This is a genomic window from Ruegeria sp. BC2, assembly GCF_056539245.1.
In genome coordinates this window covers 1074102-1185834 of the sequence record NZ_JBQFUQ010000001.1, presented here as the reverse complement: position 1 = coordinate 1185834, position 111733 = coordinate 1074102, and the positions used below count along the sequence as shown (strand labels likewise).

The following is a 111733-nucleotide window of genomic DNA, read 5'->3' as shown; positions in this document are numbered from 1 at the left end:
GGTCGAGGTTGCAGCGGCGGGCATCATCCTGCCCGACGGCATGGACGACGAAACCTTCGTTCAGATGTTCGGTCTGGGCTCGACCAAGCCGCGCGCCGGCAAGGAGATGGAGGCCATTCGCGCCGCCAACCTGCTGACCAACAACGACCCGCATGGCGGCGAGTGGATCAAGTTCAACAAACCGGCCGATGCTGCAGGCGCCGAAGGCGAGAGCGCACGCGGCCGCCGGGGCGGTGCCCGACGTCGCCGGGCCTGAGTAGGCTGCTTTGTCAACGGGCCGGGCAATCTGCCCGGCCTTTTTGTTTGCCGCGCTGATCGAAGCATCTTGAACTCTGCGAAGGACGGGTGATATTCAGCACCGAGCGGCGGGTATGATGTAATGGTAGCCTGTCAGCTTCCCAAGCTGAACGCGCGGGTTCGATTCCCGCTACCCGCTCCAAGCACTTTGATATTGGCCCGCTTGAAGCTCAAAAGCTGAGCTGGACTCGGACTATTTCGCGCCAAAATCCTGCCACAAAAAAAGCCAAAATGAACGAATTCTCGCGTTAAACGGGAAATCCTTTTCGTTTGTGGGGAGGTTTGCCAGATACGGGCTCGATACGATTTGAACTGACGGGGGAACCCTCGTTCCTGTGCGAAATTCGCACATTAATGAGTACAAACTGGAGTTCAAATCATGTCGAAGGCAATTCGTAGTCTATTTATTCGTCTGCGCCGTGACGAGCGTGGCGCCACTCTTGTCGAATACGGTATCGCACTGTTCATCGCGATCGCTGTTGGCGGGACCCTGCTGACCGGTCTGGGCGGCACAACCAACACCAACTTCAATGACGCCAACACGGCTGCAACACGGCCGTAATCCTGCTGTTTTGGCCTTAAAAGCAACTGGTTTTCCGCCGCGGAGAGGGCGGGAAGCCAGAACCAGTCCAGTCACAGCATTCGGTGTCCCGCGTGACGCAGTTTGGGCCTAGGACTGGCCCCACGTTTTCAGAATGACCGGCCCGGCTATTTGGAGGGACCTATGCGATTGAAATCCTTGATGATGACTATTCTTGGCGTGGGTCTGGCGGGTGGCGCCGTGATGATCGCGCAGGAGCAGCTGAGACGCAGCCAGGCCGCCGCTGATCCGACAATCGTTCGCGTGGTCGCCGCAGCAGAAGAGATCCCGTTCGGATCTCCGATTGAAGGTCACAAGTTGACCGCCATCGACTGGCCGGCGGATTCCGTGCCGGCAGGTGTGTTTACAAGTTTCGAAGATGTTCTGCCCACAGCAGGTGTCGACCCGCGACGCGCCAAGCGCGCGTTGGCGCAGGGTGAAATCCTGTTGGCGTCAAAGGTTTCTGACTTCGGTGAGAAGGTCACCATCGTTCAGACCTTGGGCGAGAACAATCGTGCAATGGCCATCAATGTGGATGCGCAGACCGGTGTTGGCGGGTTCGTCACACCAGGTGACTTTGTTGATATCGTGCTGACGCAGGGCAAGAACGAGTCGCTGCGGGCGGTGACGATCCTGCAAAACATCCGTGTCATTGGGGTTGATCAGACGGCTGATGAAGATGTCGACCAGCCCGGGATTGCCCGAACGGTGACTGTCGAAGTCACGCCGGACCAGGGACAGCGGTTGGCATTGGCTCAGAAGGCCGGGCAACTCAGCCTGTCACTGCGGTCCCTGCAAATCCAGGAAGACAAGCCGTTGGAGGCCATCCGCCTCAGCGACATTCTGCTTGAAAAGTCGCCGGTTGCAGAGGGCGCGCCCAAGCCGATCGTGAAGGTGCGTCGGGGTACCACGGACGTCCAGGAAGTTCCTGTTGCCGGCAACCCCTCGAATGCAACCGTGTCCAACTGATCGCTCGCGAGGTCTGTTCATGCCCACGTTGCGCAACATAAAGGACGACGAACAGGGGACCATTCTGGTTTTCGTCGGAATTTGCATGACCGTGATCGTTGGCATGGCGGCGTTGACCTTTGATCTTGGGCGACTGGCTTCTACGCAGACCGACCTGCAGGCTTATACCGATCACGTGGCTCTGGCCGCCGCCGGAGAACTGGATGGCGGCAGTGACGCGATCACACGCGCCACGGCTGCAGCAGCCGGAATGATCGAAGACTCCCAGTTCTTTGCCGAGGGCAGCCAAGATCTGGGGACGGCCGCAGATTATTCGCTGCGGTTTCTGTCGGGACTGCCCGATCCTGCCGCCGATCCGGATGACAATGATCCAGTCGATGGGTTTGTGACGACCGATCCCGCTCTTGCCGTTCTGGTTGAGGTGACCGCGACCCCTAGAACCGTTTTCCTTCCGTTCGGTCGGGCGCTCGCTGACTTGTTGGGCGTGACTCGCCCGGATGAGGATGTCGAGGCTGTCGCGATTGCGGGTTACACCCAATATGCCTGTGATGTGACGCCGTTGATGTTCTGCATCCCTTCCGGCTGGACAGCGAATGCGAACAAAGGGTCAACCATCAAGTTGCGCACTGGAGGTAACGGTGCCGCTTGGGGGCCGGGGAATTTTGGTTTCCTCGACCCGACGGACATCGGCATAAACCCCAACGGTCCTTGCGCGGGGCAGACCGGATCAAAACTCTATATCTGCCTGATCGCGGCGCATGGAAACCTGACGCAATGCGTGTCTCAGCGCGGTGTTGATACCGAGCCCGGTCAGCGCAATGGCATTGGCAGCGCAATCTACAATTCACGGTTCGATATTTTCCACTCGACGATGAGCAACCTCAAGAATGATGAAGACTATGCGCCCGGACCGCAGGTCATCGCGGGCTGGGAAAACTCTGGCGGAAGCTGTCTGAAGAACAATCCCGAGGTTTCGACCGACTCGATGCCGTTTCCGCCCGACGATTGCTTCGCCGCCGGCACCTGCGCGCATGGCGGCCGTTTTGGAAACGGTGTCTGGACCTCCGGCAAAGCGGCTTATTTGGACATGAACTATGGCGACGGTCCGGCCAATGATCTGACGCCGCACCCGCTGGGTAACCCGACGGGTAACACGCGATACGAAATGTATCTCGACGAGATCACCAGGGCTGGTACGGGTGATGTGCTGTTTGGGCGCAGCGAGTCCGGCCGCCCGCAATGCGCGAGCACAACGCTGGACGACCCTGACCGCCGCACATTTATCGCAGCCGCCATAAACTGCGGTGCCAATCCGGTCGCGGGACGCGCGGAGAACGTTCCGGTGCAGGAGTTTGTAAAGGTTTTCCTGATCCAGCCGCTCGAAGAATCCTCGGGGACTGATTTTGACATCTATGTCGAGGTGGTCGAGCAGGTCGGCGGTGGAGTCGGTGGCAGCAGCGATGATGGAATCTTTCGCGATGTCGTGAGGTTGTATCGATGATTCGGCTCGTTCGGCATATCCGACGGTTGCGGTCGTGCGAGGCCGGCGCCCCGATGGTCGAGTTCGGGATCGTACTTCCGTTGATCCTGCTGTTCTTTGCCGTGATCATCGAAGGTGGGCGTATCACCTGGATTCATCAGGCAACATCGGCCGGGGTGCGCGATGCCTCGCGTATGATCGCGCGGATCGCACCGTTGGACTTGTGCGCAGCGGGCGGAGTCGGCAGCTATGACGCTCTGGCCACGGACATCGTCCAAAACCAGTTGGGCGGTTCGTCGATCATGCCGCATGGCACAACCGTTATCGACGTCACGCCGCGCTGTATCTCGCGGGCTGGCGTGTACCGGATCAATCCGACTTCGGTGGTCGAGGTCACGGCTCAGATCCGGATTGAGTACCTGTTTGGAAACGTTTTTAGCCTTTTCGGGGCAGCGCTGGGGCCTCTCGACACCGAAATCTCGGATCAGAGCCGGGTGTTTGGGGTATGACCGGTAACCTGCATATGGCGCGCGCTTTCTGGCGGCGTGAAAACGGATCGGCCCTGGTCGAGCTGGGCATGGTCGTTCCGTTGTTCCTGGTGCTCGTGTTTGGAATCCTCGAGTACGGACGGCTCTACTGGTCCACGACGATGGCGCAGAAAGCGATGCAAAAAGCCTCTCGGCTTGCCACGGTCGGGCCGCCACTGTGTGGCGCAATGCCAAACACGCACACGCTGGCCGGTGGCGCCCCCGCAACAACCAAGTTCGGCGCGCTGTGCCGCAGCGGCAGCATCTGCGCCACTCCGAACCTGCCGGCGCCGTGTCAGCTTGACGCATCAAGCGCCTATGGCAGCCGGATCTGGGACGAGATCGAAATGCTGCTGCCACCCGGAGCCACCGCGGCAAATGTGCAAATCACCTATTCGCACGATCCTCGTCTTGGTTTTCTTGGTGGACCCTATACGCCGGTGGTTACAGCCGAACTGGTAAACCTGGACTACGATTTCGCGCTGCCAATTGGGCCTCTGGTCGCCCTTGCCGCAGGCAACCCTGCCATATCCGCCAGCAGCCCCAACACCATTTCAATCCCAACGATGAGCACATCCGTCCCGGCCGAGGATCTTGCCATCGGTGCCGTTGAGTAAGGAGAAGAGTCATGAGTGCCAAGCAGATTTCAGTGCTGTTGATTTCACCGGACGAAGAGATTTTCGCGGCAATCGAAACCTCGTTGGAGGGGCTGAGCAATTGCCGCTTTACGGGCCGCAAGGACACTGTCGCGCGGGTCAACGGGACGGCTGTTGCCTTGTCAGCGCGTCATGACGTGGTTCTGTTCGATGTGGATGACAGTTCGCCAGAGCTGCTGCAGACCGCACAGCAGATTTGTGATGCGCGCATGCCCAATGCGATCATTATCGCCCTGGCGTCTGAAGATCTGCCGCTTGAGAAGGCCCGACAGCTCAAAAAGCTTGGAGTTGATGACGTGCTGCCGCGCAATGCAATCCATGAGGAGATCATTCCGCAGGTGGATGCGATCCGTGCCCGGCGGCAGGCGCAGCTTCCCGCCGTTTGGGGTGGACAAGCCACACTTGGCAAGTTGATCGCGGTTGGCAAATCTCGCGGTGGCGTCGGATCGTCCTTGGTTGCCGCCAATATGGCGAACGAGCTTCAATCCAAGGCCGGCTTCCTGAAAAAGACGGCGTCGAACTCGGTTGCACTGGTGGATCTGGACTTTCAGTTCGGCTCGATTGCTGCCTTGATGGATGTCGCCGAAAGCGACGCGATGTGGCGCATGGCCATGGAAGGCAGCATTCCCGACAGTGCCTTTTTGGAACAGGCGATGGTCAAGTCGCCCTGCGGGGTCGATATCCTGGCGGCTCCGTCGCGCTATGGTCCGTTGACTGCAATCAAGGAAGAGCAGATTTCGGCCATTCTGGATTCCCTCAAACGTACCCATGACTACGTCGTGGTAGATTTGCCGCGGGCGCTGGTGGAATGGATTACGCCCGTCCTGACGCAAGCGGACCGTCTATATTTGGTGACGGACGTTGCCGTTCCGTCCGTTCGCTCGGCCCGCAAGCTGATGGATTTCTACCAAGCGGAAAATCCAGCACTGGAAATTCAACTGGTCGCCAACCTTGAAAAGAAACCCATCATTCCGGCGGCGCACCACAGAGCGGCGGCAAAACTCCTTGAAAAGGACTTTGCATTTTGGGTGCCTCGCGACGAGCGCACAGTACGCGAGTCGGTCGATCGGGGCGTGCCGTTGGAAGATGTTTCATCCCGCGCACCGATGACACGCGCAATCCGAAAGCTGGCACACGAGACATGCCTGTCTTTGCCGCCTCGGGTCGGCCAGCACTGAGGCAGAGTGTTTCGGAATAGTTAAATATTTGCAGAAGGTTAAGTAGATGTTTCGAGAATTCGACCGACCAGGCCAGGAAAAACCGGACGCTTCGAAAGTTGTGCCGTTGGACACCAAGCAGTTTGCTCAGATCGGCAAGCCGGTTCATGGCTCCGGCGATGACCTCGTATTGATGCATGACATCCAGAACGATCGGATAGATCTCAAGGCACGACTGCATAACTCGTTGCTGGACAAGCTGAACCTCGCCGTTATCGAAAAGGTCGAGGAAGAAACACTGCGGGGCGAAATTGGGCGACATGTCACCGAACTGCTGCGCGCCGAAGGCCGTGCGATGCGCAGCGAGGAGGTCAAGCAGCTTGTCGAAGAGCTGATGCACGAGGTGCTTGGCTTGGGCCCGCTGGAACCGTTGTTGGCCGACCCCACGATCAACGATATCCTCGTGAACGGCCACACGCAGATTTTTGTCGAGCGCTCGGGCATCCTCGAAAAGACATCGGCACGTTTCCGTGACGAACGTCATCTGCTGCGGATCATCGACAAGATCGTCAGCCGGATCGGTCGCCGTATTGATGAACGGCAACCGTGGGTGGATGCGCGGTTGGAAGATGGCAGCCGCGTCAACGCGATCATTCGGCCCTGCGCACTGGACGGGCCGGCGCTTTCCATTCGAAAATTCTCGCGGGTTCCGCTGACGATGGAACGCCTGATCAAAAACGAGGCCTTGAACGAAAGCGCGGCCAAACTGCTGCGGGGATTGGTTGAAGCCAAGATGAACGTGCTGATCTCGGGCGGAACCGGATCGGGCAAGACCACGATGCTGAATGCATTGTCGTCGTATATCAGCCCTCGGGAGCGGATCGTCACGATTGAAGACGCGGCCGAACTTCAGCTTCAGCAGGAACATGTCTTGCGCATGGAAACGCGGCCTGCTGGCCTCGACGGTACTGGCGCCGTTGCCCAACGAGACCTTGTGCGAAACGCGCTGCGGATGCGTCCGGATCGGATCATCATCGGCGAGGTGCGCGGCTCCGAAGCATTCGATATGTTGCAGGCGATGAATACCGGCCATGACGGGTCGATGACGACGGTACACGCCAACAGCCCACGCGATGCACTTTCCCGGGTCGAGCAGATGGTGCAAATGGGCGGGCTGGAGCTGCCGCATGCAGCAATCCGCGCGACTATCGCTTCGGCAATTCACTTTGTTCTGCAATTGAACCGCCTGTCTGATGGTACCCGCCGTGTCACCTCGATTGCCGAGATCACCGGCATGGAGGGCGATATCGTGACCATGCAGGACATCTTCGTCTTCAAACGTGAAGGCAAGGACGAGGCCGGCAACATCCTCGGGCGCTTCATGCCGACCGGTATCCGACCGAAATCCAGCGATGCGCTGGCGGCGGCGGGTGTCGACCTGTCATCGATCAAGTTCAACTGAGGGACCCAGCCATGTTGGAAGATCTCAGATCCTTCTTTTCGACGCACAGCATAGACTCGTTGATCGGACCAGAGATGGAAGTGGGCGGTTACGATGTCCGCTTTGTTCTGTCACTCTTGATATTTCTCGGCGCCCTGATTGCTTTCGAAGGGGTCCGTCAGCTTTTGAAGCGCGGAGAAAACCGGGAAGAGGCGATAAACCGGCGCATCCAGATGCTGAACCAGGGAAAGACTGGCGAGGACGTTCTGGAATTGCTCAAACCGCGGGAGAGCAAACCACTCATGAAGTCGTTTCCGCTGGTCGGCGACTTGCCGGGTGCCCTTGCGGCATCGGGCCTGCACATGGTGCCGGAAATGTTCCTGTTGGGATGTGGGGGTGCTTTTCTGGTTTCGGCGATCGGAGGCTCACTGGTGGCCAACCCACTGACGGTCATACCTGTAAGCGCTGTGTGCTTCCTGTTGGCCCCGTTGGTCTACCTTGGCGCCAACCTCAGACGGCGCAAGGCCGCGCTGATCAAGCAATTGCCGGATGCGTTGGACCTGATGTCGCGTGGGTTGAAGGTCGGACATCCGTTGAACACGACCTTGCAGAGCGTGGCAAACGAAATGCCCGATCCGATCGGAACTGAATTCGGTCTGGTCGTCGACCAAGTCGCTTATGGGGAGGAGTTGACGACCGCCATTCGCAACATGGCAGACCGGGTAGATGAAGAGGATATCCAGTACCTCTCGGTCGCGCTGACGATGCAGCATGGCACTGGTGGCGATCTGGCCGGCATTCTGCGGACATTGGCGCGCGTCATCCGTGCCCGCATGTCTCTGCGGCGCAAGATCAAGGCCATTTCTGCCGAGGGTCGGATGACCGCCTATATCCTGTCGTTCATTCCTGTCGGGATTGCCCTCGTGATGACGGTCATGACGCCGGACTATTATGGAAGCGTGGTGCAATACCCGATTTTCTGGCCCGTCATGAGCGTCATATCAGCGGCCATCGTTCTGAACGCCATCGTTTTGTTCAAGCTTGTCAATTTCCGGATCTGAGGGAGGGTTGTCGAAATGGAAATCGTGAACTCGCTACTCGACACTGGTCTTTTTTCCCAACTCATGATCCTGGGCGTTGTTGCCGCCGGCGCGATCGTTGCATTCTTTGGGATATCATCGTCGCTCGGTGATCGGTCTACAGCAGCCGAACGGATGCTGCCCAAACGAACAAGGGGCCAGAGCCTTGCACGTCTTGTGCCGGAAAAGGTGGAGGGCGATACACCGACCGGGCTGAGCGCCGCACTTATCCCCAGCGATGCAAGTGTCAGGTTCGAAGTTGGCCAAGTGCTTGCGCGCTCAGGGTTTCGCGGCCGGAATGCAATCGCCAATTTCTATCTGATCCGTTTGGGCTTGGCGACGTTTCTGCCGCTTGTCTTTCTTGTCCTCATGTCTTGGCAGCCTGCGTCCAGTATCGGCGCCACGATCAACGATTATGTGTCTGGTCTGAATTCATTTCAGATCTTGCGGAACCTTGGCATCCTCTGCGGCATCGGGTTCTTCATCCCCCAGCTTTGGATGAGCGCTCGGATCAAGGAGCGTAAACGTCGGATGGAGAATGCGTTCCCGAACATGCTGGACTTGCTCCAGATTGGGATCGAGGCGGGAATGGGCTTTGACCAGGCGCTTCTCAAAGTTGCAGTGGAAATGCAGACTGTATCGCCCGAAATGTCCGAGGAAATTCTGATTGCACTGAGCGAGATTCAAGCCGGGCGCGACCGTGAAGTCGCGTTGATGAGAATGGCGCGCCGGACGGGCATCGACGAAATGAGTTCGTTCGTGAGCGTCGTCCTCCAGTCGTCCCGGTTCGGCGTCCCGTTGTCGGCCGCCTTGACTACGTATTCCGAAGAAATGCGCGAACTGAGAGAGCTTCGCGCGCAGGAGAAAGCCAACAAGTTGCCGGTGCAGATGTCCGCGGTCATGGCGAGCCTGATGTTGCCCTCGATCGCGGGGCTGATCCTTGCACCGATCATCATTCGATACGTCGAAACCTTCGTGAAATGACGCTGTTTTTGTGGGTGCGGCGCGCCCGGGTCCGCACCAGGTCAACTGTACGTCCCCGACTTGGGCCGCGCTCTTTCAGGCGCTGTAAAGCAGCATCGACCAGCCGGCCAGGATCAGGCCGGAAAGGCCTATGGCAATCCCAAGAGGAAACTCGCGTCCGCTGAGCGTTGCTGCAAGCTTTCCTGTCGGTTGTCGAACGAACAGGCGCAGCAGGGTCAAACTGGTCAGTCCAAACGCCATCGCGGCAGATAGTAGCAGCATGTATGTCGAAAGGGCTTGGGTCGGTATCGCCAAAAAGACCACTGGTAGCATTTTGGCGTCTCCGCCCCCAAGCCAACCGGCGGCGAAAAGGGCAAAACATATCCCAAAGCAAAGCCCGGCGGCGATCAATCGCAATCCAACTTCATGCAAACCGAGGGCAGGGGACCCGACCAGAAACAAGGCAACCCCTATCAGGCAGTACAGGTTCGGTATCCGGTATTCGGTTAGGTCCGTCCACGCCACCGCCACAAACAACGGCACCATCAACCACAGAGGTGCCCAATTATGCCAAGGCAGATCAATCATCATGCGCGTGCCTGATTGTGTCTGCCGTGCAAGGCTTCGCGTTCTTCGATCGAAACCAGCCGTCTGGCCAACATGTGGAAGTTCTCCATTCCTGTCTTGCCGTAGATATGCTTGAGATGCGTTCTCACAGTCGCGGGACCAATCTCGAGCTCGGATCCAATGGACTGTTGCGACAGTCCCCGGGAAATCAGAACGCAGACCCGCCATTCGGCCCGTGTCAGGCCCGCTGGGTTTTCGAGGCTCATCAGCGGCGCGTCATTCACCGCCCTTTGGATGGTCGTTACGGATTGGCGGGAAATTGCTTCGGTAATCAGACCGGCGCGTCTGTTGCGGTAGATTTCGGAAATTTCGGGTGCGACTGTCTCTATCGCTTCGCGCCAGCCGGGTTCGAGACCTTTGGCGAAATGCAGCTCCAGAAAATCGATTTCGCAGCCTTGGTTGTCGAGACAGACAAACAGAATATCGTGCAACTTTCGGTGCGAGATCCAGTCCAGAACAACGGCAGAAAACTCGTTTACGGGTTTCCCGTGATCCTTGAGGCTGAAAACGACGCCTTTCTTTGGCTTGCTTGCAAACGGACCAATCACGTCATTCGTGAAGGAAAGAAAAAGCGGCCGACTTATTGTCGTGTCACGGATATCTGCGCGCGCAGCTACTCGGCTGCCAACTTTATTGAGCCAGACACGGCTGAGGGTACCGCAATCGGCTCCAAACGCGTTGACAACTTCGGTCAACGCAGCGTCCAGAACCACTCCGCCCTGGCTCCATTGAATGAAATTGATCAATGCGCGTGTGTGTTGCGTGTTCGGTAGCCACGCACCTGCACGGCCCATCCCCCTGTCCATATAGCACCAACTGGTAAACGTCTTACTCACTAAAGCGAGCCGGTTCAGCGGCTTCTGTCGATTTGAATTACTCTGCCCAATACATTCATATTTTACGATTTTTACGCAAAAATCACCAAGAATCTTATTAAGTTTCCGGATGGTGAGAAAAACACTGGCAAAAACGCAGACAATTAGGCTCAAAAGGCTGCAAAGAGTTGACGATCGGAAACAATACCGGTCAGCGGGTATGATTGGCCAAGGGCGACACGATCTGGTGTATCAGGAGGGCTTGCGGGCCTGAAAGACGTTGATGACCGCCGGGATGCCAAACCCATCTGCCGTTTGAAAACTCGAAAACTCCTCAGCTACGGCGCTTTGGATTTTTCGTTCGTCGGCCTCATCGCCTTCAAAATGCGCTATCACGCGCGCGGCCGGCCCGACCCGGGTGCATAGCTCGGCGGTGGCCTCCACCGATCCAAGCCCCGGCAGTCGGAGGCTTACAGGGTTGGCGAAGATGTCATCCAAACCTGCCGTTGCCATCATCCCGGTCACATGATCGATGTCATGAAAGGCCAGTGGCCCGGGTGCGTAGCGTCCATATTTTGGAGGGTGGCCCAGATGCGCTGTGGCGGCCATGTGGGGAATCCTGAACCAGGGATTGTCGGCCAGCGGCCCCCACGCGGCAAAGGTCATCCGTCCGCCGGGGACCAGAGCTTTTGCGATGTTGGCGAACGCCGCAACCGAATCCTGAAAGAACATGACACCGAAGCGCGATATCGCAGCGTCGAACGCACCCTCGGGGAACGGGGCGACCTGAGCGTCGACGCATTGGAAATCGACGTTTTCAACACCCGCGGACAAGGCCCTTTCCCGCGCTCGGTTTAGGAACGGCTCAGAAATGTCGCCGCCAAGAACATGACCCTGCGGTCCGACACGCTGGGCGGCCGCGATGGTGCTGGCGCCGGTCCCGCAGCCGATGTCCAGCACGCGCATTCCGGGTTCCAGTTCGGCCTGTTCCAGAACGAGGTCCAGAACCGGGGCCAGCATGTGGTCCAGTTTGTCCTCAAAAGTCAGCCACTTGGTGCCGGACTCGGAGTTGCCCCAGTATTCAGCCTGATCTTCGTTTGCTGTTTGCATGGGGGTCCTCCGCAGTTTTCCGGACTATGCCTTTCTGCGGCGACGGCGGCCAGTTTTTTCCGCATCGCCTCCGGTGTTGAAGGACGGGGCGGGCAGGGTGACGATCTTGGCCAGTTCCGGGAACTGGTCGGTCTTGTGCGGGATCGCGTTGGCGGCCACGAAATGCTCCTGAAATTTCGGCTCGATCGCGGTTTCGACCTTGGTGATCTCGCGCACCACGCGTTCGATCTCGGCCCGGGCAGCGATGTTGCACAACGCGATGCGCGCGCCGGTACCGGCGGCGTTGCCGGCGCTTTGGACCTTGTTCAGCGGCGCGTCGGGGATCATGCCCAGAACCATCGCGTGTTTGGTCGAGATATGGGCACCGAACGCTCCGGCCAGCACCACGCGATCGACCTTGTCCACGCCCATCTCGTCCATCAGCAGCCGCGCCCCGGCATAGAGCGCGGATTTCGCCAGCTGGATCGCCCGGATGTCGCCTTGGGTCACGGTGATGCGCGGGCCGCCCTCGGCGCTGGCGTCATGGATCAGGTAGGAATGAGTGCGTCCCTCGGGGATGCAGCGGCTGCTGCCGGTCTGTTCGGCCGAGCCGATCAGGCCGCTCTCGTCCAGCAGGCCGGCCATGCGCATTTCGGCCACCGCCTCGATGATGCCCGACCCGCAGATGCCGGTGATGCCGGTGGTGGCGATGTCGGCCTCGAACCCGTCTTCGTCCGACCACTTGTCCGAGCCGATCACCCGGAACCGGGGTTCCTTGGTCACGGGGTCGATTTGAATGCGCTCGATCGCGCCGGGCGCGGCACGCTGGCCCGAGCTGATCTGCGCACCTTCGAAAGCCGGTCCGGTGGGCGAGGAACAAGCCAGCACGCGGGTCGTGTTGCCCAGCAGAATCTCGGCATTGGTGCCGACGTCCACGATCAAAACCAAGTCCTGCGACTTGCCCGGCTCTTCGCTTAGCGCCACGGCGGCGCAGTCGGCCCCCACATGGCCCGCGATGCAGGGCAGGATGTAGACCTGCGCGCGGGGGTTCATCGTGGTCATATCCATCTCGCGCGCGGGCAGCGACACGCTTTCCGACGTGGCCAGCGCAAACGGCGCCTGGCCCAGTTCGACCGGGTCCAGACCCAACAGCAGGTGGTGCATCACCGGGTTGCAGACGAACACGGTTTCCACGATCAGGGCCGGGTCGATCCCGGCCTCCTCAGCGATCGAGGTGACCAGATCGTTGATCGCCTCACGCACGGCCCGGGTCATTTCCTGATCACCGCCGGGGTTCATCATCGCGTACGAGACGCGGCTCATGAGATCCTCGCCGAACCGGATCTGTGGGTTCATCAGGCCGGAGGAGGCCTTGACCTCGCCGGTGTCCAGATCGGTAAGATGCGCGGCGATGGTGGTCGAACCGAGGTCGATGGCCAGCCCGTACAGCCCGTTTTCGTGCAGGCCGGGCCAGATTTCGACGATGCGCGCCACGCTGTCCTTGTGGCCCTTGTGCAGGGCGACCGTGACTTCCCACTTGCCCTTGCGCAGGGTCGGCTGCAGTTTCGACAGAAGCGAATGGTCGGCGGTGACGGCGTCGATCTGCCACTGCTCGCGCAGGGCGCGCTCCAGCCGTTCCAGATCGCCGGTGGGCGAGTGCATGTCGGGTTCTTCGACCACCACGAAATAGAGGCGCGTGGCCGGGTCCATGGTGATGGCGCGCGCGGCGGCGGCCTTGCGCACAACCTGGCGGTGAACCTGGCTTTCGGGCGGGACGTCGATCACCACGTCGCCTTGAACGGTGGCCTGACAGCCCAACCGACGGCCTGGTTTCAACCCGCGCTTGTCGTCATAGCGCTGCTCGACCGCGTTCCATTCGCTCAGCGCGTCTTCGCGGACCGTGACGCCGTGTTTGGGAAACTCGCCATAGCTGGGCGTGATCTGGCATTTCGAGCAGATCCCGCGCCCACCGCAGACCGAATCCAGATCGACCCCCAGTTGCCGGGCCGCCGTCAGGATCGGAGTGCCAACGGGGAAATGTCCGCGTTTGCCCGAAGGGGTAAAGACGACAAGGGGATCGGTGGTCATGACGGATGCCTTTTTGGTGTTCGCGCGTATGGCGGCAAGATATGGGTTTCGCGGCAAAGGGAAAGGCCAATCCGCGGCAGGTTTTGCGCGGCTTGCGTCGTTTTCCGCGCCATCGCGGCGGTTTGTGGGCGAACAAGTTGGGGCAGGGGCTTTTCCTTTGGTCGAAACCATGCAATAGGGTCACCGCCAAACGGGGTTTTGCATGGGGTTAGCAGATGCAGATTCGTGAGGCACTCACCTTTGATGACGTTCTTTTGGTTCCGGCGGCCTCGTCGGTGCTGCCGGCAACGGCGGACACGTCCACGCGCGTGACGCGCGCGATCACCATGAACATACCGCTGCTCAGCTCGGCCATGGACACGGTGACCGAGGCGCGGATGGCCATCGCAATGGCGCAGGCCGGGGGCATCGGGGTCATCCACAAGAACCTGACCGTCGAGGAGCAGTCGCGTGAGGTGCGCCGGGTCAAACGCTTCGAATCCGGCATCGTCTACAACCCCGTCACCCTGCGCGCCGATCAAACGCTGGCCGATGCCAAGGCCCTGGTTGAACGCTACAACTTCACGGGGTTCCCGGTGGTGGATGACGAAGGCCGCGTCGTGGGCATCGTGACCAACCGCGACATGCGTTTTGCCACGTCGGACGACCAGCCGATCCGTGCGATGATGACCACGGATAATCTGGCGATGCTGCAGGAGCCGGCCGACCTGGAAGAGGCAAAGAGCCTGATGAAGGCTCGCCGGATTGAAAAGCTGCTGGTCGTCGACGGATCGGGCAAACTGACCGGTCTGCTGACCTTGAAGGATACGGAACAAGCGGTGCTGAACCCCACGGCCTGCAAAGACCATCTGGGTCGGCTGCGGGTTGCGGCGGCCACGTCGGTTGGCGATGCCGGCTTTGAACGATCCGAGCAATTGGTCGACTCTGGCGTCGACATCATCGTGGTCGACACGGCGCACGGCCATTCCCAAGGGGTGCTGGACGCGGTGAAGCGGATCAAGGCCCTGTCGAACGAAGTGCAGATCATCGCGGGCAACGTCGCAACGGGCGACGCAACCAAGGCCCTGATCGACGCTGGCGCCGATGCGGTCAAGGTCGGGATCGGGCCGGGCTCGATCTGCACCACGCGCATGGTGGCCGGTGTCGGCGTGCCCCAGTTGACGGCAATCATGGATTGCTCGGCTGCGGCTGGCGACGTGCCGGTCATCGCCGATGGTGGTATCAAGTTCTCGGGCGATTTCGCCAAGGCCATCGCGGCGGGCGCGTCCTGCGCCATGGTTGGCTCGATGATCGCCGGCACCGACGAAAGCCCGGGCGAGGTGATCCTGTATCAGGGCCGCTCTTTCAAATCCTATCGCGGCATGGGCAGCCTGGGCGCGATGGCGCGCGGCTCGGCCGATCGCTATTTCCAGAAAGACGCCGCGAATGACAAGTTGGTGCCCGAGGGGATCGAGGGACAGGTGCCCTACAAGGGCTCGGCCAGCGCCGTCGTTCATCAACTGGTCGGCGGTCTGCGTGCGGCCATGGGCTATACCGGCTGCGCGACTGTTGATGAAATGCGCCGCAATTGTCAGTTCGTGAAGATCACCGGAGCGGGTCTGAAGGAAAGCCACGTGCATGACGTGCAGATCACACGCGAAAGCCCCAACTACCGCGTGATGTGATGGTTTCCGTCGAACTCAGGACCTCGACATGACCCCAGGCGCGCGCGTTCAGGCCGCTATCGAAATCCTAGACGATTTTCTGGGCGGAACTCCCGCCGAGAAAGCGTTGACGGGTTGGGCGCGGCGCAGCCGTTTTGCGGGATCGAAGGACAGGGCGGCGATCCGCGACCATGTCTTTGACGCGCTTCGGCATCTTCGGTCTTTCGCTGCGATCGGCGGTGCAAGGACCGGGCGAGGCCTGATGTTGGGCGCTCTGCGGTCCCGGGGCCAGGACCCGGTCGATCTGTTCAACGGAGTTGGTCACGCCCCAGACCCCGTCACGGCGGACGAGGTCGGACGTCCATTCGAAACGGAAGCCGAACAGTTTGACATACCCGAGTGGCTTTGGCCGGTGTTCGAGCGGTCGCTTGGTGAAAGTGCCAGAGAGGCCGCCGCCGCGCTGCAATCACGCGCTCCGGTTCACCTGCGGGTCAATCTGGCCCGCACGAGTTTGCAAGAGGCGGTGGATGCACTGTCGCGGGAAGGGATTTCCACTGCGCCTCACCCGGCCTGCGAGACAGCGCTTGAAGTTGTCGAAGGTGCCCGGAAGATTTCGCAATCCCAAAGCTATCGTGACGGCTTGGTCGAGTTGCAGGATGCGGCGAGCCAGGCTGTCGTTGCTGCATTGAACCTAAGACCCGGCATGAGGGTTCTGGACTATTGTGCCGGGGGTGGCGGTAAGGCGCTGGCCATGGCCGCCTCTGGCGGTGTCGAAGTCTTCGCCCATGACGCCAACCCCGGACGCATGCGTGACCTTCCTGACAGAGCGCATCGGGCGGGAGCGCGTATTACAATCCTGTCTACAGATGACCTGGAAAAACACCGCCCGTTTGACGTGGTGCTGACTGACGCCCCCTGTTCAGGGAGCGGCTCGTGGCGGCGCGCACCTGCGGGCAAATGGGCGTTGACGCCCGAGCAATTGACCCAGTTGCCTCAGACACAATTGTCCATTCTGGACGCAGCCGCACCCCTCGTCTGTGATGACGGTGTATTGGCCTACGCCACCTGTTCGATGCTGGATGTCGAAAACAGAGGCGTCATAGACACGTTCCTGTCGTCGCATCCGGAATGGCAATGCACGTTCAGCCGATTGTGGCAGGTTGTACACGGCACCGACGGCTTCTATTCCGCCCACTTGACGCGACGCTGATACACTGAAAACAACTTAAAGGAGAATATCCGCTGGATTCCTTAAGCGGATATTAACTCTTTGTGCCACGATATGCCGTGGATTGATTTTGAATCGAGTTGTTGATGACCGAAGTCGCTCAATTTACGCCAAGCTTGACCGGGCGACACTTTCCCAGCTGGTCGCGGGCCATTTCTCTGGTCGGTGTCGCGCTTTTGTTGGTCATTCTCGCACAGCTCTTTCCGATCTCACCCCAGTTGGTTTCTGGCCTGCTGGCGGTCGGAGGGTCTTTTCTGGCCGTTGGCGCGTTTGTTCTGTTGCGCGGATGGTTCTCGTACCGCGTTGACAAACAGGCGCAAACCATTCTCGCGTCGTTTCTGGAAAAAGAGCCCGCTCCGGGTTTCATCACGGATGCCAACGGGCGGGTGCTGATCGTGAACTCCGCAGCGCGGGACAGGTTCAACGCCTCGACAGGCGCAAGGCTGGACATGTGTTTGCGGTCCGTTTTCGCCAATCCTGCGGCAATACTGGTTCGGATGCAGTCATTGGCGCAAGTCCAAGGGCGCGCAGCAGAAGACATCGTGACAAAGGGCACGACAATTCCAGTTCTGGCGATCGACCTTGGCGATGATCTGTACCTGTGGCGGATCAAGGCCTCGGGTCGGCAACCTTGGGCGTATGCTTCGCTTCCAATCGTGACGCTCGGGCGAAATGACGTGGTCCTGAACATGAATGCCGCCGCCGAGGCGATGCTCCGAGGCAGCGAGGTTGGCGCGGCCGAGGCTCTGACGCCGGAGGTCATATCCGGTGAAACGGTTCTGCGCCTGCCTGCTCAAGAAGGTTCGCGGCGGGTATTCTTGTGCGAGGTTCAAAAAACCAGCGCGGGCCGGGATATAGCGCTGGTTTTGCTTGACGACGCGCCTGCAGATCAGTGGACCACGACCTTCGCCGACGTCCCGGTGCCCATGATGCACCTCGCTCCGGGCGGTGAGATTCTGGATGCCAATCGATTGGCGCGCAAGCTGATCGGTGATGTTGAACTTGGTCAGACCAATATCGACACGATTCTGAGCGGATTGGGGCATCCCTTGCGGGACTGGCTGCTTCAGGTCGCCGCGTGCGATGGGCCACCACGTTCCGAATTCCTGCGGCTGGGTGGAAAGGACCGAGAGGTCTTCGTGCAACTGACCTTGACCCGCATCGTCAAGAACGGTGAGGTGCGCCTTGTTGCCGTGCTGAACGACGCGACCGAACTTAAGACGCTGGAGGCTCAGTTCGTCCAGGGGCAAAAGATGCAGGCGGTCGGGCAGCTGGCGGGCGGCGTGGCGCATGATTTCAACAACCTGCTGACAGCCATTTCCGGACATTGCGACCTGCTGCTGCTGCGCCATGATCAAAATGATCCGAACTACGGCGATCTCGTCCAGATAAACCAGAATGCCAACCGGGCCGCTGCGTTGGTCAGCCAGTTGCTGGCCTTTTCCCGAAAACAGACTCTGCGACCCGAAGTACTGGATCTGCGCGATACCATTTCCGACCTGATCCACTTGTTGAACCGCCTCGTGGGCGAGAAGGTCAAGCTGATCCTCAGTCATGATCCGGTTCTCAAGCCCGTTCGCGCAGACAAGAGGCAGCTGGAACAGGTCATCATGAACCTCGTGGTGAACGCGCGCGATGCCTTGCCCGACGGCGGAGAAATACGTATCGAAACCGAGGTGTTTTCTGTGACCGAGCCGCTGATGCGGGACAGGGCGACCGTTCCGGTGGGTGAGTATGTTTCGGTCAAGGTCATCGACAGTGGCGTCGGTATTCCGTCAGACAAGCTGCAGAAGATTTTCGAACCCTTCTACACGACCAAACGGACAGGCGAGGGGACCGGGCTGGGTTTGTCGACGGTCTATGGCATCGTCAAGCAAACCGGCGGCTTCATCTTCGTGGACAGCACCGAAGGGCGTGGGACCGAGTTCAACGTCATGCTGCCGGTCTGCTTGGCACGGGACCCCGAGGTTGCGATCGAACCGCCGGCACAACCGGAACCGAACGCGCATCAAGGCGAAGGTGTCGTTTTGCTGGTCGAGGACGAGGCGCCGGTACGCGCCTTTGCCACCCGTGCCTTGCGCCTCAAGGGCTATACCGTCTTTGAGGCGGGCTCGGCCGAGGACGCGTTGCGCATTCTTGAGGATCAGAACTTGCACGTCGACGTTTTCGTCACGGACGTGGTCATGCCCGGAATGGATGGTCCAACCTGGGTTGCCAAGGCGCTGGAAAGCCGGCCCGATGTGCGGGTGGTCTTCATGTCGGGCTATACCGAAGGCGCGTTTGGGGATGCTGGGCCTGAGATCAGACACTCGACCTTCCTGCCCAAGCCTTTTTCACTGACACAATTGACCGAGGCGGTGTTTCAAAACCTCAACTAACGCGCCTGCTGATGCAGACGAAACTCGGCGGCATGAGCCTTGCGGAATGTATCCATGGTCTGGTCCGAAAGTATCAGTTCCCGCTTGGGCGATACATTTTCGCGGGTCAGATCGATCCGGGCGTTCAGTCGATCTTGAAGGAAGTTCAGAATCTCGTCCTGGTGTTCGTAGCGAAAGATATGCGAAGCACCGGCGCCGTTGCTGCGGGTCCGGAAGAATTCAGTTTGGCTGCCGACATCGGCAAACGCGGGACGGGGCGACTGCATATAGGCTTGGACAAACTTGTCGAAAGACATGCCGTCGGTCGAATGCGGGTGGCCCGTCAATTCGGTACGCGTCCTGTACCGGTACCAGCTGCCCAGCCAATCAACGGGTTCGCGCACGACGGCCATGATTTCCATTTCCGTGTCGTACATCTTGCGGAAAATGTTCTGGAAGAAACGGTCGTAGCGACGCACCGGCGCATGTTTCAGATCCGGTGGACCCGACACCACGATATCCGCCCGATCCCGCAACGCGACCTGATAGGCGGTGCTTCCGGTTTTGGGCAGGGACAAAAGCGCAAGGCGTTCCTTGAAGAAGATCAGCATTTCATGTCTTTCCTGCGCCGAAGGCTGTCGTGCCACATGATTGTCCGCCCCGGCAGCCAAGGTCAATTGCTTCCGCACAAAATCGCCAGCCTGCGCAAGCAAAGTTTCATTGAAAAGACAGAGCCTTGGGCATGATTGAGCAGTTTCGAGATCAGAGTAAACGACTTTTTAACCTCTTCATCGAATGGTAAGGAATGAAAGTTTTTGTTGAAATGTTCTCTTTTTGATCTCATAAGGAACAAGAGGCGAACAAAGCAGCGATTGCCGCCCGGTGATGGGTGTGACAAAAGGGAAGGCGACAGGACAATGGCGGATCTTCTGACAATGAACGACAAGAAAAACCCCGACAAGCAAAAGGCGCTGGACAGCGCGTTGGCGCAGATCGAGCGGCAGTTCGGCAAGGGCTCGATCATGAAACTGGGCGATGGTGCCCGGCAGGAGATCGAAGCCAGTTCAACCGGGTCGCTTGGGCTGGATATTGCCCTTGGCATTGGCGGACTTCCGATGGGTCGGATTGTCGAAATCTACGGCCCGGAAAGCTCGGGCAAGACGACCCTGACCCTGCATTGTATCGCCGAGCAGCAGAAACGCGGCGGCGTCTGTGCATTCGTCGATGCGGAACATGCGCTGGACCCGCAATACGCCCGCAAGCTGGGGGTGGATCTGGATGAACTGCTGATCTCGCAGCCCGACACGGGTGAGCAGGCGCTGGAAATCACTGATACGCTGGTGCGTTCCGGGGCGGTCAACATGGTCGTTGTGGACTCGGTGGCGGCGCTGACGCCGAAATCCGAGCTGGAAGGCGACATGGGCGACAGCAATGTGGGTGTGCAGGCCCGGCTGATGAGCCAGGCGATGCGCAAGCTGACCGGCTCGATCGCCCGCAGCAACTGCATGGTGATTTTCATCAACCAGATCCGCATGAAAATCGGAGTCATGTTCGGAAGCCCGGAAACCACGACCGGGGGCAACGCCCTGAAATTCTACAGCTCGGTCCGCCTGGACATCCGCCGCATCGGCGCGATCAAAGACCGCGATGAGGTGGTCGGCAACCAGACCCGCGTGAAGGTGGTCAAGAACAAAGTGGCCCCGCCGTTCAAGCAGGTGGAATTCGACATCATGTATGGTGAGGGCATCAGCAAGATGGGCGAACTGCTGGATCTTGGCGTCAAAGCCGGAGTGGTCGAAAAGTCCGGCTCGTGGTTCAGCTATGGGGATGAGCGGATCGGGCAGGGGCGTGAAAACGCCAAGCAATACCTGCGGGACAACAGTCGGGTTGCGCTGGAAATCGAGGATAAGATCCGTGCCGCGCACGGGCTTGATTTCGACATGCCGCCTGCGGCGGATGCGGATGATATCCTCGAAGCCTGATCGGAAGATCCGAGAGAACACTGGCAAGGTGAGCCTTCGGGTTCACCTTGTTTCGTTTGCGGTGCAGCAATCCTGTGGACTATCGGCGGGCAGGGGGCTAAACCGTCGCGATAGATCATGAATGCGCGCTGAGAGAGCCCAATGCCCACGCTGAACGATATCCGCTCAACCTTTCTGAACTACTTTGCCAAACAAGGGCACGAAGTGGTCGCGTCGAGCCCGCTTGTGCCGCGCAACGACCCGACGCTGATGTTCGTTAACTCGGGCATGGTGCAGTTCAAGAACCTGTTCACCGGCCTTGAGACCCGCGACTACACACGTGCGACCACGGCGCAGAAATGCGTGCGCGCCGGTGGCAAGCACAACGACCTGGACAATGTCGGTTACACGGCCCGCCACCACACGTTCTTCGAGATGCTGGGCAACTTCTCGTTCGGCGACTATTTCAAGTCGGAAGCGATTCCGTTCGCTTGGGAATTGATCACCAAGGAGTTCGGGATCGACAAGAACCGTCTGCTTACGACCGTCTATCATACCGATGACGAGGCGTTCGAGATCTGGAAGAAAGTCGGCGTTGCCGAGGACCGGATCATCCGCATCGCCACAAGCGACAATTTCTGGCAAATGGGCCCGACCGGTCCCTGCGGCCCCTGTACCGAGATCTTCTATGATCACGGCGACCACATCTGGGGCGGACCTCCGGGATCGGCCGAGGAAGACGGTGACCGGTTCATCGAGATTTGGAATATCGTTTTCATGCAGAACGAGCAGTTCGAAGACGGCTCGATGCGTGAACTGGACATGCAGTCGATCGATACCGGCATGGGTCTGGAACGGATCGGCGCGTTGCTGCAGGGCAGCCATGACAACTATGACACCGACCTTTTCAAGACACTGATCGAGGCCTCGGCCGAAGTCACGCATGTGGACCCCTATGGCGATCAGAATGTGCACCATCGGGTAATTGCCGACCACTTGCGGTCGACCTCGTTCCTGATTGCTGACGGGGTCATGCCCTCGAATGATGGTCGCGGATATGTCCTGCGCCGGATCATGCGCCGGGCCATGCGCCACGCGCATCTTCTGGGCGCCAAGGATCCGGTCATGCACAAACTTGTTCCGACACTGGTTCAATTGATGGGCGCGCAGTATTCCGAGCTGGGTCGCGCTCAGGCTCTGATCGAAGAGACGTTGTTGTTGGAGGAAACCCGGTTCAAGCAGACGTTGGACCGGGGGCTCAAGCTGCTGGATGACGAAGTGGCGGGCCTGCCGGACGGGGCGCCACTGCCCGGGGATGCCGCCTTCAAGCTGTATGACACCTATGGCTTCCCGCTTGACCTGACCCAGGATGCCCTGCGCGAAAAAGGTCGGACGGTTGATACCGACGGATTCGACACCGCCATGGCCGAGCAGAAGGCGAAGGCGCGCGCCGCCTGGGCTGGTTCGGGGGAAGCAGCAGACCAGGCGGTCTGGTTCGACATATTGGACGCAAGCGGTGCCACCGATTTCCTGGGCTACGAAACCGAAATGGCTGAGGGTCAGGTTATGGCCCTGGTGGTCGACGGTGACCTTGTGGACCGTATCGAGCAGGGCGGATCCGGCTGGGTGGTCGTAAACCAGACACCTTTCTACGGCGAGGCTGGTGGCCAAGTTGGCGATTCCGGCAGCATCCGCCGTCTAGAAGATCGCACCCAGAGCGCGACGGTCGAAGACTGCCGGAAATTCGCGGATGGCAAGGTCTATGCACACAAGATCGTCGTGGACAGCGGTGCTATCGCCAAAGGTGATGCCGTCGAGCTCGAAGTTGATCACGCCCGGCGTTCGGCCATCCGAGCGAACCACTCGGCGACGCACCTCCTGCACGAAGCGCTGCGAGAAACGCTTGGCGATCATGTTGCACAGCGCGGATCGTTGAATGCTGCCGACCGTCTGCGGTTTGATTTCAGCCACGCCAAAGCGCTGACACCGGCCGAGCTGCAGACCGTGGAACGCGAGGTGAATGAGTTCATTCGTCAGAACTCGACGGTCGAAACCCGTATCATGACCCCGGACGATGCCCGCGCCTTGGGTGCACAGGCGTTGTTCGGTGAGAAATACGGCGACGAAGTCCGGGTCGTCTCGATGGGCAAGGCCCAGACCGGCAAGGGCCACGACGGCCAAACCTGGTCGATCGAACTGTGCGGTGGTACGCATGTGCGCCAGACAGGAGATATCGGGACCTTTGTCATTCTGGGTGACAGTGCAAGCAGCGCGGGCGTGCGGCGGATCGAGGCTCTGACCGGGGACTCTGCATTGCGGTACTTGACCGAGCAGGACCGGCGGCTTGGCCAGATTGCTGCCGAGTTGAAGGCGCAGCCGGATGATGTCGTCGATCGCATCAAAGCTCTGCTGGACGAGCGCAAGTCGTTGCAGAACGAAGTGGCGCAACTGCGCCGCGATCTGGCGATGGCCGGTGGAGCCGGTCAAGGCGGCGGCGCGGAAGCCAAAGAGATCAACGGCGTCAAGTTCCTGGCACAGGCTCTGAATGGTGTGTCGGGCAAGGATCTGCCGGCCCTCATTGATGAGCACAAAGCGCGGCTGGGATCGGGCGCCGTTCTTCTGATCGCCGACACGGGCGGCAAGGCTGCAGTTGCTGCCGGTGTCACAAGCGACCTGACGCAGTCGATATCGGCCGTCGATCTGGTCAAGGCCGCCGTGCAGGAACTGGGCGGCAAGGGCGGCGGCGGGCGTCCCGACATGGCGCAGGGCGGTGGTCGCGATGCCGCCAACGCCGCGGCGGCCATCAAGGCCGCGGAAGAGGTTTTGGGAGGATAAGATGCCAGCACTCTGGATTGCACATGTCACGGTTACTGATGCCGAAGCTTATGGCAAATACGCCGAGCTTGCCGGCCCGGCCATTTCCAAACATGGGGGCACGTTCATTGCCCGTGCAGGACGCTATGTCCAACTGGAAGGCAAAGAGCGGCCCCGCAATGTCGTGGCGAAGTTCCCGTCGGTTGAAGCCGCCGTCGCCTGTTACAACTCGGCTGAATACCAAGAAGCCCTGAGCCACGCCCGGGGCGCAAGCGAGCGCGAATTGCTGGTCGTCGAAACGACCGAGTGAGAATCAACCGGATCCGGTCTTGGATTGGCTCCGGAACCCGCTTTGGGTGACGCTACGTCAGCCAAAGTTGCGACGCCGATCCTGTAATTGGGCCGATAGTGTTCCGGTGATCACGTCCCGCAACAAAATTTCCCTCATACTTTCAATGAGTTGAGCTTTCTTGTGGCGGCGAAACTATGACGTTCTACCTCTAATTGTGTCAGGCTTCGCCATTTTCTTGCGCGGAAAAGGTCATATTGAGTTACGAATTTCCGCCGTTTTTTGCCGACAACCTGACCGAGGATTGCCAGAGCCAGTCTGTTAACGGATAGTTTCCAAAAGCAGAATATGGTCCTCAGAAGCGGCAGTCAGTCGAACGTATGGGATCGAGGGACAGGCATGAAACGGGTTTTGGACAGGCTCAACACAGTGGCAAGTCGCGCGGCCAGCAAGGCCACATTGGCTCTGGGTGTGTTGGGAGTGATCGGCGGTGCCGTTCTTGCGACAGGACAAGCCAGCGCTTCAGAGACAGCTTTCATTTCGGGGTTTTCGGCTTCGCCACCGCCGTCGGGCGCACGGACCTTGTGCCGCCAGTATGCTTGGGCTTGTGCGAACAAGAAGTCGGTTTCGCTGCCCAGCCATCAGGAACTGCGACTGGTCAAGCAAATCAATGCCCAGGTCAATGCGACAACGCGTGAGGTCACGGACCAAGTGCAGTACAAGACGCGGGAGCGTTGGGCCCTGCCAACATCGCGCGGCGGTGATTGCGAGGATTTTGCGCTGCTGAAAAAGCGTGACCTGATCAAGGCTGGAATTGATCCCAACAAGCTTTTGCTGGCGACCGTTTTGGACACCCGCCGCGGCCCCCACGCGGTTCTGGTTTACCGCTCCAATCAAGGTGATCTCGTGCTGGACAACCTGACCAATCGGATCAAACCCTGGTCGGCCACACGCTATTTGTTCCTGCGGATGCAGGATCCGAAACAGCCCCAGCGTTGGGTTGGGATTTACGGGCGAAGCTAAGAAGCCACAGCGATTTGAGTTTCTTGAAGGCTCCAGCAAAAAAAGGGCGATGAATTCATCGCCCTTTTTCATTTGTATGCCAGATTGCCACTGAAACGTGGCATCACGACCAAAGGCGGTTAGTCCTCGTCATTGTTGGCGTTGTTGCCCTGACCAGGGCTTGCGCCTTCCGGTCCATTTCCACCGCCATTATTACCGTTGACGCCGCCGCCGTTACCGTTGCCGCCGCCGTTACCGTTGCCGCCGCCGTTACCGTTGCCACCGCCGTTACCGTTGCCGCCGCTTGAGCTGCCACCGTCGCCGCCGCCCGAGCCGCCATCACCCGAGCCGCCGCCGTCACCGCCGTCGCCACCGCCCGAGCCGCCATCACCCGAGCCGCCGCCGTCACCGCCGTCGCCACCGCCCGAGCCGCCATCGCCGGACCCACCGCTGGAGCTACCGCCGCTTGAGCTGCCGCCATCACCGGACCCACCGCTGGAGCTACCGCCGCTTGAGCTGCCGCCATCACCGGACCCACCGCTAGAGCTACCGCCGCTGGAGCTGCCGCCATCACCGGACCCACCGCTAGAGCTACCGCCGCTTGAGCTGCCGCCATCACCGGACCCACCGCTGGAGCTACCGCCGCTTGAGCTGCCGCCATCACCGGACCCACCGCTGGAGCTACCGCCGCTTGAGCTGCCACCGCCATCACCGGACCCACCGCTGGAGCTGCCACCGCTGGAGCTGCCACCGCTGGAGCTACCGCCACTGGAACTGCCACCACTGGAACTGCCGCCACTGGAGCTGCCTCCACTGGAACTGCCGCCGCTTGAGCTGCCGCCACCAGAGCTACCGCCCGGAGTGGGTGCGTTGCCCCCGCTTGAGCCGCCACCGCTTGAGCCGCCACCGCTTGAGCTACCACCGCTTGAGCTACCACCGCTTGAGCTACCACCGCTTGAGCTACCGCCGCCTGAGCTCCCGCTCTGTTCCGAAGGGCCGTCGCCGGATCTTTGATCAACCGTCCCGATCGACGCGGTCGGGAAATCCGTCAGTACGGCTGCAAAAGCCGGGCAGGTCTGCAAAGTGCGGGCAAGAATGTCTTCAAAATCGGCACGACGCTGGATGTAACGCAGCATCCGTGCATCCACGACCGTACAGGCACACAGGGTTTCTGTGGAAACCGACTGCCGGGCTGTCTGGATCGTACATTTGTCCGCGGCGACAACAGGCCCACCGGACATCAGCGGCAATGAAGCTGAAGCAAATACTATTGTCAGTAGACGGGATTTGATGCGCATATCGCGCCTCCTTAAACTCGTTAAACTCATCACCGAACAACCTGGCGATGACATACTTTGAACACAAATACACCCCTATCACGTCGCATTTTCAAGGGCAACACCGCGATAGCGATGCGGAATTAACTCATCTTATGGACGAAATTGCAGGCAAAACAAAAGGGAAGCCATGAACCATTCATGGCTTCCCTGAGAAAACACCGTTTCAGATGGACGCAAAAATGTCACATTCGCGCCATTGTTTCCGACCCGTCCAAAATCGAACGGACCGGGGGTCAGGCTGACTTGGCCATACGCTTGCGTTCGTGCGGATCAAGGAACCGCTTTCTCAGTCGGATCGCGTTCGGGGTTACTTCGACCAGCTCATCGTCGTCGATGTAGGCGATGGCCTCCTCCAGCGAGAACTGGACATGCGGTGTCAGGCGAACGGCATCGTCCGAGCCGCTGGCCCGCACGTTGGTCAGTTTCTTGCCTTTCAGCGGGTTCACCTCAAGGTCATTGTCCCGCGAATGTTCGCCGATGATCATGCCCTGATACACATCGGTCTGGGGGCCGACGAACATCCGCCCACGCTCTTCCAGGTTCCACAGCGCGTATGCGACGGCCTGGCCGTTCTCCATCGAGATCAGAACGCCGGCGCGCCGCCCGGGGATCGGGCCCTTGTGCGGTGCCCAGCCGTGGAACACGCGGTTCAGAACGCCGGTGCCGCGGGTGTCGGTCAGGAATTCACCGTGATAGCCGATCAGGCCACGAGACGGGACATGCGCAATGATGCGGGTTTTGCCAACTCCTGCGGGGCGCATCTCAACCAGCTCGCCCTTGCGCGCGCCTGTCACCTTTTCGATGACTGCGCCCGAGAATTCGTCATCCACGTCGATGGTGACTTCCTCGATGGGCTCCAGGCGTTGGCCGTCTTCCTCGCGGAACAGAACCTGCGGGCGCGAGATGCTGAGCTCGAACCCTTCGCGACGCATGTTCTCGATCAGAACGCCCATCTGCAACTCACCGCGGCCCGCAACCTCGAAGGCTTCGCCGCCGGGGGTGTCGGTGATCTGGATCGCCACGTTCGATTCGGCCTCTTTCATCAGGCGGTCGCGGATGACGCGCGACTGGACCTTCTTGCCGTCACGCCCCGCCAGCGGCGAGTCGTTGATGCCGAAGGTGACGGTGATGGTCGGCGGGTCAATCGGCTGGGCGGGCAGGGCCTCGTCCACCTGGGGCGCCACCAGCGAATCCGCAACGGTGGCCTTGCTCATGCCTGCGATGGTTACGATGTCGCCCGCTTCGGCGACGTCGATCGGTTGCTGGCTGAGGCCGCGGAAGGCCAGGATCTTGGTAGCCCGGAAATTCTCGATCAGCTTGCCGTCACGGCTGAGCGCTTTGAGGCTGTCACCCGCTTTGAGCGTACCGCTTTCCACACGGCCGGTCAGAATGCGACCGATGAACGGGTCGCTGCCCAGAGTGGTCGCCAACATGCGGAAGGGTTCATCCTTGCGCTCAGCTTGTTTGGGGGCGGGAACGTGGTCGACCACTAGATCGAACAGGGCGGACAGGTCCTTGCGTGGGCCGTCCAGTTCCATATCGGCCCAGCCGGACCGCCCCGAGGCGTACATGGCAGGGAAATCCAGCTGGTCGTCGTCGGCGCCGAGGTTGGCGAACAGGTCAAAGCATTCGTCCAGCGCGCGGTCGGGCTCGGCATCGGGCTTGTCGACCTTGTTCAGCACCACGATTGGACGCAGACCCAGTGCCAGCGCCTTCGATGTCACGAATTTCGTCTGGGGCATCGGGCCTTCGGCGGCATCGACCAGAAGCACAACACCGTCGACCATGCTGAGGATACGCTCGACCTCGCCGCCGAAATCGGCGTGGCCGGGGGTGTCAACGATGTTGATGCGCGTGCCTTTCCACTCGACACTGGTGGCCTTGGCCAGAATGGTGATGCCGCGTTCACGTTCCAGGTCGTTGCTGTCCATGGCGCGCTCGGCCACGGCCTGGTTTTCCCGGAATGCACCGGATTGTTTGAGTAGCTCGTCAACCAGGGTCGTTTTACCGTGGTCCACGTGAGCGATGATTGCGATGTTGCGCAGGTCCATGAGGTCAGCCTTTGAACGGGAAGTTGCCGCGCGCATAACGCGGCGCGGCACAAGTTACCAGCCCTAACGCGCGATCAGTGGCCCGCAGTCTGCGAAAAGAGGTGGATGACCAGAATGCCGCCCAGAATCATCGCAAGGCCCAGAACCGCCGGCCAGTCCAGCCGTTGGCCGAAAACCACAAAGCCGATCAGCGCAATCAGAGCGATGCCAAGCCCGGACCAGATCGCGTAAACGATGCCGACGGGCATTACCTTCAGTGTCAGCGCCATCAGGTAAAAGGCAAAGCCATAGCCCACCACCACCAGAACCGAGGGCCAGAACCGGGTGAATTGCTGGCTGGCCTGCAATGCGGTCGTTCCGATTGTCTCGGCGATAACGGCGAGAAGGAGGATCAGGTAGGCGTGGGGCATGGTTCTTGAACCCTTGATGCATCTGCTGGGACGTTGAGCACAGAATTCAGAAACGGCGCAAGGAAATTCAGGCAGCCGCCCCTTTCGTTGGTTCACCTAGGGTCAGGTAAACCCGACTATGGCAAGGCCGGAAAGCGTGTAAACTACTCGACGTTTTCGATTACTTTTTTAACGAGTGTGTTTCATGACGACATTTGCAAAAACGGTCGTGTTTGCTTCGGCAATAATCGTGGCGATTGGGTGGCTTGCTGACGGGGGGTCCGTCGATACTGACGCAGCCAAATTGGTTGATAGGTCAAGCGCAACAACAGTTTGAACGCCACGAATGAAACGAAAAAGGAGCCCGCGGGCTCCTTTTTTGTGCGCTTATTGCTTTTCGATCGCCTTCACCTTGGACCGGTGATCCGACAGCCTCTTGATCAGGAATTGCCGCGCCTTGCGCTCGGCCAACCGGACGCGGATTTCGGTGAGGAAGGCCTCCTCAAGCGATTGGGAGGCCGCGCCCAGCACGTCACCGACTTCGACGTAGAACCGATCCTGGCCGGTTTCGTCCATGACCTTCATCGTATCCTCGGCCAGTTTCGCCGCGAGAATGGTGATGGTGTCGGACATCAGCGTGTGTTCTCGGTCAGGCGGCGTTTGACGTAGTCGGTCACGTTGGTCATCAGCGTATCCATGTGCTCACCCTGGAAGAAGTGGTCGGCTCCTTCAACCTCGGTATGGGTGATGGTGATACCCTTCTGCTCGTGCAGCTTTCCGACCAGTGCGGTGGTGTCCGCCGGCGGTGCCACCCGGTCAGCCGTTCCGTTGATGATCAGCCCGGACGAGGGGCAGGGGGCAAGGAACGAAAAATCATACATGTTCGCGGGCGGCGACACGCTGATGAAGCCGGTGATCTCGGGGCGACGCATCAGCAACTGCATGCCGATCCAGGCTCCGAACGAAAAGCCTGCAACCCAGCAATGTTTCGAGTTGTTGTTCATCGACTGCAGATAGTCCAACGCCGATGCCGCGTCGCTGAGTTCTCCGACGCCCTGGTCATACTCGCCCTGGCTGCGGCCGACGCCCCGGAAATTGAAGCGCAGGACCGTAAAGCCCATGTTGTAGAACGCGTAGTGCAGGTTGTAGACGACCTTGTTGTTCATGGTCCCGCCGAACTGGGGGTGCGGGTGCAGCACGATGGCGATCGGTGCGTCTTTTTCCTTTTGGGGGTGGTAACGGCCTTCCAGTCGGCCTTCAGGTCCGGGAAAAATCACCTCGGGCATGTGTGCGGTTGTCCTGTCTTTTTCTCGCGGGCGCCGGGATATACTTGACGGTTATCGTCAGGCACCTTAGAACGGTTCTAATTGAGTATCGCAGCGTGAACACGCTGTCAGTCGGAGATACGCACTGACCGCGGCGACGTCAATGTTTTCACGCGGTTCAAGCCACGAGGATCGAAGAATGAAGCTGTCAACCAAGGGCCGTTACGCGATGGTGGCGTTGGCGGACATCGCGCTTCAACCCGCCGACACGCTGGTGACCCTGGGAGAGATTTCCGAGCGTCAGGACATTTCGCTGCCCTATCTGGAGCAGCTGTTCGTCAAGCTGCGCCGTGCCGATCTGGTTGCATCGGTGCGCGGGCCGGGCGGCGGCTATCGTTTGGCACGGCCGGCGTCGGAGATCCGCGTGGTCGAGATTCTGTCAGCCGTGGATGAAACAGTTGATGCCATGCACAAGGGGGCCGGGGCTTCGGGGGGATCCTCGGGCAGCCGGGCGCAGTCGCTGACCAACCGCCTGTGGGAAAGTCTCAGCGCGCATGTCTACGTGTTCCTGCACCAGACACGCTTGTCCGATGTGATCCAGAACGACCTTGCGCCGTGTCCAGCGGTGCCTGGGCTGTTCTCGGTCGTGGATGATTGACCGGTGAGCGGATCGGGTCTCTCGAAGGGTGTGGCTGTGGATGAAAAGGTGAGTCCATGAAACGTGTTTACCTGGATCACAACGCCACGACCCCGCTGCGCCCCGAGGCGCGCGACGCAATGATCGCCGCGATGGAGGTCTGCGGGAACCCCTCCTCGGTCCATGCTGAGGGGCGAGCGGCCAAGGCTGTCATCGAAAAGGCGCGTGCGCAGGTGGCCGCGGCCTTTGGGGCGGATGGGGCCGATATCGTGTTCACATCCGGGTCGACCGAAGGCGCGGCGCTGGCCTTGGAAGGGCGCAACCTGCATGGCGCGGCGATCGAACATGATGCCGTAAGGGCCTGGACTGTCGAGGATTTGCCGGTTTCGCACCAAGGCGTTGTCGCCGTAGCCGACCCGGACCGGTCCACGTTGCAACTCGCCAATTCTGAAACCGGGATCATTCAGGCCTTGCCCAAGGGTCTAGCCGTCACCGATGCCACGCAGGCGTTCGGGAAACTGTCGATCGCCTTCAACTGGCTGGATGTGCAGATGGCGTTGGTCTCGGCGCACAAGCTGGGCGGGCCAAAGGGTGTGGGCGCCGTTGTGATGAAACGCGGCACCGATCTGGAGGCCCGGATCAAGGGCGGCGGGCAGGAAATGGGTCGCCGGTCGGGGACGGAAAATGTCATTGGAATCGCGGGGTTCGGCGCTGCGGCTGAAGCGGCGGCGCGAAATCTGGCAAACGGGGTTTGGGAAAAGGTTGCAGAACTTAGAAATATTCTAGAAAAGGCCCTTGAGGCTGGTTCTAAATCTACTATTTTTGTCGGGAAAGATCAGGATCGGTTGCCCAACACCCTGTGCTTTGCGACGCCCGGCTGGAAGGGCGAAACGCAGGTGATGCAGATGGATCTGTCGGGCTTTGCGATCAGCGCCGGTTCGGCCTGCTCCAGTGGCAAGGTGAAGGCAAGCGCGGTACTGACCGCGATGGGATATGACGAGGCCACGGCAGCCAGCGCGGTACGCGTTTCGCTGGGCCCCGAGACGAGTGAAGAAGACGTGCTGCGTTTCGCCGAGACGTGGCTGGAAAAAGAGAAAAAGCATCGCGCGCGGGCTGCGTGATCTGACGGAGGGTGGAACATGGCCGCTTTGGACCAGACCCAGGTAAAAGAAGGTGTCGATCAGGAAACCGTTGACGCGGTGCGCGAGGTCGGAACCTACAAATACGGGTGGGATACCGATATCGAGATGGAGTACGCGCCCAAAGGCGTGAACCCCGATATCGTCAAGCTGATCTCGGAAAAGAACGAAGAGCCCGAGTGGATGACCGAATGGCGTCTGAAGGCCTTCGAGCGCTGGACCCAGATGGAAGAGCCCAAATGGGCCATGGTCCACTATCCTGAAATCGATTTTCAGGACCAGTATTACTATGCCCGGCCCAAGTCGATGGAGACCAAGCCCAAGTCGCTGGACGAGGTCGATCCCAAACTACTGGCCACTTACGAAAAGCTGGGTATCCCGCTGAAAGAGCAGATGATTCTGGCCGGCGTGGAAGGTGCCGAGGATGCCCCGGCCGAGGGCCGCAAGGTCGCGGTGGATGCGGTGTTCGACTCGGTTTCGGTTGGCACGACCTTCCAAGCCGAGCTGAAGAAGGCCGGCGTGATCTTCTGCTCGATCTCCGAGGCGATCAAGGAACACCCGGAATTGGTCAAGAAGTATTTGGGCTCGGTGGTTCCGGTGTCGGACAATTTCTATGCCACGCTGAACTCGGCCGTGTTCTCGGACGGCTCGTTCGTCTATGTGCCGCCCGGCGTGCGCTGCCCAATGGAGCTGAGCACCTATTTCCGCATCAACGCAGAAAACACTGGCCAATTCGAGCGGACTCTGATCATCGCCGACAAGGGCTCGTACGTGTCCTATCTGGAAGGCTGCACCGCGCCGCAGCGTGATACCGCGCAGCTGCATGCCGCAGTTGTCGAGATCATCGTCGAAGAAGACGCCGAGGTGAAATACTCGACCGTCCAGAACTGGTTCCCGGGCGATGAGAACGGCAAAGGCGGCATCTACAACTTCGTGACCAAGCGCGCCGATTGCCGGGGCGACCGGTCCAAGGTGATGTGGACGCAGGTCGAGACCGGCAGTGCCGTGACCTGGAAATACCCGTCCTGCATCCTGCGGGGTGATGACAGCCAAGGTGAGTTCTACTCGATCGCCATCACCAACAATATGCAGCAGGCCGATACCGGCACCAAGATGATCCATTTGGGCAAGAACACCAAGTCGCGCATCGTGTCCAAGGGCATCAGCGCGGGCAAGGCCCAGAACACCTATCGCGGGCTGGTGTCGATGCACCCCAAGGCCAAGAACAGCCGGAACTACACCCAATGCGACAGCCTGCTGATCGGCGACAAATGCGGGGCGCATACCGTTCCGTATATTGAGGTCAAGAACAACAGCAGCCGGGTCGAGCACGAGGCCACCACCTCGAAGGTCGATGACGATCAGCTGTTCTATTGCCGCCAGCGCGGCATGGACGAGGAAGAAGCCGTGGCGCTGGTGGTCAACGGTTTCTGCAAGGACGTGCTGCAGGCGCTGCCGATGGAGTTCGCCATGGAAGCCCAACAGCTGGTCGCGATCTCGCTGGAAGGCTCGGTCGGCTGATGGCCCGCTCGCCGCGCACCCGCAGGGATGATGTCCTGACCGCGGCGTCATATGCGCTGCCGGTTCTGGGCGGCTTGCTGGGCGTGGCCTATGTCAACGTCAACTACACCGATTTCATCAACCCGGTCTGGGCAATCGGCGGCGGGGCGGTCCTGGGATGGATCGCGGCGCGGCTGCTGCGCAGGGTGCTGGGATAGGAACAGACCGGGGCCGGCGCGTCCCGACGATACGCAAAAGGACAAAACATGCTGGAAATCAAGAACCTGCACGTCAAACTTGAGGAAGAGGAAAAGCAGATCCTCAAGGGCGTGGACCTGACGGTCGAGGCCGGCAAGGTACACGCGATCATGGGGCCGAACGGCTCGGGCAAGTCGACGCTCAGCTATGTGCTGTCGGGCCGCGACGGGTACGAGGTCACCGAGGGTTCGGCGACTCTGGATGGCGCCGACCTGCTGGAGATGGAGCCGGAAGAGCGTGCCGCCGCCGGCGTGTTCCTGGCGTTCCAGTACCCGGTCGAGATCCCGGGCGTGGGCAACATGACGTTCCTGCGCACCGCCGTGAACGCCCAGCGCAAGGCGCGCGGCGAGGAAGAACTCTCGGCCGCGGATTTCCTCAAGCTGGTGCGCGAAAAGGCCAAGTCGCTGAAAATCGACGCCGACATGCTGAAACGCCCCGTGAACGTTGGTTTCTCGGGTGGCGAGAAGAAGCGCAACGAAATCCTGCAGATGGCGATGCTCGAGCCCAAGATGTGCATCTTGGACGAGACCGACTCGGGCCTTGACGTGGATGCCATGAAGCTGGTGGCCGAGGGCGTGAACGCGCTGCGCGACGAAGGCCGTGGGTTCCTGGTGATCACCCACTATCAGCGTCTGTTGGACCACATCAAACCCGACGTGGTGCACATCATGGCCGATGGCCGGATCGTCAAGACTGGCGGGCCCGAGCTGGCGCTGGAAGTCGAAAACAACGGTTACGCCGACATTCTTGCCGAGGTGAACTGATGGCCTTGCCCGACGTGAAACAATCCGCGACCGAGGCGCGGCTGGCCACGCTGCGCATGCCCGAAGCCGGCTGCACCCGCGACGCACGCGAGGGGGCCCTGGCCCGCCTGCGCGCCATGGGTTTGCCCGGGCGGCGCGACGAGTATTGGAAATACACGCGTCCCGATACGCTTACCGCGCCCGAGGCCCCGGCGGCCGAGGTATTCCACACCGACGAGCCGATGGTCTTTGACGGGTTCGACCGCCTGAAGATCGTCTTCGTCGATGGTGTATTTAGCCCCGAGGACAGCGATGACCTGACGCTGGAAGGCGTGAGCATCGACCGGCTTGAAGATATCTGCTGCAAGGACATCCACTGGGCCAAGCAGCTGTATGGCGTGCTCGAGGAGCGCGGTCAGACCCCGGTTCAACGCCCGTTGGCGGCCTTGAACACCGCCTTTGCGCAAGACGGCGTGGCGATCCACGTGACCGGCAAGCCGTCAAAGCCGATCAGTCTGGTCTATCGCCACGAATCCGAAAGCTCGGACGCGATCCTGCACCACGTGATCCGCGTGGAAAGCGGTGCCGAAGTGACGGTTCTTGAGAATGGCCCGGCGGCCTCGCGGTTCAACAAGTGCATCGAGATCGACATCGCCGATGGCGGCACGCTGCACCATGTCCGGGCACAGGGCAGGGACCATCAGCGCCGTGCTGCGACGCATATGTTCACCCGGCTGGGCATGGAATCCGTCTACAAATCTTTCACCCTGACCGTGAATGGCGTGCTGACGCGCAATGAACAGGTGGTCGAGCTGACCGGTGACGATGCGGTGGCGCATGTGGCCGGTGCCTGTGTGGGCGATGGCGACTTCCATCATGACGACACGGTGTTCATCACCCATGACGCGGTGAACTGCGAAAGCCGCCAGGTGTTCAAGAAGGTTCTGCGCAACGGCGCGACCGGCGTGTTCCAAGGCAAGATCCTGGTCAAGGCAGGCGCCCAGAAGACCGATGGTTACCAGATCAGCCAGTCTTTGCTGCTGGATGACGACAGTCAGTTCCTGGCCAAGCCCGAGCTTGAGATCTATGCCGACGACGTGGCCTGTTCGCATGGGTCAACCTCGGGTGCGATCGACGAGACCGCAATGTTCTACCTGCGCTCGCGCGGGGTTCCGGCCAAGGACGCGACCAACATGCTGACGCTGGCCTTTCTGGCCGAAGCCGTGGAAGAGATCGAAGACGAAGCGCTGGCCGAGGACATCGTCTCGCGGCTGGAAGGCTGGTTGGCGCGGCACAGCTGATGCCGGTGACCACCGATATCGTCGCCTCGTATCGCGGGCCCGGTCGGGTGGTGCGTCGGCTGCTGGACATGGGCCCGCGCGAAGACCGTGCGCTGGCCTTTGTCATGGCGTTCTGTGTAATTGGCTTTATCGCGCAGTTGCCGGGGCTATCGCGTCGGGCCCATCTTGAGGGGCTGGACCTGAACATGCTGATGGGTGGGGCTCTGCTGGGGTCGGTCTTCATTCTGCCGTTGCTGCTCTACGTCCTTGCCTGGGGAACTTATCTGATTGCTCGTATGTTCGGCGGTGCAACCACGTCCTATCAGGCGCGGCTTGCGCTGTTCTGGGCTCTCCTCGCCTCATCACCGCTGGTGTTGTTGAACGGGCTGGTGGCGGGTTTCATCGGTCCGGGTCCTGTCCAGACGCTGACCGGGGCCCTGTGGGTTGCGGTATTCGTCTGGTTCTGGTTTTCCGGGTTTTCTCAAACACGAAGGGCGCCGGCATGAACGCCGCATTTCTGGCACATCTGGCCGTTCTGACATTGGCAAATCCGGCCGAGGCGGCAAGGCGTCTGTTGGCCGGAGTACCCGGTCGGGATGTGCTTTGGACAGCGCTGGCACTGGTCGTTGTCCTGAACGCTTTGTCTCAATCACTGTCGACCCTTGTGTTTCCGGCGCTTGATCCATCTCTGGATATGGCGTTTGAACCGGTCGTGCAGTCGTTGGCGACTTCGGCCGGGGCCGTTCTCTTGGGCATCTTCGCGTTTCATTTTGTCGGCAGGATGCTTGGCGGCACCGGTAGCCTGGACGGCATGATGCTGCTGATGGTCTGGCTGCAATTCCTGCAGATTCTGGGCCAATTGATCATCTTCGTCATGGTGATGGTTGCGCCGACGATGTTCCTGATCCTCGTACTGGGGATGAGCCTGTACAGCCTCTACATTAGCCTGCATTTCATCAATCAGGCGCATCACTTCGACTCGCTGGGCAAATCCTTCGTGGTCATCCTCATCTCGGGATTGCTGGCGATACCTTTCGTCCTGTTGATGACCCCAAGCGGGCCTGTTTAGGGAATTCGTTCATGTATGACGTCCAGAAAATCCGCGCCGATTTCCCGATCCTCTCGCGTGAGGTGAACGGGAAACCGTTGACGTATCTCGACAATGGGGCCTCGGCGCAGAAACCTCAGGTGGTGATAGATGCAGTCACCAATGCCTATGCGCACGAGTATTCGAACGTGCATCGCGGATTGCACTACCTGTCGAACCTGGCGACCGAAAAGTACGAATCCGTGCGCGGAACCGTCGCCCGGTTTTTGAATGTCGCGAATGAGGATGAGATCGTCCTGAATTCCGGGACGACCGAGGGGATCAACCTAGTCGCCTATGGGTGGGCCATGCCGCGGATGCAGGCCGGCGACGAAATTGTTCTGAGCATCATGGAGCATCATGCCAACATCGTACCCTGGCATTTCTTGCGCGAACGCCAGGGCGTCGTTCTGAAATGGGTGGACCTGGATGCAAGTGGTGCGCTGGATCCGCAGGCCGTAATAGACGCCATCGGGCCCAAGACCAAACTGGTGGCGGTGACCCAGTGTTCCAACGTTCTGGGCACCGTGGTTGACGTGAAGGCGATCACCGAAGGCGCCCATGCCAAAGGCGTGCCTGTGCTGGTCGACGGAAGCCAGGGCGCGGTTCACATGCCGGTGGATCTGCAGGATATCGGGTGTGATTTCTATGCTATCACCGGGCACAAGCTGTACGGCCCCTCGGGATCTGGCGCGATCTTTATCAAATCGGAACGCATGGCCGAAATGCGCCCCTTCATCGGAGGAGGCGATATGATCAAGGAGGTGTCGAAAGACACGGTGATCTATAACGATCCGCCGATGAAATTCGAGGCCGGCACTCCGGGTATCGTCCAGACAATCGGCATGGGCGTTGCGCTGGACTACATGATGGGTTTGGGGATGGACAACATCGCGGCCCATGAGGCGGGCTTGCGCGACTATGCAATGCAGCGCCTGACCGGGCTGAACTGGCTGCAGGTTCAGGGGACGACGCCCGACAAGGCCGCTATCTTCAGCTTTACGCTGGATGGTGCGGGCCACGCGCACGATGTATCCACCATTCTCGACAAGAAGGGCGTCGCCGTTCGGGCGGGGCACCATTGCGCCGGACCGTTGATGGATCATCTCGGGGTTACGGCCACTTGCCGCGCCAGTTTTGGTCTGTACAACACAACCGATGAGGTCGACACGCTGATCGATGCGCTGGAACTGGCGCACGAATTGTTTGCCTGATTGTTCGTCGCTAAACCGCGTTCCGACATGCAAAATCCAGTTGCACCCGGATCGGAACAAGGTTAGCTAACGGCCAACGCACCTGTAGCTCAGCTGGATAGAGCGCTGCCCTCCGAAGGCAGAGGCCAGAGGTTCGAATCCTCTCAGGTGCGCCACTTTCTGCCAGAGTTTCAAGGCGTAGCGCTTCTGCGCCTGTGTATGTCACAGCCGGATCGGCGCTGCGCAGAAAAAAGCCCCGGGCAGTGATGCGCCGGGGCTTTTTGCGGGGTTGGTGAGTGGTAGTGTATTAGCCGCGCCAGGAGCGAACGTCGCCGCAGTCCATGTGCACGAAATTTGATCCATAGTATTGGCCGACACCGCCGGCACGGCATGAAATGGCCGCCTTGGCCATCTGTGAGACCGAGCGGGAGGCAAGCCGCAGATCCGCGGCCTGGCCTTTCACATGGAGAGAGTTCTTGGCGACACCGCGCGACCGGCGGCGCAGCATGGCGTTGGTCTGCGGAGAGCGGTAGCCCGACAACAGCATGTAGGGCTCGTTCACATCCAGAAGGTTGTGGGCCGCGGCCATGATGTCGATCGTGCGCAGGTCCATGTCCTTTGACTGATCGGTGCGCCAGTCACGCATGAAGTGGTTGATTTCCTTGACCGCGTCTTTGACGTATTTGCCATCGACCCAGTAGATCATATCCAAACGCTCGCCGGTACGACCCGAATACATACGGATCCTGCGGATGTCTCCGCCCCCGCGAAGGAAGCCTGCTGCGTTTGAGTAGGTTGGTGCTGCAACAACTGCCGTTGCCGCGAATGCGCCCAATAGGGCACGCCGGGTCATCCCCGAGGTACTGCTCTTGGTCATAGCGTGTTTCGTCCCGTACAGTTCCTGCCTGCACACGATGTTACGTGCGCTTTCTTAATTCTTTCCCATCCCAGATGCGGATTTTATGCCACAGAGGGATTCTTGCGCCAAGTGATCTTTTGGTCTTGTGCTTTCTTACGGGGAATTTTCGGCGAAAATCTGCGCAAGTGACAAAAAATGTGGCGAACAGGCCTGAATCCCTTTCGTTTTTTTCCAGACGATGCAAACGCGCATCAGGGGGCCGGCGGTGTGATGTGCTGTTGGAAATGTGAGTGGACAATCCCCCGAGGCGTGAAACATAATTGTTGAGCGCAAAAAACTAGTGTTCCAAGTTATTGAAAACCAAGGCTATCCCATGAATTCTGTCCGTCGGACCTGTACGATTTTTCTGTTTGCCGCAAGCATCGCCGTGTCGGCCACATCCGTTCAGGCGGCTCCGACCCAGGCTGAGAGTTTCGCGTTTCGGATGGCTGTGGCGGAAAGCGCAGAGACAACCCCGGAAATCGCGTCCTTTTATCGAGAACAGGAATTCGCGCCGATTTGGGTCGGTCCTACCTCTGATCACGCGGCGCGTCGGTCGGCACTTATCAAAGCATTGTCCCATGCTCAGATGCACGGGCTTCCGGCCGAACGATATGACGTCGATGGCCTGATGGCGAAGATGGAAAGCGCTCGGTCAAACCGCGATCTCGGAGCGCTTGAGGCAGCGCTGAGCGAGGCGTTTGTCCGCTATGCGCAGGATATTCAGTCCGGGCTGCTGCGCCCGGCTCAGATCGATGCCGGCCTCGTGCGTGCGGTCGAACGGAAGCCAGCCTCGGAACATCTTGCGGCGATGATGAAATCCACCGACGGCTCGTATCTCGCGCAGCTTCCACCGCAGTCCAGCCAGTACCGGGCGCTTCTCAAGCAGAAGATGGCGCTGCAGTCACTGAACGAACATGGTGAATGGGGGCCGACCGTTCCAACCGGAAAATACGAACGCGGCGATACGGGGCCGAGCGTCATAAAGCTGCGTAATCGTCTGGTTGCGATGGGGTTCCTCAAGCCCACGGCCAGCCCGGAATATGACGATTCCGTGGTGGCAGCGGTTCAAGCCTTCCAACGCGCCCATGGTCTTGAACCAGATGGTGTCGCCGGCCAGGGAACGATTGCCGAAATCAACCGTTCACCTTCTGACCGGCTCAAGGCGGTGATGGTTGCGATGGAACGTGAACGCTGGCTCCCTCGCGAGAGGGGTGCACGGCATGTTCTGGTCAATCAGGCCGACTTTTCCGCGAAAATCGTCGACGATGGTCGGGTGACATTTGAAACACGTGCAGTGATCGGCAAAAACACCAGCGATCGTCAAAGCCCCGAGTTTTCGGATGTGATGGAGCACATGGTGATCAATCCCAGCTGGCATGTGCCGCGCTCGATCATCACCAAGGAATACCTGCCGAAGTTGCGGGCCAACCCCAATGCCGTCCGGCATCTTGAGATCACCGATCGGCGTGGACGGCAGGTGAACCGCAATGCGGTGGACTTCAACCAGTTCACGGCTCGCAGCTTCCCGTTTGCGATGCGCCAGCCTCCGGGGCAGAGCAACGCTTTGGGGCTGGTCAAGTTCATGTTCCCCAACAAGTACAACATCTATCTGCACGACACCCCGCAAAAGAGCCTGTTCGCACGCGAAGTGCGCGCCTTCTCTCACGGGTGCATTCGTTTGGCGCAACCTTTTGATTTCGCCTATGCTTTGCTGGCAAAACAGGAAGAGGATCCCAAGGCCTTTTTCCACAGGGTGCTGGGTACCGGACGTGAAACCAAGGTTGACCTCAAACAGCCGGTTCCGGTTCATCTGATTTATCGCACCGCATTCGTCGGGCCGAAGGGCGACGTGCAGTATCGGCGCGATGTCTATGGTCGGGACCAGAAGATTTGGGATGCCCTGCAAAAAGCAGGGGTGGCCCTGCCGAACGTTCAGGGGTAAGCACAGGGCGCCAAATCCTGCGACAAGGAAGCCCGCGATGCAGTTCACCTTACAGCAAATCGCCGATGCTCTGGGGGCGCCGGCCGAGGGAAACACCAGCCTGACGATTCTGAGGGCGGCCGAGCCCAAGGATGCTGGTCCGACCGATCTGGCTATGGCGATGGCTCCGAAATACGCCGAGGCGCTTGCTGAGGGTCAGGCGCGCTGCGCCGTTCTGTGGGAAGGCGCCGACTGGCGCGCACTGGGTCTGGAGGGTGCCGTGTTCGTCGGCCGCCCCCGTATGGCAATGGCCGGAATTACCACGATGCTGGACCGGGGGCAGGGTGTCGCACCTGGGATCCATCCTTCGGCGGTCGTGGACCCGACGGCCGAGATCGCCGGAGATGTGTCCATCGGGCCTCTGGCCGTTGTTGGCCCCCGGGCCCGCATCGGATCAGGAACGGTGATTGGCGCCCAGTGCCACGTTGGTATGGATGTCGTGTTGGGCCAGAACTGCCTGTTGCGCGAAATGGTCAGCATCGGCGCGCGTGCCATCATCGGCGATCGCTTTGTTGCGCAACCCGGAGCCAGGATCGGCGGGGATGGGTTCAGCTTTGTCACGCCCGAGGTGTCTGGTGTAGAAAACGTGCGCAAGACCATGGGCGACGCCGGAGACGCCAAGGCGCAGAACTGGTTGCGCATCCATTCGCTCGGTGCGGTCCAGATCGGCAATGATGTCGAAGTTGGCGCGAACTGCACCATCGACAACGGCACAATCCGCAACACCGTCATCGGAGACGGCTCCAAGTTGGACAATCTTGTTCATGTCGGGCACAACACCCAGGTCGGCAGGGACTGTTTGCTGTGCGGTCAAACCGGCGTGTCCGGTTCGGTCGAGATCGGCAACAACGTGGTTTTGGGTGGCCAGACCGGAGTCGTCGACAATATCTTCATTGGTGACGGCGTGATCGCGGGCGGCGGAACCAAGATACTTTCGAATGTCCCGGCAGGTCGTGTGATCATGGGCTATCCGGGCGTGAAAATGGAAACGCACACCGAAATCTACAAGGCGCAGCGTCGGCTTCCTCGCATGGCCCGTGACGTAGAGGCGCTTAAAAAGACGGTTTTCAAACCCTCGTCGAGCGATTAAATCAACCGCAACGCGACAATCAGGGGAACGACATGAGCATCAGCGACCGCGTCATCGCAATCATTGCAGAGCAGGCCGTGCTGGAGCCGTCCGACGTGACGCCCGAAAGCTCTCTGGAAGATCTCGGAATCGATAGCATGGGCCTGGTTGAAAGCATCTTTGCTATCGAGGAAGAATTCGACATCTCGATCCCCTTCAACGCCAACGAACCGACGGCAAGTGATTTCGACATCTCGAATGTTGCAGCGATCATTGCCGGGATCGAAAAACTGGTCGCGGAAAAGGTCTGATCCGCGGTCATGAAACGGGTTGTCATTACCGGCGCTGGCACGATCAATTCGCTGGGCCATTCCGTGCCCGACACCCTGGAAGCGATGCGTGAAGGCCGTTGCGGCATTTCCGAGCTTGAATTTCGTGACGTCGACCGCCTGAGCATCAAAATTGGCGGCCAGGTCCGCGGGTTCGAGGCCGAGGGCCGGTTCAATCGCCAGCAGATGGCTCTGTATGACCGTTTCACGCAATTCACTCTGACTGCGGCCAAAGAGGCGATCGACCAGTCGGGGCTGGAGTTTCACGGCGAATTGGCCGTTCGGTCGGGGGTCGTTCTGGGAACGGCCGGCGGTGGTGTTTCGACCTGGGATGACAACTACCGCTCGGTCTACGAAGACGGGAAGAACCGGGTCCATCCGTTCGTCGTGCCGAAGCTGATGAACAACGCGGCCGCAAGCCACATTTCGATGGAGCACAACCTCAAAGGCCCCAGCTTCACCGTTTCGACGGCCTGTGCATCGTCAAACCATGCGATGGCGCTGGCGTTCCAGATGGTGCGCAGTGGCGCCGCACCGGCGATGATTACCGGCGGGTCGGAATCCATGTTGTGTTTTGGCGGGGTCAAGGCTTGGGAAGGCCTTCGGGTTATGTCCAAGGACGCCTGCAGGCCGTTCAGCGCAAATCGCAATGGCATGGTTCAGGGCGAGGGCGCCGGTGTGTTCGTATTCGAGGAATACGAACATGCGCGTGCTCGCGGCGCTGAAATCCTGTGTGAGGTTGCGGGCTATGCGATGTCTTCGGACGCGACGGATATCGTGATGCCCAGCAAACAGGGCGCGGCCCGCGCCATGGCCGGGGCCTTGAAGGACGCGGGGCTGAACGCAAGTGACGTGGGCTATATCAACGCCCACGGCACCGGAACCGCCGCCAATGACAAGACCGAATGCGCAGCGGTCGCGGATGTATTTGGACGCCATGCCGACGATCTGATGATCTCGTCGACCAAATCCATGCACGGCCACCTTATCGGCGGAACCGGCGCGGTTGAACTGTTGGCCTGTATCATGGCCGTCCGTGACGGCGTGATTGCTCCGACCATCGGGTATGAAGAACCCGACCCGGAATGCGCTTTGGACGTCGTACCAAACGAGGCGCGCGAAGCCGAAGTAAATGTCGCACTGAGCAACGCCTTTGCGTTTGGCGGTCTGAACGCGGTCTTAGCCCTCAAGAAGGTATGAAAAAAGCCGCCATCGGGGGATGGCGGCTTTGGTCATTCATCTTGGCGTGATCAGTTGGTGTTGACCTCCAGGCCGTCAAAGGCAGCGGTAAATCCGCTCAGCGACAGATCCATGTTGATAACCTGATCGGGCGCGCGTGCGGGCACCAGTGAAATGGTAGCCTTTGTTCCTGCTTTCATCGCGTCAATGTCGCCCTGCGTCAGACCCAGCTGTGCAACACAACCGACCGGAACACAGTGATGATAGTTGTACAGCTTGCGCGGTGCGCCATCGATCGAGATGGCCAGTTGTGCCTGCAGCAGGGTTTCCAGCGGAACAATGACGTTTGCCCAGGCTGCGGCGGCACCACCGGCGGGCAGCTTACCAACGGTAATCTCGGCCAGAGGTTCATTCTGCGCACCGTTGAGAATCTGAACCATCGCGCAGGGGTCATCTCCGGTCTGCGCCTTGATGCAGGAGATCTCCCAGTCGCCCGACTTCTCGCGGACATATTGCTCGCCGACACGCGGGCCGCTTTGCCCCAGATCCAGGTCGGAGCCGGTATCCGTGGTCTGACCGGTTTGGGTCTGCTCTTGAGTTTCAGTCGTGGCTTCCTGGGCGAACGCGCCTGAGCCCAGCAATGCAGCCGTTACCAGGGTGGCTGGAACAAGTTTGGTGATCATCAGTGCCTCATTGTGCTGATACAGCTTTTTCAAACGTCTCTAGCATTCCTGCTCCGCCATGTCAGTTGCAAAGCGCGCGCCACACGCGGGATTGGACGGATTTTCGCCGACCTATCGTAGGCCACCTGAAGTGACGCCGGGAAGCCTTTGAGTACAAACGACAAAGGGAGCCGTACGTGCGGCTCCCTTCAATCAATGTATCTCCCCGTCGGACTGGCCGACTTAGTTATGCCCGAACGTTACGAGAGGCGAACCCAGTGGTCAACTGCTAACAGCGAAATTTAATGTTTCCACAAGCAGAAACTTGGCAATTTCAAAAAAAGGGCTGTGCCCGAAAGCACAGCCAGTCGACAGGGAGGAAGTTTGCCCACCACACGAGGGAATTGCGAGGCGGGCAAAATCACTATCGCAGTCAAAGGTTAAGTTTGTATGGTGGTGCCGGGACGCTAAGTTTTGGGACGTATCAATATGACGGAAAACGTTTTTGTCGGCGGTGGCGGTGTTGATTACAAGCAGCCGCAAGGTTTGACGCTGAAATATGCAAACCGGCACGGCTTGATTGCCGGTGCTACGGGGACGGGCAAGACCGTGACCCTGCAAATCCTGGCCGAAGGGTTCTCGCAGCAGGGCGTTCCTGTTTTCCTGTCTGACGTCAAAGGTGACCTTTCCGGACTGGCGCGTCCCGGCAGCCCCGATCACAAGTTGCATCAGGCCTTCATGGACCGTGCCCAGCGCATCGGGTTTGCCGATTACTCCTATGCCGCGTGCCCGGTCACGTTCTGGGATCTGTTTGGTGAGCAGGGCCACCCTGTCCGGACAACGGTTACCGAGATGGGGCCGCTGCTGTTTTCCCGGCTTCTTGACCTGAGCGAAGCGCAGGAAGGTGTGCTGAACATCGCCTTCCGGGTTGCGGATGAAGAAGGGATGCCGCTGCTGGATCTGAAGGACCTGCAGGCTCTTCTGGTCTGGATTGGTGAAAACCGGTCGCAACTTTCCCTGCGCTACGGAAATGTCTCGACCGCTTCGATCGGTGCCATACAGCGACGATTGCTGGTGTTAGAAAACCAAGGCGGCGCACGGCTATTCGGTGAGCCCGCGCTCGAACTGTCGGATTTGATGCGCCTGGATGAAAACGGCCACGGGATGGTCAACATCCTTGCTTCTGACAAGCTGATGGGCGCGCCCGGGCTGTATGCCACGTTTCTTTTGTGGCTGCTGAGCGAACTGTTCGAGGAACTTCCCGAAGTCGGCGATCCCGACAAGCCCAAGCTGGTCTTTTTCTTCGACGAAGCCCATCTGCTGTTCGACGATGCGCCCAAGGTTCTGGTGGACAAGGTCGAGCAGGTCGCGCGATTGATCCGATCCAAAGGCGTTGGGGTTTACTTCATTACTCAGAACCCGGCCGACATTCCCGAAGATATCCTCGGGCAGTTGGGCAATCGCGTCCAACATGCTTTGCGCGCCTTCACCGCGCGGGATCGCAAGAATTTGCGGCTGGCCGCGGAAACCTATCGGGAAAACCCGGCCTTCGACACGGAAACCGCGATCCGGGAAGTCGGAGTGGGCGAGGCGTTGACCTCGATGCTCGAACGGAAGGGTGCGCCCGGTATGGTCGAGCGGACATTGATACGTCCGCCGGGTTCACAACTGGGGCCGATTGCCGACGCCGAGCGCAAGGCTGTGATGGCGGCGTCTCCGATGGCCGGAAAGTACGAAACGCTTCTAGATCGCAAATCGGCATTCGAAATCCTGCAGGCGCGCGCGGCGAAGGCCGCGGCCGAGGCCGAGGAAGCCGAACCAGAGGAGCAAGACGACACCCGGTCGGTGTCCGAGCGGGAGTATTCGGCGGCGCGCAGATACAGCGGCAGCAGAGTAGGGCGATCGTCTGCACGATCGGTCCGAAAGCAAGACAGCTTTGCCTCTGCCATGAGCGAGGCAGTCATCAAAGAGCTGAAAGGAACCACAGGACGCCGCATCGTTCGCGGCATTCTGGGCGGGCTGTTTCGCAACCGTTGAATTTCATCGCCCTGCCAGCCGGAGCTGGCGGGGCGTGCCGCGTCAGCGCTTGAGGCGCCGCTGTCCTTCCTGCTGACAATAGGCGTCAGCTTCGGGAACCGACATCTTGGTGGCCGGGAAATCAATCGCGCGATCCCAGTCAACCCGATCCTGGCGATACAGTTGGCAGGTCACTACGCCCTTGGGCGTCTGTACCTGGACGGGTGTGGTTTCCAGTTCACGGGGGCTAGGGATACATCCGGCCACAACAGCCAGGACCGGAACCATAAGGGCAATTTTCTTTGTGGAAGTCTTCATGGTGGAAAAACTTTTCTTCTGGGTCAGAGTTTACTCGTTACGAATGGCGCATCAGGTGAGTGGTCTTTCGAACAATATGCGCCGATATGGTTCTTAGAGTGTGAATGCGTCTATTGATTTTTCAAGCCGCAATCAAGAAACCGCGCCATTTGCATGGCGCGGCCTGACGGTTTCGTGATGAAAGATGTCTACTTCTCGGGGATCAGGCCCCTTGGGCTGAATCTGAGAACAATCAGCAGAATAAGCCCCATCGTGAACAGGCGCATATGTGCCGTGCTTTCGATCAGGTGGGCCTTCAGCGCGCTGCCGTCCGGCATGCTGGAAGTGATCAGGTTCATGAGCCACAGACCGATCGGTTCGACCTCGACCCACAGGAACCAGATCAGAAAGGCCCCCAGGACCGAGCCGAAATTGTTGCCGGAACCACCGACGATCACCATCACCCAGACAAGGAAGGTGAACCGGAGCGGTTGGTAGGCACTGGGTGTCAGCTGGCCGTCCAGCGTCGTCATCATCGCCCCGGCAATGCCACAGACGGCCGAGCCCAGAACGAAGATCTGCAGATGGCGACGGGTGACGTCCTTGCCCATGGCTTCGGCGGCGACCTCGTTGTCGCGGATCGCGCGCATCATGCGGCCCCACGGGCTTTTGAGAGCCATCTGAGCCATCCAGAGCAGGATGAGAAGCACGATCAGAAACAGGAATGCATAACCCAGTTTCACCCACAGGGTCGAAGCGGTCACCGGGTCCAGCCCGAATGAGGCTGCACGTTCGACAAAGGTCGGGTCGCTCTGCAGGTCAATCTCATAGCCCACGATAGGTGAGGGGCGGGGAATGCCGTAGACGTTCTTGACCCCCCGAGCCAACCAGTCCTCGTTTTTCATGATAGCAATGATGATCTCGGCGATGCCCAGCGTGGCAATCGCAAGGTAGTCCGAGCGCAGACCCAAGGCCGTCTTGCCAATCAGCCAGGCAGCGCCCGCGGCCAATAGCCCACCCGCCGGCCACGCAAGCAGCACCGGAAGATTCAGCCCGCCGATATTTCCGGCAATGGCTGGGTCGATGGCTTCGACGGCAGCGATGCTTGGGTCGAACACCGCGCGATATACGAAGAACCCGACGACGAGGATTGCGATGATCGCCAGCGTTCGTGCCCGGCCCTTGGGCAATTTTTGCGCGGCCATCACGGCTGCGACAACGGTCGCCGCCCCCAGCAGAAGCGCCAGCACGATCCCGTACCCGCCCGCGGACCAGGCTCCGGGTGTCGGAGGGGTAGAGACAAGCACAACCGCAAGTCCGCCCAGCGCAACAAAACCCATGACGCCGACATTGAACAGCCCGGCAAAGCCCCATTGCAGGTTCACACCGATCGCCATGATCGCGGAAATCAGACCCATGTTCAGAATCAAGATCGCCGTGTTCCAGCTTTGAACGAAACCGGTCAGCAGGATGAGCCCGCCGACAATCACGAAAAGCAGGGTGTTTTTGACTGCTTCGTTCATACCGCTTTCCCCTTGAACAGACCCGTTGGCTTGAACAGAAGCACGATCAGCAGAATGACGAAGCTGACGGCGAATTTGTAATCGGTGGAGAGGAACTGCACCAGGCCCGAAGGTTCCAGGCTTTCCGGGGCAAGGTAAGTCAGCACCTTCTTCCAGGCATAAGTGATCGTGACTTCGGAAAAGGCGATGATGAATCCGCCTGCGATCGCCCCAATCGGGTTGCCCAATCCGCCCACGATGGCCGAGGCAAAGATCGGCAGAAGCAGCTGGAAATAGACGAATGGCTTGAAGCTCTTGTCCAGCCCATAGAGAACCCCGGCCGTCGTGGCCAGTGCCGCAACGATGATCCAGGTGATCATCACCACACGTTCCGGGTTGATGCCGGACAACAAGGCCAGATCCTCGTTGTCGGAATAGGCGCGCATCGACTTGCCGGTGCGGGTCTTGTTGAGGAACCAGAACAGCAAGGCGACGGCAACGACGGCGACGATCACGGTGATACCCTGCGAGGTTTTGATCGCAAGCCCCTCATCCAGCCCGGTCATCTTTTTGAAATCCCGCGCAGAAATCAGGAACCGTGCCCCATCCGAGAACCTTTGGTCATCGGGGCCGATGATGAAGCGCACCAGCCCATTCATGATGAACATCACACCCATGGACACGATCACAAGGATCACAGGTTTGGCCTTTTGCTCGCGGTAGAACCGATAGACCAGCCTGTCGGTGATCAGCACCAGAAGGATGCACCCCAGGATCGCAAACGGAAGCGCCAGAAGCGCCGTCGGCAGGGGCCCGAACCCGATCCCTGCGGCCTGAAGACCCCAGGTGACCAGCACGGCAATCATTGCGCCGAAGGCCATCGTATCCCCGTGGGCAAAGTTGGAAAACCGCAGGATGCCGTAGATCAGGGTGACCCCCAGCGCCCCAAGTGCCAACTGGCTGCCATAGGCAACCGCAGGCACGATCACAAAGTTCGCAAGCGCAACAAGCGCATTCAGTAGGTCCATTATGTTCTTCTCACTGTCCGGGTGCGGCTTTATGGCATGACGCCGACAAAAGACACAACAATTTGGAGCATGATTTTTGCGGCTTTGTGCATGTTTTTATGCGGTTTGGCGGACATTCATCACACGCGCTCCAACCGTCTGCCGATCCCCGAAAGAAAAAGACCGCGCCACCATGTGGGACGCGGCCTGAAATCGCAGATGATTGCGGGACTAGGCTCCGGTTTCCGTGCATTGACCACGGTCATTCTGAAGGACCGGACGGCGAATGGACAGGTTGTAGGACAGATCAGGGCTTTTGACGAAGAAGGTCATGACATGCTGTTCGGTCGCCAGGATGAACGTCATGTTGTTCAGTCCAGGAAACACCTGAGCATCCCCGGTCGTGTCACCGAATTTGACCGATCCCTTTTGCTCGCCTTCAAGCCGTGTCAGCCGGTACTCGGTTCCATCAATATCCGATATGCACACAAACTCGCGTTGCTGAGCCACAGCGCCAGTTGCCAAGTGTGCGACCAGTGCGGCGATCATCCATTTCTTCATTTTGACTTCCAATTTTTGTGCCCCCCAATTGGGGCGCGTTTCGGGGATTGGTGAAGTGGTTCGGGCGCAGCGATATTTTTGAATTTTGACCTGATTAAAGCAGCAGATTGGCATTCCGAGAAATTCCACAGGCTTTTTGAACCGGTGCGCTGCCAGGAAATAATTTATATTTTTCAGATGCCTAATAAGGGTTTTAAGGAAGAAGGGTGTGGCCGGAAACACCTATTGCCATCTTCTGGCCTTCAATTTTGCGCAAATCGATCAAGCAAAAGGGCCAGTCGAGAATCCCGACCGGCCCCATGAAAATACCGAATTCTGAAAAGCGTCGGTTAGCCGCCCAAAAACGACTTGCGCACTTCCTCGTCCGCCAGCAGTTCCTTGCCGGTTCCGGTGTATGCGTTGCGCCCCTGGACCAACACATAACCCTTGTCGGCGATCTCAAGTGCCTGACGAGCATTCTGCTCGACCATCAGGATCGGAAGGCCGGTGCGCGACACTTCGATGATGCGGTCGAACAGCTCGTCCATCACGATCGGCGAAACGCCCGCGGTCGGTTCGTCCAGCATCAGCACTTTGGGCTTGGTCATAAGCGCGCGGCCGACGGCCACTTGTTGGCGCTGACCACCCGAGAGCTCGCCCGCCGCCTGGTTGCGTTTGTCTCGCAGGATCGGGAATAGCTCGAACACCTGTTCCATCGTGTCCGAGAAATCATCCGTGCGGATGAACGCGCCCATTTCCAGATTTTCCTGAACCGTCATCGAGGTGAATATGTTCTGCGTTTGGGGCACAAAGCCCATGCCCTTGATCACCCGGTCCTGAGGGCTGAGGTTGGTGATGTCCTCGCCATCCAGCCGCACCGATCCGGCGCGCACGTCCAGCATGCCGAAGACGGCCTTCATCGCGGTGGATTTGCCCGCGCCGTTGGGGCCGACGATCACGGCGATTTCGCCCTTGTCCACGGCGATCGTGCAGTCGTGCAGAATGTCGGGGCCTTTGCCGTACCCGCCGGTCATGGTGTCACCGATCAGGAATGGACCGCCCTCTACGCGGTGGGTCTTGCCGCTGACCCGATGGGCCGGCGTCATTGTGCCGATGCCATGCGTGTTGGTGATCGAGGCGTCCTTGTTGCCCTTGTCGTCCTGATAGGGGTTGTCGCTCATGCCCCGGCCTCCAACTGGTCTTTGTTCTTGAGCCCAGTGCCCAGATAGGCCTCGATGACATGCTCGTTGGCCTTGATCTCCTCCAGTGTGCCTTGCGCCAGAACCTTGCCCTCGGCCATGCAGATCACCGGATCGCAGATCTTGCCGATGAAATCCATGTCGTGTTCGATCACGACGAAGGTGTAGCCGCGTTCCTTGTTCAGACGCAGGATCGTATCGGCGATGGTCATCAGCAGGGTGCGGTTCACGCCTGCGCCGACCTCGTCCAGGAACACGATCTTGGCGTCCACCATCATCGTGCGGCCCAGTTCCAGCAGCTTTTTCTGGCCGCCCGAGACCTGACCTGCCTTGTGGTCGGCCAAATGCTCGATAGTCAGGAACTCCAGCACCTCGTCGGCCTTGGCGCGCAGGGCGCGTTCCTCATCGGCAATCCGCTTGCGGCCGAACCATGTGTTCCACAGCGATTCACCGGATTGGCCACCGGGGACCATCATCAGGTTTTCGCGGCATGTCATCGACGAGAACTCGTGCGCGATCTGGAACGTGCGCAACAGCCCCTTGTGAAACAGATCATGGGGCGGCAGGCCGGTGATGTCTTCGCCATCCATCCAGACCTTGCCGCTGGTCGGAGGCAGAACACCCGCGATCACATTGAAAAGAGTGGTTTTTCCGGCCCCGTTTGGACCGATCAGGCCAGTAATCGAGCCCTTTTCGATCTCCAGCGATGCCCCGTCCACCGCGTGGAAACCGCCGAAATGCTTGTGCACGTCCTCGACGACGATCATGTGTTCCCCTGTCCGCGGCTTTCGCGGTTCTTCGTGTTGCCCCATCCCCAAGATAAGGTGGCGCCTTTTGTCATTGAAACAGCCCGGGCACAAGGCCCGGGCTGCTTGGTATCATGCGGTCAGCTGACGGATCAACGGAACTTGACGGTCTCGTTCTTGCCGTCTTTCACTTCGATCTCGCGGTAGGACCCAGCGCTTTCGCCCGGACCTATCAGTTCGACACCCGAAGCGCCGACATAGTCGATGTCCTGACCAGCGGCCAGCAGTTCCAGACCCTTGGCCAGTTCACCCGGGTAGATCTTCTCGCCGGGGGCGTTGGCCACATCCAGGATCTTGCCACCGTACTGGGCCGGATCGGCCGACCCTGCGGCCTGCATGGCCAGCATGAACAGCGCGGCAGCGTCATAGCTTTCGGGCGAGTAGGGCGACGAGCCGTCAAAGCCCGCGGCTTCGGCCATCGCGAAATATTTCTCGGCGCCTTCACCGCCGGAACCGGCGATCTGACCAAACGAGCCGTCCAGATCGGGGCCGACATTCGCAGGCAGCGAGTCACCGATCATGCCGCCCGGCAGACCGAACGTGTCGAACGCGCCGCTGTCCAGAGCGGACTGGATGATGCCCAGACCACCCTGATCCAGGTAACCGGCAACCACGAGGATGTCCCCACCCGCCGAGGCCAGTGCGCCGACTTCGGCCGAATAGTCCGCTTTGCCGTCTTCATGTGCTGCAACGATGGTCACTTCGCCGCCCACGGCCTCGAACGACGACTGGATCGCGTCGGCCAGACCTTTGCCGTAGTCGTTGTTGGTATAGGTCAGAGCGATCGAATTGATGCCGCGGTCTTTCAGAATGTCGGCCATAACCTGACCTTCGCGCGCATCCGACGGGGCGGTGCGGAAGAACAGCCCGTTGTCTTCCATCGTCGACAGACCGGGTGAGGTCGCTGACGGCGAGATCATGACCATGCCATTCGGAATAGCGACGTTCTGCAGGATTGCGCCAGTCACACCCGAGCAGTCGCCGCCGATGATGCCGGCAACGCCATCGGCGATCATGCGTTCGCCGTTCGAGGTGGCCAGACCGTTGTCGATGCAGCCGGTATCGGCACGCGACGGGGTGACGGTGGCGCCGCCCAGCAGCTTGCCGGATTCGGTCACTTCGGCCATCGCCAGTTCGGCGCCCGAACCCATTGCCGGGGCCAGCGATTCAATCGGCCCGGTAAATCCGAACAGAACGCCCAGTTTGACGTCTTCGGCCATTGCGGCACCAGCCAGCAATGCGGTTGCTGCAGTCGCAGTAAGCAGCTTTTTCATTAGGTTACTCCCTTGTTGGAACGTATTCGTTCTGAGCAAGACCCTAGGCAAGCTGTTCAGAAAAGAAAAGTCCAAACAGGAATGTGTCTTTTGGCTGAACAACTCTATTTGTTTTCTAGGGTTTGGTTCCCGGGCGGCTCATTCTGACAGGGATTGGAACGATAGATATGATCAGGGTTTTCACGATTCTCATTCTGATGATTTGCGGCAGCGTCGCGTCGGGCGAGTCATTGAAGACATCCGCAGGCGAGGTCTCGGTCACGACCATGTTGGGGGGTCTGGATACGCCCTGGGCGATCGGCTTGTTGCCTGATGGCAGTTTCTTGGTCACCGAGCGCGACGGCCAGTTGCTTTGGGCGCGTGATGGCAAGGCCACCAAAGTCCGGGGCGTTCCGAAGGTCGCGGCGCAAGGGCAGGGCGGTCTGCTGGACGTAACCATCGCCCGCGATTTTGACCGCACCAGAGAGGTGTTTCTCACTTTCTCGAAGCCGCAGAGCGGCGGGGCAGGTACGGCGGTTGCCGTGGCGCGCCTGTCCGAGAACGGCAAGCGGCTGACCAACCTGAGGGTGATATTCGAAGCGGTTCCCGGCGGCTCGGGTGGCCGGCATTTCGGATCGCGCGTGGTCGAGGCGCAGGACGGGACGCTGTTCATCACTTTGGGGGATCGTGGCGACAGGCCAAGCGCGCAGGACCGCTCGAACCACATGGGGACGGTCATTAGGATCAACCGCGATGGCTCGATCCCGGCAGATAATCCGTTTGTCGCGCAAGAAGGCATCCGCCCCGAGATCTGGTCCTTTGGTCATCGCAACCCGCAAGGCGCTGATGTTGATGCGAGCGGCCGGTTGTGGGTCTCGGAACATGGCGCAAAGGGCGGGGACGAGGTGAACCTTGTGAAACCCGGCGCCAACTACGGTTGGCCGGTCATTTCCTACGGGACGCATTATTCCGGAGAGAAGATTGGCGAAGGCACCAGCAAAGACGGAAAGGAACAGCCGCGCTTGTATTGGGATCCGTCCATCGCGCCCTCGGGCTTGATGGTCTATTCCGGCGGGATGTTTCCCGAATGGCGGGGTGACATCTTCGTGGGTTCGCTGAAATTCGACTATATCGCACGGCTGTCCGGAAACCCGTTGCGCGAGGTCGAGCAGATCAAAGGCCCCGAGACCGAACGGGTCCGCGACATCGTGCAGGCCCTAGACGGTGCGATCTGGTTCATCTCGGTCGGGCAGGGTGCGGTTTACAGGATTTCCCGTTCGTCCTAGGAGTGCAGCGATACACTTCTAAGAGGATTGATATGTTCCGCATTCTCGCAGCGATATTTTTGTCCCTTTCGACACTTCCCGCCGCGGCCGACGAGGTCTTTGCGACCTATGCCGAATACGAAGCCTTCGTCGACACCAAGATCAAGAACCGCGAGTTCTCGAACGTCATCAGCCGGTTGGGCGGCGCCGACGAATACACGCCGCAGCAGATGCAAGTCCTGCAAGGGCAGCTGCGTGACCTTGTCCCGTACTACCTGACCAATGCCGACGTTGCCAAACGGGTCGAGCTTGAGAACGGGTTCGCGCAGGAAATGCGGATCTACTGGAACGACAAGAACAGCTATCTCTACTATTACGCTCTTCTGCACCAACGCGACGACGGCGTGATGGTTCTGCAGTTCAGCATCAACACCAGCGCCGAGTCCATTCTGGCGAAGTTCTAGGTGTCAGACCGACAGCCGTCCACTCTGCGTTCCACGCTCGCGATAGGGCGTGGTGTTGTAATGCGCGCGGTAGCATTTCGAGAAATGGCTGGGGCTGGCAAAACCGCAGGCCAAGGCCACGTTGATCACGCTCATGTCGGTCTGCATCAGCAGGTTGCGCGCCTTGTGCAGCCGCAATTCCATGTAATAGCGCTTGGGCGAACGGCTCAGATACCGGCGGAACAGCCGCTCGAGCTGGCGGGTCGACATGCCAACATCCTTGGCCAGGATTGAGGGCGAAATCGGCTCCTCGATGTTCTTCTCCATCATCAGGATGACCTGGCTCAGCTTGGGGTGGCGCACACCGATCCGCGTGGGCGTCGAAAGGCGCTGGGTGTCCTGATCGGTGCGGATAGAGGAATAGATCATCTGGTCAGCTACGGCGTTAGCCAACTCTTCACCGTAGTCATCGGCAATCAGCTTCAGCATCAGGTCGATTGACGAGGTGCCACCAGCCGTTGTCATCCGGTTGCCGTCGATCAGAAAGACGGATTTCGTCAGTTCGACGTTTTCGAACTCTTCCGCAAAGCTGTCGGCGTTTTCCCAGTGGATAGTGGCGCGTTTGCCGTCCAGCAGGCCGGCTTTGGCAAGGGTATAGGCGGCTGTGCACAAGCCACCGATCTTCAGACCTTTGCGGGCCTCGCGGCGCAGCCAGTTCAGAACCTTTTTGGTGGTCGCCGCCTGAACATCGACGCCGCCACATACAAGGATCACCTCGTCCCGCTGCAGTTCGTCCAGGTCGCGGTCAAGCTCGAACGTCGTCCCGGCCGAGCAGCTGACCACCTCTCCGCCTTCACCGGCCAGCGACCAGGTATAGATCTGCTGATCCGCCATCCGATTGGCAATCCGAAGGCTGTCCAGTGCCGAGGCAAAAGACAGCAACGAAAACTTGTCGAGCAACACGAATACGAAATTGAGCGGCTTGGCCGCGCGCTTGTCCACAGTGACAACTTGGCGTTGCTCTTGCATGGCGAACTGTCCTTGATTCGGCGGGCCGAGGCCCGAGGCCTGCGGCGAATTTGATCGACACCATGCTCAAAGCTTGTTTCCGACGTCAAGAGGCGCAAATCGGATATGGTCTCTGGTCTATGGATTTTGTATAGAGACCACCTGAATTACCTCAGCGGAGATCAAAGCTATGACCGAGTGGCAAAAAACGAACTGGCGCAGCAAGCCGCGGGTTCAGATGCCAGACTATACCGACGCGGCCGCGCTGGCCAAAGTCGAGGCCAAGCTTTCGCAGTATCCCCCGCTGGTTTTTGCGGGCGAGGCCCGGCGTCTGAAACAGCATTTGGGCGCGGCCGGCCGTGGCGAGGCCTTCCTGCTGCAGGGGGGGGACTGCGCCGAAAGCTTCGACCAGTTCAGCGCCGATGCTATCCGCGACACCTTCAAGGTGATGCTGCAGATGGCGATGGTTCTGACCTATGGCGCCAAGGTCCCGGTGGTCAAGGTGGGCCGTATGGCCGGCCAGTTCGCCAAGCCGCGCAGCGCGCCGACCGAAGTGGTCGATGGCGTGGAACTGCCCAGCTACCGTGGTGACATCATCAACGAGCTGGCCTTCACGCCCGAAGCGCGTATCCCGAACCCGGAAAAGATGCTGCAGGCCTATACCCAGGCTGCAGCCACTCTGAACCTGCTGCGCGCGTTCTCGACCGGCGGTTTCGCGGACATGAGCCGTGTGCATTCCTGGACCTTGGGCTTCACCAACGAACAGGACGTGCAGAAATATTCCGAGATCGCCGACCGTATTCAGGACACGATCGACTTCATGGAGGCCGCCGGCATCACCGCGGATACCACGCATGAATTCTCGACCGTCGAGTTCTACACCAGCCACGAAGGCCTGCTGTTGGAGTACGAAGAAGCGCTGACGCGACTGGATTCGACTTCGGGCAAATGGCTGGCCGGCTCGGGCCACATGATCTGGATCGGCGATCGCACCCGTCAGCCCGACGGCGCGCATGTCGAATTCTGCCGGGGCGTGCTGAACCCGATCGGTCTGAAATGCGGCCCGACGACAACGGCCGAAGACCTCAAGGTTCTGATGTCCAAGCTGAACCCGGACAACGAAGAAGGCCGTCTGACCCTGATCGCGCGCTTCGGCGCGGGCAAGGCGGGCGAGCATCTGCCGCGCCTGATCAAGGCCGTCAAGGAAGAGGGCGCCAAGGTGACCTGGGTCTGCGACCCGATGCACGGCAACACGATCAAGTCGGCCACCGGCTACAAGACCCGGCCGTTCGAATCGGTCCTGCGCGAGGTTCGGGATTTCTTCGGCGTGCATCAGGCCGAGGGCACGATCCCCGGCGGCGTGCATTTCGAGATGACCGGACTGGACGTGACCGAATGCACCGGCGGCGTCCGCGCCGTCAGCGAAGAGGACCTGTCGGACCGCTACCACACCGCCTGCGACCCGCGCCTGAACGCATCGCAGTCGCTGGAGCTGGCGTTCCTGGTGGCTGAAGAGCTGACCAACCTGCGCCGTGACCGAAAGGACCGCGCGGCAAGCTGAGGCATGTCGGATTGAAACGCAAACGGCGGGCCCTCGGGTCCGCCGTTCTGCTTTTCACTCGTCGCGAGAGAAGACCAGCCGCAGGTGTTTCGCCGGTCTCTGGAAATCGGCCTGATCCTCGGCAAAGCCCGCCTCGAAAGGCCGGCTGTTGTGGGCCTGATCCTGAATGTTCACCAGTGTGCGGATCCGAGTGTCCTCGATTCCGAACCGTCGCGGCGTAGCGCCGATCGCGCCATCGCTGACCATCACACCCAGCACCCGGCTGACATCCCCCAGATCACTTCTGAGGGGCAACAGGATCATGCGGGCCTGCAGCCGCGTCCGGCCGAGCTTGCCTTTTGAAACAAGGCTGAACTCACCGATCGCCGGAGCGGCGAACACCTCTTCCAGCGCCTCTGACACCTGATCACGGGCGCTGGGATCAAAGAAGGCGGTCAGAGGCATTCCGCGCACCTCCATCCCCGCGATCTTGTTCAGATGGCTTCCCGCCAGTCGAAACCGGGCGAGGCCGGGCGCGATGCGTTCCAGAATGAATGTGTATTCCAGAATGTTCTCGAGGCCGCGTGGGTCGATCTGGGAACGCTTGGGAACGCCGTCGCCGCTCAGCAGCGCGGTCCAATACGCCTCAGCCTGACGGATGGGGAACAGACTGCGCCCACTGTCAAAGCGATCCATTGCGATGATCTTTCCAGCTTTCGACCCGGAACCATTCCAGAAGAAGGTTTTCATTACCATGCACCTCGTGTCGATTGGCGGCCATCCGGTCCGTGCGCCATGCAAAGCGATAGCGGCCGACCCATCCTTCGACTGACAGATTGACGCGGGTTTATTCAATTTTGGACCAAATCTTTAAGGAATGGTTAACTTCTTGCGATGAATTGCACATCCGGCAAGGTCTTGCCCTATGGGGTACGATAGCTTTAGGTGCAGCAGAACAAGGCTGCGCAGCAGTGGGAAAGGGCAGGCATGATCAAATCCATGACCGGTTTCGCATCCGGAAAGGGCGCATTGGGGCCGCACAGCTGGAGCTGGGAGCTGCGCAGTGTCAACGGCAAGGGTCTGGACATGCGGTTGCGGGTGCCGGACTGGCTGACGGGACTTGAGGCTGCGCTGCGCGCGGATATGTCCAAACAGATCAGCCGGGGCAACGTGACGTTGAGCTTGCGCGTTGCCCGCGAAGAAACCGCCGCCGAACTGAAGCTGAACGAAGTCGCAATGAGCGCCGCGCTGGATGCGCTGGCGCAGGCCGAGGAATTGGCGGTCAACAAGGGTGTCGCGCTTGCTCCGTCAAAGGCCAGCGATCTGCTGATGCTCAAGGGGATGCTGGACGCAGCAGCCGAAGACGACGATCCCGCGCCGCTGGTCGAGGCGTTGAAATCCGAATTTGGCAGTCTGCTGGCCGAGTTTGTGACAATGCGCCGGGATGAGGGGCAAGCCCTGGCTTCCATCCTGTCGGCCCAGTTGGATCAGATCCAGACCCTGACCGAGCAGGCCAGCGAGCTGGCCGAGCTGCGCAAGGAAGCCATGGCCGACACTCTGCGCCAGAACCTTGCGCGGGTAATGGAAAACAGCCAGGGCGCCGATCCCGACCGGGTGGCGCAGGAGTTGGCCCTGATCGCGGTCAAGGCGGACATCACCGAAGAACTGGACCGCCTGGCCGCCCATGTCGTAGCCGCGCGCGCTCTGCTGGAGCAGGAGGCCCCGGTCGGCCGCAAGTTGGATTTCCTGATGCAGGAGTTCAACCGCGAGGCCAACACGCTGTGCTCCAAATCCCAGAATTCGGACCTGACAACGATCGGACTGGAGTTGAAGGCGGTGATCGATCAGTTGAGAGAGCAGGTGCAAAATGTCGAATAAGCAAGGAAAAGTGTAATGGCGGATCGCCGCGGTCTACTCATCATCCTTTCGTCGCCCTCGGGTGCCGGAAAATCCACTTTGGCCCGTCGCCTGATGGAGTGGGACACCGATCTCGAGTTTTCGATCTCGGCCACTACCCGCGCCCCGCGCCCGGGTGAGGAACATGGACGCGAATACTATTTTCTCAGCGAAGATGATTTCCGCCAGCAAGTGTCAAATGGGCAGATGCTGGAACATGCCCATGTGTTCGGCAATTTCTACGGCTCACCCGCTGGACCAGTGCGCGAAGCGATCCAGAGCGGGCGGGACGTGCTGTTTGACGTAGACTGGCAGGGTGAAGTGCAGATCCGGAATTCCGAGCTGGGCAAACATGCTTTGTCCATTTTCATTCTACCGCCATCGATCAAAGAGCTGCGCCGCCGGCTTGAAACTCGCGGTCAGGACAGCGCCGACGTCATTTCCAAGCGCATGATGAAAAGCTGGGACGAAATCAGCCATTGGGGCTACTACGACTATGTGTTGATCAATGACGATCTGGCCGCAACCGAGGAAAAGCTGAAGACGATCGTCAGCGCCGAGCGGATGCGCCGTATTCAGCAGCCCCGGTTGCAGGATCACGTCCGCGCCCTTCAATACGAATTCGAGAGCATGTCATGACCATTTACGCATTGGGACAGGACGTCCCGCAGATCCACGAAGACAGCTGGGTTGCGCCGGACGCGAACCTGATCGGCAAAGTCGTCCTGGAGCGAGGTGCATCCGTCTGGTTCGGGTGCACCATCCGTGCCGATCACGAAGAAATCCGCGTTGGCGAGGGCAGCAACGTGCAGGAGAACTGCGTGATGCATATCGACGCTGGTTTTCCTCTGACGATCGGAAAGAACTGCACCATCGGCCACAAAGTGATGCTGCATGGCTGCACCGTCGGTGACAACAGCCTGATTGGTATGGGAGCCATCGTCCTGAACGGCGCGAAGATCGGCCGGAACTGCCTGATCGGGGCAGGGGCCCTGATCACGGAAGGCAAGGAGATCCCCGACAACTCGCTGGTGATGGGAGCCCCTGGCAAGGTGGTCCGGCAACTGGACGAAGCGGCGGCCCGGCGGATCACGTTCAGCGCGCTCCACTATCAAGAGAACATGCGCAAGTTCCGGGAAACGCTGACGCCCGTTTCGCCCGTCGCATAGGTCCTGTGAACCGGTCATGAGCAACGAACTGCTTGCCGAAGTCGTCTCTGCTTTGCCGATGCCCGCATTGATGGTCGATCAGACCGAGCGGATCATCGCCTCGAACGCGGATGCGCGTGCGCTGTTGGGCCGAAACATCGACGGTCGCCATTTTGCGACGATCCTGCGACAGCCGCAGGTCATCGAAGCGATGGAGAAAAGCTTGCGGAGCAAGGGGCCGGCCAACAGCCGGCATCTGGCGAACGACGGCGCACAGGACACTGCGTTTCAGGTCCACTGTCGGTACATGCAGGGCGTTGGCGCGGTTTCCGGTGGCGCGGTTCTGGCAACGTTCATGGATGTGACCCACCTTGAACAGGCCAGCCAGATGCGCCGTGACTTCGTTGCCAATGTCAGCCACGAACTTCGTACCCCACTGACCGCTCTGATGGGCTTCATCGAGACTTTGCAAGGACCGGCGAAGGATGACGCGGCGGCCCGGGACAGATTCCTGAAGATCATGACAGCAGAGGCCAACCGGATGAACCGTCTGGTCGGTGACCTGCTGTCGTTGAATCGGGTCGAGAGCGAAGAGCGCGTTCGGCCAAGGCAGCAGATTGAACTGATCGAGCTGCTGCGCGTGACGCTCGAGACGTTGCGCCCCTTGGCGGATGACGCGGGCGTTTGCCTGTCTCTGAGCGCCCCGGATAACCCCGTTCGCCTTCCGGGCGACAATGACCAGCTGCGGCAGGTCTTCACTAACCTGATTGAAAACGCGATCAAATATGGCGGCAGCGGTGGTGGTGTCGATGTGCAAGTGACGGTTTCAGATCAGGATACCGCGATCCGGGGACCGGCCGCCCGGGTGAGGGTCATCGACAAGGGCCCTGGCATCGATCCGGTTCATCTGCCTCGACTTACCGAACGGTTTTACCGCGCCGACAGCCACCGCTCGCGCGAGTTGGGGGGGACGGGGCTGGGCCTGGCTATCGTCAAGCACATCATCAACCGCCACCGCGGTCGGTTGCGGGTGGAAAGTGATTTGGGAAAGGGCGCGGTGTTCACCGTCATTTTGCCCATGTAAGACTGGCGCGTGATAGGCTAGGAACGGTCAAGCCGAGTACTCGGACCAAAAAACGAAGGACCCGCCACCCGTGGATAGCGCATTGGAAACCGAAACCCTCAAGGTCTCAGCCAGGAACGTGAACGTGTTCTATGGTGACACGCACGCCATCAAGGACGTGAATGTAGAAATCCAGGACAAGACCGTTACGGCGTTCATCGGGCCCTCGGGGTGCGGCAAGTCTACCTTTTTGCGGTGTCTGAACCGGATGAACGACACCATCGACATCTGTCGGGTCGAGGGTGAAATCCGCCTGGATGGGGAAGACATCTATGACAAGCGGATCGACCCCGTGCAACTGCGCGCCAAGGTCGGCATGGTGTTTCAGAAACCCAACCCTTTTCCAAAGTCGATCTATGACAACATCGCATACGGCCCGCGCATTCATGGTCTGGCCAAGACCAAGGCCGAACTTGACGAGATCGTCGAGAAATCCTTGCGCCGCGGCGCCATCTGGGACGAGGTGAAGGATCGCCTGGACGCCCCTGGCACCGGTCTGTCAGGAGGGCAACAACAGCGCCTGTGTATCGCCCGCGCCATCGCCACGGCACCCGAAGTTCTGTTGATGGACGAGCCCTGTTCGGCGCTGGACCCGATTGCCACCGCCCAGGTCGAAGAGCTGATCGATGAACTGCGTGAGAGGTTCTCGGTCGTGATCGTCACCCATTCGATGCAACAGGCGGCGCGTGTCAGCCAGAAAACGGCGTTTTTTCACTTGGGCAATCTTGTCGAGTTCGGTGATACCGCCCAAATCTTCACCAACCCCGAAGACCCGCGTACCGAAAGCTACATCACCGGCCGCATCGGCTGAGAACAGGTAAAAGACCATGAGTGAACAACATATTGCATCTGCTTTCGACCGTGATCTTGAGGCGGTCCAAGCCCACATCATGAAAATGGGTGGTCTGGTCGAGGCCGCGATCACAGGTGCGGCCCGTTCGCTGGAAACGCGGGACGAGGAACTGGCGCAGCAGGTGCGGCAGGGCGACAAGGCGATTGATGCGCTTGAGGACCTGATCAACGAAGAAACCGCCCGGGTAATCGCCCTGCGGGCGCCCACCGCCGGCGATTTGCGGTTGGTGCTGTCGGTTCTCAAGGTTTCGGCCAATCTGGAACGCATCGGCGATTACGCAAAGAACATCGCCAAGCGCACCACCATTCTGGTCGAGGCCAACCAGATCGGCGGCAGCACCGCCGCACTGCGCCGCATGGCGCGCGAGGTCGAGCGGATGTTGCGTGACGCATTGGATGCCTATATTCAACGGGATGCTGAACTGGCCCGTGACGTCATCGATCGGGACCAGGAAGTGGATCAGATGTACAACGGCCTGTTCCGCGAGTTGCTGACCTTCATGGCTGAAGACCCGCGCAACATCACGGCCTGCATGCATCTGCATTTCATCGCCAAGAACATCGAGCGGATGGGCGACCATGTCACTGCCATCGCCGAACAGGTGATCTATCTGGTGACCGGTGAACGGCCGACCGAAGCCCGCCCGAAAGCAGACAACACCTCGCAATCTCTGTAAGAGGTGGCCGGCATGCCGACGGGCCAGCCGACTATCCTGATTGTCGATGATGAGCCCGCGCTGCGCGAGGTGCTGGCGTACAACATGCAGTCCGCCGGGTACGAAGTGGTTCAGGCGGCAAGCGGCGAAGAAGCCCTGGTGCTGGTCCAAGAGGTGGCGCCTGATCTGATTGTTCTTGACTGGATGATGCCCAATCTCAGCGGGATTGAGCTGTGTCGTCAGCTAAAGGCACGCCCGCAGACCCGCGCGATTCCGATTATCATGCTGTCGGCGCGGTCCGATGAGGTGGACAAGGTGCGCGGTTTGGAGACGGGGGCCGATGACTATGTGGCCAAACCATATTCGATGGCGGAGTTGATGGCGCGGATCCGAGCTCAACTGCGTCGGGTACGCCCGGCGGCGGCTGCGGAAACCCTGGAATATCACGACATCGTCGTGGACCTCGAAAGCCACAAGGCCAGTCGGGCGGGCAAGCCGCTCCGGATGGGGCCAACCGAATTCCGGCTGCTGTGCACCTTCATGGAGAAGCCGGGGCGCGTGTTCAGTCGCGATCAGCTATTGGACCGTGCCTGGGGGCGCGACGTCTATGTCGATTCCCGCACCGTGGATGTCCATATTGGTCGACTGCGCAAGGCGTTGACGGCGTTTGGCGGAGCCGACCCCTTTCGAACGGTTCGAGGTGCTGGATACGCGCTGGATTAGCCTATCTGGGCAGAGTTTCGTCGTTTTGGGCCTGAGACGCCAACCAGTGACGGAAGTGCCGAAGTGTCGGATCTTCGGACTTTGAGCTTGGCCAGACCAGGTAATAGGCCCCCATGGTTTCAACCGGATCCTTGCAGGCTGCAACAAGTCTGCCGGTCGCGAGGTCTTGCTCGATCAGATAGTTGGGCAGCAGGGCGACGCCCAGCCCATGCAGGGCGGCTTGATTGATGGTCGTGAATTGATCGTGCACCGTACCGGGCAGGGCGCCTGAATGCGGAACGCCCATTTGTTTGAACCAGTCTTGCCAAGCGCGCGGGCGGGTCTGGATGTGAAGCAGGGGCAGTTTCAGCAATTCGCGCGGATCGTCCGGCGCGCCTCCTGGCAGCAGCGAGGGGGCACATACCGGCAGAACCCTTTCCACCTTCAGCAGCAGACGCTCGGTTCCGGGCCAATCCGGTTCCCCGAAATGTAACGCAGCATCAAAGGGTTCCGACGAGAAATTGAAAGGCCTCAGGCGCGTGGACATGTTGATAGTGATGTCAGGATGCAAACGGGCAAAATCCGGCAGCCGTGGCACCAGCCAACGCATTCCGAATGTCGGCAGGATTGCCAGATTCAGCGTTCCACCCACTGGCGCGACGTGCAGTTTCAGGGAGGCCTGCGCAATTTGGTTCAGACCTTGCCGTATTTCCGCGACATAGTCCTGCGCCACCGGCGTCAACGCCAATCGCTTTTTGTCACGCAGAATGAGCTGCACGCCCAGCTGGGTCTCGAGCGTCTGCAGTTGCCGGCTGACGGCGCTCTGGGTCAGCGCAAGCTCTTCCGCGGCGGCCGAGGCGGAACCCAACCGGTCCAATGCTTCGAGCGCGCGAAGCGAAGAAATTGACGGAAAAAGTCGACGAGGCGTATCCATCTATGCGTTTTACTCATGAAAACTTGCAAATGTCTCGCTGTTTTTTGCGTAAATTGCAGGGTAGGGTGCGTATGAACTTCAGTTTGGAGCCAGAAGATGAACGCCCCCGACACCAAACCTGCATTGCGCGCAAAGGATGCGCCCGATCTTGGCCGCTTTACCTGGGACGATCCGTTCCGCCTGTCTGATCAACTGACCGAGGATGAACGCCTGATCGCCGACAGCGCGCGTGCGTATGCGCAGGAAAAGCTGCAGCCTCGGGTAACTCAGGCGTTTCAGAACGAGGAAACCGATCCTGAAATCTTCCGCGAGATGGGCGAAATGGGCTTGCTGGGCACCACCATTCCCGAAGAATACGGCGGGATTGGCGCCGGTTACGTCACCTACGGTCTCGTCGCGCGCGAGGTCGAACGTGTGGATTCCGGCTATCGCTCGATGATGTCGGTGCAAAGCTCGCTGGTGATGTATCCGATCTATGCCTATGGCAGTGAAGAGCAGCGCCGGAAATACCTGCCGAAACTGGCCAGTGGTGAATGGATCGGTTGCTTTGGCCTGACCGAACCGGATGCGGGGTCTGATCCGGCGGGCATGAAAACCCGGGCGGAAAAGATCGACGGCGGCTACCGTCTGTCCGGCAGCAAGATGTGGATTTCCAACGCGCCAATTGCCGATGTGTTTGTTGTCTGGGCCAAGTCCGATGCGCATGACGGAAAGATCCGCGGCTTCGTACTGGAAAAAGGCGCCAAAGGTCTGAGCGCGCCCAAGGTCCAAAACAAGCTTAGCCTGCGCGCGTCAATCACCGGCGAAATCGTGATGGATGGCGTGGAGGTCGACGAAAGTGCCTTGCTGCCGCACGTCCAGGGGCTGAAAGGGCCGTTCGGATGCCTGAACCGAGCACGCTATGGCATCAGTTGGGGTGTCATGGGGGCCGCAGAATGCTGCTGGCACGCGGCGCGTCAGTATGGATTGGATCGCAAGCAGTTCAATCGTCCTTTGGCGCAGACACAGCTGTTCCAAAAGAAACTGGCGGACATGCAGACTGAAATCGCGTTGGGTGTGCAGGCCAGCCTGACGGTCGGACGGCTGATGGACAAAGCCGAAGCAGCGCCTGAGATGATCTCGATCATCAAGCGGAACAACTGCGGCAAGGCCTTGGATATCGCGCGGATGGCGCGGGACATGCATGGTGGCAACGGGATCTCGTTGGAGTTCCAAGTCATTCGTCACATGGTCAACCTTGAGACCGTCAATACCTACGAGGGCACGCATGATGTTCATGCGTTGATCCTGGGGCGGGCGCAGACAGGGTTGCAGGCCTTCTACTGATCCTCAGTCTAAAGATCGCGTAATCTGTATTATGTAAATAAAGATGTGAAGTCTGGCACCGCCACGTTCGCATTGGCGGTGCTATTTCATCCTGTTACGGTCCTGTGTGAAACCAAGACAGGATGCGCTGATGGACCTTCAAGGAAAAATTGTAGTTGTTACCGGTGCAGCCCAAGGTATCGGCAAAGGTATGGCGACGCGCTTCGCCGCGGATGGCGCGCGTGTGATCTGTGCGGATATCGATGAAGCCGGCGCCGAAGCCGTCGCCCAAGACATTGGCGGGCATTCGGTCAAATGCGATGTTGCCGACGAACACGATACCCAGCAAATGATCGACAGCGTCGAATCCAGCATCGGCCCCATTGACCTATTCTGCGCCAACGCCGGCATCCTGACGCTTGGCGGTCTCGATGTTCCCGATGCGCATTGGGACAGGATCTGGAAGATCAACGTCATGTCTCATGTGTGGACGGCCCGCCATCTAGTGCCACGGATGATTGCGCGCGGCGGCGGCTACATATTGATCACGGCTTCCGCTGCGGGGCTGCTCAACCAGCCCGGAGCCGCGCCATACGGAGTCACCAAACATGCGGCGGTTGGTTTCGCGGAATGGCTGGCTTTGACCTATGCCGACAAAGGCATCCGGGTTTCGGTCTTGTGTCCTCAGGCCGTCCGATCGGAAATGACCAAAGGGTTTGAAGACTCAGTTGCCGCGATTGATGGCATGCTTGAACCCGAGGACGTGGCACAGGCTTGTGTCGAGGCCATTGGCACCGAGACCTTTCTGATTCTGCCGCATCCGCAGGTTCTGGATTACATGCGCTTGAAAACCGCCGATTACGACCGTTGGATTTCAGGAATGAACAAGTTGAATCAGCAGTTTGCAGGCGATACCTAGATTTTCTTGCGGGCGCGGCGCAGAAGGCCTTCCTGCGCGACGGAGGCGACCAAGGTACCGTCCTGCGCATAGATTGACCCGCGGTTGAAGCTGCGTCCCTGCCCCGTCCATGGCGACTCCATGGAATAGAGATGCCAATTCTGGAAATGAACCGGTGCATGAAACCAGATCGCGTGATCCAGGCTCGCGCCATTGATTTCGCCCGTGAACCAGCTCAACCCGTGCGGCCGCATGCCGGAACTCAGCAGCGCCATGTCCGAGGCATAGGCCAGCAACAGGTGTTGGGTCACGTGATCAGCCTGTTCCGCTGCTCCCATGCGCAACCACAGATGGTTTCGGTCGTCGCTTTTCTCGGGCTGGAAGATGTCCAAGGGATCAATCTCGCGCACCTCGATCGGACGTTCGCGCAGCAGTTCGGCGCGCAGCCTATCGGGAACGCGGTTCAGGTATTTCTGCCGCAATTCATCGCGGGACGGTTGCGTTTCGGGCGATGGGACATCAGGCATCGCGTGCTGATGGTTCCAGCCTTCATCCTGAATGTGGAACGAGGCCGACATGTTGAGGATCTGCTTGCCGTGCTGGATTGCCACCACGCGCCGTGTGGTGAACGACCCGCCATCCCGCGCGCGATCTACCTGATAGATAACCGGAATTTCCGGATCTCCCGGACGGATGAAGTACGCATGCAGTGAATGGCAAAGGCGGTCTTCGACCGTTCGGTACGCGGCCGCCAGAGCCTGCGCAATGACCTGACCACCGAAGATCCGCGTGGGCGTTTCACCGCCGGACCCGGTGCCTCGGAACAAGTCTACCTCAAGGCGTTCAATGTCCAGCAAATCCAACAGGATGCGTTCGGCTTCGGTCATTCGACTCTCTCTGGTTCTGTTCGTGATCGGCCTAGCAGGCCCGCGCGGGTCATTCAATGAGGGCGGCGTGAACCAGGGCTTTGAGTTCTGAGCGTGACGGGTAAGAACTGGAGGGCGACAACTGAGTAAAGAAAACAGCCGACAGGTCGTTCTTTTGGTCGACCCAGAAAAAGGTCGACGCCATGCCGCCCCAACTGAAATCTCCAACCGATCCGGGGGTACGTGCACGGCCCGGGTCCAAAACCACAGCGCCGCCAAGCCCGAACCCCATGCCGTCCATCGGCTGTTCGGCAAAGCTTTGAGGCCCCATGGATGCGATGTCGCCCGGCAAGTGGTTGCGCATCATGAAGTCCACCGTGCTCGGGCCTAGCAGTCGTTGATCACCCGCCTGCCCTTTGGCGCGCAGCATCTCGGCGAAACGGGCAAAATCGTCGATCGTGCTGACCAGCCCACCACCGCCGGAAAACAGCGTGGCCGCTTCAAATGGCGAGTCTCCGGCCTGATCCACCAATCGCAACCTTTCGCCGCCGGACTTGGCCGCGTTCAGAGCCATCGCGTCTCCCTCGAGCGGTGTGTAGAGCGAGGCGAACCGGTCCCCTGCCCCTTTGGGAACCGAAAACCCGGTTTCGTCCATCCCAAGCGGCCCAAAGATCTCATCGGCAAAGAATTGGTCCAAACTCCTGCCGGACACGACTTCGACTACCCGTCCGATAACGTCGATGCCGACCGAATACTCCCAGCGGCTGCCGGGTTGAAACGCCAGCGGCAATGCAGCCACGGCCCGAACCTGATCGGCCAGTGGACCCTGGTCCGGTTTGAACATCAGGTCCTGAGCATCCATCGCGGCGGGAAGAACGCCCGGATTGAACGGATAGCTTAGCCCGCTGGTGTGGGTCAGCAGTTGATGCAGGGTCGGCGGCGTCGAGTCTTCTGTTTGTTCAATGGATTGCGCGTCTTTCCGCAACGCCTTCATTTCGGCGAATTCCGGCAGAAACTCGGATACCGGCGCCTCAAGGTGCATCAGACCTTGTTCTACCAAGATCATCAGCGCTGTCGTGGTCACCGGCTTGGTCATCGAGTAGATGCGAACCAAGGTCTCGCGGTCGTACGGCAAATCACTCTCGAGACTGCGCAATCCGCAATCGTGAAAGAAAACTTCGCGCCCGTGCTGCTTCAACAGAAAGGCGCACCCGGGGTATTTTCGTTCGTCCACATACCTTTGCATCCATGTCTGAATGCGGTTCAGCCTCGTCCGATCAAACTGCATTGGCCGAAATTTCCCCGTTTTTTCTTTCACCTGCGCGCAATCCTGCCGCCCCGTGGCAAAGAAAAACAGCCCAAAAACACAGCCGGCGAAAATTGCCGGGCGAGCGATCTGCAAGTCTGCTCTCGGCCACGACCTGCGACGCTGCTAGACTGACGGCGTTCTGGATTCGTGATTTGCAGCCGTTACCCCTGAATTCGCCACCGGTCGGAGGTGCCAGATGACGCAGAACGTGGAATTCGTATACGACTTTTGCAGCCCGAACGCTTACCTCGCTCATAAGGTTTTGCCAGATCTCGCCGCGCGCCACGGGGCTGAGATTCGCTTTGTGCCGGTTCTGCTGAGTACAGTTTTCAAGGCCACGAACAACCAGAGCCCATTTCAGGCGTTCTCGGAAAATCGGAAGAAATCGACGTATCTGACCCATGACCTGCACCGCTTTGCGCGGCGGCGAGGCCTGAACTTTCATATGAGCCCCTATTTTCCGCTGAACACGAAATTCGCCATGCGTGGCGCGGTCGCGGCGATGGGAAAATCATGGGAAGACAGATATGTAGACGCCGTTTTTGATGCAATATGGGTGCACGGGCAGAAGATTGACGACCTGAATGTGTTGACCGACATCATTCAAGAACGTGACCTGCCCGTACGAAAAATCCGTGAGGCGATCACCGGCGATTTGGCCAAGCAGACCTTGAAGGATCAGACAAAGGCGGCCGTTCGCCGCGGAGTTTTCGGGGTGCCCAGCCTGTTTGTCGGGTCCGAGATGTTTTTTGGTAAGAACAGCCTGGCCAACGTAGAACTTGAACTCGAGACGTTGCACTAAGGTTTCAGGGACGCAGTCCCAATTGCCGGGCGGCATCTATCAGCTTGTGCGCGAGGTCTCCTTCAAGCTCTTCCGGGGTCACATAAAAGCTGGGCCCGCCGATATTCAATCCAAATACCCGCCCGTCGCTGGCGGTGGACACTGGAACGGAAATGGCATGGACGTCGTCCCGCCACAGAGAATATCCGGTACAATAACCTTGTGTATCGTACTCATCCAAAGCGGTTTTTATCGAGTCGCGCAGGTGATTTTCGGGCAGGTTCAGATCGCGTCGAGCAGCGTCAATCGCCGTTTCCCTTTGATCCTCGGTCATGCCAACCAGAATGGCCCGCCCCATGGCCGAGGAGAACAACGGCAGCCGGGATCCGACATGCATGGTAAGCGCCACGTTCTGCGTCGACCTGCTGACCGCGACGTATACGACCTCTGCCCGATGCGCTTCGCCCAGCGCGGCCGTCAGGTACGGATTGGCTCCATCGCGCAGTTCCCGCAGCACCTCGACGGCCCGCTCGCATATGTCAGCCGCACCCAGAACTCCGAATCCCAGCCGCAGCACTCCGACACCAAGCCGATAAGAACCGCCTGCGTGATCCTGAACAAGGTAACCCAGTTGGCACAGCGTATGGGTCAACCGCGAGATCGTTGGCTTGGGCAGACCCGTGCGTTCAGCAAAATCCGTGTTGGTCAGTGCCGTTTCGCCGTGGCGAAAGCACCGCAGCAGTTCAAGCCCCCGCGCCAGTGCGGTGACGAAGTTCCGATCCTTGCCAGTGTCGGCGCTTGATGATGTCTCGGATACCACGCCTGCCCCTCTATCCCAGCGCTGCAAGGCCATGTTTGGCGAACATGGGCACATAGGCTCCGAATGCGCGCGCCCGGGCCGGATCGGATGCATTCCCGTCCAGAGCGCGTTTGTAGACGCCTTGGAGAATTCCGGCCATTCGGAAGAAATTGAACGCAAGATAGAAACCGAAATTGTCGATCCCCGCCAATCCGCGCCGCTGACAATATGAGGCGATGAACTGCTGATCGCTGGGCAGCCCAAGGCTGCCGCGGTCAACACCGGCCAGCCCCCGACCCTCTTTGCCCGGCGGCATCTGCCATTGCATGATTACGGCCGCCAGATCGGCATAGGGATGGCCGATGGTGGACAGCTCCCAATCCAGGACCCCGATGCAGCGGGTTCCGTCCCGCTCGAACATCAGATTGTCGATGCGATAGTCGCCATGAACCAGCGTTCGTTGACCATCATCCGCCGGGATCGAGCTTTCCAGCGCGTCGATCAGCGCATCCATGTCGGCAACCGTTTCGGTTTCCGAGGCGCGATACTGTTTGGTCCAGCGCGCGATCTGGCGTTCAAAGTAGTTGCCGGTCGGTCCATAATCGGACAGGCCCACGGCGTCGATGTCGACCATGTGCAATTCGGCCAGAACCCGGTTCATCTCGTCCAGAACGGCGCTGCGGGTTTCGTTGGTTTCGCCCTTCATGGTCGGTTCCAGAAAATTCCGACCGTCCAGACGCTCCATGACATAGAAGGCAGAGCCGATGATGCTGTCATCCTCGCACAGCACGTACATGCGCGGCACCGGTACTTTGCTGTGCGCCAACGCGGTCTGAACACGGAATTCGCGGTCGACCGCGTGGGCAGATTTCAGCAGAACTCCGGGCGGTTTACGCCGCAGAACATAGGATTTTCCAGGTGTGCGCAGTTCGTAGGTCGGATTGGACTGACCCACCGTGAACTTCGTCGCCTCAAGCGGACCGGCATAGCCTTGCAGGTTGGCGCGCAGATAGGCATCTACGGCGACAAGGTTGAGGGTGTTCGGGTCATCGTTCATGCGATCGGCCTCGCTTGATACTGGACCGGGGTTCACAGGGCATCGGCAAAGATGTTTCCTCCGGTCAGAACGTTGATACCACCCGAGACCGGGATCACGGCGCCGGTCACGTAACTGCCGCCGCGTCCGCTGAGGAACAGCATACAGCCCGCGATGTCCTCGTCGCGCCCGACACGGCCCAGCGGGACCGACTTGCCCACTTTCTCGCGTTTTTCCTCGTCAGCCGTGGCAAAGGCGGTCATGCGCGAAACGAACGGTCCCGGTGCCAGAGCATTCACAGTCACGCGGTAGGGCGACAGCTCCTTTGCCATGATCTTGGTCAGATGGATGACGGCCGCCTTCGACGCGGAATAGCTGTAGGCGCCATCTCCCATGGGAACCTCTCCCATCACCGATGCGACGTTGATCACCCGTGCAGGATCATCGTCCGAACCCGATTGCATCAGCAGAGGAAGCAGCTTCTGGGTCAGATGAAAGATGCCGGCGACATTCACGGACATGACTTTGTCCCAGGCGTCATAGGGAAACTGTCCCATTGGCGCGCCCCACGAAACGCCGGCATTGTTCATAAGGATATCAAGCTTTTGGGTGCGGTTGTTCACCTCTTCGACCAGCGCATCAATGCCGGCCTCGCTGCTGACGTCACCGGCAAACCCTTCGGCGGTTCCGGGCGCATCCAGCGCGTTCAGTTCGGCGGCCACAGCTTCGCAGGCTTCGCCCTTGCGCGAGGCGATCAGCACCCGCGCACCCGCGCGCAGCAGAGCCTCGGCTGCCATCCGACCAATGCCGGTCGCACCACCCGTGACCAGAGCAGTCTTGCCCGCTAGCGAAAATAAGTTCTCCGGTGTCATCAGCCTCTCCCCATAATTCGTTTTTGTTGCGTCCTGAGTTCAACTTCAGGCCGGGTCAGTTTCACTATGCAGAATTGCATTTCACATCTGCCTTGACAACATGGTGTCAGGACCCGACCTTCGGGCCAACAAATGGCGAGGATCGGAAAACGAAATGCAAGCATTACTCAGCGTCGCCCCGGGTGGTCCGGAAACACTTGAACTGACCACCCTGCCCGATCCAACGCCCAAAAAGGGTCAGGTGCTGATCCGGGTACGTGCGGCAGGCGTGAATTTTCCGGACACGCTGATCATCCGCGATTTGTACCAGATGAAACCACCGCGCCCCTTCGCGCCCGGAGGGGAGGTGTCGGGCGATGTGATCGCCGTTGGAGATGGTGTTTCCGATCTGAAGGTCGGTGACCGCGTTCTGGCCCTGACAGGTCACGGAGGTTTCGCCGAACAGCTGTGCATTCCGGCCGCCAGCGCCGTTCCCATCCCGGAGTCCATGCCGTACGAGGATGCGGCTTGTTTCATTTTCACCTACGGAACGTCCTACCATGCACTGAAGGATCGCGCCGGGCTCAAAGGCGGTGAAACTCTGTTGGTGCTTGGGGCCGCTGGCGGTGTCGGCTCGGCCGCGGTTGAATTGGGCAAAGCCATGGGCGCGCGTGTGATTGCTGCGGTGTCCACGGAAGACAAAGCTCAGTTCTGCAAGGATTTGGGCGCTGATGAAACGATCGTCTACTCCAAGGAGATGACGCGAGAGGCGCAAAAAGCGTTCTCGTCAGAAATCAAGAAGCTGGCGGGCGGTGATGGCGTTGATGTGGTCTATGATGCGGTTGGCGGCGACTACGCCGAGCCAGCATTGCGCGCGATGGCCTGGAAGGGGCGGTTTTTGGTCGTTGGCTTTCCGGCCGGTATCCCCAACATCCCGTTGAATCTGCCTTTGCTCAAAGGCTGTGAGATCGTCGGCGTGTTCTGGGGCGCGTCCGTATTCCGCGATCCGGCCGGACATGCCGAAAACTTGCGGGAACTGTTTGCCATGTATCATGGCGGCAAGATCAAGCCGCGTATCAGCGCCCGCTTTTCCTTGCCCCGCGCCGCAGAAGCTTTGGAGATGTTGGGCGATCGGTCGGTTCTCGGCAAAGTTGTCGTGTCCATCGACTAGGAACGACATTCACAGTCGTTTCACAGCCTGTCCCCATGACCTGACCTGCGCCCGCTCGCCTCATGAGAGCAAAGCCGGTAGACGCGTTTTCAATTCGCGGCTATGAAACAGGTATGGGGACAGAAAAATAATGCGTAGTATTCTTGTATTGAACGGACCGAACCTGAACCTTTTGGGCACACGGCAGCCCGAGGTTTATGGTCATACCACCTTGAAGATGATCGAAGACTTGTGCGTTTCGCATGGCGCATCGATCGGGTTGCGGGTCGAGTGCGCCCAATCAAACCATGAAGGTGTGTTGATCGATGCCATCCACGCCGCGCGCGGAACCCATGACGGGATCGTCCTGAATGCCGGCGCGTATACCCACACGTCAATAGCATTGATGGATGCCATTTCGTCGGCTCAACTGCCGGTGGTCGAGGTTCACCTGTCCAATATCCACGCCCGTGAGGCATTTCGGCACAAGTCCTACATCTCGGCCGTAGCCATCGGGCAGATCTGCGGCTTTGGCGCTCAAAGCTATGTTCTGGCGCTGGAAGCGCTGGCCGCGCATCTTCAGGAGGGTAGCGGCGCATGATGACGCTCAAGGAATACCTCAACTTTCTGAGCTATGTGAAAACCCTCGAGGAGCTTTGGGCCGCGCACACCGAACAGATGGCCAAGTATGGTTTTGACCGCCTGTTGTACGGACACACACAATACCGCACCCAAACGTCTTTGGGCGACCCCGAAGATTTCGTGATCCTGACCAATCACTGCAAGGAATACATGGATGGTTTCCTTCGGGATGGTCTGTATTTCCATGCGCCCATGCTGAAATGGGCGCTGGACCACGAAGGGGCCGCAAGCTGGAGCATGATCCGCGAGATGATGTCCAGCGGTACGATGACCAACGAAGAACGCAAGGTGTATGAGTTCAATCGCTCGAAAGGGATCACCGTCGGCTACACGATCAGTTTCACTTCGGTGTCCATGCGGTCGAAGGGGGCAATTTCGCTGGCCGCTCTGAACCGCAGCCAGGACGAGATGGACGAGATGTGGGCTGAGCATGGCGATGATATCCTGCTGATGAACAACATCGCCCACCTCAAAATTCTCACCCTGCCCTACAATCCCCCGAACCGCGCCTTGACCAAGCGGCAGCGTGAGGCTTTGGAATGGGTGGGTGACGGCAAAACGACCCAGGACATTGCCCTGCTGATGGGACTGACTTCGGCAACTGTTGAAAAACACCTCAGGCTGGCGCGCGAGGCTCTCTCTGTCGAGACGACTGCACAGGCGGTTTTGAAGGCTTCGCTGCAGAATCAGATGTTCGTCATGGAGGTCTGAATCCGCTGTCGCGCGGCAGTTGACCTTAGGTAAGGAATACATGACTTCCTAAAACCGCGCAGAAATTGCACATTGATCCTGTTCCGTGAGTGGTGGCTTTAGCCAAGGAACATTTGGACGGATCTTTGTATTGCCAAGGCTCTCCGTTCGCTCTGACAAAGGGCGCTTATTCGTCCGCGTGCCGATGTCGGAAATTTTGGGGGGCCTCGACCATCCCCATCTTGCGGGGCCCTCCAATTACTACTCTGATCAATCGGAAAATTCGCCAATAAAAAACCGGTCGCGCGTCGCGCAACCGGTTTCGGGTGTTTTTGGTTCAGCCCGGAAAACCCGGGCTGAACAGGCGTCAGCCCTGAGCCGCTTTGGCGACTTCAGCGGCAAAGTCTTCTTTTTCGACCACGATGCCTTCGCCAACTTCGAGGCGAACAAAACCGGTGATGGTTGCGCCGGCTTCCTTGGCCGCTGCTTCCACGGTCAGGTCGGGGTTCACAACGAACTGCTGGCTCAGCAGGGTCGATTCCGCGACGAATTTCTTCATGCGGCCCTCGATCATCTTTTCGATGACCTGCTCGGGCTTGCCGGACTCGCGCGCGATGTCCATCTGGACCTGCTTTTCTTTTTCGACAACGGCCGGATTTAGGTCGGCTTCGGACAGAGCGGCCGGGTTCACGGCTGCGATGTGCATCGCGACCTGCTTGCCGATGGCTTCATCGCCGCCCGACAGAGCAACCAGAACACCGATTTTGCCCATGCCGTTGGTTGCAGCGTTGTGGACATACGAGACCACGGTGTCGCCCGACAGTTTGGCCATGCGGCGGACCGACATGTTTTCGCCGATGGTGGCGATCTTGTCGGTCAGCGTGTCGGCAACCGACTTGCCGCCCAGATCAGCGGCCAGCAGTTCCTCAACCGAGTCAACGCCCTGGGCTGCGTAGGTGATCTTGCCGACCATTTCCTGGAACTCGGCGTTCTTCGCGACAAAGTCGGTTTCCGAGTTCACTTCGACAGCAACACCGTTGCCACCTTCGACGTGAACGGCAACCAGGCCTTCTGCTGCGGTACGGCCGGATTTCTTTGCGGCCTTCGCCAGACCTTTGGTGCGCAGCCAATCAACGGCCTCGTCCATGTTGCCGCCGGTTTCGGTTAGCGCTTTTTTCGCGTCCATCATGCCTGCGCCGGTCGAGTCGCGCAGTTCTTTCACCATTGCTGCAGTGATTGCCATCTCTTGGCTCTCCTCAATTCAAACGGAATTGGGGCAGGTCTACCCTGCCCCATATGTCATTTACGTGACGGGCAGCTTACGCTTCGGCCGACGCTTCGGCTTCTTCTGCAACGGCTTCTTCAACCGGTGCTTCTTCGAACTCGCCCAGGTCGACGCCGGCGGCGCCCAGCTGTGCGGTCATGCCGTCCAGCGCAGCACGTGCGGCCAGATCGCAATACAGTGCGATTGCACGGGCAGCATCGTCGTTGCCGGGGATGATGTAGTCGACACCATCCGGCGAGCAGTTGGTGTCGACGACGGCCACAACCGGAATACCCAGCTTGTTGGCTTCGGCGATGGCCAGAGCTTCTTTCTTGACGTCGATGACGAACAGCAGGTCAGGAACGCCGCCCATCTCGCGGATGCCGCCCAGCGAAGCCTGCAGCTTGGCCTGGTCACGCTCCATGCCCAGACGCTCTTTCTTGGTCAGGCCTTCAGCGCCCGATTCCATGGCTTCGTCGATCTGGTTCAGACGGTTGATCGACTGGGAAACGGTTTTCCAGTTAGTCAGCGTGCCGCCCAGCCAGCGGTGGTTCATGTAATACTGAGCCGATTTCTCAGCGGCTTCGGCGATTGGCTGTGCAGCCTGACGCTTGGTACCGACAAACAGAACGCGGCCACCTTTGGCGACGGTGTCACGTACCGCCTGCAGCGCCTGGTCTAGCATCGGAACGGTCTGGGTCAGGTCCATGATGTGGATGCCGTTGCGTGCGCCATAGATGAAAGGCGCCATGCGGGGGTTCCAACGCTGTGTCTGGTGACCAAAGTGAACGCCAGCTTCCAGCAGCTGACGCATGGTGAACTCGGGAAGAGCCATGCTATGTTTTCCTTTTCCGGTTTTCGCCTTGGCGGGGGTGAAAGAAGCGTTTGCTCCAACCGGCGGCCTTGATGAGGATGTCTCCCTCAAAACGACCAAACCCCGCCTGCGGATTTGAATGCCGCGCGTATACGGCAGGTTGACTGACGGTGCAAGGGGCTTTTGCCCCTATTTTTCTGGCCGCGCCAAAGCATGCCCGTGGCGAACGGCCTGCTCGCAATGCGCGGCCAAAGCCTTGCGGTTGTCGAAATCGCTGACCCGGGCCGGAGAATGATAGATCAATTCGACCCGCCCCTGCCGCCGCGCGCCCAGCGTCTTCAGAAGATGCGGGGCAAAATCCATGTCCCCCCACCAGCCATAGAACCGGTCCGGCTGCCCATCGGGCGCGTGGTAGACAACCGAAACCGGCTGAACATACATGAAATCACGCAGTTCATCTGCAAAGAATGCCGCAAAAAGCGTTGTTTTGAATGGTAAAACCCGTAGGCCGTCCGTCGATGTGCCCTCTGGGAAAAACAACAGCTTGTGCCCGGCCTTCAGACGGTCTTCGAACAATCTGGTCTGCTCGCGTGCTTTTTTGGGATTGCGTTCGATGAACACGGTTCCGGTGGCACGGGCCAGCCAACCGATGCCGGGCCAATTCGCCACCTCGGCCTTGGACACGAAGTATACACGCTTGCGGGCGTTGAGCGCGAAGATGTCCAGCCAAGACGTGTGGTTGGCCACGACGGCTCCGCGATGCTGCATCAGCTCACCCGAGCTTGAAAATCCGATCCCAAGAATTCGAAACGCATTGCGACACACGAATTGGGCAATGAAGGGCGTTACTGGTCGACGCAGGCCAAAGATGGGTCTTTCGACCAGGCGCACAAGCAAAAGAACGATCAGACCACCGAACACCAGCACAGCCAGAGGAAGCCCCCGGAGGATCACCAAAATCCAACCCCACACGCCCAACTCAACCGGGTCCGGGTCGTCCGAGCTGTGCCAGACAGCACCGTTTGGCACGTCACGCTCCGCCATAGATGCGTCTCTGTCTTTCGTTCATCCGAGTGGTGTCGAGGATCAGGCAAACGTCGGTGGTGTTGAATGCATGGTCGATGAATGCCCCCTCGCCCACAAACCCGCCCAATCGAAGATAGGCCTTGATCAAGGCCGGAACCTGCAACATTGCACCCCGTCGATCCAGCGCATCTTTCGGAACCAGGTTCATGTTCTGAAAAACATCCGGCTGCGCACGCACCCGCAATTCGGGTGGAGCCAGGTGGTTGTGATGCAGCATCGATAGAGGCTGGGCAATGTGCTTGACGTCTGTGCCGTGAAAGCTGGCAACGCCGAACAGAACCTCGATCTCCCGTTCGGACACATATTTCGCGAGGCCATTCCACAAATGATACATTGCGGTTCCGCCGCGATAGTCCGGATGCAGGCAGGACCGGCCGAGTTCCAGCAATTTGCGGCCGCTGTTTTTCAGAACGGTAAGGTCGTATTCATCCTCAGAGTAGAACCGTCCGACTTCAGCTACGCGGTCACCCGGCAACAGGCGGTAGACTCCGACCACTTCTCCGGTGACGTCGTCATAGGCCAGCATGTGATCAAAATACGGGTCGAACTGGTCGCGTTCCAGGCCCTCTACATGATCGACCATCTCGCCGCCGCCGCCCAATTCACGCACGAAGACGTCATAACGCAGCCGCTGCGCCGCGCGCAGTTCCTCGTCGGTTTCGGCAAGTTTGACAGTGAATGAAGGGCCTGTATCCGGCATGTGGAATGGTCGTTGTCTTGTTGCGATCCCAGCGCTGATACCGCAGCTGCGCGGCGAATGGCAACACGAACCGGGTGGCGAGCCCCGTTAACCTTTCCTAAACCAGTTTCATGGATCAAGAACCGGCATCAAGGCGATGCGTGTTCCGTCAATCACCACTTTGCCCTGGTCGCGAAAGTTCACGGTGATCTTGCCCCCGATGTTGGACTGGACCTGTCCAACGCCCCAGTCGGGGAAATCTGGGTGGCGGACAAACATGCCCGGTGCAAGAATGGCATTCAGATCTGTCATGCGGCGGCTCCGGGTCGGGCATGGGGGATACCACAGGAGGTACGCATGGGCGACACCAACGTCAACCTGGCCGAGTTGATCGGCTCTCGGATCTGCCACGATCTGATCAGCCCGATCGGCGCGATCACCAATGGGCTGGAACTATTGGAGATGGTTGGCGGCACCCAGGGCCCCGAGATGGAACTGATCACCGGCAGCGTCGGCAGCGCCGGGGCGCGGGTTCGGTTCTTTCGCGTGGCCTTTGGCGCGGCCAGCGATCAGCCGCTGGGCCGTAGCGAAGTGACGGAATTGCTGCGCGATGTCGAGCGTGCGGGCCGAGTCCGGGTGCATTGGAACGTCACCGAGGCGATGCCGCGCAATCAGATCAAACTGGCTTTTCTGGCCATCATGTGCTGCGAAAGCGCCATGCCGATGGGCGGCGAGGTAAAGATCGACAGCGTGGGCGACAAATGGACGGTCACTGGTACGGCCGACCGCATGAATGTCGATCCCGACCTGTGGAAAGGCCTCCCAACCGGCACATTCGCCAACAAGGTCACGCCGGCGCAGGTGCAGTTCGCCCTGCTGCCGCAGACGGCGGCCGCTCAGGGCCGCCGGGTTTCAGCCGAGACGGGCGCAACCCGCGTGGTGCTGCGGTTCTGACGCAGCGCCTCAGGCGCGCGTCGTGCCGTTGCCGCGCACCAGGTATTTGAAACTGGTCAACTGCGCCGCCCCCACCGGGCCGCGCGCGTGCATCTTGCCCGTGGCGATTCCGATCTCGGCGCCCATTCCGAACTCACCCCCGTCGGCAAATTGGGTCGAGGCGTTGTGCATCAGGATCGCACTGTCGAGCCGTTCAAAGAAGCGGTCGGCGGCGGACTGATCCTCGGTCATGATGCAATCGGTGTGGTTCGATCCGTATTGCCGGATATGCGCGATTGCTTCGTCGATATCGGTCACCGGTTTTGCGGCGATGATGCTGTCCAGAAACTCCTTGCCCCAGTCGGCATCGGTGGCCGGTACGGTGCCGTCGATGGCCAGCGCACCTGCGGCATGGACCTCGACGCCAGCGGCCAGCAGCGCCGCGATCACGTCGCGCCCCAGCGTTTCCGCGATATCCTGATGCACCAGCAGGCATTCGGCCGCCCCGCAGATGCCAGTGCGGCGCGTCTTTGCGTTCAGCACCACGTCCAGCGTTTTCTGCGGATCCGCAGCCTTGTCGATGTAGATGTGCACGATCCCTTCAAGATGGGCAAAGACCGGCACCCGCGCCTCGCGCTGGACCAACCCGACCAGCCCCTTGCCACCACGCGGCACGATGACGTCGACATAGTCGGTCATGGTCAGCAATTCCTGCACCGCCGCCCGATCACGGGTCGGGACCAGCTGGATCGCATCCTCGGGCAGGTTTGCGGCCTTCAGACCCTCGACCAGGCAAGCGTGGATCGCGGTTGAAGAATGAAAGCTCTCGGATCCGCCGCGCAGGATCACGGCGTTCCCCGACTTGAGGCAAAGCGCCCCGGCATCAGCGGTCACGTTCGGGCGGCTTTCATAGATCACGCCGATCACGCCCAGCGGGGTGCGTACGCGGCGGATGTTCAGCCCCGAAGGCATATCCCATTCGGCCAGAACCTCACCCACTGGATCGGTCTGTTCGGCCACGGTGCGCAACCCGTCGACCATGCCCTGAATGCGCGCCTCGTCCAGCATCAACCGGTCCATCATGGCCGGGCTCAGACCCTTGTCGCGGCCATAGTCCAGGTCTTTCTTGTTGGCCTCGATGATCTGTGCGCGGTTCTTCCACACGGCGTCGGCCGCGGCGATCAACGCGGCGTGTTTGCGCTCGGCCGAGGCGAAAGCCAGATCCCGAGACGCATCCTTGGCGCGCTTGCCAAGATCGGCCATCAGGGCGGGAATGCTGTCAAAGTCCTTCATGTCATCTGCCTTTCCGGTCGTCGGACCAGCCAAATCTATCAGTTTTCGCAGCTACAAAGCCAGATCGTCGCGGTGGATCATCACAGCGCGGCCGGGATAGCCGAGTGCGTCCTCGATCTCGGAGGATTTGCGCCCCTTGATGGCATCGGCCTCATGCGCGGTATAGCGGCTGAGGCCCAATCCCAGACGCCGGCCTTCGTGATCCTTGATCGCCACCGGGTCGCCCCGTCCGAAATCGCCCGTCACTTCGACGATGCCGGCCGGCAACAGGCTTTTGCCATTTTCCAGCGCCCGCGCGGCCCCTGCATCGACCGTGATCTCGCCCCGCGGCTTCATCGCCGAGATCCAGCGTTTGCGCGCCGCATGCGGGTCCAGCTTGGCCTTGAACCAAGTGCTGTTCGCGCCATTGTTCAGCAATTTTAGCGGGTTCAAAGGCGATCCTTCCGTAATCGCCATGTCGCAGCCCGCCGCCGTCGCCATCTGCGCGGCCATCAGCTTGGTCTTCATGCCGCCCTTGGACAGCCCCGAACCGGCGTCACCGGCCATCGCCTCGATCTCGGGCGTGATCGCGTCGATCACGTCAAACCGGGTGGCGGATGGGTCTTCGGCTGGATTGCCGGTGTAGAACCCATCGACATCGGACAGCAGGATCAACTGATCCGCACCGACGGTCACGGCGATCTGCGCGGCCAGTCGATCATTGTCGCCGTATCGGATTTCATCCGTGGCCACCGTGTCATTTTCGTTCACGATGGGCACGACACCCAGCCCCAGCAAAGTTTCCAGCGTCGCGCGTGAATTCAGGTACCGGCGGCGGTTCTCGCTGTCTTCAAGCGTCACCAGAACCTGCGCCGTGGTGATGTCGTGCGGGGCCAACGCCTCTTCATAGGCCCGCGCCAGCCGGATCTGACCGACGGCGGCAGCGGCCTGGGACTGCTCCAGCGACAGCGCGGTTGCGGGCAGACCCAGAACGCCGCGCCCCAGCGCGATCGAACCGGACGAGACCAGAACCACATCGGCCCCCTGCCCCTTGAGCCACGCCACGTCCTGCGCCAGCGAATGCAACCACTCCGAACGCAGCTTGCCGGTCGCACGATCGACCAGCAACGCCGAGCCGATCTTGACCACCAGGCGCTTTGCGTCGGTCAGGGCTGCCACGTCTCGCGCTCCTCGGTGGGTTTCTGGCGCAGGCGGTTTTCGTCGATCTGGGCGCGCAGGGCCCGCAAAACTTCGGTCACGCCCTGCCGGGCCACGCCCGACATGGTCATGACAGGGCGGCTTACGGCCTCTTTCAACTCGGCCTTGGCCAGTTCGAGCTGTTCTTCGTCCAGCGCGTCAATCTTGTTCAACACGGTGATCCGGGGCTTGTCAGCCAGCGCGCCGCCATAGGCCTCAAGCTCGTGGATGATGGTGTGATAATCCTGCGCGATGGTCTCCGACGTGCCGTCGACCAGATGCAGCAACACCGCGCAGCGTTCGACATGGCCCAGAAAACGGTCGCCGATGCCGCGGCCTTCATGCGCGCCTTCGATCAGGCCGGGAATGTCGGCCACAACGAATTCCACGTTGTCCACACCGACGACGCCCAGATTAGGATGCAGCGTGGTAAAGGGATAATCGGCGATCTTGGGCCGGGCGTTCGAGGTGGCGGCCAGAAAGGTCGACTTGCCCGCATTCGGCAGGCCCAGCAGACCCACATCGGCAATCAATTTCAGACGCAGCCAGATCGTACGGTCCACGCCCGGCTGCCCCGGATTGGCCCGGCGCGGCGCCTGGTTTGTGGCCGATTTGAAATGCAGGTTGCCGAAACCGCCATTGCCACCCCGCGCCAGCAGGACACGTTGCCCCACTTCGGTCAGGTCGGCGACCACCGTCTCCTGATCCTCGTCCAGAATCTCGGTTCCGACGGGCACGCGCAGAATGATGTCGTCGCCATCCTTTCCGGTGCGCTGCTGGCCCCGGCCGGGCTGTCCGTTCTTGGCAAAGAAATGCTGCTGATAGCGGAAGTCGATCAGGGTGTTCAGCCCGTCCACGACCTCGGCCCAGACGGACCCGCCCTTGCCGCCGTCCCCGCCATCGGGGCCGCCGTATTCGATGTACTTTTCGCGTCGGAAGCTGACGCACCCGCTACCGCCGGCCCCGGACCGGATGTAGACCTTTGCAAGATCGAGAAATTTCATGTCAGTCCCCTACTGCAAAGGCCCCATCGGCCACAAGTCAGAGTTTTTTGCTGTACGTCCAGGTGGGCACATTTGCGTCGCGCGCCACCGAGAAGCTTTCGGCATCGCCAAGATACTGGAACCCGCAATGGGTCAGGACCCGCGCCGAGGCGGGATTGTCCTGAAACACGCTGGCAAACATCGTGGCGTTTTCCAACGGATTCGCCTGAACCAGCGTTTCCACCGCCAGCGAGGCGATGCCCGTGTTCCAATACAAGGGCGCGACCCAATAGCCCACTTCGGACTGATTGCGATCCAGCCGCTTGAGCGAGATCACCCCGATCAACTCGGGCCCGCCATCCTTGGTGGCGTCCATCGCCCAGACGTCCTCGTCCCGGTCCTCGGCCATGGCGCGGGTAACGAAAGCCTCGATCGAACCGGGCGGCAAAGGGTGTGGAATCGACGTGGTCATGCGCGCCACGCGCTCGTCCCCGGCGTAGTGCTCGATCAGGCCCATGTCCGACCGGCGCAGCGGGCGCAGGTCGAACCGCTCGGTTTCAATGACCGGCTGATTTATGATTGCCTCAAGTTTCATTGGTGTGTTCCTCCTCCGAACAACACGAAAAGTACGGATGCAACAGTCAGACCCGCGAGAGTCCACATCAGATATTTTTCCGCCGGCCGTCCCGCAACCACGCGGGCAATTCTATCGCCCGCAAAGGTCCAGATCGGGTGCAGGACCAACTGGCAGGTCAACAAAACGAGCGCGATCGTGAGCGTCGCACTCAGCACCGACGTCCCCGCCGCGACGAACCCTGTGAATCCCGCGATGATCATCGCCCACGCCTTGGGGTTTAGCGGATGTACCACCAACCCAGCCCAGAAACCCGGAACCGACTCGCCCGCGTCCTGATGGGACAGGCGCAGGTTGGCGATTTTCCACGCAAGCCAGCAAATATAGGCCGCGGAAGCATATTTCAGAACCGCAAACGCGGTGGGGGCCTGTTCCGCCAGTTGCAGAAGGCCAAAGCCCAACGGCCAGATGATCAGCTGCTTGCCCAGAATCACGCCTGCCACGAAGGGCAGTGCCGCGCGGAACCCATAGCGCGCACCCGTTCCCAACAGGACCATGTTAGCCGGTCCCGGCGTGCCGACCTGGCTGGCGGCAAAGATCAGGAAACTGGTGGTTGCAACGGGCATCGGGGCTTTCGATCAAATCTGCGTCAAAACGAGAAAGGGGACCGGCACTTTGTGCCGGTCCCCCATGAATTTTTCTTAAACCTTCTGGGTTTCGGCTTACTCTGCGGCCTCCGCCACTGGCAGGACCGAAATGAAGGTGCGGTTTTTCAGTCCCTTGTGGAACTTCACGGCGCCATCGATAGTTGCAAAGATGGTGTGATCCTTGCCCATGCCCACGCCTTCGCCCGGCCAGAACTTGGTGCCGCGCTGACGCACGATGATGTTGCCTGCAACGGCGGCCTGGCCACCATACAGTTTCACGCCAAGGCGACGACCCGCTGAGTCGCGGCCGTTACGGGAGGAACCGCCAGCTTTTTTATGTGCCATTCTCTCTCTCCTTAGCCTTTGGCCAGCTCTTTGGCCTGCTCAACCCATTCGGGTTTCACTTTGACCGTCTCGATAGCAGCAATCTGCTCCTCCGACAAGGCGGCCAGAGCGGCAAAGCTTTCGATACCGGCTTCGGCCAGTTTCTTGGCAGCTGCGGGACCAACACCGGTGATCTTGGTCAGATCGTCAGCGGCAGCAGCAGCGGCCGGGGCTTCTGCCTTGGCAGCGGCTTTCTTGGCGGGTTTCGCTGCTTTCGCAACTTCACCTGCCGGAGCCGAACCGGTTGCGGCCTTGACGCCCGACTTGTCCGCGCCCGAGGGCAGGATGTCGGTGATCTTGACCAGGGTCAGCTTCTGACGGTGGCCAACGGTGCGCTTCGAGCTGTGCTTGCGGCGGCGCTTGACGAATTTGATGACCTTGTCACCTTTGATCTGTTCGATCACTTCCGCCTGAACGGCCGCACCATCGATGAACGGCGCGCCGACAACCGGGGCGTCGCCACCCAGCATCAGAACGTCGTTGAATTGGACTTTTTCACCTGCGTCGGCAGCCAGCTTTTCAACGCGGAGCACGTCGCCCGCCTGAACCTTGTACTGCTTGCCGCCAGTCTTGAGGACTGCAAACATGCGTCTTTCCTTTTTCTACCGCGTTCTGTGGTCCCCGTCAGACGGGCGTTTCGGCCAAAGCCACCTCGAACAGCGCGCCCTTTTCGGGCGGATGAACGACCGTCAGGGCGCACCCGTCAGGCCAACAATAACGATACCCGGCGCGGAGGTTCCGGCCGGGATGCGCGCTTATCCACGGATCACACGGCAAAGTCAACAGCAAACCGGCCTAAAGATCCGACGCTTGCAGAACCTGCGCCACCGTCACGCCCAGCTGGTATGACAACTCGTTGAACATGGTGTCCAGACCAGCGAACAAGGCGTTGTTCAAGGCTTGCCCTGCCTCGGTACGTGAAAAGGCGATATTCTCGCGCAGCTGGGCCTCGCTGAGCGGTTGGTACGCAAACAGCAGGAACGAGTACAGCCACTCGCGGGTTTGTTGCTCGGACTGCGCTCCCTGCGCCAGCAACTGGGCCAACATTTCCCCGTCGTCGCCCGTGATGCCCTGCCCGTCCGCCAACCCACGGAAGAAATTGTAATCGGCCTGCAACGCCCCGCGCACGTTCCGATCAACAAGGTCGTTGATCTCGACATACTCATCGATCAGACGAAAATAGGCCGCATCACGATCGGCCTCCCGATAGGCGGCCATGGCAATCTCTTCGATGGCTTCGTCGGAAAAAGTTCGACGGGCCGAGTTTTCCAGAGACACGACGGCGCGGCCCAGATCGCTTTCGAAAAACAGCGCAGCCTGCTCCAGTTGCCCTTCGGACATACCGCCAGCCAGCGCGTCATAAATCTTGGCCTGCATCCACGCCTTGTCGTACAAGTCTTCAACCTGGGCCTCGAAAAACGATCCGCCCTCACCGTCCAGCAGGCTTTTGTCCAGTTCGCGCCCCTGCGCGACACCCTCATCACGCAGAATCTGCATCACGTCGGACAAATGCATTGCCTTGGTCAGACGGTCGACCTGGTCCGCCGTGACCGCACTGGCCCAACCGGCCAAAACCAGCCACAGAGCCAGAAACAGCCGCATCAGATGTCCTGAGCCGGACGCAGTTCGGCCATGCGCGCCGCCAGCACTTCAAACCGCATGGCCATGATCTCGTACTGGATTGCGTTCAACAGCTCGTAGACTTCCTGCATCAGCGGCTGTTCCAGCGCTTTGGTATAGGCGTCGACATCCGCGTCAGAGAAATCCTGATAGGTGTAGGCCGCGTTGGCCAAGGCGGACAGTTGCAATGACTGCCGCATCTCGGGTTCGTTCAGCTTCATCATCTGGCGCAGCCCGTCCGCGTCCAACTGCAGGTCGATCACTCCGGCGGCGCTGGCGGCCAGCAGGAACCGCAGCTGGATCTCCTGCAGCGCCCGCAACGAGGTTTCGCTGGCATCGATGGCGCTGTTCATCCGCTTCAGGCTTTCGATGCGGCTCGAACCGGACTTGACCAGATCGGATATGATCTCCTGCCCCTCAAGTTGCTTGGCTTCGTCGTCCTCGACAAGGTGCGAGGCATTTTCCGCCTCGACAAGCCGTTGTCCCAGATCCGAGGCATAAAACTCGACCGCGTGGTTCAGGGCCTCGTCGCTCAGCGTCTGTTCGAGAATCGCAACCGCTGTTTCATGCATGTCGTCGGTGTCGAACACCTCTTCCGTCAGACGCGTCCATTGCGAGCCAAAACCCTCGGGGTCGATCCCCAGCATCTGAGGCGCCGAAGCCGAGGCCAATGCGATGCTTTCCAGGGCCACGTCAAAACCCGTCGTCGTCAGAAAAGCCTCAATCCGATCCCGGCTGGCGGACAAGGCGTTTTGAGCCGTCAGAGCGAACGTGAACACGGGCAGGATGAGCAGAAGCGAAATGCGGTGCAGAAGATGTCTCATACATGTCAGCCTAGGAGATTTCGTCGGACTGGCAATGGAAAATCCGCGGTTTGGCGAATTCGGGAATTTTCTGCTTGCACCCCTCGGCGATCACAACTAAATCCCCCCCTCACAGACCCCCGCGGAGAGGTGCCGGAGTGGTCGAACGGGGCGGTCTCGAAAACCGTTGTGGGTGCAAGCCCACCCAGGGTTCGAATCCCTGTCTCTCCGCCACTACTTCCCAATGATTCTCCCCTTTCTTGTTCGCCTGATGGTTGCAACCGTGTATTTTCGCCGGTGGCGTGTTGTTGCCGCCGATCGTCTGACTGATCAGCGCCGAGTGGCCCAAACCCCGAACATGCGCCGAATCTTTGGGATTTCCCCTTTGATCTCAGGTAGTTTCTCCCCACATCAGCGGCACACATCCGAAAAGGAGACCCCAATGTCCCGCATTATCATCCTGATTATCATCGCCGGATTGGGTGCCGGCGCGTATTTCTACCTGAATCAGCCCGAGCCCACCCCGGCCGAGAAACTGCAATCTGCCGCCAAAGAAGCCGGCGAGGCCGTTGGCGAGGCCGCAACCGCAGCCCAGGAAGCCGCCAGCGAGGCTTTATCGACGGCCACACAGCAAGCAGGTGACGCAGCCTCGGCCGCCGTAGAACAGGCCGGTGAAGCCGCCGAGCAAGCCGGTCAAACAGCTGCCGATCTGGCAAACCAGGCCGGCGATGCAGCTACGGATCTGGCCAACCAGGCAGGCGATCAGGTTGCAGCCCTCACTGCCCAAGGGCAGGAGTTGCTGAATACCTGGGTTGACGAAGGCATGCTGTCGGCCGAGCAGTTCGACTATGACGCGATGGTTGAATCCGTGAAAAACAGCCAGCTGAGCCAGGAAATCCAGGACCAGGTGATCAAGATCCTCGATGGCATCAAGGAAGCGCCGGAAACGGCTGCGCTCAAGATCCAGGAACTGCGCAACCTGTTGACGCAATAAGATCATTCGACAAGGCCGGCAATTGTCCGGCCTTGTCACACCTGCACCGGCTTCCCAATTCCCCAACGTTAACCCTGTGGTCGATTGACGTGCCCGGTGCCATTTGTTTGGCTTGGCTCAACCAGTCGCATCAAGTCGGGACGACCTATTGTCGGCATCGGTGCGCCCTGCCCCGCGGCGCGCACTCGGATCGACCCGTTTGCTTGAAAATGTCGGAAACAAAGGAAAAAGAATGACTGACCTCCCCAAATCCATGTTTGCCGTGATCCAGAAATTTGACGGATACTCGGGTACCGCCACGGGCCCGGCGATCGAGGACGCCGCCGACTGGGTTGAGAATGCCGAGATCCCGGTGCCCACGCCTGGCCCTGGCCAGGTGCTGATCAAATTGCGCACCGCATCGGTGAACCCCTCAGACCTCCATTTCATCAAAGGTGAGTACGGTCAGCCGCGGGTCAAGGGTGCCCCGGCCGGTTTCGAAGGGTGCGGAGACGTCGTAGCCACCGGCGCGGGCGCCGAAGCGCTGAAGGGGCAAAGGGTCGCCTTCGTCGCCTCCGGGTCCGGCGCATGGGCCGAGTATGCCCTGACACAGGCGCAGATGTGCATTCCTTTACGGCCCGAGATATCGGACGATGACGGTGCCGCACAGATCGTCAATCCGCTGACCGCGATGGCAATGGTTGAGATCGCGCGTTCCGAAGGAGAGGCCTTTGTCGTTTCCGCGGCCACCAGCCAGTTGGGCAAGCTGATGTGCGGGCTGGGCCGAGACCTTGGCCTGAAGCCGATTGCGATGGTGCGGCGCCCTGAAACGGTCGGACTGCTCAAAAGCCACGGAGCGGCCGAGGTCATCGTAACCACCGAAGACGATGCCGTCTCCAAGTTTGCTGCCATCAGCGCACAGCTCAAGCCGCGGGTGTTTTTGGATGCGGTCTCGGATCAGCTGTCCGAGCAGGTCTTCTGCGCCATGCCCAACGGCGCGCGCTGGGTGTCTTATGGCAAACTCAGCAGCGAGCCTCCGAAGCTGACCCAAATGGGCCAGTTGATCTTTATGAGCAAACGGATCGAGGGCTTCTGGCTGACCAAATGGATGATGTCCACACCACCCGAAGAGCAGATGCGCGCGGTTGCCGAGGTGCAGGCCCGCTTTGCGGACGGACGGTGGAAAACAGATGTCTCGGCGCATGTCCCGCTGAACAAAATCGTTTCCGATCTGGCAGTTGCACTGAAAAAGAGTGACGGTAAGGTAATAATCACGCCATAGTAGAACAGGCGCCCCGGTGATTGGAGGAGATCCGGGGCGTCAGGACGCCGGGCAAACCGGCATGGGGAGGAGAATTTGGACAACGCACAGCTGCTGATCAGCGGGCTGGCGAATGGCTGTGTCTACGGCCTGATCGCGCTTGGCTTCGTGTTGATCTACAAGGCGACGGAGGCCGTGAACTTCGCCCAGGGCGATTTCATGATGCTGGGCGCCTTCGTCACCATCGGGCTGACCAATACCGAGTATATGGGCCTGCCCTTCTGGCTGGCCCTGCCGATCTCGCTGGGGATCATGGGCGCGCTCGGGTATCTGCTGGACCGGCTGATCATCCGCCGCCTGTTCGGGGAAAGCCAGACCGCCGTGGTCATCCTGACCATCGCCCTGGGCTTCGTGATCCGCTTTGTCGCCGGGCTGATCTGGGGGCACGAGCCGCAGACGCTGGAAAACCCACTGGCCGGCAAGGAGGTCCGCTTTGGCGGCCTGGTTCTGGGGATGGAGGACGTGGCGGTCATCGTCGTGACCGTGCTGCTGACCTGGGGGCTCTATGTGTTCTTCAGCAAGACCAAGCTGGGGCTGGCGATGCAGGGCGCTTCGCAGAACCAGTTGGCGGCCTATTACATGGGCGTCCCGGTCAAGCGCGTGCAGGGTTTCATCTGGGGGCTGGCCGGTGTCGTGGCCGGGATCGCGGGCATCCTGTTCGCCGCCAAGGGATCGGTCGATCCGACCACCGGGTTGCTGGGGATCAAGGCCTTTGCGGCCGCGGTCATCGGCGGTTTCGGCAGCCTGCCCGGAGCCTTGGCGGGCGGTCTGATCGTCGGCGTGATCGAACCCTTTGCCAGCCGCTACATCGCCGCAGGCTATAGCCAGATCGCGCCTTATGCGCTGTTGCTGGCGGTGCTGATCTTCCGTCCGCACGGCCTGTTCAGCCAGGTCCGGGTCAAGAAGGTCTGAGCGCATGAGGATCGTTTTCAAAACCGACTACATGCAGGACATCCGCCCGTGGAAGGACGGATACCAACTGTCGCTCTACCTGATCCTGCTGGCGGTGGTCATTGCCGCGCCGTGGTGGCTGGACGCGTTCTATCTGGGAGAGCTGACGAACGTTCTGATCTGGGCCATCGCCGGGCTGGGTCTGATGATCCTGACCGGGCATACCGGCCAGGCCAGCCTGGGCCACGCGGCGTTTCTGGCCTTTGGCTGCTATGCCAACGTGATCCTGATCGAGTCCGGGGTGCCGTTTTTGGTAGCCTTTCCGCTGGCCGGCATTCTGACCGGCATCGCCGGGGTCACGGTCGCCATCCCTGCCCTGCGGCTGCACGGCATTTATCTGGCGATCTTCACCCTGGCACTGTCGATCCTGATGGACGACCTCATCGTTCTGGCGGAACCGATCACCGGCGGCGTGGCGGGCAAATACATGGGCGGGGTCGAGATTTTCGGCCATCTGGTCGACCGCTGGGGCACGCCCGAGCAGTTCTACTGGCTGGTTCTGGCCGTCACGGTTCTGGTCACGCTGGGCTATATCAACCTTCTGCGCACGCCGTTGGGGCGCAGCTTCATCGCGGTGCGCGACTCGGAAGTGTCCGCGCAGGCGATGGGCATCGACATCGCGCGCACCAAGACCGTGTCCTTTGCCCTGTCCTGCGCCGTGACCGGATGGGCGGGGGCGCTGATGGGCCTTTATGCCGGGGCCTTCAACAACGAAACCTTCAGCGTGGTGATCTCGATCCAGCTGCTGATGATGATCGTGATCGGCGGGCTGGGCTCGATCCACGGCGCGTTTCTGGGCGCCATCGTCATCGGGTTTCTGCCGCAGTTTCTTTCGATCGCCAAGGAATACGCAGGCGCCCTGTTCGGTGGCGGAACCGTCGCCATTCCGGGGCTGGAATTCGGCATCTTCGGCATGATCCTGATCGGCTTCATCCTATTCGAGCCGATGGGCATCTATGGCCGCTGGCTGAAGATCCGCACCTGGTTCGAGCTGTTCCCCTTCTACCGCAAGGACATGTTCAAGCGGCAAAAATCCTATCTCAAGACGGAGCGCCTGAGATGAGCCTGCTGGAATTCGAGAACGTCACCCTGAAATTCGGTGGCCTGACAGCGGTGAACGATCTGTCCTTTTCGGTCGAAGAAGGCGAGGTCTTTGCCATCGTCGGCCCGAACGGGGCGGGCAAATCCACGGTGTTCAACCTGATCTCACGTTTCTATGACCCATACGCGGGCCAGATCCGGTTCGACGGACACGATCTGTTGCAGGTCAAACCCTCGGGCGTGGCCGCCTATGGCGTTGCGCGCACCTTCCAGAACATCGAGCTGTTCGAACATGCCACCGTGTTGCAGAACCTGCTGGTCGGGCGGCACCGCCACCGGCGGACCAATCTGCTGTCCGAGGTGTTCTTTACCCCCTCGGCCCGCCGGCAAGAGATGGAAAACCGCGAGAAGGTCGAAGAGATCATCGATTTCCTCGACCTGCAGGCCTATCGCGACAAGATGATCGCCGGCCTGCCCTATGGCGTGCGCAAGGTGGTCGAGGTCGCGCGCGCGCTGGCTACCGACCCCAAGCTGCTGCTGCTGGATGAACCGGCCTCGGGGCTGTCGGTCGAGGAAACAACCGACATGCGCTGGTGGATCGACGACATCCGGCGGCAGATGGGGATCACGGTGCTGATGGTTGAACATGACATGGGGCTGGTCTCGGGCGTGTCCGACCGGGTGCTGGCCATGGCCGATGGGGCGAAACTGGCCCTTGGGACACCGGCACAAGTGCAATCGCATCCTGCCGTCGTCGAAGCCTATCTGGGGAAAGCCTCATGAGCGCACCAATCCTGAGCATCCGCAACATCGAAAGCTTCTATGGCCCGATCATGGCGATCCGCGGCGTGTCGCTGGACGTGCGCCCGGGCCAGATCGTCTCGATCCTGGGCGCCAACGGGGCGGGCAAGACGACGCTGATGAAGACCGTTTCGGGTGTGATGGACCCGGAAAAGGGCACGATCACCTTCGACGGCGAGGAAATCCAGGGGCTGGAGCCGCACAAGATCGTCCAAAAGGGCATCGTGCATGTGCCCGAGGGGCGCGAGGTGTTCCCGCTGTTGACGGTGAACGAGAACCTCAGCCTGGGGGCCTATACCCTGCATGACAAGGCCCAGATCGAGCGCGACCGCGAGTTGGTGTTTTCCTACTTCCCGGTTCTGAAGGAACGCCGAAATCAAGAGGCCGGCACCCTGTCGGGCGGGCAGCAGCAGATGCTGGCCATCGGCCGCGGCCTGATGGCCAACCCGCGCATCATGCTGCTGGATGAACCCTCGCTGGGCCTGTCGCCGCTGCTGGTCCAAGAGATCTTCGGCATCCTCAAACGCCTGAATGACGAGCAGAACATGACCATGATGCTGGTCGAGCAGAACGCCAACGCCGCGCTGGAACTGGCCGATCATGGCTATGTCATGGAGGTCGGGCGCATCGTGATGGACGGCCCCGCCGACGTACTGATGCGGTCCGAGGACATCCAGAACTTCTATCTGGGCGTGCAGGAGGAAGGCGCGCGGGAAAACCGCCGCTGGAAACGCAAGAAGACGTGGAGGTGAGCCGGATGAACATGACCACCCTGCCCCCGCAGACCACCATCAACGGCGTCCAGTTCAACGCCACCCCCGGCCAGCGCCCCGTGCGGGTCGATGGCTGCGTAACCATCCCCGAGCTGTTCCAGAAACGCTGCGCCGCCCTGGGCGACCGCACCGCGCATCGGGAAAAGGATCTGGGCATCTGGAAATCCTATTCCTGGGCCGACTACTGGCAGCACGCCAAGTGGATCGGGCAGGCGCTGCGCAAGCTGGGGCTGCAACGCGGCGAGGTCGTCTCGATCCTGTCCGAGGACCGCAAGGAATGGGCGTGGTTCGATCTGGGCATCCAATGCGTCGGCGGCATCGCCTCGGGCGTCTACACCACCGATTCCGCCAGCCAGCTGAAATACCTGGTCAATGACAGCGACAGCCGCTTTCTGATCGTCGAGGACGAAGAGCAGCTGGACAAATTCCTGGACATCGAAGACGAGGTGCCCGGCCTGTTGAAGGTCATCATCCTCGAGGACGAAGGCCTGCACGACCTGGCCCATCCCCGCTGCATGATGATCGAGGATCTTTACGCCCTCGGCCGCGCGGCCCAGCGCGAAGAACCGGGCCGCTTCGACGCTGAAATCGCGCTGGCCACGCCGCAGGATACGGCGCTGCTGATCTATACCTCGGGCACCACCGGCATGCCCAAGGGCGCGATGCTGAGCAACGAAAACATCATGGCCGCGATCGAATGCGGCGCTCGCTGCCTGCCCGCTCTGGAAACGGACGAACAGCTTTGCTTTTTGCCGCTGTGTCATATCCTTGAACGCGACGTGTCGATTTATTTCCCGCTGGCTTCGAAATGCACGGTGAACTTCGCCGAAAGCCCCGAGACGGTCTTTGCCAACCTGCAGGAAGTGTCGCCCTCGACCTTCACCGCCGTGCCGCGCGTGTGGGAGAAGATCTATTCGCAGGTGCTGATCATGGCGCAAGAGGCCACCCCGGCCGGGCGCGCCGCCTTTGGCATGGCGCTGAAAGCCGGGATGAAACGGGCCGAATACATCTTGCAGGGCAGACCGGTGCCGCCGGCGGTGGCCGCGAATTTCTGGCTGTGGGACCGGCTGGTGCTGCGCAACCTGCGCCGGATGCTGGGCATGGACCGGCTGCGGCGCGGCGGGTCGGGCGCGGCCCCGATCTCGCCCGAGCTGCTGAAATGGTACTGGGCCATCGGCGTGCCGCTGGTCGAGGGCTTCGGCATGACCGAGACCTCGGGCATCGCCACGCTGAACACGCCCGAGGCCAACCACATCGGTACCATCGGCAAGCCCGCACCGGGGATCGACCTGCGCATCTCGGACGAGGGCGAAATCCAGATCCGCGGCCTGAACGTGTTCCAGGGCTATTGGCGCAACAATGCCAAGACCGCCGAGACCTTCACCGCCGACGGCTGGCTGCGCACCGGCGATATGGGGCACGTGGACGCGGACGGCTATGTCACGATCACCGGCCGCCTCAAGGACATCATCATCACCGCCGGCGGCAAGAACATAACCCCGGCCGAGATCGAAAGCCGGTTGAAGTTCTCGCATTACATCTCGGACGCGGTGATCATCGGCGACCGCCGCAAGTACCTGACGGCGCTGGTGATGATAGATCAGGAAAACGTCGAGAAGTTCGCGCAGGACCGCAAGGTGCCGTTCTCGAACTTCGCCTCGCTCTGCGCTGCAGCCGAGGTGCGCGAACTGATCGGTGCCGAGGTTGCGGCTGTGAACAAGGAATTCGCGCGGGTCGAGCAGATCAAGGATTTCCGCCTAATCAACGTGCTCTTGACCGCCGAAGACGACGAACTGACCGCGACGATGAAACTGAAACGCAGCCTGGTGGAAAAGAAACACGCGCATCTCATTGAAGACATGTACAAATAGAACAGGGATCAATCCCAAGGGAGGAAGACACATGACCAAAGCAATCAGACGGCTGGCGGCTGCAACCGCCCTATCCGCCCTGGCCTCGATGGGCTGGGCCGAAACGCAAGGCGTGACCGACGACGAAATCGTCATCGGCTCGGTCAATGACCTCAGCGGCATTTTCGCCGCCGTGGGGGTTCCGGCCACCAAGGGCGCGAACGTGGTGTTCGACCGGGTCAACGCCAATGGCGGCGTGCATGGCCGCAAGATCCGCTATGTGGTCGAGGACAACGGATACCAGATGCCGCGCGCGATGCAGGGCTACAACAAGCTGCTGAACCGCGACAAGGTGTTTGCGATGCTGCAATCGCTGGGCACGCCGATGAACCTGGCCGGGTTCAAACTGCTGGATCCCAAAGGCATCCCCAACGTCGCCCCCCTGTCGGCCGCGCGGCAGATGCTGCAGGAGCCGATGAAGAACAAGTTCACCTCGTTTTCCAGCTATTACGACCAGGCGCGCGTGGGCGTGAAATATCTGGCGCAGGAATTCGGCGGCGACAAGGTCTGCACGATGTATCTGCCCACCGATTTCGGCAAGGAAATCCTGGAAGGCAGCCAGGAAGGCGCCAAGGAAGCCGGCATTACCTTTGCCGCGGAAACCACTCATAAACCTGACGAAACCGATTTCGTGGGCTCGCTCAGCAAGCTGAAGGAAGAAGGCTGCGACATCGTCACCATCGCCTTGGGCGTGCGGCAGGCCATCACCGTGGTCGGTACCGCCAAGAAGATGGGCCTGACGGACATGAAGTTCCTGGGCACCTCGGCCAGCTTCCTGACCGTGGTGGCACAGGTGCCGGGTGGCGTGACCGACGGCTTCTACGCCGCCGCCTCGTGGCAGGACCTGTGGGCCCGCGCGGATGAACCCGCCCCCAAGGCCTTCATCGAGGAATACAAGGCCGCCACCGGCGAAGATCCGGTCGGCTTTTCGATGCTGGGCTATGCCGCAGCCGAGATGATGGTCAAGGCGCTGGAGGCGGCAGGCCCCGACCTAACCCAGGAAAGCTTTATCGCGGCAATGGAGACGCTGGACTATCAGGATGAACTGGTCGGCAACCACATGACATTTGGCCCCGATGACCATCAGGGCGCCGATACGGTCTACGTCAACGTGGTGGAAAACGGCGCGTGGAAAATGGTCTACGAAGAGTAAGGCCGGAGAAAATCAACGAAAAAAGGGCTCGCGGTTGCGAGCCCTTTGCATTTGGAAAATTCGGCAGCGATTAACGCTTCGAGAACTGGAACGAACGGCGGGCTTTGCGCTTGCCGTATTTCTTCCGTTCCACAACGCGGCTGTCGCGGGTCAGGAAGCCGGCTGCCTTCAGCGCGCCGCGCAGGCTGGGATCGTACAGCTGCAGCGCTTTCGAGATGCCGTGCTTGACCGCACCGGCCTGACCGGTCAGGCCACCGCCCTTGACGGTTGCCACAACGTCGAATTCACCTTCGACACCGGCAACCTGGAACGGCTGGCGCAGGATTAGCTGCAGAACGGGGCGTGCGAAATACACGTCCTGGTCCTTGCCGTTCACAGTGACCTTGCCGGAGCCCGGCTTAATCCAAACGCGGGCAACTGCGTCTTTACGCTTGCCGGTTGCATAGGAGCGACCCAGTTCGTCACGCACGGGCTCGCGCACAACAACTTCTTCGGCCACGGTTTCCACGCCTGCGACGGCGCTCAGCTCTTCGAGAGTATTGATCTGATCAGCCATCGGTCATTAGCTCCGGGTGTTTTTCTTGTTCATGGATTTGACATCCAGAACTTCGGGGGCCTGGGCTTCGTGCGGGTGCTCGGCACCGGCGTAGATGCGCAGGTTGGTCATCTGCTGACGCGACAGACGGTTGCCCGGCAGCATGCGCTTGACGGCCTGAAAGACCACACGCTCGGGGTGCGCGCCTTCCAGGATCTGCTGTTTGGTGCGCGATTTGATGCCGCCCGGGTGGCCAGTGTGCCAGTAGAAGTGCTCGTCGCGCTTCTTGCCGGTCATCTGGATCTTGTCGGCGTTGATGACGATGACGTTGTCGCCCATGTCCATGTTCGGGGTGAACGACGGCTTGTGCTTGCCACGCAGGCGCATGGCGACGATCGAGGCAAGACGGCCCAGAACAACGCCCTCGGCGTCGATCAGGATCCACTTCTTGTCGATGTCTGCAGGTGTTGCAGAGAAGGTTTTCATGTCAGGACAATCCTGTTTGATGTGAAAGACCGCCCCAAAGGCGGAGCGGCCCGAATTCGATGGATGGGTATTTAGACGGCCCGTAAGTGCACGTCAAGAACGGTAGTGTCCAATTAGTTATTATAAAACAGCATCTTATAAAATAGGTATCTATTTACCCCAAATCAAACGCTGATTTGTTCGGGGGGATTGTCCAGCAAGGCGCGCAGACGCAACATGGCGGATTCGAACTGCTTCAGCGAGACATGCCCGTTCATCGCAATGCGCACGGCATTTGGCGCTCGTCCATCCCTCAGCGCGAATTCATCCGCCGATCGGAGTTGAATGCCCTCACGCTCGGCAGCCCTGCTGAAAGCTGCGGCACGCCAGCCGGACGGCAGGCTCAGCCAGACAAATGGAATATCGGGGTCCCAGTTCAGATTGAAGCCACCCAGTGCATTGACGGCCACTCTTACATACTCACCCATCTTCGCGCGTACATCCCGCGCCATTTGCCGGGATTGAGGGTGACTGAGGAGCAAGCGGGTCAATTCGGCCAATGGCTGCGCCAACCCGAAGTACCCGTATTCCGCCGATCGGCGCAGGTCTCCGCTGCGTTCCCGCGGAGCGATGGCGAACCCAACGCGCAACGCAGGCGTAAGGGTCTTGGAAATCGACGACACGTGCCAGCCGCGTTCGGGTGCAAGAGCCCTGTAACTGGGTGCGCGGGCCTCGCCCATACGATAGCAATCGTCTTCGATGATTTGCAGATCGTGGCGGCGGGCGATCTCGATCACCTCGTTTCGGCGTTCAAGAGGCGAATGCCCGCCGGTCGGATTCTGAACTTCGGGCGACACGCAGATCGCCTGCGCCCGCGTTTGACGAAGGATGTGGTCCAACGCGTCGGGGCTGATACCCCATTTGTCCATTTTCACACCAACAACTTCAGCGCGCATCAACTCCCCGGCGCGACGGAACCCCGCATAAGAAAGGTCCTCGACCAGAACAACGGGTTTCGGATCGCGCAGAACGGTCTGAAACACGACGCACAGTCCGCTTTGTCCGCCATGCGTCAGAACGATGTCATCAGCGTTCAAAGCACCCAGCGGCAAGTCGGAGAGCCAATCAACAACCGCCTGGCGCACAGGCAGGTAAGCGTCGCGGGTGGGATAGTTCATGAACATCTTCGGATCCCCCTGGGCCACCTTGGCAAGGCATGACCGTATCAGGGACACCTGTCCGACATCTGGCAGTCGCGGGCTGAACAGGCTGACATTGGCGTCATACTTGTCGTCCCGAAGATGAAGCTGCCGTGACCAGACATCGTCCAGCAATGGCATTTTCGGTGGTGCCACGAATGTACCACGCCCGACCTCGGCCTGCAGCAACCCCTCCTCGGTCAGAATGGAATAAGCCCGGGCGACCGTTCCCGGTGTGATTTGCAATCGATACGCCAGTTCCCGCACCGGAGGAAGTTTCACCCCGACTTCCAGCTGCTTGTTTTCGATAGCTTTTCGAATTGTATCTGCGACCAGTGTATACTTTGGCCCCTTGGATTTTGGCAGCTCTGTCGGCCAAATTGTATCCATTACAATTCTTCCTTTGCGTTCAGTACAATCTTGAATGTATCACAGCAATGTACCGAACATTTATGCTTTGTGTCAATACAATTTGAAAGGATACTTACCATGACACGCGCAATGCACACCCCCGCCCTCTTGCTGCTGAACGACAGCCCCCGGCTGCCTCTGATCGCTGCGCTGGCCGTGCGTTTTGCGGCGACTGTCACCCAATGGGAACGCCGGCGCCGCAGCCGCGTCAACCTGAGCAGGCTGGATGACCGTCTGCTGAAGGATGTCGGGCTGACGCGCTTTGAGGCTGACCGCGAAGCACGCCGCCAATTCTGGCTTGGCTAGAATATCCCCAGTCCCAATTACGGGACCTCTTCCTGTGCCGGGGCTTGTCCCCGGCATTTTTTTATCCGAACGCTGCTGCGGCGGAGCCGGCAGGTGGCAGCGAGTAGGTCATGCTGGCGCGTGCCACCGGCGCCTCCTGCCCTTCCGAGTACATCAGGACGTCACCAACAGCCAGCGTACGCCCCAGTTTCAGCAACCTGCACTCGGCAATCATGTCGGCCCCACCGGCAGGTTTGCGCAGAAAATCCATGGAACTGCTGGTGGTCACGGCCAGGGATTGACGACCCTTTCGCGCCAGAACCATTGAATAGACACAGACATCGGCCAGGGCGAACATCGAAGGCCCGGACACGGTTCCGCCCGGACGCAGATGCCGATCTTCGACAACGAGGCGCATGCGGATCGAGTCGTCGGTCAGATCCATGACAACGAAATCCTTGTGCACCTGCGGGAAGACCTGCGCCAGATATTCCGTCAGCTCTTCCTTGTTCATTGCCAATGACATGCTTCCCCTCCTCGATTTGCCGACCTAAAGTTGGCCCCACAGCCGGCAGGAGGGCAAGATGGCAATTTTGGAACGTAACGACACGGGCGCGATCGCTCATCTGAAAATGAATACGCCCGAGCGGCTGAATGCGCTGAGCGACGAAATGCTGGAGGCACTGCAATCTGAATTGGGTACGCTGCGCGATGATCGCACGATCCGCGCTGTGATACTGTCAGGGGCAGGCAAGGCGTTTTGTGCCGGTCATGACCTCAAGCAGATGACCGCGGGCCGGCAGGCTGAAGATGGAGGCAAGGCCTACTTCACCGAACTGTTCAATCGCTGCGCCCGAATGATGATGTCGATCCAATCCTTGCCCCAACCGGTGATCGCGCAGGTCCATGGTATTGCAACGGCCGCCGGCTGCCAATTGGTGGCGACCTGCGATCTGGCCGTGGCGGCCGAAGGAACGCGATTCGGCGTCAATGGCGTGAACATCGGTCTCTTCTGCTCGACACCGATGGTGGCGCTGAGCCGCAACATTCCGCGCAAACTGGCGTTTGAGATGCTGACCACCGGTGATTTCATACCAGCGGAGCGGGCCGCCGAGCTGGGCCTGGTCAATCGTGTCGTTCCGGAAACGCTGCTGGAGCATGAAACCCTGTCGTTGGCCGAGCAGTTGGCGTCCAAACTGGGCGCGGCGGTAAAGATCGGGAAACAGGCGTTTTATCAGCAGCTTCAGATGCCTTTGGATCAGGCATATGCCTATACCGGCGGCGTAATGGCCGAAAATATGCTGCACCGGGATACCGAGGAAGGTATTTCCGCATTTATCGAAAAACGTTCACCAAATTGGACCCAATGACGCAATTGTTATGGCTAAAATTATCGACTGTTCGCATTTTTGCACTTTTCAAAAGGGCATCTGTGTGGCAAAGCTGAGACAGGGCTGAGGCCCTCACTATCTTTTGGGTCGCCGTGGGCGGAAGGTCCCTCCAAGCTGGTTTCTCTCACCGGCGCAGACATTCCCGCAGCGGCGACCCCAAGACTTCCCAATAAAATCATAGCGTTGCTGCCTTGTCGGCGGCAGTTTTCGTTGGCCGTTGCACGCGCGGGCCACCTGCCCTATTTGGACGCACATGACACAGAAATTGCATATCGTTGGCGGCGGAATGGCCGGATCCGAGGCCGCATGGCAGGCTGCCGAAATGGGCGTGGACGTCGTGATTCACGAAATGCGCCCCAAAGTGGGCACTTTTGCGCATCAAACCGGCAACCTTGGCGAGATGGTCTGCTCCAACTCGTTCCGGTCTGATGATGACGAGCAGAACGCCGTTGGTTTGCTGCACTGGGAAATGCGCGCGGCCAATGGGTTGATCATGACCACGGCAGACGCCCACCGACTTCCTGCGGGCGGTGCTCTTGCCGTAGACCGTGAACACTTTGCCGAAACGGTGACCGCCAAGCTGAAGGCGCACCCACGGGTCACCGTCACCGGTGAGGAGGTCACTACGCTTCCGGACGATGGGCATTGGATATTTGCCACCGGTCCGCTGACCTCGCCAGCGTTGGGCGCAGCGATCCAGCGCGAGACCGGAGCCGAAGCGCTGGCCTTTTTCGACGCGATTGCCCCGATCGTCTACGCTGACACGATCGATATGAGCAAGGCGTGGATGCAGTCGCGCTATGACAAGGGTGAGACCGAGGAAGAGCGTACTGCCTATCTGAACTGCCCGATGGACCGTGACCAGTACGAGGCCTTCGTCGACGCTTTGCTGGCCGCGGACAAGACTGAGTTCCACGAAGGTGAAACAGCTGGTTATTTTGATGGCTGCCTGCCGATTGAGGTGATGGCCGAGCGTGGGCGCGAGACCCTCCGCCACGGGCCGATGAAACCGGTGGGCCTGACCAATCCGCATCAGCCAGACGTAAAGCCTCATGCCGTGGTTCAACTGCGTCGCGACAACGCTTTGGGCACGCTGTTCAACATCGTTGGGTTTCAGACCAAGATGAAATACGGCGCCCAGACCGAGGTGTTCCGGATGATTCCGGGGCTCGAGAACGCCAGTTTTGCCCGTCTGGGCGGCATCCATCGCAACACCTTCATCAACTCGCCCACCTTGCTGGATGCGCAGATGCGCCTGAAATCCAAGCCAAACATCCGATTTGCCGGGCAGATCACCGGGGTTGAAGGATATGTCGAGAGCGCCGCGATGGGCCTGCTCGCAGGCCGTCTCGCGGCGGCCGAGATCCTGGGCCACTCCCTGCCCCCGGTTCCGCAGGACAGTGCCATGGGCGCGCTGATCCATCACATCACCGGCGGCGCCGAAGCCAAGACTTTTCAGCCGATGAACGTGAATTTCGGTCTGTTCCGACCGGTCGACGGGTTGAAAGGCGGACGGCGTGGTCGCAAGGATCGCTACAAAGCCTATACCGATCGCGCCAAGGAGGCATGGCAGCAGTGGCTGACGCAAAGCTGACTGGACGCGGACCGGGCCACGCGCCTAAACTGACGGCATGAGCGAGAAGTTCCTCAAAAACACATATGATCTGAACACGCCGCAGGAAACCCAGGCGCATTACCAGAAATGGGCGGCCTCTTACGAAGATGAGGTGGCCGAGCACGGGTACGCCACGCCGGGCCGCGTGGCCGAGGCGTTGTGGTCCAAGTTGCCGCAACCGGACACACCTATCCTTGACTATGGCTGCGGGACCGGGTTGTCCGGTGTCGCCTTGCACAAGGTCGGATACCGGGCAATCGACGGCGTCGATCCGACACCCGAGATGCTGAAAGGTGCTGCTGCCAAGGGCGTCTACCGCAACCTGGCTGCCATCGACATCACCGATCCCAATCCGTTGGAGACGGGGGCATACAAGGCAATCGCCGCGATCGGAGTGATCGGCGCCGGCGCCGCGCCGCCCCAGACATTCGACATGCTGATGAAAGTCTTGCCCAAAGGTGGCCTGCTGGCGTTTTCGTTCAACGACCATACATTGGACGACCCCGGCTATACCGGGCGCCTGAACGAATGGCTGGACATGGGAGCGGCGCGCCTTCTGTTTCGCGAACACGGACCGCACTTGCCAGGGCTGGACTTGAAATCCGACGTATATATCGTTGAAAAGACGTGAAATTCACTACAAGATTTGCCCCATCTCCAACCGGGCCATTGCATCTTGGTCATGCGTATTCTGCATTGCTGGCGTATGATCTTGCTGACCGAAACTCCGGCACGTTCCTGCTGCGGATCGAGGATATCGATCAGTCCCGTGCGCGTCAGCATTGGGAGGATCATATCTATGACGATCTGACGTGGTTGGGTTTGACGTGGCCTGGCCCTGTGTTGCGGCAATCCGATCGCATGCCGCTCTACCGGCAGGCCTTGAACCGGCTGTGGTCCCAACGGCTGCTATATCCGTGCACCTGCAATCGCAAGGATATCGCGGCCGCCGCCAATGCGCCGCAGGAAGGGTATCCGCTGCACGGACCTGACGGCGTCATATATCCGGGAACATGCCGTGAAAAATGGACATATCAGGTGCAGTCCGCGATCCCGGAGGATGTGGCCCTGCGCCTCAATATGTCCGAAGCGCTGCGCCGGATCGCGAGGGACGCCACCGGGTTGAGGTTTCACGAGACCGGGTCCGCTCCGGATGGCGCGACTGGCTGGATAGAATTGTCGGACGAACAGATGCTGCACGGCGTCGGCGATGTCGTCCTCGCCCGGCGGGGTATGGGCACGTCCTATCACCTGTCAGTCGTTCTGGATGATGCGGCCCAGAACATCTCACATGTGGTTCGCGGTCAGGATCTATTTGACGCAACCGGGATTCACGTGGTGCTGCAGCGCTTGTTGGGGTTGGAGACGCCAATCTATCACCATCACCGACTGATCCGGGACGAAACGGGAAAACGGCTGGCCAAGCGAGACGACGCCAGGGCGATTGCGAAATACCGGGCCGAAGGAGCGACGCCCGAAGACGTCCGCGCAATGGTCGGTCTTTAGGCCCGCTAGGCGCCCTCAGGCCATCGGCGACATCAATTCGACCTCTTCCCCGTCCCGGACGGCGGTGTAGAAGCAGCTTCGGCGGTTTGTGTGGCAAGCGGGGCCGCTTTGTCGTACCAGAACCAACAGGCAATCCCGATCGCAATCGACGCGAAAATCCACCAACTCCTGTACGTGTCCCGAGCTTTCTCCCTTGACCCAGAAGGACTGGCGCGAGCGCGACCAATAGGTGACGCGCCCAGTTTCCAGCGTCTTTCGGATCGCCTCGGCGTTCATCCAAGCCATCATGAGAACCTCGCCGGTGCTCTCCTCTTGCGCGATGGCCGGGACCAACCCGGCCTCATTGAATTTGAGCGTCGACGGGTCGAACATAGCAGAGCGCGACATCGCAAAAACCTTTTGCATCCCAGAACATGGCCACTATGTATGGGGAACATCCACCGAGGGAAACCCATGTCCGGCGAAACCGACCTGATCAAGCTCTACTCCGGGCGCATTCTGGCGCTGGCGGCCGACATTCCGCACCTGCAGCGGTTGGAAGATCCGGATGCGACCGTCAAGAAACGGTCGCCCTTGTGCGGCTCGACAGTTGCCGTGGACATCAAAGTGCGGGACGGCCGGATTACCGAGTTTGGTCAGGACGTGAAAGCCTGCGCACTGGGTCAGGCCGCAGCGGCAGTGGTCGGTGCATCGGTTATCGGGGCAACCCGCCCCCAAATCGAAACCGCGCGCGACCAGCTGGCGGCCATGCTCAAGAGTGACGGCCCCACCCCGGATGCGCCGTTTGACGAACTGGAAGTTCTGCGGCCCGCCCGCGATTACAAGAACCGGCACGCGTCGATCATGCTTGCCCTGGACGCGATCGCCGAGGCTTTCGAGAAGGCCGAACAAGCCAACTGCGCCTGAACATGGTCTTTTGAAACGAAGGCGGCTAACCTCCTGACCAATTTGACGGAGAAGCCAATTGAACAACCTTCTGGAACATTTTGTAACCTTGTGGGTCGTCATCGACCCGATCGGAACCATCCCGGTTTTCATTGCCGTCACTGCGGGTATCGAAGCCGCCGCGCGCCGGCGCACTGCCTTGCTGGCCGCACTGATCAGCGCCGGCATCCTTCTGTTCTTTCTGGTCTTTGGACAATTGCTGATCGAGGCGCTGGATATCGGCCTCAACTCGTTTCAGGTCGCCGGCGGGATCATCCTGTTCCTGTTCGCGCTGACGATGATTTTTGGTGAAAGCAAACAGGAAATCGAACAGCGCCAGGCCGAAGAAGACATGGAAGACAAGCTGCACAGGCACAACCCGGCGATCTTCCCCTTGGCGGTCCCGTCATTGGCCTCACCCGGTGCTATGCTGGCCATCGTCATTCTGACGGACAACCACCGCTACAGCGTGGCGGATCAGGGCATTACTGCGCTGGTCATGCTGTCCGTGCTGGCCTGCGCCTTTGTGTTGATGCTGCTGGCCGAGCCAATCATCCGGCTGATCGGTCATTCGGGGGCGGCAATCATCAGCCGGGTCATGGGAATGATTCTGGCCTCGGTGGCCGTCAACTCGGTCCTGTCAGCCCTCCTTGAGATCTTCAAAACCGGTCAATTGTAAAAAAACCGCCGCTCCTTCCGGGCGGAAAGGGCGGCGGCAGTCAATGCGTTTCTCGCGTGGGGTCCGGATTACCGCGTGGGGCCGAGGCACGGCCCCTTCAAGGGGTTTGGGACAGGCAGGTCACCCTTGACTGAAATGGGGATGACATACGCGGGTTGATCGGCACGAGATCGCAGGCAGAAAGGCTTAGAACCCGACGGGCACGTGAAGCGCCACCATCAGCATGACAACCAGCGAAGCTACGCCGGCTGAATCCTGCAAAAGCGTGGCTTGCGAACGGCTGAAAGCGCTTTTGATCTGGGTCAGCATGTTTCACCTCCGGTTGGGAATTAATCCTTTGTTGACCTTTTGTTCTCATATTTCCGGGGATCAGTAAAGAACTTTATAAGAACATTTGTGAACTTTTTGCGCGCAACCCGCTAACCCACTGAAATCAAACGGATGGCCTGATCCTGTTTCATCAACCAAAGAAGAACACGCGCGGCCTGACCTCGTTCCGAGGTCAATTTCGGGTCCGAAGCCAGCAGCGCACGCGCGTCAGATTGTGCAACAGCCATAAGTCCAGCCTGCCGTTCTAGGTCGGCAATCTGGAACCGGGGAAGACCGGATTGAGCGGTCCCGATCAGGTCCCCTGCCCCGCGCATCTCGAGGTCCGTTTCGGCAATTCTGAATCCATCTTCGGTTTCCCGCAGAACTTCCAGCCGTCTTCGGCCCCCTTCGCTGAGCGGCGCTTGATACATCAACAGACAGGTTGACGCGTCATGCCCGCGTCCGACCCGACCGCGTAGCTGGTGCAACTGGGCCAGCCCGAAGATTTCCGCCCGCTCAATGACCATGATCGTGGCGTTGGGGACGTTTACTCCCACCTCAATGACCGTCGTCGCAACCAAAACCTTGGTCCGCCCGTCCTGAAAGGCGGCCATTGCCGCATCTTTCTCGGCCGGGGGCATCTGTCCGTGCACAAGGCCGACGATTCCGTCACCCAGCTGGGCCCGCAAGTGTTTGAACCGTTCCTCGGCCGCGGTGAGGTCGGAGACCTCGGATTCGTCGACCAGCGGACAGACCCAATAACACTGCTTTCCGTCTTCGATCGCGCGGCGCAGATGATCGACCACCTCCTCCATGCGCGAAGTGCTGACAATCGCAGTTTTGACCGGTTTCCGTCCCGGCGGTTTCTCATCCAGGACCGAGACGTCCATATCCCCATATTGTGCAAGCGCAAGGCTGCGTGGGATCGGTGTGGCTGTCATGACCAGAACATCGGCCCCCTGTCCCTTCTCAGAGAGCTCCATCCGCTGGCGGACACCGAACCTGTGCTGTTCGTCGACAATCGCCAGACGCAAGTCATGGAATGCCACATCGTTCTGGAAAACCGCGTGAGTACCCAACAGAATTTGGATGTCACCCGCCTTGAGCGCGGCCAGCTTCGCCTTGCGCTCGGACCCCTTGTCCCGTCCCGTCAGGATTTCGAGAACCACACCGGCGTCCTCGGCCAGGGGGCGAAGGCCCTCCAGATGCTGGCGCGCGAGGATCTCGGTCGGAGCCATCATGACACCCTGAGCACCGGCCTCTACCGCAACCAGAAGCGCCATGAACGCAACCAGTGTCTTGCCGGATCCGACGTCCCCCTGCAGCAGGCGGTTCATTCGGGTCGGAGCACCCATGTCCTCGGTTATCTCGCGTATGGCACGCAACTGCGCCCCAGTGGGTTTGTACGGAAGCGCATCCAGTACACGGGTCTGCAACGCCCCGGTCGCGACACTTACGGTTCCACGAGTTTTGCGTTCTCGCAGTCGGGCCAGAGCCAGAGTCAGTTGATGGGCGAACAGTTCGTCATAGGCCAGACGTTCGCGCGCGGGAGCAAACGCTGCCACGTCATCGGCACCTTGCGGTGTGTGAGCCGCCCGGACTGCATCGGCCCAGGTCGGCCAGCTCTGGCGGGCAACCTGTGCAGGATCCGCCCATTCCGCCAAATCTGGCAGGCGTGCCAGCGCGCTTTGCGCCGCCTTGTAGGCCGTCTTTTGGGTGACACCTTGGGTAAGGTGATAGACCGGTTCAAACTCGGGGATGCTGTTCGCCTGTTCGACCGGCAGAATGTGGTCCGGGTGAACCATTTGCGCTGTACCGTCAAACAGTTCGAGCTTGCCGGACACCACCCGTCTCGCCCCCTCAGGCAGGACCTTTTTCAGGTAGTCGGCCCGGGCGTGAAAGAAGACCAGCTGGAAATCGGTCTGACTGTCCTGCACGAAAATCCGATAGGCTCCGCCCCTGTTGTGCGGCGGGCGGTGGGCGCCGACGGTGACTTCCACCGTGAGTGTTTTGGGCAGATCGACGCCCCGGATCGTATCACGCCGCCGCCGGTCAACCACTGCATATGGCAATGCAAACAGCAGATCGCGTGGCGTTTCCAGCCCGGTCTGCGCCAGCAGGCGTGCGGTCTTGGGACCGATACCATCCAGCCTCTCGAGCCCTGCAAAAAGCGGGAACAGTTGCTCTGGACGGCCGCTCATGCGTCCCCGATCAACTGCAGCCAGCTGTCTTCATCCAAGGTTTCGATCCCCAGCTCTGCCGCCTTCTTGGCCTTGGAACCTGCGCCGGGGCCGGCCACCAGATAGTCCGTTTTTGCGCTGACTGAGCCAGCCACTTTGGCCCCCAGGGCTTCCGCGCGGGCCTTTGCTTCGGCCCGGGTCATTTTTTCGAGCGTACCCGTAAAGACAACCGTTTTTCCGGCGACGGGGCTGCCCGATGTATCCGGCCGTTTGGCCTCTTGCACGTTCAGTTGGGCGACCAGCGCATCGATGCTTTGGCGCTCTGCGTCCTGAGCAAATGTCGAAACCAGGGTCCGGGCCATGACTTCGCCGACGCCGTCGATATTCAGCAGCTCATCCCATTCGGGTTCGCTGAATTGGCTGGCGGCCGTGACAGCCTGCTCGAACGCGTCCCACGTGCCGTAGTGATTGGCGATCAGGTTCGAGGCGGCTTCACCAAGGTGTCGAATACCCAGCGCAAACAGAAGGCGGCCCAGCGGAATTGTCCGCTTTTCCTCGATCGCGGCAAAGAGTTTTGCGGCGCTCTGACTGCCCCAGCCTTTTCGGTTGGCCAGCTTGTTCAGATTTGCAGCGTCCCGCTTTTGCAATGTGAAAATGTCTGCCGGCGTACGGATCGGCAGATCCGGGTCGTTGTAGAACATTTCGATCTGCTTGGCCCCCAACCCATCGATGTCAAACGCCTTGCGGGAAACGAAGTGCTTCAGTTTCTCGACCGCTTGCGCCGGGCAGATCACCCCTCCGGTACAGCGGCGCACCGAGTCACCTTCCTCGCGGATCGCGTCGCTGCCGCATTCCGGACATTTCGTCGGAAACTCAAACGGGACAGCTTGTTCCGGCCTTTTGCTCAGGTCGACGTCGGCTATTTTTGGGATCACATCGCCGGCGCGGTACACCTGCACCCAATCGCCAACACGTATATCTTTGCCGTCGCGGATCTGTTCGCCTTTCGAATCCCGACCGGCGATGTAGTCTTCGTTGTGCAAGGTTGCATTGGACACGACCACACCGCCAACCGTCACCGGGTGCAGCCGCGCAACCGGGCTAAGCGCGCCGGTGCGGCCAACTTGAATGTCAATCGCCTCAAGCCGGGTCCAGGCGAGTTCGGCAGGAAACTTATGAGCGATCGCCCATCTTGGTGTGGTCGAGCGAAACCCAAGACGGGCCTGCAACGACAAATCGTTCACTTTGTAGACGACGCCGTCGATGTCATAGCCAAGCGTAGAGCGCTGCTCTTCGATTGCGCGGTAGTGCTCCAGCATTTGCGCGGTCGAGCTGCAAACGGCAGTCAGGTCGTTGGTGGAAAAGCCAAAGGACTTCAATCGATCCAACGCAGACGACTGGGTGGTTCCCAACGGCTCGGACAGTTCGCCCCAGGCATAGGCGAAGAACCGCAGGGGCCTTGCGCGCGTAACTTCTGGGTCAAGCTGGCGTAGCGAACCGGCGGCCGCATTTCTCGGATTCGCAAACAACTTCGCCCCCGCCTCTGCCTGCTTGGCATTCAGCTTCTCGAAATCGTCATGAGACATATAGACTTCGCCGCGAACCTCCAGGATCCCGGGCGCGTCGGCGATCTTTTGAGGGATATCTGAAACGGTCAACGCATTGGCCGTGACGTTTTCGCCAACTTCCCCATCGCCCCGTGTTGCCGCCTGCACCAGTTCGCCGTCCACATAACGCAGAGACAGCGACAAACCGTCGATCTTTGGTTCGGCCGTGAATTCGAGGGGCGCCTCTTCGCTCAGCCCAAGATAGTTTCGAACGGACCGAACGAAGTCTGCTACGTCCTCATCGTCGAATGCGTTGCCAAGCGACATCATGCGGACTGCATGGGTCACTTTGCCGAAACCGTCCACCGGCCGCGCACCAACCTGATCGCTGGGGCTGTCGGTGCGCTTTAGCTGCGGAAACCGCGACTCGATTTCGAGATTCCGTAGTTTCAGGGCATCGTATTCGGCATCCGAGATCTCGGGCGCGTCCTGACCGTGATACAGGTCGTTGGCCCGCTGCAAGAGTTCCGCAAGACGTGCCAACTCCTCTCGAGCCTGGTCCTCGGTCAGATCTTCTACTGCAATCAAATTGCTCATGGCCTCGCCCTGTCACATCGTCTTGGACCCCAGTGATAGGGCGAGGTCATGGTCAGGTCCAGATGTGCCGAGCCGTGAGTGCGAATGCCACCCTGGACCGCGGTGGCAGATGGGTCAGGTTTTCAGGCGCCGACGGCCAAGCGAGTGTTTTCCGCCGTGTCCGTCTGGGGATCGCGCAATACATATCCTCGGCCCCACACCGTTTCGATGTAGTTCTCGCCGCCCGTGGCGTTGCTGAGCTTTTTGCGCAGCTTGCAGATGAAAACGTCGATGATCTTGAGTTCCGGCTCGTCCATGCCGCCGTAAAGGTGGTTGAGGAACATCTCCTTGGTCAGGGTCGAGCCCTTGCGCAGGCTCAGAAGCTCCAGCATCTGGTATTCCTTGCCGGTCAGATGCACCGCCTGATTGTCGACCTCGACCGTCTTGGCATCCAGATTGACCGCGATTCGTCCGGTTCGGATAATCGATTGCGAATGGCCTTTGGATCGGCGGATGATCGCATGGATCCGCGCCACCAACTCCTCCCGGTGGAACGGTTTGGTCAGGTAGTCGTCGGCCCCGAAACCGAAGCCCTTGATCTTGCTTTCGGTGTCGTCGGCTCCGGACAGGATCAGGATCGGCGTTTCAACCCTTGCAATGCGCAACTGACGCAGGACTTCATGTCCGTTCATGTCCGGCAGGTTCAGATCAAGCAGGATCAGATCGTAGTCATACAGCTTGGCCAGATCTATGCCTTCTTCGCCCAGGTCCGTCGCATACACGTTCAGGTTGGCATGCGTCAGCATCAGCTCGATGCTTTTTGACGTGGTCGGATCATCCTCGACAAGAAGAATTCGCATTGCACTGCTCCAATTCAGGTCAACTATTCCAGTTCGGGTTAACCCTGATCACAAATGGTTAATCTGACGTTACCGTTGAATCATTTATTCGCTTTCGCCTTTAGGTTGTCTATATTTTTTTAGCGCCGTCACTTTCAAGGCCTCGATTCCGTGTTCGGCGACTGCAGACACCCATGTGTTGAACTCTTCGTCACTCAGGCCGTATCGTTTCTTGGCGTCCGACAAGGAGATCAATCCATAAAGCACGCCTCGAACGACAATGGCCTTTCTTGATGCGACCCAGCGTTTCGTATCCGCAGGCGGCAAATCCGCTCGGGACAAAACAGACCCATCCGGCAGGGTAACTGACCTTGGTCCCTCAACTTTGTGCAAATACATCTTTCGACCCTTTTTCTGGTGCCACAAAGCTGACGGCAGTCTACTTAATGCGCGGTGAAACCGCCCCTTGAGAGTGCGTAGAATTTTCCTATATTCTGCCGGTCTTTCTTAACCCGGACTGGAACAGCCCATGGCCCTCGACACCGAGACCCCTCTGAACTCGCTTGGCTTTGCCAAACCCCCGTCGGAAACGCGGGTGGTCGTCGCCATGTCGGGCGGTGTCGACAGCTCAGTCGTGGCGGCGTATCTGGCGGATCAGGGTTATGACGTTGTTGGCGTAACCCTGCAGTTGTATGACCACGGGGCGGCGCTGGCCAAGAAGGGTGCGTGCTGTGCCGGGATCGACATCCACGACGCCCGTCGCGTGGCCGAGGAGCGCGGTTTTCCACACTACGTTCTGGATTACGAAAACATCTTCAAGGACGCCGTGATCGACGAGTTTGCCGACAGCTATCTGGCCGGCGCGACTCCGGTGCCCTGCATCCGTTGCAATGAGCGCGTCAAGTTCAAGGATCTGCTGGAGACCGCCAAGGATCTGGAAGCCGACTGCATGGCGACCGGCCATTACATCCAACGCAAGATGGGTCCCAATGGCCCTGAACTGCACTGCGCCGAGGATGCCAACCGCGACCAGTCCTATTTCCTGTTCTCGACCACGCCCGAGCAGCTGGAGTTCCTGCGCTTCCCGCTGGGGCATCTGCCGTCCAAGGACGCGACCCGCGAGATGGCCGCGCAATACGGGCTGAGCGTAGCCGATAAGCCCGACAGCCAAGACATCTGTTTCGTGCCCAACGGCAACTATGCCAGCGTGATCGAGAAACTGCGCCCCGGCGCGGCCGAACCGGGCGAAATCGTTCACGCCGACGGCCGTGTTCTGGGCCAGCACGACGGCGTGATCCACTACACGATCGGCCAGCGGCGCGGTCTTGGCATCGGCGGGCTCAGTGAGCCGCTCTATGTCGTCAAGCTGGACGTGGATCGCAAGCAGGTCGTCGTCGGCCCAAAGGAACTGCTGGCCACCCGCACCATCCCCGTACGCGAGATCAACTGGCTGGGAGATGCGCCCTTCACCTCGCAGAAAGAATGGCATGTTTCGGTCAAGGTCCGCTCGACCC

General features: G+C 59.9%; 115 protein-coding genes and 3 tRNA genes (2 of these 118 only partly in view). 67 read left to right on the top strand and 51 right to left on the bottom strand.

What is annotated here, in order from left to right; genetic code table 11:
- The 11 genes from ACR0CU_RS05845 to ACR0CU_RS05795 all read left to right on the top strand — a co-directional run.
- Positions 1–256 carry the final stretch of a methyltetrahydrofolate cobalamin methyltransferase gene (locus tag ACR0CU_RS05845; protein ID WP_170370496.1) on the top strand. It extends 809 nt beyond the left edge of the window, so the window shows 256 of its 1065 coding nt (coding positions 810–1065); its start codon lies off the left edge, out of view; its stop codon occupies positions 254–256.
- A 109-nt stretch (positions 257–365) separates the two neighbouring features.
- Positions 366–439: transfer RNA gene (locus ACR0CU_RS05840), tRNA-Gly, on the top strand.
- A gap of 237 nt (positions 440–676) precedes the next feature.
- On the top strand, positions 677–859 hold the full coding sequence (locus ACR0CU_RS05835) for a Flp family type IVb pilin (RefSeq protein ID WP_093962121.1): 183 nt from the start codon (positions 677–679) through the stop codon (positions 857–859).
- Positions 860–1021: 162 nt separating this feature from the next.
- Positions 1022–1846 (top strand): Flp pilus assembly protein CpaB, encoded by an 825-nt coding sequence (gene cpaB / locus ACR0CU_RS05830; protein WP_170367139.1) that lies wholly within the window; start codon positions 1022–1024, stop codon positions 1844–1846.
- The gene (locus ACR0CU_RS05825; protein ID WP_480642629.1) at positions 1827–3347 is read left to right on the top strand and encodes a pilus assembly protein TadG-related protein; all 1521 of its coding nucleotides are present in this window, start codon (positions 1827–1829) and stop codon (positions 3345–3347) included. Before cpaB ends, ACR0CU_RS05825 begins: the two co-directional genes overlap by 20 nt.
- Positions 3344–3835, top strand: coding sequence for a TadE/TadG family type IV pilus assembly protein (locus ACR0CU_RS05820; RefSeq protein ID WP_480642627.1), 492 nt, complete (start codon positions 3344–3346; stop codon positions 3833–3835). Before ACR0CU_RS05825 ends, ACR0CU_RS05820 begins: the two co-directional genes overlap by 4 nt.
- Positions 3832–4470, top strand: a complete 639-nt coding sequence (locus ACR0CU_RS05815) for a TadE/TadG family type IV pilus assembly protein (RefSeq protein WP_170580483.1) — start codon at positions 3832–3834, stop codon at positions 4468–4470. The genes ACR0CU_RS05820 and ACR0CU_RS05815 overlap by 4 nt, the downstream gene beginning before the upstream one ends.
- Positions 4471–4481: 11 nt before the next feature.
- Entirely contained in the window at positions 4482–5687 is a 1206-nt protein-coding gene (locus ACR0CU_RS05810; protein WP_093962116.1) for a CpaE/TadZ family protein, read from the top strand.
- Positions 5688–5733: 46 nt separating this feature from the next.
- A complete protein-coding gene (locus tag ACR0CU_RS05805) occupies positions 5734–7128 on the top strand; it encodes a TadA family conjugal transfer-associated ATPase (protein WP_170338532.1) in 1395 nt (464 codons plus the stop codon).
- A gap of 11 nt (positions 7129–7139) precedes the next feature.
- Positions 7140–8168, top strand: coding sequence for a type II secretion system F family protein (locus ACR0CU_RS05800; protein WP_170359187.1), 1029 nt, complete (start codon positions 7140–7142; stop codon positions 8166–8168).
- A 15-nt stretch (positions 8169–8183) separates the two neighbouring features.
- On the top strand, positions 8184–9170 hold the full coding sequence (locus ACR0CU_RS05795) for a type II secretion system F family protein (protein ID WP_170359189.1): 987 nt from the start codon (positions 8184–8186) through the stop codon (positions 9168–9170).
- Between the two features lie 75 nt (positions 9171–9245).
- Here ACR0CU_RS05795 and ACR0CU_RS05790 read toward each other — a convergent pair whose 3' ends face one another.
- From ACR0CU_RS05790 to ACR0CU_RS05775, 4 genes are all read right to left on the bottom strand, one after another.
- Positions 9246–9740 (bottom strand): A24 family peptidase, encoded by a 495-nt coding sequence (locus tag ACR0CU_RS05790; RefSeq protein ID WP_170339082.1) that lies wholly within the window; start codon positions 9738–9740, stop codon positions 9246–9248.
- Positions 9737–10765 (bottom strand): helix-turn-helix transcriptional regulator, encoded by a 1029-nt coding sequence (locus tag ACR0CU_RS05785; protein WP_170446070.1) that lies wholly within the window; start codon positions 10763–10765, stop codon positions 9737–9739. The genes ACR0CU_RS05790 and ACR0CU_RS05785 overlap by 4 nt, the downstream gene beginning before the upstream one ends.
- A 78-nt stretch (positions 10766–10843) precedes the next feature.
- A complete protein-coding gene (locus ACR0CU_RS05780) occupies positions 10844–11701 on the bottom strand; it encodes a class I SAM-dependent methyltransferase (RefSeq protein WP_170446067.1) in 858 nt (285 codons plus the stop codon).
- A gap of 24 nt (positions 11702–11725) precedes the next feature.
- Positions 11726–13768, bottom strand: coding sequence for an ASKHA domain-containing protein (locus ACR0CU_RS05775; RefSeq protein WP_170446064.1), 2043 nt, complete (start codon positions 13766–13768; stop codon positions 11726–11728).
- A 215-nt stretch (positions 13769–13983) separates the two neighbouring features.
- Between ACR0CU_RS05775 and guaB the strand changes: the two genes are divergently transcribed.
- The 3 genes from guaB to ACR0CU_RS05760 all read left to right on the top strand — a co-directional run bounded on the left by guaB (position 13984) and on the right by ACR0CU_RS05760 (position 19017).
- On the top strand, positions 13984–15432 hold the full coding sequence (gene guaB, locus ACR0CU_RS05770; RefSeq protein WP_170403026.1) for an IMP dehydrogenase: 1449 nt from the start codon (positions 13984–13986) through the stop codon (positions 15430–15432).
- Between the two features lie 28 nt (positions 15433–15460).
- Positions 15461–16621, top strand: coding sequence for an RsmB/NOP family class I SAM-dependent RNA methyltransferase (locus ACR0CU_RS05765; RefSeq protein WP_480642623.1), 1161 nt, complete (start codon positions 15461–15463; stop codon positions 16619–16621).
- A 104-nt stretch (positions 16622–16725) separates the two neighbouring features.
- On the top strand, positions 16726–19017 hold the full coding sequence (locus ACR0CU_RS05760) for an ATP-binding protein (protein ID WP_480642621.1): 2292 nt from the start codon (positions 16726–16728) through the stop codon (positions 19015–19017).
- Here the strand turns inward: ACR0CU_RS05760 and ACR0CU_RS05755 are convergent.
- Positions 19014–19607, bottom strand: a complete 594-nt coding sequence (locus ACR0CU_RS05755) for a sulfotransferase family 2 domain-containing protein (RefSeq protein ID WP_170446054.1) — start codon at positions 19605–19607, stop codon at positions 19014–19016. The genes ACR0CU_RS05760 and ACR0CU_RS05755 overlap by 4 nt on opposite strands.
- Positions 19608–19913: 306 nt before the next feature.
- Between ACR0CU_RS05755 and recA the strand changes: the two genes are divergently transcribed.
- From recA to ACR0CU_RS05735, 4 genes are all read left to right on the top strand, one after another.
- Positions 19914–20978: a recombinase RecA gene (gene recA / locus ACR0CU_RS05750; RefSeq protein ID WP_170446051.1), complete on the top strand. Its 1065-nt coding sequence runs from the start codon at positions 19914–19916 to the stop codon at positions 20976–20978.
- A gap of 141 nt (positions 20979–21119) precedes the next feature.
- Complete coding sequence (alaS, locus tag ACR0CU_RS05745) at positions 21120–23792, top strand: alanine--tRNA ligase (RefSeq protein ID WP_170446048.1); 2673 nt, start codon at positions 21120–21122, stop codon at positions 23790–23792.
- Between the two features lies 1 nt (position 23793).
- Positions 23794–24081, top strand: a complete 288-nt coding sequence (locus ACR0CU_RS05740) for a DUF1330 domain-containing protein (protein WP_093962104.1) — start codon at positions 23794–23796, stop codon at positions 24079–24081.
- A 378-nt stretch (positions 24082–24459) separates the two neighbouring features.
- The gene (locus ACR0CU_RS05735) at positions 24460–25083 is read left to right on the top strand and encodes a transglutaminase-like cysteine peptidase (protein ID WP_170339104.1); all 624 of its coding nucleotides are present in this window, start codon (positions 24460–24462) and stop codon (positions 25081–25083) included.
- A 119-nt stretch (positions 25084–25202) separates the two neighbouring features.
- On the opposite strand, the gene ACR0CU_RS05730 is transcribed toward ACR0CU_RS05735, so the two are convergent.
- From ACR0CU_RS05730 to ACR0CU_RS05710, 5 genes are all read right to left on the bottom strand, one after another.
- A complete protein-coding gene (locus tag ACR0CU_RS05730) occupies positions 25203–26360 on the bottom strand; it encodes a hypothetical protein (RefSeq protein WP_480642618.1) in 1158 nt (385 codons plus the stop codon).
- Positions 26361–26635: 275 nt separating this feature from the next.
- Complete coding sequence (gene typA / locus ACR0CU_RS05725) at positions 26636–28453, bottom strand: translational GTPase TypA (protein WP_170338557.1); 1818 nt, start codon at positions 28451–28453, stop codon at positions 26636–26638.
- A gap of 74 nt (positions 28454–28527) precedes the next feature.
- Entirely contained in the window at positions 28528–28863 is a 336-nt protein-coding gene (locus ACR0CU_RS05720; RefSeq protein WP_170339109.1) for a DMT family transporter, read from the bottom strand.
- A 366-nt stretch (positions 28864–29229) separates the two neighbouring features.
- Positions 29230–29475 carry a hypothetical protein gene (locus ACR0CU_RS05715; RefSeq protein WP_093962100.1) on the bottom strand — a complete coding sequence of 82 codons (246 nt, stop codon included), beginning with the start codon at positions 29473–29475 and terminating at the stop codon, positions 29230–29232.
- Positions 29475–30128, bottom strand: coding sequence for an alpha/beta hydrolase (locus tag ACR0CU_RS05710; RefSeq protein ID WP_093962099.1), 654 nt, complete (start codon positions 30126–30128; stop codon positions 29475–29477). The genes ACR0CU_RS05715 and ACR0CU_RS05710 overlap by 1 nt, the downstream gene beginning before the upstream one ends.
- Positions 30129–30306: 178 nt before the next feature.
- On the opposite strand from ACR0CU_RS05710, the gene iscR reads away from it, so the two are divergent.
- The 10 genes from iscR to ACR0CU_RS05660 all read left to right on the top strand — a co-directional run bounded on the left by iscR (position 30307) and on the right by ACR0CU_RS05660 (position 38120).
- Positions 30307–30765: a Fe-S cluster assembly transcriptional regulator IscR gene (iscR, locus tag ACR0CU_RS05705; RefSeq protein ID WP_093962098.1), complete on the top strand. Its 459-nt coding sequence runs from the start codon at positions 30307–30309 to the stop codon at positions 30763–30765.
- Between the two features lie 56 nt (positions 30766–30821).
- Positions 30822–31865 (top strand): cysteine desulfurase family protein, encoded by a 1044-nt coding sequence (locus tag ACR0CU_RS05700; RefSeq protein WP_170445975.1) that lies wholly within the window; start codon positions 30822–30824, stop codon positions 31863–31865.
- Between the two features lie 18 nt (positions 31866–31883).
- Complete coding sequence (sufB, locus tag ACR0CU_RS05695; protein WP_170339113.1) at positions 31884–33404, top strand: Fe-S cluster assembly protein SufB; 1521 nt, start codon at positions 31884–31886, stop codon at positions 33402–33404.
- Positions 33404–33601, top strand: a complete 198-nt coding sequence (locus tag ACR0CU_RS05690; protein WP_170357889.1) for a hypothetical protein — start codon at positions 33404–33406, stop codon at positions 33599–33601. Before sufB ends, ACR0CU_RS05690 begins: the two co-directional genes overlap by 1 nt.
- 48 nt (positions 33602–33649) lie before the next feature.
- Positions 33650–34405 carry a Fe-S cluster assembly ATPase SufC gene (sufC, locus tag ACR0CU_RS05685; RefSeq protein ID WP_170357887.1) on the top strand — a complete coding sequence of 252 codons (756 nt, stop codon included), beginning with the start codon at positions 33650–33652 and terminating at the stop codon, positions 34403–34405.
- On the top strand, positions 34405–35685 hold the full coding sequence (gene sufD / locus ACR0CU_RS05680; RefSeq protein ID WP_170445972.1) for a Fe-S cluster assembly protein SufD: 1281 nt from the start codon (positions 34405–34407) through the stop codon (positions 35683–35685). The genes sufC and sufD overlap by 1 nt, the downstream gene beginning before the upstream one ends.
- Positions 35685–36170, top strand: coding sequence for a YIP1 family protein (locus tag ACR0CU_RS05675; RefSeq protein ID WP_170339121.1), 486 nt, complete (start codon positions 35685–35687; stop codon positions 36168–36170). Before sufD ends, ACR0CU_RS05675 begins: the two co-directional genes overlap by 1 nt.
- Positions 36167–36733: a Yip1 family protein gene (locus tag ACR0CU_RS05670; protein WP_170339124.1), complete on the top strand. Its 567-nt coding sequence runs from the start codon at positions 36167–36169 to the stop codon at positions 36731–36733. The genes ACR0CU_RS05675 and ACR0CU_RS05670 overlap by 4 nt, the downstream gene beginning before the upstream one ends.
- 11 nt (positions 36734–36744) lie before the next feature.
- Entirely contained in the window at positions 36745–37965 is a 1221-nt protein-coding gene (locus ACR0CU_RS05665) for a cysteine desulfurase (protein WP_170445969.1), read from the top strand.
- A 78-nt stretch (positions 37966–38043) separates the two neighbouring features.
- Positions 38044–38120 (top strand) — tRNA-Arg (locus tag ACR0CU_RS05660).
- 131 nt (positions 38121–38251) lie between these two features.
- Here ACR0CU_RS05660 and mepK read toward each other — a convergent pair.
- The gene (mepK, locus tag ACR0CU_RS05655; protein ID WP_170338571.1) at positions 38252–38821 is read right to left on the bottom strand and encodes a peptidoglycan L,D-endopeptidase MepK; all 570 of its coding nucleotides are present in this window, start codon (positions 38819–38821) and stop codon (positions 38252–38254) included.
- Between the two features lie 355 nt (positions 38822–39176).
- On the opposite strand from mepK, the gene ACR0CU_RS05650 reads away from it, so the two are divergent.
- From ACR0CU_RS05650 to ACR0CU_RS05635, 4 genes are read left to right on the top strand one after another with little or no spacing between them, the layout of a single operon-like run.
- Positions 39177–40787 carry a L,D-transpeptidase family protein gene (locus ACR0CU_RS05650; RefSeq protein ID WP_170445967.1) on the top strand — a complete coding sequence of 537 codons (1611 nt, stop codon included), beginning with the start codon at positions 39177–39179 and terminating at the stop codon, positions 40785–40787.
- Between the two features lie 37 nt (positions 40788–40824).
- A complete protein-coding gene (gene lpxD, locus ACR0CU_RS05645) occupies positions 40825–41916 on the top strand; it encodes a UDP-3-O-(3-hydroxymyristoyl)glucosamine N-acyltransferase (protein ID WP_170445964.1) in 1092 nt (363 codons plus the stop codon).
- A gap of 32 nt (positions 41917–41948) precedes the next feature.
- Positions 41949–42206, top strand: coding sequence for an acyl carrier protein (locus ACR0CU_RS05640; RefSeq protein WP_093962086.1), 258 nt, complete (start codon positions 41949–41951; stop codon positions 42204–42206).
- Positions 42207–42215: 9 nt separating this feature from the next.
- Complete coding sequence (locus ACR0CU_RS05635; RefSeq protein ID WP_093962085.1) at positions 42216–43424, top strand: beta-ketoacyl-[acyl-carrier-protein] synthase family protein; 1209 nt, start codon at positions 42216–42218, stop codon at positions 43422–43424.
- Positions 43425–43474: 50 nt separating this feature from the next.
- Here the strand turns inward: ACR0CU_RS05635 and ACR0CU_RS05630 are convergent, their stop codons facing one another.
- Complete coding sequence (locus ACR0CU_RS05630; RefSeq protein WP_170445961.1) at positions 43475–44086, bottom strand: invasion associated locus B family protein; 612 nt, start codon at positions 44084–44086, stop codon at positions 43475–43477.
- Between the two features lie 468 nt (positions 44087–44554).
- Here ACR0CU_RS05630 and ACR0CU_RS05625 point away from each other — a divergent pair, with 468 nt between their 5' ends.
- Entirely contained in the window at positions 44555–46102 is a 1548-nt protein-coding gene (locus ACR0CU_RS05625) for a helicase HerA-like domain-containing protein (RefSeq protein WP_170445958.1), read from the top strand.
- 42 nt (positions 46103–46144) lie between these two features.
- Here the strand turns inward: ACR0CU_RS05625 and ACR0CU_RS05620 are convergent, their stop codons facing one another.
- The 7 genes from ACR0CU_RS05620 to ACR0CU_RS05590 all read right to left on the bottom strand — a co-directional run bounded on the left by ACR0CU_RS05620 (position 46145) and on the right by ACR0CU_RS05590 (position 52706).
- Positions 46145–46399, bottom strand: a complete 255-nt coding sequence (locus ACR0CU_RS05620) for a hypothetical protein (RefSeq protein WP_093962083.1) — start codon at positions 46397–46399, stop codon at positions 46145–46147.
- A gap of 188 nt (positions 46400–46587) precedes the next feature.
- A complete protein-coding gene (locus ACR0CU_RS05615; RefSeq protein WP_170445954.1) occupies positions 46588–47901 on the bottom strand; it encodes a branched-chain amino acid ABC transporter permease in 1314 nt (437 codons plus the stop codon).
- Positions 47898–48908 carry a branched-chain amino acid ABC transporter permease gene (locus ACR0CU_RS05610; protein ID WP_093962081.1) on the bottom strand — a complete coding sequence of 337 codons (1011 nt, stop codon included), beginning with the start codon at positions 48906–48908 and terminating at the stop codon, positions 47898–47900. Before ACR0CU_RS05610 ends, ACR0CU_RS05615 begins: the two co-directional genes overlap by 4 nt.
- 210 nt (positions 48909–49118) lie before the next feature.
- Entirely contained in the window at positions 49119–49670 is a 552-nt protein-coding gene (locus tag ACR0CU_RS05605) for a hypothetical protein (RefSeq protein WP_170445951.1), read from the bottom strand.
- Between the two features lie 107 nt (positions 49671–49777).
- Entirely contained in the window at positions 49778–50608 is an 831-nt protein-coding gene (locus ACR0CU_RS05600; RefSeq protein WP_170338588.1) for an ABC transporter ATP-binding protein, read from the bottom strand.
- On the bottom strand, positions 50605–51393 hold the full coding sequence (locus ACR0CU_RS05595; RefSeq protein WP_170445948.1) for an ABC transporter ATP-binding protein: 789 nt from the start codon (positions 51391–51393) through the stop codon (positions 50605–50607). The genes ACR0CU_RS05600 and ACR0CU_RS05595 overlap by 4 nt, the downstream gene beginning before the upstream one ends.
- A gap of 131 nt (positions 51394–51524) precedes the next feature.
- Positions 51525–52706 (bottom strand): ABC transporter substrate-binding protein, encoded by a 1182-nt coding sequence (locus ACR0CU_RS05590; RefSeq protein WP_170338589.1) that lies wholly within the window; start codon positions 52704–52706, stop codon positions 51525–51527.
- Positions 52707–52873: 167 nt separating this feature from the next.
- On the opposite strand from ACR0CU_RS05590, the gene ACR0CU_RS05585 reads away from it, so the two are divergent.
- Together ACR0CU_RS05585 and ACR0CU_RS05580 are read left to right on the top strand one after the other, a co-directional pair.
- Positions 52874–53971, top strand: coding sequence for a PQQ-dependent sugar dehydrogenase (locus tag ACR0CU_RS05585; protein ID WP_480642610.1), 1098 nt, complete (start codon positions 52874–52876; stop codon positions 53969–53971).
- A 32-nt stretch (positions 53972–54003) separates the two neighbouring features.
- Entirely contained in the window at positions 54004–54414 is a 411-nt protein-coding gene (locus tag ACR0CU_RS05580) for a hypothetical protein (RefSeq protein ID WP_170455277.1), read from the top strand.
- 3 nt (positions 54415–54417) lie between these two features.
- On the opposite strand, the gene ACR0CU_RS05575 is transcribed toward ACR0CU_RS05580, so the two are convergent.
- On the bottom strand, positions 54418–55422 hold the full coding sequence (locus ACR0CU_RS05575) for a GlxA family transcriptional regulator (protein WP_170338595.1): 1005 nt from the start codon (positions 55420–55422) through the stop codon (positions 54418–54420).
- A 169-nt stretch (positions 55423–55591) separates the two neighbouring features.
- Here ACR0CU_RS05575 and ACR0CU_RS05570 point away from each other — a divergent pair, with 169 nt between their 5' ends.
- Positions 55592–56962 (top strand): class II 3-deoxy-7-phosphoheptulonate synthase, encoded by a 1371-nt coding sequence (locus ACR0CU_RS05570; protein WP_093962074.1) that lies wholly within the window; start codon positions 55592–55594, stop codon positions 56960–56962.
- Between the two features lie 54 nt (positions 56963–57016).
- Here the strand turns inward: ACR0CU_RS05570 and ACR0CU_RS05565 are convergent, their stop codons facing one another.
- A complete protein-coding gene (locus tag ACR0CU_RS05565; RefSeq protein WP_170432620.1) occupies positions 57017–57691 on the bottom strand; it encodes a PAS domain-containing protein in 675 nt (224 codons plus the stop codon).
- Positions 57692–57928: 237 nt separating this feature from the next.
- Between ACR0CU_RS05565 and ACR0CU_RS05560 the strand changes: the two genes are divergently transcribed.
- The 7 genes from ACR0CU_RS05560 (at position 57929) to phoB (ending at position 63339) form a co-directional block, all read left to right on the top strand.
- Positions 57929–58819, top strand: coding sequence for a YicC/YloC family endoribonuclease (locus ACR0CU_RS05560; protein WP_170445939.1), 891 nt, complete (start codon positions 57929–57931; stop codon positions 58817–58819).
- Positions 58820–58834: 15 nt separating this feature from the next.
- On the top strand, positions 58835–59476 hold the full coding sequence (gmk, locus tag ACR0CU_RS05555) for a guanylate kinase (RefSeq protein ID WP_170357855.1): 642 nt from the start codon (positions 58835–58837) through the stop codon (positions 59474–59476).
- Positions 59473–60006 (top strand): gamma carbonic anhydrase family protein, encoded by a 534-nt coding sequence (locus tag ACR0CU_RS05550; RefSeq protein WP_170418871.1) that lies wholly within the window; start codon positions 59473–59475, stop codon positions 60004–60006. The genes gmk and ACR0CU_RS05550 overlap by 4 nt, the downstream gene beginning before the upstream one ends.
- A 16-nt stretch (positions 60007–60022) precedes the next feature.
- A complete protein-coding gene (locus ACR0CU_RS05545) occupies positions 60023–61069 on the top strand; it encodes a sensor histidine kinase (RefSeq protein ID WP_170339160.1) in 1047 nt (348 codons plus the stop codon).
- Between the two features lie 70 nt (positions 61070–61139).
- Entirely contained in the window at positions 61140–61919 is a 780-nt protein-coding gene (gene pstB / locus ACR0CU_RS05540; RefSeq protein ID WP_260066122.1) for a phosphate ABC transporter ATP-binding protein PstB, read from the top strand.
- 16 nt (positions 61920–61935) lie between these two features.
- Positions 61936–62637 carry a phosphate signaling complex protein PhoU gene (gene phoU, locus ACR0CU_RS05535; RefSeq protein ID WP_093962068.1) on the top strand — a complete coding sequence of 234 codons (702 nt, stop codon included), beginning with the start codon at positions 61936–61938 and terminating at the stop codon, positions 62635–62637.
- 12 nt (positions 62638–62649) lie between these two features.
- A complete protein-coding gene (gene phoB / locus ACR0CU_RS05530) occupies positions 62650–63339 on the top strand; it encodes a phosphate regulon transcriptional regulator PhoB (protein WP_170445936.1) in 690 nt (229 codons plus the stop codon).
- 1 nt (position 63340) lies between these two features.
- Here phoB and ACR0CU_RS05525 read toward each other — a convergent pair whose 3' ends face one another.
- Positions 63341–64252 (bottom strand): LysR family transcriptional regulator, encoded by a 912-nt coding sequence (locus ACR0CU_RS05525; protein ID WP_170339164.1) that lies wholly within the window; start codon positions 64250–64252, stop codon positions 63341–63343.
- Between the two features lie 96 nt (positions 64253–64348).
- On the opposite strand from ACR0CU_RS05525, the gene ACR0CU_RS05520 reads away from it, so the two are divergent.
- Together ACR0CU_RS05520 and ACR0CU_RS05515 are read left to right on the top strand one after the other, a co-directional pair.
- Positions 64349–65578, top strand: a complete 1230-nt coding sequence (locus ACR0CU_RS05520) for an acyl-CoA dehydrogenase (RefSeq protein WP_480642605.1) — start codon at positions 64349–64351, stop codon at positions 65576–65578.
- Positions 65579–65708: 130 nt separating this feature from the next.
- Complete coding sequence (locus ACR0CU_RS05515; protein WP_480642603.1) at positions 65709–66476, top strand: SDR family oxidoreductase; 768 nt, start codon at positions 65709–65711, stop codon at positions 66474–66476.
- Here the strand turns inward: ACR0CU_RS05515 and ACR0CU_RS05510 are convergent.
- On the bottom strand, positions 66473–67342 hold the full coding sequence (locus ACR0CU_RS05510; protein ID WP_480642601.1) for an acyl-CoA thioesterase: 870 nt from the start codon (positions 67340–67342) through the stop codon (positions 66473–66475). The genes ACR0CU_RS05515 and ACR0CU_RS05510 overlap by 4 nt on opposite strands.
- Positions 67343–67391: 49 nt before the next feature.
- Positions 67392–68609, bottom strand: a complete 1218-nt coding sequence (locus ACR0CU_RS05505) for a serine hydrolase domain-containing protein (protein ID WP_480642599.1) — start codon at positions 68607–68609, stop codon at positions 67392–67394.
- 217 nt (positions 68610–68826) lie between these two features.
- Between ACR0CU_RS05505 and ACR0CU_RS05500 the strand changes: the two genes are divergently transcribed.
- Positions 68827–69432: a DsbA family protein gene (locus tag ACR0CU_RS05500; RefSeq protein ID WP_480642597.1), complete on the top strand. Its 606-nt coding sequence runs from the start codon at positions 68827–68829 to the stop codon at positions 69430–69432.
- Between the two features lie 4 nt (positions 69433–69436).
- Here the strand turns inward: ACR0CU_RS05500 and ACR0CU_RS05495 are convergent, their stop codons facing one another.
- From ACR0CU_RS05495 to ACR0CU_RS05485, 3 genes are read right to left on the bottom strand one after another with little or no spacing between them, the layout of a single operon-like run.
- Positions 69437–70231 carry an IclR family transcriptional regulator gene (locus ACR0CU_RS05495; RefSeq protein ID WP_367647522.1) on the bottom strand — a complete coding sequence of 265 codons (795 nt, stop codon included), beginning with the start codon at positions 70229–70231 and terminating at the stop codon, positions 69437–69439.
- A gap of 10 nt (positions 70232–70241) precedes the next feature.
- Positions 70242–71267 (bottom strand): phosphotransferase family protein, encoded by a 1026-nt coding sequence (locus ACR0CU_RS05490; protein ID WP_170445921.1) that lies wholly within the window; start codon positions 71265–71267, stop codon positions 70242–70244.
- 32 nt (positions 71268–71299) lie between these two features.
- On the bottom strand, positions 71300–72118 hold the full coding sequence (locus ACR0CU_RS05485; protein WP_170367105.1) for an SDR family NAD(P)-dependent oxidoreductase: 819 nt from the start codon (positions 72116–72118) through the stop codon (positions 71300–71302).
- Positions 72119–72272: 154 nt separating this feature from the next.
- Here ACR0CU_RS05485 and ACR0CU_RS05480 point away from each other — a divergent pair, with 154 nt between their 5' ends.
- From ACR0CU_RS05480 to ACR0CU_RS05470, 3 genes are all read left to right on the top strand, one after another.
- Positions 72273–73268 (top strand): NADPH:quinone oxidoreductase family protein, encoded by a 996-nt coding sequence (locus ACR0CU_RS05480; RefSeq protein WP_170445918.1) that lies wholly within the window; start codon positions 72273–72275, stop codon positions 73266–73268.
- 130 nt (positions 73269–73398) lie between these two features.
- Positions 73399–73848, top strand: coding sequence for a type II 3-dehydroquinate dehydratase (gene aroQ / locus ACR0CU_RS05475; protein ID WP_170445915.1), 450 nt, complete (start codon positions 73399–73401; stop codon positions 73846–73848).
- On the top strand, positions 73848–74600 hold the full coding sequence (locus ACR0CU_RS05470) for a LuxR family transcriptional regulator (protein WP_093962957.1): 753 nt from the start codon (positions 73848–73850) through the stop codon (positions 74598–74600). The genes aroQ and ACR0CU_RS05470 overlap by 1 nt, the downstream gene beginning before the upstream one ends.
- 346 nt (positions 74601–74946) lie before the next feature.
- Here ACR0CU_RS05470 and tsf read toward each other — a convergent pair whose 3' ends face one another.
- The 5 genes from tsf to ACR0CU_RS05445 form a co-directional block, all read right to left on the bottom strand.
- Positions 74947–75822, bottom strand: a complete 876-nt coding sequence (gene tsf / locus ACR0CU_RS05465; RefSeq protein ID WP_170445912.1) for a translation elongation factor Ts — start codon at positions 75820–75822, stop codon at positions 74947–74949.
- Between the two features lie 76 nt (positions 75823–75898).
- Positions 75899–76678, bottom strand: a complete 780-nt coding sequence (gene rpsB, locus ACR0CU_RS05460; protein ID WP_093962056.1) for a 30S ribosomal protein S2 — start codon at positions 76676–76678, stop codon at positions 75899–75901.
- A gap of 168 nt (positions 76679–76846) precedes the next feature.
- Positions 76847–77701: a lyso-ornithine lipid O-acyltransferase gene (gene olsA / locus ACR0CU_RS05455; protein ID WP_170445908.1), complete on the bottom strand. Its 855-nt coding sequence runs from the start codon at positions 77699–77701 to the stop codon at positions 76847–76849.
- Entirely contained in the window at positions 77688–78443 is a 756-nt protein-coding gene (gene olsB / locus ACR0CU_RS05450; protein WP_170445905.1) for an L-ornithine N(alpha)-acyltransferase, read from the bottom strand. Before olsB ends, olsA begins: the two co-directional genes overlap by 14 nt.
- 108 nt (positions 78444–78551) lie before the next feature.
- The gene (locus ACR0CU_RS05445; protein ID WP_170339192.1) at positions 78552–78734 is read right to left on the bottom strand and encodes a DUF3553 domain-containing protein; all 183 of its coding nucleotides are present in this window, start codon (positions 78732–78734) and stop codon (positions 78552–78554) included.
- A gap of 45 nt (positions 78735–78779) precedes the next feature.
- On the opposite strand from ACR0CU_RS05445, the gene ACR0CU_RS05440 reads away from it, so the two are divergent.
- Positions 78780–79376, top strand: a complete 597-nt coding sequence (locus ACR0CU_RS05440; protein WP_170445902.1) for a histidine phosphotransferase family protein — start codon at positions 78780–78782, stop codon at positions 79374–79376.
- Positions 79377–79385: 9 nt separating this feature from the next.
- Here the strand turns inward: ACR0CU_RS05440 and ACR0CU_RS05435 are convergent, their stop codons facing one another.
- From ACR0CU_RS05435 to ACR0CU_RS05395, 9 genes are all read right to left on the bottom strand, one after another.
- A complete protein-coding gene (locus tag ACR0CU_RS05435) occupies positions 79386–80648 on the bottom strand; it encodes a glutamate-5-semialdehyde dehydrogenase (protein WP_170367101.1) in 1263 nt (420 codons plus the stop codon).
- Positions 80649–80699: 51 nt separating this feature from the next.
- The gene (proB, locus tag ACR0CU_RS05430; RefSeq protein ID WP_170357823.1) at positions 80700–81806 is read right to left on the bottom strand and encodes a glutamate 5-kinase; all 1107 of its coding nucleotides are present in this window, start codon (positions 81804–81806) and stop codon (positions 80700–80702) included.
- A complete protein-coding gene (gene obgE / locus ACR0CU_RS05425; RefSeq protein WP_170445896.1) occupies positions 81794–82828 on the bottom strand; it encodes a GTPase ObgE in 1035 nt (344 codons plus the stop codon). The genes proB and obgE overlap by 13 nt, the downstream gene beginning before the upstream one ends.
- 37 nt (positions 82829–82865) lie before the next feature.
- Positions 82866–83402 carry a GNAT family N-acetyltransferase gene (locus tag ACR0CU_RS05420; RefSeq protein ID WP_170339204.1) on the bottom strand — a complete coding sequence of 179 codons (537 nt, stop codon included), beginning with the start codon at positions 83400–83402 and terminating at the stop codon, positions 82866–82868.
- Positions 83399–84007 (bottom strand): LysE family translocator, encoded by a 609-nt coding sequence (locus tag ACR0CU_RS05415; protein WP_149777268.1) that lies wholly within the window; start codon positions 84005–84007, stop codon positions 83399–83401. The genes ACR0CU_RS05420 and ACR0CU_RS05415 overlap by 4 nt, the downstream gene beginning before the upstream one ends.
- A 96-nt stretch (positions 84008–84103) precedes the next feature.
- Positions 84104–84373 (bottom strand): 50S ribosomal protein L27, encoded by a 270-nt coding sequence (rpmA, locus tag ACR0CU_RS05410; protein ID WP_170445892.1) that lies wholly within the window; start codon positions 84371–84373, stop codon positions 84104–84106.
- A gap of 11 nt (positions 84374–84384) precedes the next feature.
- Entirely contained in the window at positions 84385–84999 is a 615-nt protein-coding gene (locus ACR0CU_RS05405) for a 50S ribosomal protein L21 (protein ID WP_170371061.1), read from the bottom strand.
- Between the two features lie 208 nt (positions 85000–85207).
- A complete protein-coding gene (locus tag ACR0CU_RS05400) occupies positions 85208–86014 on the bottom strand; it encodes a DUF2059 domain-containing protein (RefSeq protein WP_170445889.1) in 807 nt (268 codons plus the stop codon).
- A complete protein-coding gene (locus ACR0CU_RS05395) occupies positions 86014–86856 on the bottom strand; it encodes a DUF2059 domain-containing protein (RefSeq protein ID WP_170445886.1) in 843 nt (280 codons plus the stop codon). The genes ACR0CU_RS05400 and ACR0CU_RS05395 overlap by 1 nt, the downstream gene beginning before the upstream one ends.
- A gap of 123 nt (positions 86857–86979) precedes the next feature.
- Between ACR0CU_RS05395 and ACR0CU_RS05390 the strand changes: the two genes are divergently transcribed.
- From ACR0CU_RS05390 to ACR0CU_RS05350, 9 genes are all read left to right on the top strand, one after another.
- Positions 86980–87069, top strand: a tRNA-Ser gene (locus ACR0CU_RS05390).
- 208 nt (positions 87070–87277) lie between these two features.
- Positions 87278–87829, top strand: a complete 552-nt coding sequence (locus tag ACR0CU_RS05385; RefSeq protein ID WP_170445884.1) for a hypothetical protein — start codon at positions 87278–87280, stop codon at positions 87827–87829.
- 232 nt (positions 87830–88061) lie between these two features.
- Positions 88062–89090 carry a zinc-binding dehydrogenase gene (locus ACR0CU_RS05380; protein WP_170445881.1) on the top strand — a complete coding sequence of 343 codons (1029 nt, stop codon included), beginning with the start codon at positions 88062–88064 and terminating at the stop codon, positions 89088–89090.
- Between the two features lie 75 nt (positions 89091–89165).
- Positions 89166–90041 carry a branched-chain amino acid ABC transporter permease gene (locus ACR0CU_RS05375; RefSeq protein WP_005983028.1) on the top strand — a complete coding sequence of 292 codons (876 nt, stop codon included), beginning with the start codon at positions 89166–89168 and terminating at the stop codon, positions 90039–90041.
- A gap of 4 nt (positions 90042–90045) precedes the next feature.
- Positions 90046–91143, top strand: coding sequence for a branched-chain amino acid ABC transporter permease (locus tag ACR0CU_RS05370; protein ID WP_170445877.1), 1098 nt, complete (start codon positions 90046–90048; stop codon positions 91141–91143).
- Positions 91140–91904 carry an ABC transporter ATP-binding protein gene (locus ACR0CU_RS05365; protein WP_170445874.1) on the top strand — a complete coding sequence of 255 codons (765 nt, stop codon included), beginning with the start codon at positions 91140–91142 and terminating at the stop codon, positions 91902–91904. Before ACR0CU_RS05370 ends, ACR0CU_RS05365 begins: the two co-directional genes overlap by 4 nt.
- A complete protein-coding gene (locus ACR0CU_RS05360; RefSeq protein ID WP_170339217.1) occupies positions 91901–92674 on the top strand; it encodes an ABC transporter ATP-binding protein in 774 nt (257 codons plus the stop codon). Before ACR0CU_RS05365 ends, ACR0CU_RS05360 begins: the two co-directional genes overlap by 4 nt.
- A 5-nt stretch (positions 92675–92679) precedes the next feature.
- A complete protein-coding gene (locus ACR0CU_RS05355; protein WP_170445870.1) occupies positions 92680–94566 on the top strand; it encodes an AMP-dependent synthetase/ligase in 1887 nt (628 codons plus the stop codon).
- A gap of 31 nt (positions 94567–94597) precedes the next feature.
- Complete coding sequence (locus ACR0CU_RS05350) at positions 94598–95758, top strand: ABC transporter substrate-binding protein (protein ID WP_170371073.1); 1161 nt, start codon at positions 94598–94600, stop codon at positions 95756–95758.
- 70 nt (positions 95759–95828) lie between these two features.
- Here the strand turns inward: ACR0CU_RS05350 and rpsI are convergent, their stop codons facing one another.
- From rpsI to ACR0CU_RS05335, 3 genes are all read right to left on the bottom strand, one after another.
- Entirely contained in the window at positions 95829–96314 is a 486-nt protein-coding gene (gene rpsI, locus ACR0CU_RS05345; RefSeq protein WP_005983014.1) for a 30S ribosomal protein S9, read from the bottom strand.
- Between the two features lie 6 nt (positions 96315–96320).
- Positions 96321–96779 carry a 50S ribosomal protein L13 gene (gene rplM / locus ACR0CU_RS05340; RefSeq protein ID WP_170339225.1) on the bottom strand — a complete coding sequence of 153 codons (459 nt, stop codon included), beginning with the start codon at positions 96777–96779 and terminating at the stop codon, positions 96321–96323.
- 164 nt (positions 96780–96943) lie between these two features.
- Complete coding sequence (locus tag ACR0CU_RS05335) at positions 96944–98347, bottom strand: aminotransferase-like domain-containing protein (protein ID WP_170445867.1); 1404 nt, start codon at positions 98345–98347, stop codon at positions 96944–96946.
- Between the two features lie 99 nt (positions 98348–98446).
- Between ACR0CU_RS05335 and ACR0CU_RS05330 the strand changes: the two genes are divergently transcribed.
- Positions 98447–98674: a DUF1127 domain-containing protein gene (locus ACR0CU_RS05330; protein ID WP_093962029.1), complete on the top strand. Its 228-nt coding sequence runs from the start codon at positions 98447–98449 to the stop codon at positions 98672–98674.
- A gap of 61 nt (positions 98675–98735) precedes the next feature.
- Here the strand turns inward: ACR0CU_RS05330 and ACR0CU_RS05325 are convergent, their stop codons facing one another.
- Entirely contained in the window at positions 98736–99179 is a 444-nt protein-coding gene (locus ACR0CU_RS05325) for a PaaI family thioesterase (RefSeq protein ID WP_093962028.1), read from the bottom strand.
- Between the two features lie 58 nt (positions 99180–99237).
- Between ACR0CU_RS05325 and ACR0CU_RS05320 the strand changes: the two genes are divergently transcribed.
- From ACR0CU_RS05320 to gluQRS, 4 genes are all read left to right on the top strand, one after another.
- Positions 99238–100023 carry an enoyl-CoA hydratase gene (locus tag ACR0CU_RS05320; protein ID WP_170339232.1) on the top strand — a complete coding sequence of 262 codons (786 nt, stop codon included), beginning with the start codon at positions 99238–99240 and terminating at the stop codon, positions 100021–100023.
- Positions 100024–100297: 274 nt separating this feature from the next.
- Complete coding sequence (gene trmFO / locus ACR0CU_RS05315) at positions 100298–101638, top strand: methylenetetrahydrofolate--tRNA-(uracil(54)-C(5))-methyltransferase (FADH(2)-oxidizing) TrmFO (protein WP_170445864.1); 1341 nt, start codon at positions 100298–100300, stop codon at positions 101636–101638.
- Positions 101639–101675: 37 nt separating this feature from the next.
- Positions 101676–102290, top strand: coding sequence for a class I SAM-dependent DNA methyltransferase (locus ACR0CU_RS05310; protein WP_170432707.1), 615 nt, complete (start codon positions 101676–101678; stop codon positions 102288–102290).
- Positions 102287–103165 carry a tRNA glutamyl-Q(34) synthetase GluQRS gene (gene gluQRS, locus ACR0CU_RS05305; RefSeq protein WP_170445862.1) on the top strand — a complete coding sequence of 293 codons (879 nt, stop codon included), beginning with the start codon at positions 102287–102289 and terminating at the stop codon, positions 103163–103165. The genes ACR0CU_RS05310 and gluQRS overlap by 4 nt, the downstream gene beginning before the upstream one ends.
- Positions 103166–103180: 15 nt before the next feature.
- On the opposite strand, the gene hisI is transcribed toward gluQRS, so the two are convergent.
- Complete coding sequence (gene hisI / locus ACR0CU_RS05300) at positions 103181–103570, bottom strand: phosphoribosyl-AMP cyclohydrolase (protein ID WP_170445859.1); 390 nt, start codon at positions 103568–103570, stop codon at positions 103181–103183.
- A gap of 48 nt (positions 103571–103618) precedes the next feature.
- On the opposite strand from hisI, the gene ACR0CU_RS05295 reads away from it, so the two are divergent.
- Both ACR0CU_RS05295 and ACR0CU_RS05290 read left to right on the top strand, forming a co-directional pair.
- Positions 103619–104071, top strand: coding sequence for an iron-sulfur cluster assembly scaffold protein (locus ACR0CU_RS05295; RefSeq protein WP_170339242.1), 453 nt, complete (start codon positions 103619–103621; stop codon positions 104069–104071).
- Between the two features lie 58 nt (positions 104072–104129).
- Positions 104130–104768 carry a MarC family protein gene (locus ACR0CU_RS05290; protein ID WP_093962021.1) on the top strand — a complete coding sequence of 213 codons (639 nt, stop codon included), beginning with the start codon at positions 104130–104132 and terminating at the stop codon, positions 104766–104768.
- A 186-nt stretch (positions 104769–104954) separates the two neighbouring features.
- Here the strand turns inward: ACR0CU_RS05290 and ACR0CU_RS05285 are convergent, their stop codons facing one another.
- The 5 genes from ACR0CU_RS05285 to sciP all read right to left on the bottom strand — a co-directional run bounded on the left by ACR0CU_RS05285 (position 104955) and on the right by sciP (position 110618).
- Positions 104955–105077 (bottom strand): hypothetical protein, encoded by a 123-nt coding sequence (locus tag ACR0CU_RS05285; protein ID WP_302478129.1) that lies wholly within the window; start codon positions 105075–105077, stop codon positions 104955–104957.
- A gap of 110 nt (positions 105078–105187) precedes the next feature.
- Positions 105188–107278, bottom strand: coding sequence for an ATP-dependent DNA helicase RecG (recG, locus tag ACR0CU_RS05280; RefSeq protein ID WP_480642587.1), 2091 nt, complete (start codon positions 107276–107278; stop codon positions 105188–105190).
- A complete protein-coding gene (ligA, locus tag ACR0CU_RS05275; protein WP_480642585.1) occupies positions 107275–109401 on the bottom strand; it encodes an NAD-dependent DNA ligase LigA in 2127 nt (708 codons plus the stop codon). Before ligA ends, recG begins: the two co-directional genes overlap by 4 nt.
- Before the next feature lie 122 nt (positions 109402–109523).
- Positions 109524–110240 (bottom strand): response regulator transcription factor CtrA, encoded by a 717-nt coding sequence (ctrA, locus tag ACR0CU_RS05270; protein WP_170368424.1) that lies wholly within the window; start codon positions 110238–110240, stop codon positions 109524–109526.
- Positions 110241–110324: 84 nt separating this feature from the next.
- Positions 110325–110618 (bottom strand): CtrA inhibitor SciP, encoded by a 294-nt coding sequence (gene sciP / locus ACR0CU_RS05265; protein WP_170338674.1) that lies wholly within the window; start codon positions 110616–110618, stop codon positions 110325–110327.
- Positions 110619–110748: 130 nt separating this feature from the next.
- Here sciP and mnmA point away from each other — a divergent pair, with 130 nt between their 5' ends.
- Positions 110749–111733: the 5' portion of a tRNA 2-thiouridine(34) synthase MnmA gene (mnmA, locus tag ACR0CU_RS05260; RefSeq protein WP_170445854.1), read on the top strand. 161 nt of this gene lie beyond the right edge of the window; 985 of the gene's 1146 nt are visible here — the first part of the coding sequence; it begins with the start codon at positions 110749–110751; its stop codon lies beyond the right edge, outside the window.

Bases quoted from the DNA above. Each gene is read 5' to 3' on its own strand.
- ACR0CU_RS05730 (WP_480642618.1), bottom strand. From the start codon at position 26,360: ATGCGCATCAAATCCCGTCTACTGACAATAGTATTTGCTTCAGCTTCA.
- ACR0CU_RS05485 (WP_170367105.1), bottom strand. From the start codon at position 72,118: ATGACACCGGAGAACTTATTTTCGCTAGCGGGCAAGACTGCTCTGGTC.
- ACR0CU_RS05355 (WP_170445870.1), top strand. From the start codon at position 92,680: ATGAACATGACCACCCTGCCCCCGCAGACCACCATCAACGGCGTCCAG.
- lpxD (WP_170445964.1), top strand. From the start codon at position 40,825: ATGCAGTTCACCTTACAGCAAATCGCCGATGCTCTGGGGGCGCCGGCC.
- ACR0CU_RS05575 (WP_170338595.1), bottom strand. From the start codon at position 55,422: ATGCAAGAGCAACGCCAAGTTGTCACTGTGGACAAGCGCGCGGCCAAG.
- ACR0CU_RS05635 (WP_093962085.1), top strand. From the start codon at position 42,216: ATGAAACGGGTTGTCATTACCGGCGCTGGCACGATCAATTCGCTGGGC.
- ACR0CU_RS05350 (WP_170371073.1), top strand. From the start codon at position 94,598: ATGACCAAAGCAATCAGACGGCTGGCGGCTGCAACCGCCCTATCCGCC.
- rpmA (WP_170445892.1), bottom strand. From the start codon at position 84,373: ATGGCACATAAAAAAGCTGGCGGTTCCTCCCGTAACGGCCGCGACTCA.
- typA (WP_170338557.1), bottom strand. From the start codon at position 28,453: ATGGACCTGCGCAACATCGCAATCATCGCTCACGTGGACCACGGTAAA.
- ACR0CU_RS05755 (WP_170446054.1), bottom strand. From the start codon at position 19,607: ATGCTGATCTTCTTCAAGGAACGCCTTGCGCTTTTGTCCCTGCCCAAA.
- ACR0CU_RS05360 (WP_170339217.1), top strand. From the start codon at position 91,901: ATGAGCGCACCAATCCTGAGCATCCGCAACATCGAAAGCTTCTATGGC.
- ACR0CU_RS05710 (WP_093962099.1), bottom strand. From the start codon at position 30,128: ATGCCCGAGGTGATTTTTCCCGGACCTGAAGGCCGACTGGAAGGCCGT.
- ACR0CU_RS05610 (WP_093962081.1), bottom strand. From the start codon at position 48,908: ATGGACCTACTGAATGCGCTTGTTGCGCTTGCGAACTTTGTGATCGTG.
- ACR0CU_RS05525 (WP_170339164.1), bottom strand. From the start codon at position 64,252: ATGGATACGCCTCGTCGACTTTTTCCGTCAATTTCTTCGCTTCGCGCG.
- ACR0CU_RS05815 (WP_170580483.1), top strand. From the start codon at position 3,832: ATGACCGGTAACCTGCATATGGCGCGCGCTTTCTGGCGGCGTGAAAAC.
- phoU (WP_093962068.1), top strand. From the start codon at position 61,936: ATGAGTGAACAACATATTGCATCTGCTTTCGACCGTGATCTTGAGGCG.
- ACR0CU_RS05405 (WP_170371061.1), bottom strand. From the start codon at position 84,999: ATGTTTGCAGTCCTCAAGACTGGCGGCAAGCAGTACAAGGTTCAGGCG.
- ACR0CU_RS05665 (WP_170445969.1), top strand. From the start codon at position 36,745: ATGTATGACGTCCAGAAAATCCGCGCCGATTTCCCGATCCTCTCGCGT.
- alaS (WP_170446048.1), top strand. From the start codon at position 21,120: ATGCCCACGCTGAACGATATCCGCTCAACCTTTCTGAACTACTTTGCC.
- obgE (WP_170445896.1), bottom strand. From the start codon at position 82,828: ATGAAATTTCTCGATCTTGCAAAGGTCTACATCCGGTCCGGGGCCGGC.
- ACR0CU_RS05325 (WP_093962028.1), bottom strand. From the start codon at position 99,179: ATGTCATTGGCAATGAACAAGGAAGAGCTGACGGAATATCTGGCGCAG.
- ACR0CU_RS05510 (WP_480642601.1), bottom strand. From the start codon at position 67,342: ATGACCGAAGCCGAACGCATCCTGTTGGATTTGCTGGACATTGAACGC.
- ACR0CU_RS05440 (WP_170445902.1), top strand. From the start codon at position 78,780: ATGGGCGACACCAACGTCAACCTGGCCGAGTTGATCGGCTCTCGGATC.
- ACR0CU_RS05805 (WP_170338532.1), top strand. From the start codon at position 5,734: ATGTTTCGAGAATTCGACCGACCAGGCCAGGAAAAACCGGACGCTTCG.
- sufD (WP_170445972.1), top strand. From the start codon at position 34,405: ATGGCCTTGCCCGACGTGAAACAATCCGCGACCGAGGCGCGGCTGGCC.
- ACR0CU_RS05400 (WP_170445889.1), bottom strand. From the start codon at position 86,014: ATGCGGCTGTTTCTGGCTCTGTGGCTGGTTTTGGCCGGTTGGGCCAGT.
- ACR0CU_RS05810 (WP_093962116.1), top strand. From the start codon at position 4,482: ATGAGTGCCAAGCAGATTTCAGTGCTGTTGATTTCACCGGACGAAGAG.
- ACR0CU_RS05675 (WP_170339121.1), top strand. From the start codon at position 35,685: ATGCCGGTGACCACCGATATCGTCGCCTCGTATCGCGGGCCCGGTCGG.
- cpaB (WP_170367139.1), top strand. From the start codon at position 1,022: ATGCGATTGAAATCCTTGATGATGACTATTCTTGGCGTGGGTCTGGCG.
- sufC (WP_170357887.1), top strand. From the start codon at position 33,650: ATGCTGGAAATCAAGAACCTGCACGTCAAACTTGAGGAAGAGGAAAAG.
- ACR0CU_RS05795 (WP_170359189.1), top strand. From the start codon at position 8,184: ATGGAAATCGTGAACTCGCTACTCGACACTGGTCTTTTTTCCCAACTC.
- ACR0CU_RS05735 (WP_170339104.1), top strand. From the start codon at position 24,460: ATGAAACGGGTTTTGGACAGGCTCAACACAGTGGCAAGTCGCGCGGCC.
- ACR0CU_RS05800 (WP_170359187.1), top strand. From the start codon at position 7,140: ATGTTGGAAGATCTCAGATCCTTCTTTTCGACGCACAGCATAGACTCG.
- rpsI (WP_005983014.1), bottom strand. From the start codon at position 96,314: ATGGCTGATCAGATCAATACTCTCGAAGAGCTGAGCGCCGTCGCAGGC.
- ACR0CU_RS05690 (WP_170357889.1), top strand. From the start codon at position 33,404: ATGGCCCGCTCGCCGCGCACCCGCAGGGATGATGTCCTGACCGCGGCG.
- olsB (WP_170445905.1), bottom strand. From the start codon at position 78,443: ATGCCGGATACAGGCCCTTCATTCACTGTCAAACTTGCCGAAACCGAC.
- olsA (WP_170445908.1), bottom strand. From the start codon at position 77,701: ATGGCGGAGCGTGACGTGCCAAACGGTGCTGTCTGGCACAGCTCGGAC.
- sufB (WP_170339113.1), top strand. From the start codon at position 31,884: ATGGCCGCTTTGGACCAGACCCAGGTAAAAGAAGGTGTCGATCAGGAA.
- ACR0CU_RS05335 (WP_170445867.1), bottom strand. From the start codon at position 98,347: ATGGATACAATTTGGCCGACAGAGCTGCCAAAATCCAAGGGGCCAAAG.
- ACR0CU_RS05320 (WP_170339232.1), top strand. From the start codon at position 99,238: ATGGCAATTTTGGAACGTAACGACACGGGCGCGATCGCTCATCTGAAA.
- ctrA (WP_170368424.1), bottom strand. From the start codon at position 110,240: ATGCGAATTCTTCTTGTCGAGGATGATCCGACCACGTCAAAAAGCATC.
- ACR0CU_RS05570 (WP_093962074.1), top strand. From the start codon at position 55,592: ATGACCGAGTGGCAAAAAACGAACTGGCGCAGCAAGCCGCGGGTTCAG.
- ACR0CU_RS05480 (WP_170445918.1), top strand. From the start codon at position 72,273: ATGCAAGCATTACTCAGCGTCGCCCCGGGTGGTCCGGAAACACTTGAA.
- ACR0CU_RS05310 (WP_170432707.1), top strand. From the start codon at position 101,676: ATGAGCGAGAAGTTCCTCAAAAACACATATGATCTGAACACGCCGCAG.
- ACR0CU_RS05365 (WP_170445874.1), top strand. From the start codon at position 91,140: ATGAGCCTGCTGGAATTCGAGAACGTCACCCTGAAATTCGGTGGCCTG.
- ACR0CU_RS05720 (WP_170339109.1), bottom strand. From the start codon at position 28,863: ATGCCCCACGCCTACCTGATCCTCCTTCTCGCCGTTATCGCCGAGACA.
- iscR (WP_093962098.1), top strand. From the start codon at position 30,307: ATGAAGCTGTCAACCAAGGGCCGTTACGCGATGGTGGCGTTGGCGGAC.
- ACR0CU_RS05790 (WP_170339082.1), bottom strand. From the start codon at position 9,740: ATGATGATTGATCTGCCTTGGCATAATTGGGCACCTCTGTGGTTGATG.
- ACR0CU_RS05500 (WP_480642597.1), top strand. From the start codon at position 68,827: ATGACGCAGAACGTGGAATTCGTATACGACTTTTGCAGCCCGAACGCT.
- ACR0CU_RS05585 (WP_480642610.1), top strand. From the start codon at position 52,874: ATGATCAGGGTTTTCACGATTCTCATTCTGATGATTTGCGGCAGCGTC.
- rplM (WP_170339225.1), bottom strand. From the start codon at position 96,779: ATGAAAACCTTCTCTGCAACACCTGCAGACATCGACAAGAAGTGGATC.
- ACR0CU_RS05775 (WP_170446064.1), bottom strand. From the start codon at position 13,768: ATGACCACCGATCCCCTTGTCGTCTTTACCCCTTCGGGCAAACGCGGA.
- ACR0CU_RS05740 (WP_093962104.1), top strand. From the start codon at position 23,794: ATGCCAGCACTCTGGATTGCACATGTCACGGTTACTGATGCCGAAGCT.
- recG (WP_480642587.1), bottom strand. From the start codon at position 107,278: ATGAGCGGCCGTCCAGAGCAACTGTTCCCGCTTTTTGCAGGGCTCGAG.
- sciP (WP_170338674.1), bottom strand. From the start codon at position 110,618: ATGTATTTGCACAAAGTTGAGGGACCAAGGTCAGTTACCCTGCCGGAT.
- ACR0CU_RS05490 (WP_170445921.1), bottom strand. From the start codon at position 71,267: ATGAACGATGACCCGAACACCCTCAACCTTGTCGCCGTAGATGCCTAT.
- ACR0CU_RS05820 (WP_480642627.1), top strand. From the start codon at position 3,344: ATGATTCGGCTCGTTCGGCATATCCGACGGTTGCGGTCGTGCGAGGCC.
- ACR0CU_RS05295 (WP_170339242.1), top strand. From the start codon at position 103,619: ATGTCCGGCGAAACCGACCTGATCAAGCTCTACTCCGGGCGCATTCTG.
- ACR0CU_RS05445 (WP_170339192.1), bottom strand. From the start codon at position 78,734: ATGACAGATCTGAATGCCATTCTTGCACCGGGCATGTTTGTCCGCCAC.
- ligA (WP_480642585.1), bottom strand. From the start codon at position 109,401: ATGAGCAATTTGATTGCAGTAGAAGATCTGACCGAGGACCAGGCTCGA.
- ACR0CU_RS05385 (WP_170445884.1), top strand. From the start codon at position 87,278: ATGTCCCGCATTATCATCCTGATTATCATCGCCGGATTGGGTGCCGGC.
- recA (WP_170446051.1), top strand. From the start codon at position 19,914: ATGGCGGATCTTCTGACAATGAACGACAAGAAAAACCCCGACAAGCAA.
- ACR0CU_RS05835 (WP_093962121.1), top strand. From the start codon at position 677: ATGTCGAAGGCAATTCGTAGTCTATTTATTCGTCTGCGCCGTGACGAG.
- ACR0CU_RS05650 (WP_170445967.1), top strand. From the start codon at position 39,177: ATGAATTCTGTCCGTCGGACCTGTACGATTTTTCTGTTTGCCGCAAGC.
- ACR0CU_RS05670 (WP_170339124.1), top strand. From the start codon at position 36,167: ATGAACGCCGCATTTCTGGCACATCTGGCCGTTCTGACATTGGCAAAT.
- ACR0CU_RS05600 (WP_170338588.1), bottom strand. From the start codon at position 50,608: ATGAGCGACAACCCCTATCAGGACGACAAGGGCAACAAGGACGCCTCG.
- ACR0CU_RS05640 (WP_093962086.1), top strand. From the start codon at position 41,949: ATGAGCATCAGCGACCGCGTCATCGCAATCATTGCAGAGCAGGCCGTG.
- ACR0CU_RS05700 (WP_170445975.1), top strand. From the start codon at position 30,822: ATGAAACGTGTTTACCTGGATCACAACGCCACGACCCCGCTGCGCCCC.
- ACR0CU_RS05550 (WP_170418871.1), top strand. From the start codon at position 59,473: ATGACCATTTACGCATTGGGACAGGACGTCCCGCAGATCCACGAAGAC.
- ACR0CU_RS05760 (WP_480642621.1), top strand. From the start codon at position 16,726: ATGACCGAAGTCGCTCAATTTACGCCAAGCTTGACCGGGCGACACTTT.
- ACR0CU_RS05625 (WP_170445958.1), top strand. From the start codon at position 44,555: ATGACGGAAAACGTTTTTGTCGGCGGTGGCGGTGTTGATTACAAGCAG.
- ACR0CU_RS05590 (WP_170338589.1), bottom strand. From the start codon at position 52,706: ATGAAAAAGCTGCTTACTGCGACTGCAGCAACCGCATTGCTGGCTGGT.
- ACR0CU_RS05780 (WP_170446067.1), bottom strand. From the start codon at position 11,701: ATGCAAACAGCAAACGAAGATCAGGCTGAATACTGGGGCAACTCCGAG.
- ACR0CU_RS05435 (WP_170367101.1), bottom strand. From the start codon at position 80,648: ATGAAGGACTTTGACAGCATTCCCGCCCTGATGGCCGATCTTGGCAAG.
- ACR0CU_RS05595 (WP_170445948.1), bottom strand. From the start codon at position 51,393: ATGATCGTCGTCGAGGACGTGCACAAGCATTTCGGCGGTTTCCACGCG.
- hisI (WP_170445859.1), bottom strand. From the start codon at position 103,570: ATGCAAAAGGTTTTTGCGATGTCGCGCTCTGCTATGTTCGACCCGTCG.
- ACR0CU_RS05520 (WP_480642605.1), top strand. From the start codon at position 64,349: ATGAACGCCCCCGACACCAAACCTGCATTGCGCGCAAAGGATGCGCCC.
- guaB (WP_170403026.1), top strand. From the start codon at position 13,984: ATGCAGATTCGTGAGGCACTCACCTTTGATGACGTTCTTTTGGTTCCG.
- ACR0CU_RS05825 (WP_480642629.1), top strand. From the start codon at position 1,827: ATGCAACCGTGTCCAACTGATCGCTCGCGAGGTCTGTTCATGCCCACG.
- ACR0CU_RS05415 (WP_149777268.1), bottom strand. From the start codon at position 84,007: ATGCCCGTTGCAACCACCAGTTTCCTGATCTTTGCCGCCAGCCAGGTC.
- ACR0CU_RS05395 (WP_170445886.1), bottom strand. From the start codon at position 86,856: ATGAGACATCTTCTGCACCGCATTTCGCTTCTGCTCATCCTGCCCGTG.
- ACR0CU_RS05505 (WP_480642599.1), bottom strand. From the start codon at position 68,609: ATGCAGTTTGATCGGACGAGGCTGAACCGCATTCAGACATGGATGCAA.
- ACR0CU_RS05565 (WP_170432620.1), bottom strand. From the start codon at position 57,691: ATGAAAACCTTCTTCTGGAATGGTTCCGGGTCGAAAGCTGGAAAGATC.
- tsf (WP_170445912.1), bottom strand. From the start codon at position 75,822: ATGGCAATCACTGCAGCAATGGTGAAAGAACTGCGCGACTCGACCGGC.
- ACR0CU_RS05285 (WP_302478129.1), bottom strand. From the start codon at position 105,077: ATGCTGACCCAGATCAAAAGCGCTTTCAGCCGTTCGCAAGCCACGCTT.
- ACR0CU_RS05765 (WP_480642623.1), top strand. From the start codon at position 15,461: ATGACCCCAGGCGCGCGCGTTCAGGCCGCTATCGAAATCCTAGACGAT.
- trmFO (WP_170445864.1), top strand. From the start codon at position 100,298: ATGACACAGAAATTGCATATCGTTGGCGGCGGAATGGCCGGATCCGAG.
- ACR0CU_RS05370 (WP_170445877.1), top strand. From the start codon at position 90,046: ATGAGGATCGTTTTCAAAACCGACTACATGCAGGACATCCGCCCGTGG.
- ACR0CU_RS05620 (WP_093962083.1), bottom strand. From the start codon at position 46,399: ATGAAGACTTCCACAAAGAAAATTGCCCTTATGGTTCCGGTCCTGGCT.
- phoB (WP_170445936.1), top strand. From the start codon at position 62,650: ATGCCGACGGGCCAGCCGACTATCCTGATTGTCGATGATGAGCCCGCG.
- ACR0CU_RS05420 (WP_170339204.1), bottom strand. From the start codon at position 83,402: ATGAAACTTGAGGCAATCATAAATCAGCCGGTCATTGAAACCGAGCGG.
- mepK (WP_170338571.1), bottom strand. From the start codon at position 38,821: ATGACCAAGAGCAGTACCTCGGGGATGACCCGGCGTGCCCTATTGGGC.
- gmk (WP_170357855.1), top strand. From the start codon at position 58,835: ATGGCGGATCGCCGCGGTCTACTCATCATCCTTTCGTCGCCCTCGGGT.
- ACR0CU_RS05380 (WP_170445881.1), top strand. From the start codon at position 88,062: ATGACTGACCTCCCCAAATCCATGTTTGCCGTGATCCAGAAATTTGAC.
- ACR0CU_RS05580 (WP_170455277.1), top strand. From the start codon at position 54,004: ATGTTCCGCATTCTCGCAGCGATATTTTTGTCCCTTTCGACACTTCCC.
- ACR0CU_RS05560 (WP_170445939.1), top strand. From the start codon at position 57,929: ATGATCAAATCCATGACCGGTTTCGCATCCGGAAAGGGCGCATTGGGG.
- ACR0CU_RS05630 (WP_170445961.1), bottom strand. From the start codon at position 44,086: ATGATCACCAAACTTGTTCCAGCCACCCTGGTAACGGCTGCATTGCTG.
- ACR0CU_RS05470 (WP_093962957.1), top strand. From the start codon at position 73,848: ATGACGCTCAAGGAATACCTCAACTTTCTGAGCTATGTGAAAACCCTC.
- ACR0CU_RS05545 (WP_170339160.1), top strand. From the start codon at position 60,023: ATGAGCAACGAACTGCTTGCCGAAGTCGTCTCTGCTTTGCCGATGCCC.
- ACR0CU_RS05330 (WP_093962029.1), top strand. From the start codon at position 98,447: ATGACACGCGCAATGCACACCCCCGCCCTCTTGCTGCTGAACGACAGC.
- rpsB (WP_093962056.1), bottom strand. From the start codon at position 76,678: ATGGCTCTTCCCGAGTTCACCATGCGTCAGCTGCTGGAAGCTGGCGTT.
- ACR0CU_RS05615 (WP_170445954.1), bottom strand. From the start codon at position 47,901: ATGAACGAAGCAGTCAAAAACACCCTGCTTTTCGTGATTGTCGGCGGG.
- aroQ (WP_170445915.1), top strand. From the start codon at position 73,399: ATGCGTAGTATTCTTGTATTGAACGGACCGAACCTGAACCTTTTGGGC.
- ACR0CU_RS05715 (WP_093962100.1), bottom strand. From the start codon at position 29,475: ATGTCCGACACCATCACCATTCTCGCGGCGAAACTGGCCGAGGATACG.
- ACR0CU_RS05515 (WP_480642603.1), top strand. From the start codon at position 65,709: ATGGACCTTCAAGGAAAAATTGTAGTTGTTACCGGTGCAGCCCAAGGT.